At 69.2% G+C, this 113,301-nt stretch carries 112 protein-coding genes, 3 tRNA genes and 1 pseudogene (1 of these 116 only partly in view); 76 read left to right on the top strand and 40 right to left on the bottom strand.

All coding sequences use genetic code 11. From position 1 onward, the window contains the following. Positions 1-1,383, top strand: the 3' portion of a protein-coding gene (locus DY023_RS12990; protein ID WP_116242760.1) for a heavy metal translocating P-type ATPase. It extends 504 nt beyond the left edge of the window; only the last 1,383 of its 1,887 coding nucleotides appear in the window; the start codon falls outside the window, past its left edge; it ends in the stop codon at positions 1,381-1,383. Here the strand turns inward: DY023_RS12990 and DY023_RS12985 are convergent. Then, positions 1,363-1,854: an Lrp/AsnC family transcriptional regulator gene (locus DY023_RS12985; protein WP_245958693.1), complete on the bottom strand. Its 492-nt coding sequence runs from the start codon at positions 1,852-1,854 to the stop codon at positions 1,363-1,365. The genes DY023_RS12990 and DY023_RS12985 overlap by 21 nt on opposite strands. Positions 1,855-1,967: 113 nt before the next feature. Here DY023_RS12985 and DY023_RS12980 point away from each other — a divergent pair, with 113 nt between their 5' ends. Genes DY023_RS12980 through pepN (DY023_RS12970) form a run of 3 tightly spaced genes read left to right on the top strand, consistent with a single transcriptional unit; the run spans position 1,968 to position 6,158 of the window. Then, entirely contained in the window at positions 1,968-3,170 is a 1,203-nt protein-coding gene (locus DY023_RS12980) for a trans-sulfuration enzyme family protein (RefSeq protein ID WP_116242758.1), read from the top strand. 27 nt (positions 3,171-3,197) lie between these two features. After that, complete coding sequence (locus DY023_RS12975) at positions 3,198-3,596, top strand: DUF4190 domain-containing protein (RefSeq protein WP_116242757.1); 399 nt, start codon at positions 3,198-3,200, stop codon at positions 3,594-3,596. 57 nt (positions 3,597-3,653) lie between these two features. Further along, positions 3,654-6,158, top strand: coding sequence for an aminopeptidase N (gene pepN, locus DY023_RS12970; protein WP_116242756.1), 2,505 nt, complete (start codon positions 3,654-3,656; stop codon positions 6,156-6,158). Between the two features lie 53 nt (positions 6,159-6,211). Here the strand turns inward: pepN (DY023_RS12970) and DY023_RS12965 are convergent, their stop codons facing one another. Continuing rightward, positions 6,212-6,853, bottom strand: coding sequence for an MBL fold metallo-hydrolase (locus DY023_RS12965; protein WP_116242755.1), 642 nt, complete (start codon positions 6,851-6,853; stop codon positions 6,212-6,214). 146 nt (positions 6,854-6,999) lie between these two features. Between DY023_RS12965 and DY023_RS12960 the strand changes: the two genes are divergently transcribed. Then, positions 7,000-7,072 (top strand) — tRNA-Glu (locus DY023_RS12960). Between the two features lie 52 nt (positions 7,073-7,124). On the opposite strand, the gene DY023_RS12955 is transcribed toward DY023_RS12960, so the two are convergent. The 3 genes from DY023_RS12955 to DY023_RS12945 form a co-directional block, all read right to left on the bottom strand. Further along, positions 7,125-8,405, bottom strand: a complete 1,281-nt coding sequence (locus tag DY023_RS12955) for an MFS transporter (RefSeq protein ID WP_116242754.1) — start codon at positions 8,403-8,405, stop codon at positions 7,125-7,127. A gap of 1 nt (position 8,406) precedes the next feature. After that, positions 8,407-8,943 carry a helix-turn-helix domain-containing protein gene (locus tag DY023_RS12950; RefSeq protein ID WP_116242753.1) on the bottom strand — a complete coding sequence of 179 codons (537 nt, stop codon included), beginning with the start codon at positions 8,941-8,943 and terminating at the stop codon, positions 8,407-8,409. An 86-nt stretch (positions 8,944-9,029) separates the two neighbouring features. Then, entirely contained in the window at positions 9,030-10,703 is a 1,674-nt protein-coding gene (locus DY023_RS12945; RefSeq protein ID WP_181905846.1) for a vWA domain-containing protein, read from the bottom strand. Between the two features lie 343 nt (positions 10,704-11,046). Between DY023_RS12945 and DY023_RS12940 the strand changes: the two genes are divergently transcribed. The 7 genes from DY023_RS12940 to DY023_RS12910 all read left to right on the top strand — a co-directional run bounded on the left by DY023_RS12940 (position 11,047) and on the right by DY023_RS12910 (position 18,480). Then, positions 11,047-12,009, top strand: a complete 963-nt coding sequence (locus DY023_RS12940) for a TerC/Alx family metal homeostasis membrane protein (protein WP_245958704.1) — start codon at positions 11,047-11,049, stop codon at positions 12,007-12,009. A 145-nt stretch (positions 12,010-12,154) separates the two neighbouring features. After that, entirely contained in the window at positions 12,155-13,579 is a 1,425-nt protein-coding gene (leuC, locus tag DY023_RS12935; protein ID WP_116242750.1) for a 3-isopropylmalate dehydratase large subunit, read from the top strand. Between the two features lie 3 nt (positions 13,580-13,582). After that, positions 13,583-14,179: a 3-isopropylmalate dehydratase small subunit gene (gene leuD / locus DY023_RS12930; protein ID WP_116242749.1), complete on the top strand. Its 597-nt coding sequence runs from the start codon at positions 13,583-13,585 to the stop codon at positions 14,177-14,179. A 65-nt stretch (positions 14,180-14,244) separates the two neighbouring features. Then, positions 14,245-15,606 (top strand): UDP-N-acetylglucosamine 1-carboxyvinyltransferase, encoded by a 1,362-nt coding sequence (gene murA / locus DY023_RS12925; RefSeq protein ID WP_116242748.1) that lies wholly within the window; start codon positions 14,245-14,247, stop codon positions 15,604-15,606. 4 nt (positions 15,607-15,610) lie between these two features. Beyond that, positions 15,611-16,360 (top strand): lysophospholipid acyltransferase family protein, encoded by a 750-nt coding sequence (locus DY023_RS12920; RefSeq protein ID WP_116242815.1) that lies wholly within the window; start codon positions 15,611-15,613, stop codon positions 16,358-16,360. Continuing rightward, on the top strand, positions 16,350-17,492 hold the full coding sequence (locus tag DY023_RS12915; protein WP_245958692.1) for an NAD(P)H-dependent glycerol-3-phosphate dehydrogenase: 1,143 nt from the start codon (positions 16,350-16,352) through the stop codon (positions 17,490-17,492). Before DY023_RS12920 ends, DY023_RS12915 begins: the two co-directional genes overlap by 11 nt. Further along, on the top strand, positions 17,392-18,480 hold the full coding sequence (locus DY023_RS12910; protein WP_116242746.1) for a D-alanine--D-alanine ligase family protein: 1,089 nt from the start codon (positions 17,392-17,394) through the stop codon (positions 18,478-18,480). Before DY023_RS12915 ends, DY023_RS12910 begins: the two co-directional genes overlap by 101 nt. Before the next feature lie 59 nt (positions 18,481-18,539). Here DY023_RS12910 and DY023_RS12905 read toward each other — a convergent pair whose 3' ends face one another. Then, positions 18,540-19,028, bottom strand: coding sequence for a DUF3515 family protein (locus tag DY023_RS12905; protein ID WP_116242745.1), 489 nt, complete (start codon positions 19,026-19,028; stop codon positions 18,540-18,542). Positions 19,029-19,051: 23 nt separating this feature from the next. Here DY023_RS12905 and thiL point away from each other — a divergent pair, with 23 nt between their 5' ends. Next, a complete protein-coding gene (gene thiL, locus DY023_RS12900) occupies positions 19,052-20,047 on the top strand; it encodes a thiamine-phosphate kinase (protein WP_116242744.1) in 996 nt (331 codons plus the stop codon). A 201-nt stretch (positions 20,048-20,248) separates the two neighbouring features. Here thiL and rsmD read toward each other — a convergent pair whose 3' ends face one another. After that, a complete protein-coding gene (gene rsmD / locus DY023_RS12895; protein ID WP_181905845.1) occupies positions 20,249-20,824 on the bottom strand; it encodes a 16S rRNA (guanine(966)-N(2))-methyltransferase RsmD in 576 nt (191 codons plus the stop codon). Positions 20,825-21,083: 259 nt separating this feature from the next. Between rsmD and DY023_RS12890 the strand changes: the two genes are divergently transcribed. The 6 genes from DY023_RS12890 to mutM all read left to right on the top strand — a co-directional run bounded on the left by DY023_RS12890 (position 21,084) and on the right by mutM (position 26,257). Next, positions 21,084-23,258 (top strand): ATP-dependent DNA helicase RecG, encoded by a 2,175-nt coding sequence (locus DY023_RS12890; protein ID WP_116242742.1) that lies wholly within the window; start codon positions 21,084-21,086, stop codon positions 23,256-23,258. A gap of 74 nt (positions 23,259-23,332) precedes the next feature. After that, entirely contained in the window at positions 23,333-23,830 is a 498-nt protein-coding gene (coaD, locus tag DY023_RS12885; RefSeq protein ID WP_116242741.1) for a pantetheine-phosphate adenylyltransferase, read from the top strand. 55 nt (positions 23,831-23,885) lie between these two features. After that, a complete protein-coding gene (locus DY023_RS12880) occupies positions 23,886-24,434 on the top strand; it encodes a YceD family protein (protein ID WP_116242814.1) in 549 nt (182 codons plus the stop codon). 2 nt (positions 24,435-24,436) lie between these two features. Then, on the top strand, positions 24,437-24,646 hold the full coding sequence (gene rpmF, locus DY023_RS12875) for a 50S ribosomal protein L32 (protein ID WP_116242740.1): 210 nt from the start codon (positions 24,437-24,439) through the stop codon (positions 24,644-24,646). A 25-nt stretch (positions 24,647-24,671) separates the two neighbouring features. After that, on the top strand, positions 24,672-25,355 hold the full coding sequence (rnc, locus tag DY023_RS12870; protein ID WP_245958691.1) for a ribonuclease III: 684 nt from the start codon (positions 24,672-24,674) through the stop codon (positions 25,353-25,355). An 8-nt stretch (positions 25,356-25,363) separates the two neighbouring features. Then, a complete protein-coding gene (gene mutM, locus DY023_RS12865) occupies positions 25,364-26,257 on the top strand; it encodes a bifunctional DNA-formamidopyrimidine glycosylase/DNA-(apurinic or apyrimidinic site) lyase (protein WP_116242738.1) in 894 nt (297 codons plus the stop codon). Between the two features lie 41 nt (positions 26,258-26,298). Here the strand turns inward: mutM and DY023_RS12860 are convergent, their stop codons facing one another. The 5 genes from DY023_RS12860 to DY023_RS12840 form a co-directional block, all read right to left on the bottom strand. Continuing rightward, on the bottom strand, positions 26,299-27,624 hold the full coding sequence (locus DY023_RS12860) for an FtsX-like permease family protein (RefSeq protein ID WP_116242737.1): 1,326 nt from the start codon (positions 27,622-27,624) through the stop codon (positions 26,299-26,301). After that, on the bottom strand, positions 27,621-28,316 hold the full coding sequence (locus DY023_RS12855) for an ABC transporter ATP-binding protein (protein ID WP_116242736.1): 696 nt from the start codon (positions 28,314-28,316) through the stop codon (positions 27,621-27,623). The genes DY023_RS12860 and DY023_RS12855 overlap by 4 nt, the downstream gene beginning before the upstream one ends. Before the next feature lie 89 nt (positions 28,317-28,405). Then, a complete protein-coding gene (locus DY023_RS12850; protein ID WP_116242735.1) occupies positions 28,406-29,482 on the bottom strand; it encodes a GNAT family N-acetyltransferase in 1,077 nt (358 codons plus the stop codon). Continuing rightward, positions 29,479-30,588 carry a GNAT family N-acetyltransferase gene (locus DY023_RS12845; RefSeq protein WP_116242734.1) on the bottom strand — a complete coding sequence of 370 codons (1,110 nt, stop codon included), beginning with the start codon at positions 30,586-30,588 and terminating at the stop codon, positions 29,479-29,481. The genes DY023_RS12850 and DY023_RS12845 overlap by 4 nt, the downstream gene beginning before the upstream one ends. 12 nt (positions 30,589-30,600) lie before the next feature. Next, complete coding sequence (locus tag DY023_RS12840; RefSeq protein WP_116242733.1) at positions 30,601-30,888, bottom strand: hypothetical protein; 288 nt, start codon at positions 30,886-30,888, stop codon at positions 30,601-30,603. Between the two features lie 572 nt (positions 30,889-31,460). On the opposite strand from DY023_RS12840, the gene smc reads away from it, so the two are divergent. From smc to DY023_RS12825, 3 genes are all read left to right on the top strand, one after another. Next, positions 31,461-34,979, top strand: coding sequence for a chromosome segregation protein SMC (smc, locus tag DY023_RS12835; protein WP_116242732.1), 3,519 nt, complete (start codon positions 31,461-31,463; stop codon positions 34,977-34,979). A 52-nt stretch (positions 34,980-35,031) separates the two neighbouring features. Next, complete coding sequence (gene ftsY / locus DY023_RS12830; protein WP_116242731.1) at positions 35,032-35,907, top strand: signal recognition particle-docking protein FtsY; 876 nt, start codon at positions 35,032-35,034, stop codon at positions 35,905-35,907. A 68-nt stretch (positions 35,908-35,975) separates the two neighbouring features. After that, entirely contained in the window at positions 35,976-36,476 is a 501-nt protein-coding gene (locus DY023_RS12825) for a DUF2004 domain-containing protein (protein WP_116242730.1), read from the top strand. 127 nt (positions 36,477-36,603) lie between these two features. Here the strand turns inward: DY023_RS12825 and lipA are convergent, their stop codons facing one another. Both lipA and lipB read right to left on the bottom strand, forming a co-directional pair. After that, on the bottom strand, positions 36,604-37,593 hold the full coding sequence (gene lipA / locus DY023_RS12820) for a lipoyl synthase (protein ID WP_116242729.1): 990 nt from the start codon (positions 37,591-37,593) through the stop codon (positions 36,604-36,606). Beyond that, the gene (gene lipB, locus DY023_RS12815; protein ID WP_425453465.1) at positions 37,590-38,270 is read right to left on the bottom strand and encodes a lipoyl(octanoyl) transferase LipB; all 681 of its coding nucleotides are present in this window, start codon (positions 38,268-38,270) and stop codon (positions 37,590-37,592) included. The genes lipA and lipB overlap by 4 nt, the downstream gene beginning before the upstream one ends. Before the next feature lie 60 nt (positions 38,271-38,330). Between lipB and DY023_RS12810 the strand changes: the two genes are divergently transcribed. The 4 genes from DY023_RS12810 to ffh are packed head-to-tail and all read left to right on the top strand — an operon-like array spanning position 38,331 to position 41,672. Next, a complete protein-coding gene (locus DY023_RS12810; RefSeq protein ID WP_116242727.1) occupies positions 38,331-38,915 on the top strand; it encodes a TetR/AcrR family transcriptional regulator in 585 nt (194 codons plus the stop codon). Between the two features lie 57 nt (positions 38,916-38,972). Then, a complete protein-coding gene (locus tag DY023_RS12805) occupies positions 38,973-39,602 on the top strand; it encodes a hypothetical protein (RefSeq protein ID WP_116242726.1) in 630 nt (209 codons plus the stop codon). Further along, positions 39,602-40,108: an RNA polymerase sigma factor gene (locus DY023_RS12800; protein ID WP_116242725.1), complete on the top strand. Its 507-nt coding sequence runs from the start codon at positions 39,602-39,604 to the stop codon at positions 40,106-40,108. The genes DY023_RS12805 and DY023_RS12800 overlap by 1 nt, the downstream gene beginning before the upstream one ends. Before the next feature lie 13 nt (positions 40,109-40,121). After that, positions 40,122-41,672: a signal recognition particle protein gene (gene ffh, locus DY023_RS12795; RefSeq protein ID WP_116242724.1), complete on the top strand. Its 1,551-nt coding sequence runs from the start codon at positions 40,122-40,124 to the stop codon at positions 41,670-41,672. A 69-nt stretch (positions 41,673-41,741) separates the two neighbouring features. Here the strand turns inward: ffh and DY023_RS12790 are convergent, their stop codons facing one another. The 3 genes from DY023_RS12790 to DY023_RS12780 form a co-directional block, all read right to left on the bottom strand. Continuing rightward, positions 41,742-43,433 (bottom strand): glycerol-3-phosphate dehydrogenase/oxidase, encoded by a 1,692-nt coding sequence (locus DY023_RS12790; protein ID WP_116242723.1) that lies wholly within the window; start codon positions 43,431-43,433, stop codon positions 41,742-41,744. Positions 43,434-43,499: 66 nt separating this feature from the next. Next, complete coding sequence (glpK, locus tag DY023_RS12785) at positions 43,500-45,014, bottom strand: glycerol kinase GlpK (protein ID WP_116242722.1); 1,515 nt, start codon at positions 45,012-45,014, stop codon at positions 43,500-43,502. Between the two features lie 11 nt (positions 45,015-45,025). Continuing rightward, positions 45,026-46,171, bottom strand: a complete 1,146-nt coding sequence (locus DY023_RS12780) for a glutamate--cysteine ligase (protein ID WP_116242721.1) — start codon at positions 46,169-46,171, stop codon at positions 45,026-45,028. A gap of 205 nt (positions 46,172-46,376) precedes the next feature. Here DY023_RS12780 and rpsP point away from each other — a divergent pair, with 205 nt between their 5' ends. The 9 genes from rpsP (at position 46,377) to DY023_RS12740 (ending at position 50,389) form a co-directional block, all read left to right on the top strand. Beyond that, positions 46,377-46,796 (top strand): 30S ribosomal protein S16, encoded by a 420-nt coding sequence (gene rpsP, locus DY023_RS12775; RefSeq protein WP_116242720.1) that lies wholly within the window; start codon positions 46,377-46,379, stop codon positions 46,794-46,796. Positions 46,797-46,802: 6 nt separating this feature from the next. Beyond that, the gene (locus DY023_RS12770) at positions 46,803-47,033 is read left to right on the top strand and encodes an RNA-binding protein (protein ID WP_116242719.1); all 231 of its coding nucleotides are present in this window, start codon (positions 46,803-46,805) and stop codon (positions 47,031-47,033) included. A 1-nt stretch (position 47,034) separates the two neighbouring features. Next, a complete protein-coding gene (gene rimM / locus DY023_RS12765; RefSeq protein WP_116242718.1) occupies positions 47,035-47,619 on the top strand; it encodes a ribosome maturation factor RimM in 585 nt (194 codons plus the stop codon). A 7-nt stretch (positions 47,620-47,626) separates the two neighbouring features. Further along, positions 47,627-48,328, top strand: coding sequence for a tRNA (guanosine(37)-N1)-methyltransferase TrmD (gene trmD, locus DY023_RS12760; RefSeq protein ID WP_116242717.1), 702 nt, complete (start codon positions 47,627-47,629; stop codon positions 48,326-48,328). A gap of 19 nt (positions 48,329-48,347) precedes the next feature. Then, positions 48,348-49,085 carry a class I SAM-dependent methyltransferase gene (locus tag DY023_RS12755; protein ID WP_116242716.1) on the top strand — a complete coding sequence of 246 codons (738 nt, stop codon included), beginning with the start codon at positions 48,348-48,350 and terminating at the stop codon, positions 49,083-49,085. Then, complete coding sequence (locus tag DY023_RS12750; RefSeq protein WP_116242715.1) at positions 49,082-49,516, top strand: pyrimidine dimer DNA glycosylase/endonuclease V; 435 nt, start codon at positions 49,082-49,084, stop codon at positions 49,514-49,516. The genes DY023_RS12755 and DY023_RS12750 overlap by 4 nt, the downstream gene beginning before the upstream one ends. Before the next feature lie 66 nt (positions 49,517-49,582). Continuing rightward, positions 49,583-49,714 carry a hypothetical protein gene (locus tag DY023_RS18385; RefSeq protein ID WP_281271934.1) on the top strand — a complete coding sequence of 44 codons (132 nt, stop codon included), beginning with the start codon at positions 49,583-49,585 and terminating at the stop codon, positions 49,712-49,714. 26 nt (positions 49,715-49,740) lie between these two features. Further along, on the top strand, positions 49,741-50,052 hold the full coding sequence (locus DY023_RS18070; RefSeq protein ID WP_116242714.1) for a hypothetical protein: 312 nt from the start codon (positions 49,741-49,743) through the stop codon (positions 50,050-50,052). Next, entirely contained in the window at positions 50,015-50,389 is a 375-nt protein-coding gene (locus DY023_RS12740) for a PIN domain-containing protein (RefSeq protein ID WP_116242713.1), read from the top strand. The genes DY023_RS18070 and DY023_RS12740 overlap by 38 nt, the downstream gene beginning before the upstream one ends. Positions 50,390-50,644: 255 nt before the next feature. Here the strand turns inward: DY023_RS12740 and map are convergent, their stop codons facing one another. Beyond that, on the bottom strand, positions 50,645-51,427 hold the full coding sequence (gene map, locus DY023_RS12735) for a type I methionyl aminopeptidase (RefSeq protein WP_116242813.1): 783 nt from the start codon (positions 51,425-51,427) through the stop codon (positions 50,645-50,647). Between the two features lie 122 nt (positions 51,428-51,549). Between map and DY023_RS12730 the strand changes: the two genes are divergently transcribed. The 10 genes and pseudogenes from DY023_RS12730 (at position 51,550) to DY023_RS12685 (ending at position 59,730) form a co-directional block, all read left to right on the top strand. Beyond that, complete coding sequence (locus tag DY023_RS12730) at positions 51,550-52,032, top strand: MFS transporter permease (RefSeq protein WP_116242712.1); 483 nt, start codon at positions 51,550-51,552, stop codon at positions 52,030-52,032. A 163-nt stretch (positions 52,033-52,195) separates the two neighbouring features. After that, positions 52,196-52,543 (top strand): 50S ribosomal protein L19, encoded by a 348-nt coding sequence (gene rplS / locus DY023_RS12725; RefSeq protein WP_116242711.1) that lies wholly within the window; start codon positions 52,196-52,198, stop codon positions 52,541-52,543. Between the two features lie 118 nt (positions 52,544-52,661). Continuing rightward, positions 52,662-53,393: a signal peptidase I gene (gene lepB, locus DY023_RS12720; RefSeq protein ID WP_116242710.1), complete on the top strand. Its 732-nt coding sequence runs from the start codon at positions 52,662-52,664 to the stop codon at positions 53,391-53,393. Next, complete coding sequence (locus DY023_RS12715) at positions 53,390-54,049, top strand: ribonuclease HII (protein WP_116242709.1); 660 nt, start codon at positions 53,390-53,392, stop codon at positions 54,047-54,049. Before lepB ends, DY023_RS12715 begins: the two co-directional genes overlap by 4 nt. Before the next feature lie 50 nt (positions 54,050-54,099). Then, complete coding sequence (locus tag DY023_RS12710; protein WP_116242708.1) at positions 54,100-54,426, top strand: DUF2469 family protein; 327 nt, start codon at positions 54,100-54,102, stop codon at positions 54,424-54,426. A gap of 102 nt (positions 54,427-54,528) precedes the next feature. Then, on the top strand, positions 54,529-54,891 hold the full coding sequence (locus tag DY023_RS12705; protein WP_116242707.1) for a YraN family protein: 363 nt from the start codon (positions 54,529-54,531) through the stop codon (positions 54,889-54,891). Continuing rightward, positions 54,888-56,416, top strand: a pseudogene (locus DY023_RS12700) (YifB family Mg chelatase-like AAA ATPase). The gene DY023_RS12705 and the pseudogene DY023_RS12700 overlap by 4 nt, the downstream one beginning before the upstream one ends. After that, a complete protein-coding gene (gene dprA / locus DY023_RS12695) occupies positions 56,413-57,627 on the top strand; it encodes a DNA-processing protein DprA (RefSeq protein ID WP_116242706.1) in 1,215 nt (404 codons plus the stop codon). The pseudogene DY023_RS12700 and the gene dprA overlap by 4 nt, the downstream one beginning before the upstream one ends. 134 nt (positions 57,628-57,761) lie before the next feature. Beyond that, on the top strand, positions 57,762-58,796 hold the full coding sequence (gene trpS / locus DY023_RS12690; RefSeq protein ID WP_116242705.1) for a tryptophan--tRNA ligase: 1,035 nt from the start codon (positions 57,762-57,764) through the stop codon (positions 58,794-58,796). A gap of 31 nt (positions 58,797-58,827) precedes the next feature. Beyond that, the gene (locus DY023_RS12685) at positions 58,828-59,730 is read left to right on the top strand and encodes a tyrosine-type recombinase/integrase (RefSeq protein WP_116242704.1); all 903 of its coding nucleotides are present in this window, start codon (positions 58,828-58,830) and stop codon (positions 59,728-59,730) included. A 3-nt stretch (positions 59,731-59,733) separates the two neighbouring features. Here the strand turns inward: DY023_RS12685 and DY023_RS12680 are convergent, their stop codons facing one another. Further along, positions 59,734-60,327, bottom strand: coding sequence for a murein hydrolase activator EnvC family protein (locus DY023_RS12680; protein WP_116242703.1), 594 nt, complete (start codon positions 60,325-60,327; stop codon positions 59,734-59,736). A gap of 300 nt (positions 60,328-60,627) precedes the next feature. Between DY023_RS12680 and rpsB the strand changes: the two genes are divergently transcribed. From rpsB to DY023_RS12640, 8 genes are all read left to right on the top strand, one after another. Further along, the gene (gene rpsB / locus DY023_RS12675) at positions 60,628-61,536 is read left to right on the top strand and encodes a 30S ribosomal protein S2 (RefSeq protein ID WP_116242702.1); all 909 of its coding nucleotides are present in this window, start codon (positions 60,628-60,630) and stop codon (positions 61,534-61,536) included. Between the two features lie 41 nt (positions 61,537-61,577). Further along, positions 61,578-62,405, top strand: a complete 828-nt coding sequence (gene tsf / locus DY023_RS12670; RefSeq protein WP_116242701.1) for a translation elongation factor Ts — start codon at positions 61,578-61,580, stop codon at positions 62,403-62,405. Positions 62,406-62,504: 99 nt separating this feature from the next. Beyond that, positions 62,505-63,221 (top strand): UMP kinase, encoded by a 717-nt coding sequence (gene pyrH, locus DY023_RS12665; protein ID WP_116242700.1) that lies wholly within the window; start codon positions 62,505-62,507, stop codon positions 63,219-63,221. A gap of 74 nt (positions 63,222-63,295) precedes the next feature. Continuing rightward, entirely contained in the window at positions 63,296-63,850 is a 555-nt protein-coding gene (gene frr / locus DY023_RS12660) for a ribosome recycling factor (RefSeq protein WP_116242699.1), read from the top strand. A 5-nt stretch (positions 63,851-63,855) separates the two neighbouring features. Continuing rightward, entirely contained in the window at positions 63,856-65,187 is a 1,332-nt protein-coding gene (locus tag DY023_RS12655; protein WP_116242698.1) for a phosphatidate cytidylyltransferase, read from the top strand. Then, entirely contained in the window at positions 65,187-65,771 is a 585-nt protein-coding gene (locus DY023_RS12650; protein WP_116242697.1) for a DivIVA domain-containing protein, read from the top strand. The genes DY023_RS12655 and DY023_RS12650 overlap by 1 nt, the downstream gene beginning before the upstream one ends. A 167-nt stretch (positions 65,772-65,938) precedes the next feature. Beyond that, entirely contained in the window at positions 65,939-66,505 is a 567-nt protein-coding gene (locus DY023_RS12645; protein ID WP_245958690.1) for an aggregation-promoting factor C-terminal-like domain-containing protein, read from the top strand. A gap of 9 nt (positions 66,506-66,514) precedes the next feature. Continuing rightward, a complete protein-coding gene (locus DY023_RS12640) occupies positions 66,515-66,802 on the top strand; it encodes a hypothetical protein (RefSeq protein WP_116242696.1) in 288 nt (95 codons plus the stop codon). 12 nt (positions 66,803-66,814) lie between these two features. On the opposite strand, the gene DY023_RS12635 is transcribed toward DY023_RS12640, so the two are convergent. Beyond that, complete coding sequence (locus DY023_RS12635) at positions 66,815-67,873, bottom strand: AI-2E family transporter (protein ID WP_116242695.1); 1,059 nt, start codon at positions 67,871-67,873, stop codon at positions 66,815-66,817. A 189-nt stretch (positions 67,874-68,062) separates the two neighbouring features. Here DY023_RS12635 and DY023_RS12630 point away from each other — a divergent pair, with 189 nt between their 5' ends. Together DY023_RS12630 and DY023_RS12625 are read left to right on the top strand one after the other, a co-directional pair. After that, entirely contained in the window at positions 68,063-69,910 is a 1,848-nt protein-coding gene (locus DY023_RS12630) for a DUF8094 domain-containing protein (protein ID WP_116242694.1), read from the top strand. After that, positions 69,907-70,842, top strand: coding sequence for a tetratricopeptide repeat protein (locus DY023_RS12625; protein WP_116242693.1), 936 nt, complete (start codon positions 69,907-69,909; stop codon positions 70,840-70,842). The genes DY023_RS12630 and DY023_RS12625 overlap by 4 nt, the downstream gene beginning before the upstream one ends. Positions 70,843-70,890: 48 nt before the next feature. On the opposite strand, the gene glgB is transcribed toward DY023_RS12625, so the two are convergent. The 3 genes from glgB to glgX all read right to left on the bottom strand — a co-directional run bounded on the left by glgB (position 70,891) and on the right by glgX (position 77,318). Then, positions 70,891-73,098 (bottom strand): 1,4-alpha-glucan branching protein GlgB, encoded by a 2,208-nt coding sequence (gene glgB, locus DY023_RS12620; RefSeq protein WP_116242692.1) that lies wholly within the window; start codon positions 73,096-73,098, stop codon positions 70,891-70,893. Beyond that, on the bottom strand, positions 73,095-75,140 hold the full coding sequence (locus DY023_RS12615; RefSeq protein WP_425453464.1) for an alpha-1,4-glucan--maltose-1-phosphate maltosyltransferase: 2,046 nt from the start codon (positions 75,138-75,140) through the stop codon (positions 73,095-73,097). Before DY023_RS12615 ends, glgB begins: the two co-directional genes overlap by 4 nt. 108 nt (positions 75,141-75,248) lie before the next feature. After that, entirely contained in the window at positions 75,249-77,318 is a 2,070-nt protein-coding gene (glgX, locus tag DY023_RS12610) for a glycogen debranching protein GlgX (RefSeq protein WP_116242690.1), read from the bottom strand. 105 nt (positions 77,319-77,423) lie between these two features. On the opposite strand from glgX, the gene DY023_RS12605 reads away from it, so the two are divergent. Beyond that, positions 77,424-78,599, top strand: coding sequence for a cysteine desulfurase family protein (locus DY023_RS12605; protein WP_116242689.1), 1,176 nt, complete (start codon positions 77,424-77,426; stop codon positions 78,597-78,599). 10 nt (positions 78,600-78,609) lie between these two features. Further along, positions 78,610-79,707, top strand: coding sequence for a tRNA 2-thiouridine(34) synthase MnmA (mnmA, locus tag DY023_RS12600; protein WP_116242688.1), 1,098 nt, complete (start codon positions 78,610-78,612; stop codon positions 79,705-79,707). A gap of 22 nt (positions 79,708-79,729) precedes the next feature. On the opposite strand, the gene DY023_RS12595 is transcribed toward mnmA, so the two are convergent. Continuing rightward, a complete protein-coding gene (locus tag DY023_RS12595; protein WP_147303304.1) occupies positions 79,730-80,200 on the bottom strand; it encodes an NUDIX domain-containing protein in 471 nt (156 codons plus the stop codon). 63 nt (positions 80,201-80,263) lie between these two features. On the opposite strand from DY023_RS12595, the gene ligA reads away from it, so the two are divergent. Together ligA and DY023_RS12585 are read left to right on the top strand one after the other, a co-directional pair. After that, the gene (gene ligA, locus DY023_RS12590; RefSeq protein WP_116242686.1) at positions 80,264-82,633 is read left to right on the top strand and encodes an NAD-dependent DNA ligase LigA; all 2,370 of its coding nucleotides are present in this window, start codon (positions 80,264-80,266) and stop codon (positions 82,631-82,633) included. Beyond that, the gene (locus DY023_RS12585; protein ID WP_116242685.1) at positions 82,626-83,156 is read left to right on the top strand and encodes a P-loop nucleotide/nucleoside kinase family protein; all 531 of its coding nucleotides are present in this window, start codon (positions 82,626-82,628) and stop codon (positions 83,154-83,156) included. Before ligA ends, DY023_RS12585 begins: the two co-directional genes overlap by 8 nt. Positions 83,157-83,205: 49 nt before the next feature. On the opposite strand, the gene DY023_RS12580 is transcribed toward DY023_RS12585, so the two are convergent. The 3 genes from DY023_RS12580 to DY023_RS12570 all read right to left on the bottom strand — a co-directional run bounded on the left by DY023_RS12580 (position 83,206) and on the right by DY023_RS12570 (position 87,148). Further along, entirely contained in the window at positions 83,206-83,481 is a 276-nt protein-coding gene (locus DY023_RS12580; protein ID WP_116242684.1) for an acylphosphatase, read from the bottom strand. 93 nt (positions 83,482-83,574) lie between these two features. Beyond that, a complete protein-coding gene (locus DY023_RS12575) occupies positions 83,575-85,398 on the bottom strand; it encodes a DEAD/DEAH box helicase (protein ID WP_116242683.1) in 1,824 nt (607 codons plus the stop codon). 49 nt (positions 85,399-85,447) lie between these two features. Then, positions 85,448-87,148, bottom strand: coding sequence for a long-chain-fatty-acid--CoA ligase (locus DY023_RS12570; protein ID WP_116242682.1), 1,701 nt, complete (start codon positions 87,146-87,148; stop codon positions 85,448-85,450). 78 nt (positions 87,149-87,226) lie between these two features. Between DY023_RS12570 and gatC the strand changes: the two genes are divergently transcribed. The 6 genes from gatC to DY023_RS12540 are packed head-to-tail and all read left to right on the top strand — an operon-like array spanning position 87,227 to position 92,766. After that, the gene (gene gatC / locus DY023_RS12565; RefSeq protein WP_116242681.1) at positions 87,227-87,526 is read left to right on the top strand and encodes an Asp-tRNA(Asn)/Glu-tRNA(Gln) amidotransferase subunit GatC; all 300 of its coding nucleotides are present in this window, start codon (positions 87,227-87,229) and stop codon (positions 87,524-87,526) included. Continuing rightward, on the top strand, positions 87,523-89,037 hold the full coding sequence (gene gatA / locus DY023_RS12560) for an Asp-tRNA(Asn)/Glu-tRNA(Gln) amidotransferase subunit GatA (RefSeq protein ID WP_116242680.1): 1,515 nt from the start codon (positions 87,523-87,525) through the stop codon (positions 89,035-89,037). The genes gatC and gatA overlap by 4 nt, the downstream gene beginning before the upstream one ends. Continuing rightward, the gene (gatB, locus tag DY023_RS12555; RefSeq protein WP_116242679.1) at positions 89,037-90,548 is read left to right on the top strand and encodes an Asp-tRNA(Asn)/Glu-tRNA(Gln) amidotransferase subunit GatB; all 1,512 of its coding nucleotides are present in this window, start codon (positions 89,037-89,039) and stop codon (positions 90,546-90,548) included. Before gatA ends, gatB begins: the two co-directional genes overlap by 1 nt. Positions 90,549-90,590: 42 nt before the next feature. Beyond that, positions 90,591-91,844, top strand: coding sequence for a DNA polymerase IV (gene dinB, locus DY023_RS12550; protein ID WP_116242678.1), 1,254 nt, complete (start codon positions 90,591-90,593; stop codon positions 91,842-91,844). A gap of 39 nt (positions 91,845-91,883) precedes the next feature. Next, on the top strand, positions 91,884-92,201 hold the full coding sequence (locus tag DY023_RS12545; protein WP_116242811.1) for a hypothetical protein: 318 nt from the start codon (positions 91,884-91,886) through the stop codon (positions 92,199-92,201). A 31-nt stretch (positions 92,202-92,232) separates the two neighbouring features. Further along, positions 92,233-92,766, top strand: a complete 534-nt coding sequence (locus tag DY023_RS12540; protein ID WP_245958689.1) for a nucleoside/nucleotide kinase family protein — start codon at positions 92,233-92,235, stop codon at positions 92,764-92,766. A 7-nt stretch (positions 92,767-92,773) separates the two neighbouring features. On the opposite strand, the gene DY023_RS12535 is transcribed toward DY023_RS12540, so the two are convergent. The 6 genes from DY023_RS12535 to orn form a co-directional block, all read right to left on the bottom strand. Continuing rightward, on the bottom strand, positions 92,774-93,271 hold the full coding sequence (locus tag DY023_RS12535) for a DUF2017 family protein (RefSeq protein ID WP_116242677.1): 498 nt from the start codon (positions 93,269-93,271) through the stop codon (positions 92,774-92,776). After that, entirely contained in the window at positions 93,268-93,564 is a 297-nt protein-coding gene (gene clpS, locus DY023_RS12530; RefSeq protein ID WP_116242809.1) for an ATP-dependent Clp protease adapter ClpS, read from the bottom strand. Before clpS ends, DY023_RS12535 begins: the two co-directional genes overlap by 4 nt. Further along, positions 93,561-93,905: a metallopeptidase family protein gene (locus DY023_RS12525; RefSeq protein WP_116242676.1), complete on the bottom strand. Its 345-nt coding sequence runs from the start codon at positions 93,903-93,905 to the stop codon at positions 93,561-93,563. Before DY023_RS12525 ends, clpS begins: the two co-directional genes overlap by 4 nt. Before the next feature lie 112 nt (positions 93,906-94,017). Beyond that, on the bottom strand, positions 94,018-95,202 hold the full coding sequence (locus tag DY023_RS12520) for a neutral zinc metallopeptidase (protein WP_116242675.1): 1,185 nt from the start codon (positions 95,200-95,202) through the stop codon (positions 94,018-94,020). A gap of 173 nt (positions 95,203-95,375) precedes the next feature. Then, a tRNA-His gene (locus DY023_RS12515) sits at positions 95,376-95,451 on the bottom strand. Positions 95,452-95,487: 36 nt separating this feature from the next. Beyond that, on the bottom strand, positions 95,488-96,114 hold the full coding sequence (gene orn, locus DY023_RS12510) for an oligoribonuclease (RefSeq protein ID WP_116242674.1): 627 nt from the start codon (positions 96,112-96,114) through the stop codon (positions 95,488-95,490). A 48-nt stretch (positions 96,115-96,162) separates the two neighbouring features. On the opposite strand from orn, the gene DY023_RS12505 reads away from it, so the two are divergent. Then, a tRNA-Arg gene (locus DY023_RS12505) sits at positions 96,163-96,237 on the top strand. 4 nt (positions 96,238-96,241) lie between these two features. Here the strand turns inward: DY023_RS12505 and DY023_RS12500 are convergent. Next, a complete protein-coding gene (locus DY023_RS12500; protein WP_116242673.1) occupies positions 96,242-96,514 on the bottom strand; it encodes a hypothetical protein in 273 nt (90 codons plus the stop codon). A 75-nt stretch (positions 96,515-96,589) separates the two neighbouring features. Continuing rightward, positions 96,590-97,021: a CHRD domain-containing protein gene (locus tag DY023_RS12495; RefSeq protein WP_116242672.1), complete on the bottom strand. Its 432-nt coding sequence runs from the start codon at positions 97,019-97,021 to the stop codon at positions 96,590-96,592. Between the two features lie 135 nt (positions 97,022-97,156). Here DY023_RS12495 and DY023_RS12490 point away from each other — a divergent pair, with 135 nt between their 5' ends. The 5 genes from DY023_RS12490 to DY023_RS12470 all read left to right on the top strand — a co-directional run bounded on the left by DY023_RS12490 (position 97,157) and on the right by DY023_RS12470 (position 101,318). Continuing rightward, a complete protein-coding gene (locus DY023_RS12490) occupies positions 97,157-97,783 on the top strand; it encodes a LysE family transporter (RefSeq protein WP_116242808.1) in 627 nt (208 codons plus the stop codon). 142 nt (positions 97,784-97,925) lie between these two features. Then, positions 97,926-98,444, top strand: coding sequence for a single-stranded DNA-binding protein (locus DY023_RS12485; RefSeq protein ID WP_116242671.1), 519 nt, complete (start codon positions 97,926-97,928; stop codon positions 98,442-98,444). An 81-nt stretch (positions 98,445-98,525) separates the two neighbouring features. Continuing rightward, a complete protein-coding gene (locus tag DY023_RS18285; RefSeq protein ID WP_245958688.1) occupies positions 98,526-99,029 on the top strand; it encodes a DUF6993 domain-containing protein in 504 nt (167 codons plus the stop codon). A gap of 124 nt (positions 99,030-99,153) precedes the next feature. Beyond that, the gene (ettA, locus tag DY023_RS12475; RefSeq protein ID WP_116242670.1) at positions 99,154-100,833 is read left to right on the top strand and encodes an energy-dependent translational throttle protein EttA; all 1,680 of its coding nucleotides are present in this window, start codon (positions 99,154-99,156) and stop codon (positions 100,831-100,833) included. Between the two features lie 11 nt (positions 100,834-100,844). Beyond that, complete coding sequence (locus DY023_RS12470) at positions 100,845-101,318, top strand: acyl-CoA thioesterase (RefSeq protein WP_116242669.1); 474 nt, start codon at positions 100,845-100,847, stop codon at positions 101,316-101,318. A gap of 24 nt (positions 101,319-101,342) precedes the next feature. Here the strand turns inward: DY023_RS12470 and DY023_RS12465 are convergent, their stop codons facing one another. Further along, positions 101,343-102,218: an acyl-CoA thioesterase gene (locus DY023_RS12465; protein WP_116242668.1), complete on the bottom strand. Its 876-nt coding sequence runs from the start codon at positions 102,216-102,218 to the stop codon at positions 101,343-101,345. Positions 102,219-102,284: 66 nt separating this feature from the next. On the opposite strand from DY023_RS12465, the gene DY023_RS12460 reads away from it, so the two are divergent. Beyond that, entirely contained in the window at positions 102,285-102,950 is a 666-nt protein-coding gene (locus tag DY023_RS12460) for a DUF8185 domain-containing protein (RefSeq protein ID WP_181905844.1), read from the top strand. On the opposite strand, the gene DY023_RS12455 is transcribed toward DY023_RS12460, so the two are convergent. The 4 genes from DY023_RS12455 to pepN (DY023_RS12440) all read right to left on the bottom strand — a co-directional run bounded on the left by DY023_RS12455 (position 102,947) and on the right by pepN (DY023_RS12440) (position 108,799). Then, positions 102,947-104,611: an FAD-binding dehydrogenase gene (locus DY023_RS12455; RefSeq protein WP_116242666.1), complete on the bottom strand. Its 1,665-nt coding sequence runs from the start codon at positions 104,609-104,611 to the stop codon at positions 102,947-102,949. The two genes, DY023_RS12460 and DY023_RS12455, sit on opposite strands and share 4 nt — an antisense overlap. Positions 104,612-104,647: 36 nt before the next feature. Further along, positions 104,648-105,079 (bottom strand): globin, encoded by a 432-nt coding sequence (locus DY023_RS12450; protein ID WP_116242665.1) that lies wholly within the window; start codon positions 105,077-105,079, stop codon positions 104,648-104,650. After that, on the bottom strand, positions 105,076-106,155 hold the full coding sequence (locus DY023_RS12445; RefSeq protein WP_116242806.1) for a mechanosensitive ion channel family protein: 1,080 nt from the start codon (positions 106,153-106,155) through the stop codon (positions 105,076-105,078). The genes DY023_RS12450 and DY023_RS12445 overlap by 4 nt, the downstream gene beginning before the upstream one ends. Before the next feature lie 73 nt (positions 106,156-106,228). Then, positions 106,229-108,799: an aminopeptidase N gene (gene pepN, locus DY023_RS12440; RefSeq protein WP_116242664.1), complete on the bottom strand. Its 2,571-nt coding sequence runs from the start codon at positions 108,797-108,799 to the stop codon at positions 106,229-106,231. 152 nt (positions 108,800-108,951) lie between these two features. Here pepN (DY023_RS12440) and DY023_RS12435 point away from each other — a divergent pair, with 152 nt between their 5' ends. The 4 genes from DY023_RS12435 to DY023_RS12420 all read left to right on the top strand — a co-directional run bounded on the left by DY023_RS12435 (position 108,952) and on the right by DY023_RS12420 (position 113,256). Next, on the top strand, positions 108,952-110,136 hold the full coding sequence (locus tag DY023_RS12435) for a ferrochelatase (protein ID WP_116242663.1): 1,185 nt from the start codon (positions 108,952-108,954) through the stop codon (positions 110,134-110,136). 60 nt (positions 110,137-110,196) lie between these two features. Further along, complete coding sequence (locus DY023_RS12430; RefSeq protein ID WP_116242662.1) at positions 110,197-110,682, top strand: ribose-5-phosphate isomerase; 486 nt, start codon at positions 110,197-110,199, stop codon at positions 110,680-110,682. A gap of 1 nt (position 110,683) precedes the next feature. Continuing rightward, positions 110,684-111,682: an Fpg/Nei family DNA glycosylase gene (locus DY023_RS12425; RefSeq protein ID WP_116242661.1), complete on the top strand. Its 999-nt coding sequence runs from the start codon at positions 110,684-110,686 to the stop codon at positions 111,680-111,682. A gap of 89 nt (positions 111,683-111,771) precedes the next feature. Next, positions 111,772-113,256, top strand: a complete 1,485-nt coding sequence (locus tag DY023_RS12420) for an alanine/glycine:cation symporter family protein (RefSeq protein WP_116242660.1) — start codon at positions 111,772-111,774, stop codon at positions 113,254-113,256. The last annotated feature ends 45 nt before the right edge of the window (positions 113,257-113,301 follow it).

Genomic DNA, 113,301 nt, shown 5'->3' with positions numbered 1-113,301 from the left:
TCCTCCTTGACCGGCGAGAGTCTTCCGGTGACGAAGAGCGCCGGCGACGAGGTGATGTCCGGGTCGGTGAACGGAGACGACGCGGTGCGGCTGCGCGTGCTGCGCCCGGCGGAGCAGAGCCAGTACCAGCAGATCGTGAAGCTCGTCGCCGCGGCGGAGGATGCCAAGGCGCCCATGGTGCGGCTCGCCGATCGTTACGCCGTTCCCTTCACGATCGTGTCGTTGGTGATCGCCGGGGCCGCCTGGGCGATCGCAGGGGATGCAGCCCGCTTCGCGGAGGTGCTCGTGCTGGCGACACCCTGCCCCCTGCTGATCGCGGCGCCGGTGGCGTTCCTCGGCGGGCTCTCGCAGACTTCGAGACGCGGGGTGATCGTCAAGGGAGGGGCGGTGCTGGAGCAGTTCGGCCGGATCCGGTCGGCGGCGTTCGACAAGACCGGCACGCTGACTCGCGGGCGCCCGGCATTGATCGACGTCCGCGCCGCGTCCGGCTTCGAGGAGGCCGACGTGCTGCGGGACGCCGCGTCCGCAGAGCAGTACTCGACCCATGCTCTCGCCGACGGCATCCGCGCGGCGGCGGAGGAGCGAGGCCTGACCCTGCTCCCCGCGTCGCATGCGGCGGAGGCCGCCACGAACGGCGTCACGGCCGTGATCGAAGGGCGCACCGTCGTCGTCGGCAAACCGGCGTACATCGACGCGCTCACGCCCGACTTCGTCCGGGAGGAGCTGCGTTCGGGCGAGGCCGCCGCGTACGTCGCGATCGACGGCCGGTATGCCGGGGCGCTGATCCTCGCCGACGAGCTGCGCTCCGAATCCGGCGCCGTCGTCGGCTGGATGAGGGAGCACGGTGTGGAGCGCATCGCGATGCTGACCGGCGACGCGCGCCCCACCGCCGAGTCGGTGGCGGCCGCGATCGGCGTGACGGAGGTGCATGCCGAGCTGCTTCCCGCCGACAAGGTGCGGCTGGCGAGTGAGATGGCGCCGCGCCCGATGCTGATGGTCGGCGACGGGGTCAACGACGCCCCTGTCCTCGCCGCCGCAGACATCGGCGTAGCGATGGGAGCGAAGGGCGCGACCGCGGCGGGCGAGGCAGCGGATGCGGTGATCGTCGCCGACTCGCTGTCCCGCCTCGTCGACGCCATCCGGATCGGCCGTCACACCCTTGCGGTCGCGACCACGGCCATCGTGATCGGGATCGTGCTGAGCATCGGCCTCATGCTGGTGGCGACGACCGGCGTGATCCCCGCCGTCGCCGGCGCGCTGATCCAAGAGGCTGTGGACCTCGCGACCATCCTCTACGCTCTGCGGGCACTGCGCCCGCCGAAGGGCAGCGAACTCGGCACGGTGCCCTCTGCGCAGGTCGCGTCAGTCATGCGGTCCGGCTGAGGCCAGCACGCCGACTCCCTCACGCAGCTCGAACACGAGCTGGGTCTCCGTCGCGCGCACCACGTCGTGCACGGTGATGTGCTCGAGGACGATGTCGCGCAGCGCCGCGGCATCCGTCACGGCGACGTGCACGAGGAAGTCGTCCGCCCCGGCGATGTGGAACACCTGCAGCACGCCCGGCGTGACCACCAGCGCGTCGAACAGCGCGTCGACGCCGGCCTTGCTGTGATTTCCCAGCCGCACCCGGATCACCGCCTGGACCGGAAGGCCGAGCGCGGTCGGGTCCACACGCAGTCGAGCGCCCAGCAGCACCCCACGTGCGCGCAGGGATCGCAGCCGGAACGCGCAGGTGGACGCCGGGATGCCCAGCGCCTGAGCGAGGTCGCGGACCGTCGTCTCGGGACGCTCGGCGAGTGCGCCGAGGATGCGCAGGTCGAGCGGGTCGACAGCGGAGGGCTGTGCGGTCGCCAATACGGACACCTTCTCTCCGAGCATTCTTGTCGAATCAACAACATGATGACGCCTTGCGGCACTTCCGGGCAACAGGGGTAGACCGATTCTGTTCCCTGGAGCATCCTGGCGGCATGTCCGATCTGCCGCTGCATCCCGAGACCATCGCCGTCCACGCCGGACGCACCGACTTCGCCGCGCTCGGCGTGCATGCCGCACCGATCGACCTGTCCACGACGAACCCGCTGCCGGACATCCTGCACGGCGGGGACTCCTACGAGGCGATGGCGACCGGCGGGCACCCGGTGCCGGAGGGCGGCAACGTCTACGCCCGGTTGTGGAACCCCACCGTCGCGAGGTTCGAGGAGGCGCTCGCGGAGCTCGAGCACGCCGAGGCCTCGGTCGCGTTCGCGTCGGGCATGGCAGCGATGACTGCAGCGATCCTCTCGCACACCCAGGCGACGGGACGGCGCCACGTCGTCGCGGTGCGTCCGCTCTACGGCGGAACCGATCACCTGCTCGACTCCGCCCTGCTCGGCACCACGGTGACCTTCTGCGACGCACACGAGGTGGCGGCGGCCGTGACCGCCGACACGGGCCTCATCGTGCTGGAGACGCCGGCCAATCCGACTCTCGATCTCGTCGACATCGCGGATGTCGTCGCACAGGCGGGTGAGGTGCCCGTGCTCGTCGACAACACCTTCGCAACGCCGCTCCTGCAGAATCCGCTCGACCTCGGCGCCTCGATGTCGCTGCACAGTGCGACGAAGTACATCGGCGGCCACGGCGACGTGATCGCCGGAGTGATCGCCTGCTCGGAGAGCACCGCCGTGGCGCTGCGTCAGGTGCGCGCCATCACCGGCGCCCTGCTGCACCCGCTCGGCGCCTATCTGCTGCACCGCGGACTCGCCACCCTGCCGGTGCGCCTGGCCGCGCAGGAGGCGGGCGCCGTCGAGCTCGCACGCTGGCTGGCCGATCAGCCGGCGGTCTCGGACGTCTTCTTCCCCGGCGCGAGGCCGGAGGATCGCGAACTGGTCGAGCGGCAGATGCGGGGCCCCGGTGCGATGATCGCCGTCCGTCTGCGCGGCGGGTACGCCGCGGCCGAAGCGCTGACCGGCGCGGTGCGCCTGTTCACGCACGCCGTCTCGCTCGGTGGTGTCGACTCGCTCATCCAGCACCCCGCGGCGCTGACGCACCGTCCGGTGGCGCCCGAGGCACGGCCCGGCGCCGACATCGTGCGGCTCTCGATCGGCCTGGAGAACGTCGAAGATCTTCGGGCGGACCTGGATCAGGCGCTGGCGAAGGCCGATGCCGCGTCGGCGCAGGTGACACGCTGACCCTTCCGCACCGTCTACGGTGGAGGCATGAGCGACAGCACCGACCCGACGCCGCAGCCCGGCTACACTCCGCAGCCCGGGTACGCCCCGCCGGCCTCGCCGGCCGCTGCCGCGCCGCAGGGCGGCTACCAGACGCCGCCGCAGGCAGGCTACCCGGCACCGTACGCGGGCTACGCCGCGGCGCCGGCAGCGCCGAAGACCAACGTCCTCGCGATCGTCACGTTCGTGCTGGGCCTGCTCGGCTTCGCGATCGTGCCGGTCATCCTCGGACACATCTCGCTCAGCCAGATCAAGCGCACCGGCGAGGGCGGCAAGGTTTTCGCGATCATCGGCCTGGTGCTCGGCTACCTGATGTGCGCCGTGTACCTGCTCCTGCTGATCCTCCTCATCGTGGGCAGCATGTTCTACGCGTCCTATTACGGCTGACGTCTCCCGGCGCCGCGTGGTGGGGTGATGTGTGACCGATCATGGAACGATGGAGCCATGAACTCTCCGAACGCCACCGCCAACCTCACGAGGGAAGAGACCGCCGAGCGGGCCGCGGGCATCACACTGAATCGCGTCCGCGTCGAACTCGATCTCTCCGGCGCACCTGAGCACAGCCGCACCGGATTCCCCACAGCGACGACGCTGGAGTTCGACGCCACGGCATCCGAGACCTGGGTCGACTTCATCGGCGAGAGCGTGGACCGCGTGGTCCTCAACGGCGCCGAGCAGGCCGTCGAATGGGACGGTGCGCGCATCCGCGTCACCGGACTCGACGCGCAGAACACGCTGACCGTCGAAGCGGTCGCCGCGTACAGTCGCTCCGGCGAGGGCATGCACCGCTTCCACGACCCCGTCGACGGCGAGACGTACCTGTACACCCAGTACGAGCCCGCAGACGCCCGCCGGGTCATGGCGAGTTTCGAGCAGCCCGACATGAAGGCCTCGTACACGTTCGTCGTCTCCGCTCCGGCGGGATGGCAGGTGCTCTCCAACCAGCGCGCGGAGCACACGACCCCGGGTATCGGCGTGCAGACGGTGCAGTTCGCCCCCACACTGCCGATCTCCAGCTACATCACCTCTGTCGCGGCCGGTCCCTACGCCCGCGTCGACGACGAGTGGCGACGTGGGGATCAGGTGGTCGAGCTCGGTCTGTTCTGCCGTGCATCGCTGCTGCAGTACCTCGAGTCCGAGGAGTTCCTCACCGTCACCAAACAGGGGCTGGACTTCTTCACCGACGCGTTCGCCTTCCCGTACCCGTGGGGCAAGTACGACCAGATCCTGGTGCCGGAGTACAACCTCGGCGCGATGGAGAACCCGGGATTGGTGACGTTCACCGAGGCGCACATCAGCCGCGGCGCAGCCACCGACGCGCAGCGAGCGGGGCGTGCGAACACGATCCTGCACGAGATGGCGCACATGTGGTTCGGCGACCTGGTCACCATGCGCTGGTGGGACGACCTGTGGCTGAAGGAGTCGTTCGCCGACTACATGGGAGCGCACGCCTCGGTGGCCGCGACGCGGTTCACGGATGCCTGGGTGTCGTTCGCGAACCGACGCAAGGCGTGGGCCTATCAGCAGGACCAGCTGCCGACCACGCATCCGATCGTCGCCGACATCCCCGACCTCGAGGCCGCGAAACTGAACTTCGACGGCATCACCTACGCGAAGGGCGCCTCGGTGCTCAAGCAGCTGGTCGCCTACGTCGGTGAGGAGGCGTTCTTCGAGGGTGCGCGCCGCTACTTCTCCGCGCACGCCTACGGCAACACCACGCTCGACGACCTGCTGGTGCAGCTCGAGGACGTCTCCGGACGCGACGTGCGCACCTGGTCGGCCGCCTGGCTGGAGACCTCCGGCGTCTCGACGCTGTCGCTCGAGACGGATGCGGAGGGGCGCGGGTTCGTCGCGCAGACGGATCCCCGTCCGCACCGCCTGCGCATCGGCCGGTATGACGTCGAGGACGGAAGGCTCACCCTCCGCGACCGCGTCGAACTGGATGTCGCCGACGACACCACACCTTTCGAGCGGGCGGACGCCGACCTCGTGCTGCTGAACGACGAGGATCTCACCTACGCGAAGGCGAGGCTCGACGAGCGGTCCCTGGCCACGGTGGAGGAGACCCTGTCGGGCATGGACGACGCGCTCGCGCGCGGCCTCATCTGGGCCTCGCTGTGGAACGCGACTCGCGACGGAGAACTGCCGGCGCAGCGGTACCTCGCGATCGTGCGCCGGCACGCGCAGGCCGAGGGCAACATCATGCTGCTGCCCGGCGTGCTGATGAACGCGCAGTTCGCCGTGCGCCACTACGTGCGCGACGACGCCAGGGACGCCGAGCAGCGCGCCTGGCTGGATCTCACGTGGCAGGCGCTGCGGGCGGCGGACGCCGGCAGCGACGCCCAGCTGGCATGGGCGCGCGCGTTCGCCGACGCCGCGGCGTTCGACGGCGCACGCGCCGACGACGTGCGGGGGATGCTGGACGGCGCGGCTCCCGAGGGCCTGACACTCGACCCCGACCTGCGCTGGCAGCTGCTGACGGCGCTCACCACGACCGGCGCCGCCGGCGCGGACGAGGTGGAGGCGGAGCTGGCCCGCGACGACACGGCGTCGGGCCGCACCGCGAGCAGGCGGGCGCTCGCGTCCCGGCCCGCAGCCGAGATCAGGGCCGCGGCCTGGAACGCCGCGTGGAACGACCTCACGCTCAGCAACGATCACCTCGACGCCACGATCGGCGGTTTCCGGGCCGGTGGCCGGCGCGACCTCATCGCCGGGTTCGACGAGGAGTACTTCGAGCGCATCGCCGACGTCTGGGCGGAGCGCAGCATCGAGCTGGCCAAGCGTCTGGTGGGCGGGATGTTCCCGGCATCCGACTCCCTGGAGCCGGTGGACGCGTGGCTCGCCGCGCACGAGGACGCGCCCGGTTCGCTGCGCCGGATCGTGATCGAGCAGCGCGACCACCTCGCCCGCGACCTGCGGGTGCGCGCGGCGCAACCGGACGCGCGCTGACGACGGACGGACGGCTGGCCCCTGCACCTCGAGGTGCAGGGGCCAGCAGCGTCTCAGAGGTCGAGCGAGTCGCCCGGCTCGAGCTCGAAGAACTCGCCGCCGTACTGCTCGATGAGTCGACGCAGGTGGTGGCGGTGCAGGGTGCGGCCGATCGTGGAGAGGGTCATGTCGTGCGTGCCGAATACGCGCTCGGCCCCGACCGCGACGGCGAAGTCGATCGCCTCGCCGATCTTGAGCCAGGGCGCGCCCAGGGGGGCTGCGAGCGTGCCGACCGCGACCCCCTCCGGGACGGCATAGGAGTCTCCGGGGTAGTACAGCTCGTCGTTCACGAGCACGCCGACGTTGTCGACGACGGGCAGGCTGGAGTGGATGACGGCGTGGGTCCCGCCGAAGAATCGCAGGGTGAAGGCGCCCGCCTGCACGGAGTCGCCGGGGGAGACCACCGTGATCTCGTAGTCGCCGCCGGTGGCGAGCGAGACGCCTTCCGGGGCGAACACCGGCGTGCCGGGTGCCGCACTGAGGATCTGGTCGAGGTGGGCCGGGGTCCAGTGATCGTTGTGCTCATGCGTGATCACCACGGCCACGACCTTCCTCAGATCGTCCAGCGGTGTGGTGAACGAACCCGGGTCGATGAGGAGGGTGTCGCCGGCCTCGTCGATGCGGAGGGCGGCATGTTCGAATTTCGTGACGCGCATGTGCCGAGTCAACTCCTGTGCGGCCGGAGGCGCAAACAGGCGCGACACGCCCGTGATCCGTGTTCGACCCGCCTCGATTTGGTCGCTCCGGAATCGGCATGCCATACTTGAACAGTTGTCGCGGAACGAAAAAAGTTCCGCAAGACGGCCCCATCGTATAGCGGCCTAGTACGCCGCCCTCTCACGGCGGTAACGCGGGTTCGAATCCCGCTGGGGTCACAGACAACACCAGAAGGCCCCCGGATATCCGGGGGCCTTCTGCGTGTCCGGATCAGTCGATCCTCGCCGCGGAAGGCTCATCCGGAGTCTCCTCCTGCTTCCGCAGTGACAGAGCCCGCAGTTGCGGATTGCGCAGCGGCACGATCATCAGCAGCGCCATCGCCCCGCCGTACACGGCGAAGGGCACCCAGAGCGGAAGGATGCCGGCCAGGGCGCCGAACGCCGCCATCGCCACGGGCATCAGGCAGTCGTCGCCGAGCCGCAGGATCGAGCCGAGGCGGCCGAGATAGTCGGGTGCGGCGGTCGCCGCGAAGGTCGAGCTGAGCAGAGTCGAGGCGAAACCGGCGGTCAGGCCGATCGTCAGGCAGCCGGCTCCCACGACGACCGGATCGCCGATGCCGAGCGCCACGATGCCCGCGCCCTGCACCATCAGCGCGGCGAAGCCGCCGATCGCCTCGTGCCGTGGGCGCCAGCGCACCACGACCAGCGCGCCGATCATGGCGCCACCGCCGACGAGAGCCTCGAACACACCGACCGCTCCGGCGCCCCAGTCGCGCGACGTCGCCTGCAGCGGCAGGCCGATCGCGATCGCCGGGCCCACGGCCAGATTGAGGCCGGACAGCGCGATGACGAGGGTCCGCGTCGCGCGTTCACGTCCGAGGTGCCGGAAGCCGTCGGCGACGCCGCGCAGCACGCTCTGCTCGGCGGAAGCGCGAGGGAGCGCGAACCGCGGACGCAGCCACAGCACGATGAACACGATGACGATCACGTAGGTCAGCGTGTTCAGTCCGGCGCTCCCCGTGATCCCGTACGCCGCAACCAGGAAGCCGCCGGCCGCCGCTCCGGCCATGGTCCCCAGGCGCGAGAGCGTCTGGCTCAGCGCGGCGTACGCAGGCAGGTCGGAGGGGGCGACGAGCTGGCGGGGCATGGTGCTGGCTGCAGGCTCGAAGAATGCGTCGCACAGTCCGAATGCGACGCTCGCGATCAGCAGCAGCGCCACGGTCGGCGGGGCAGCCAGGCACCAGACCGCCACCGTGACCAGTACGACGACGCGCAGCGCGTTGAAGACGATCATCAGGCGCCGGGCGTCCGCGCGGTCGGCGTATGCCCCGCCGACGAGCAGGACCACGGCGCGGGGGACGGTGCCGGCCGCCACGACGAGTCCGGCGACGGCGGGGGAGGCGATCTGCACGGCGGTCCACGCGAAGGCGATCGTGAAGACCGCGTCGCCGGCGTCGGACAGCGCCTTGATCAGGAGCCACGCCTGCACCATCCGGTCGCGCGCGAAGGGCGGCGGAGTGCGCAGCATGGTGGGTTCTGCAGCAGTGGTCATCTCACACCTCCGTCGGGAAGCCGTGGGCGAAGAAGTAGACCGGCGTCCGCTCCTGCCCGTCCTCACGGTCGATGCCCGAGCTCCACTCGTCGAGCATGCGGCCCACACGCGCCTGCAGATCGAGCAGTTCGTCCTGGGTGGCCCACGCGACGGTGTCGGTGTTGAATCCCTCCCACTCGCTCGCGGCCGACACCCGGTACCAGCGCTGCAGCCGATCCAGCTGGTTGCGCACGTTCGCGCGCTGCGCCTCTCGCGCCAGCAGCGCGTCGGACGGAGACTCGAAGTCCTCCGACGACCAGGTGAACGAGCGTCTGGTCAGCTGCCACCAGCTCGTCCGCCGGTCACCGGACGGGTCGTCGACCTGCTCGACGACGCCGGCCTTCTGCAGCATCCGCAGGTGGTGGCTGATGCTGCCGACCTGCGCGTCGAGCATGCGCGCGAACGTGCCGACCTGAGTGGGGCCGTGCAGCAGCAGGCGGTCGATGATGCGCCGTCGCAGCGGGTGCGAGATGGCGGTGATGACGGTGATATCTTCCACGCAGGTAAACGTAAGCGCGATCCGCGAATCCCACAAGGGTCCTTGTATACCCCGGAATCACGCCGATTCGAGGAGTCGCTGCCCGATCAACTGCAGTACGGGCGGCATCCGCGCTGCGCGACGGCATCGACCAGCACGGTGCTGATGTCGGTCGGCTTCAGCGCCTGGTAGGCCGCGCCCTCCGTGGCCGCGGCGATCTTCTCCAGGGCGTCCTGATCCGTGTCGGGGCCGTAGCCGATCGCGATCACCGGTACGGGCTTGGCGGGATCATGGATCTTCTCGAGCTCCGTCAGCAGTTCGTCGAGGGTCAGCCCCTCGTCGTCTTCGTTGTACCCGTCGGTGTTGAGGAGGACGAGGTTGACCTCGCCGGGGACATAGGTCTCGCGCATGTAGGACACCGCAGCCAGGACGCTGTCGTACAGGCCGGTGCCGCCGCCGACATAGGAGTGCAGGTTGTTCGCGGTGTCCAGGGAGAGCTTCTTGTGCGCCGGGTCGCCGAGCGGGCCGAATGGGACGACCTCCTGCCAGTCCTGCCCGCCGATCCGCCTGCTGGAGAACACCCAGACGGCCAGCGAGGACTCCGTCGAGAGGGAGTGGATGGCCCGCACCGCTGCCTGCTCGAACAGATCCATGCGCGTCATCTCGCCGGCCGCGGGCTTCGACATCGAGCCGGACACGTCGTTGAGCGCGAGCATGCGCGACGGCGCAGTCAGCACCCGCCAGGTACTGAGCACCTCGTACTGGTTGGTGCTGTCGGTCGGTGCGACCGGTGCGAGGTCGGCATCCTCCGAATGGCCCGCAGCATCGCGCAGCCCGAACTTCGCCAGACGCCCGTCGTCCTCGGACACGGCCTCCGCGATCGTGTCGACCGCCTCGAGCGTCGTCGGCGAGGAGTCGGCCACAGTCACCAGCGGCATGCCGAGGGATGCCTTGACATCGGTCGGGTAGATCGCCGAGAGGGGCGTGTGGTCGCCCTGAGCATCCGCGTAACGCGACATGGCCTGCTCTGTGGTGACTGCGACCGCCGAGGTCGATGAGCCGGCGACCTCGTTCAGTGCGTCCTCCGTCGAGGGAACGCTCCGAGCGAGGCTGAGGACGAGCCCGGTGAACGTCCGCGCATCGCCTCCGACCGCGGTCTGCAGCGCGAGCAGAGCGGCCGAACTGCTGGCGACGGTGGCGGGGTCCGGCAGCAACGCCGCGAACGACTGTTGTTTCGCCAGAGTCGCGAACGCCGCGTTCTCGCCGCTGAGGGAGGATGCCAGCGCTTCAGGCGCGACCAGCACGATCGGCGTACTGGCGATGGTGTCGCCGACGACCAGTTCGGGGGCCTCGGATCCCGTCGACTCGGCGACGCCGGCGACGTACGCCGGCCACATGCCGGAGTCGGGAACCCAGATGTCGAAGTCCGGTCTCTCGCCCTTCCCGAGGGCGACAGCGGTGGTGGCGCTCGGCTCCGCGGTCACTGTCACTCCGGCGCAGTCGCCGGATCCGCCTGCCGGCTTACGCAGAATCGACTCGAGCGCTTCGGCGACCGCAGGGTCGGCAGTGATCCGGAGGTCTGACGGCAGACATCCTGCCGCCGCCGCTGCATCGTCGGCGGCAGCTTCGGGACGATTCGTCACGATCGCTCCGACGACGAACACGATGGCGGTGACAAGAGCGACACTGATGATCGCGAGCAGCGCGGCGGGCATGTACTGCCGCACCGTGCGCACGTCCGAAGCGTCGCCTTCCGGCGCGTCTGTGTGATCGGGGGCCATACACATCTCCGTGAACGGCGGACAGAGCCCGCGCGACGAGCGCGAGATCGCGCACCAGGCGCGACATCGTGCAGGGGTGGGTGGTTCTGGAGTCTATGTGCCGACGACTTCGAGGGCAAAAGCCACCACCCGGCGGCGAATCGTCGGGCCGGGTGTCCGGTAGCATTGACTTCGCGAGAGGGAGTATCCCGTCAACGCGCGTCCGTCATCACGAGCATCGCCATCGCTGCTCCGGGCGCGCACCGCATGAGAATGCGGGGGAGAGACTTTCGGTACTCACCGAACCCTCTCGAAAGGCTTCCTGCCCGTGGATTACATCCCGCTCTGGTTCGAGATCACCTCCATGGTGGTTCTCGTCGCCATCCTCATCGCCGACCTCCTGCTGGTGCGACTGCGGCCGCACATCCCCAGCACGAAGGAGTCTTCGCTGTGGGTGGCCTTCTACGTCGGCCTCGCGCTGGTGTTCGCGGGAATCCTCTGGGCGGTCACGGACGGCGAGACAGCCGCCCACTTCGTCACAGGATGGGCCCTGGAGTACAGCCTCTCGATCGACAACCTGTTCGTGTTCGTGCTGATCATGGCCCAGTTCGCGGTGCCGCGGCGCCTGCAGCAGCAGGTGCTCATGGTGGGCATCATCATCGCCCTCGTGCTCCGTGGCCTCTTCATCCTGCTCGGCGTGGCGGTGATCGAGAACTTCGCCCCGGTGTTCTACATCTTCGGCGCCTACCTGATCTACACCGCCATCAAGCAGGCCATGCCCGAGGGTGATCATGAGGACGAGGTCAAGCGCGAGGGCTTCATGGTGCGCCTGGTGCGTCGCTTCGTCGACATCAGTGACCACTACGACGACAACAAGCTGCGCACGGTCGTCGACGGCAAGCGGATGTTCACCCCGATGGTCCTGGTCTTCGTCGTGATCGGCGTGACCGACCTCATGTTCGCGATCGACTCGATCCCCGCGATCTTCTCGATCACGTCGAACGGCTTCATCGTCTTCACCGCCAACATCTTCGCGCTGATGGGTCTGCGCCAGCTCTACTTCCTGCTCGGCGACCTGCTCGACAAGCTGCGCTACCTGCACTACGGCATCGCCGTGATCCTCGGCTTCATCGGAGTGAAGCTGATCCTGCACGCCATGCACGAGAACTCGCTGCCGTTCATCAACGGCGGTAAGCCCATCGAGTGGGCGCCCGACATCAGTACCTGGATGTCGCTGGGTGTCATCCTCGTGTCGATGACCGTGGCGACGGTGGCGAGCCTCATCGCCGCCGCCCGCGACAAGCGCAAGGCGGCCGTCACACAGTGACGGGTGCACCTGCGGGCCGATGTAGACTGGCCCGCATGCAGGCGGTGCAGCTTCTCCTTAGCAGCCGCGGCGAGACCTCGATCTAGGCCTCTCTCGCCGCGGTGTCTCGCGTGGGCCGCACCAAGACCCCAGGAGAAGTAGACGCATGACAGACGCATCCGCCCGCCCCCGCACCCTTGCCGAGAAGGTCTGGGACGACCACCTGGTCGTCAAGGGACAGAACGGCGAACCCGACCTCATCTACATCGACCTGCACCTGGTGCATGAGGTCACCAGCCCGCAGGCCTTCGACGGACTGCGCGCAGAGGGGCGCCCGCTGCGCCGGCTCGACCTGACCATCGCGACGGAGGACCACAACACCCCGACGCTCGCGATCGACAAGCCGATCGCCGACCTCACCAGCCGCACCCAGATCGAGACCCTGCGCCGCAACGCGGAGGAGTTCGGCGTGCGACTGCACTCGCTGGGCGACGCCGAGCAGGGCATCGTGCATGTCGTCGGTCCGCAGCTGGGCCTGACCATGCCGGGCATCACCGTGGTGTGCGGCGATTCGCACACCTCCACGCACGGGGCGTTCGGCGCCATGGCCTTCGGAATCGGCACCAGCGAGGTCGAGCATGTCATGGCCACGCAGACCCTGCCGCTGAAGCCGTTCAAGACGATGGCGATCAACGTCGAGGGGACGCTGCGCCCCGGCGTCACCGCGAAGGACATCATCCTCGCCGTGATCGCGAAGATCGGCACCGGTGGCGGACAGGGCTACGTGCTCGAGTACCGTGGCAGCGCCATCCGCGCGCTCTCCATGGAGGGCCGCATGACGATCTGCAACATGTCGATCGAGGCCGGCGCCCGCGCGGGAATGGTGGCACCGGACGAGACCACGTTCGAGTACGTGCAGGGCCGACCGCACGCTCCGCAGGGGCAGGACTGGGACGACGCCGTCGCCTACTGGCGCACCCTGCCCACCGACGAGGGCGCCGAGTTCGACGCCGAGGTGTTCATCGATGCGAACGAGCTCGAGCCGTTCGTCACCTGGGGCACCAACCCCGGCCAGGGCAGTTCGCTGTCGTCGGCGGTCCCGGATCCTGCGTCGATCGCAGATCCGAACGAGCGGGCGGCCGCAGAGCGGGCGCTGGAGTACATGGATCTCACGCCGGGCACGCCGCTGAAGGACGTGCAGGTGGATGCCGTGTTCATGGGCTCCTGCACGAACAGCCGCATCGAGGATCTGCGCGCGTTCGCGTCGGTCATCAAGGGCAAGAAGAAGGCGGACGGGGTGCGCGTGATGGTCGTGCCCGGCTCGGCACGTGTTCGCCTCGAGGCCGAGGCGGAGGGCATCGACCGGATCGTCGAGGACTTCGGAGCGGAATGGCGCTTCGCGGGCTGCTCGATGTGCCTCGGGATGAACCCCGATCAGCTCGCCCCCGGTGAGCGCTGCGCGTCGACGTCGAACCGCAACTTCGAGGGCAGGCAGGGCAAGGGCGGCCGCACCCACCTGGTGTCGCCCCTGGTGGCGGCCGCCACCGCCATCCGCGGCACGCTGTCGAGCCCGAGCGACCTGGAGGCCTGAATCATGGAGAAGTTCACCACGCACACCGGTGTCGCCGCGCCCCTGAAGCGCTCCAACGTCGACACCGATCAGATCATCCCGGCCGTGTTCCTGAAGCGGGTCACCAAGACCGGCTTCGACGACGCGCTGTTCCACGCCTGGCGCCAGGACCCCGGGTTCGTGCTCAACCAGGAGCCGTTCCAGAAGGCGTCCGTGCTGGTCGCGGGTCCTGACTTCGGCACCGGCTCGAGCCGGGAGCACGCCGTGTGGGCGCTGCGCGACTACGGCTTCAAGGTCGTGCTGAGCCCGCGTTTCGCCGACATCTTCCGCGGCAACTCGGGCAAGCAGGGATTGCTCGCGGCGACCGTCGACGAGGCCGACATCGAGCGCATCTGGGCGCTGATCGACGCGGACCCGGGTCGTGAGATCACCGTCGACCTCGAGGCGCGAACCGCCACGATCGGGGACTTCCAGACCGCCATCGGAATCGACGATTACACTAGATGGCGGCTCCTCGAAGGGCTCGATGACATCGGGCTCACGCTGCGCAACGAAGACAAGATCGCTCAGTTCGAGGCCCGCCGCGAATCGTGGCGGCCACGCACGCTCCCCGTCCGCTGAGGCCGGAAGCGCCGTGGGCCGGGGCCACGAGCCCCGCGTTCCGAACGAAGAAGGATGAGGCCCGAATGTCGACACCTGTGCGCGCAGCCGTTGGAGAGGGAACGAACGTGACCGTATCCGAACTCGCGATCCGCGGGGGGCGGCCTTTGCGGGGCCGGGTGGATGTCAAGGGCGCGAAGAACCTCGCCACGAAGGCGATGGTCGCCACCCTTCTCGGGGAGACGCCCAGCACGCTGCGTGACGTGCCGGACCTCAGCGACGTGGCGGTCGTCCGCTCGCTGCTCGAGGTGCACGGCGTCCAGGTCGCCGAGGGCGACGAACCCGGTTCGCTCACCTTCGACCCCAGTGGCGTCGAGTCGGCGCACATGGAGGAGATCGACGCGCACGCCGGTGCCTCCCGCATCCCGATCCTGTTCTGCGGTCCGCTGCTGCACCGGCTCGGCCAGGCGTTCATCCCCGATCTCGGCGGCTGCCGCATCGGTGATCGCCCGATCGACTTCCACCTCGACGCGCTGCGCAAGTTCGGTGCGGTCGTGGAGAAGCTGCCCAGCGGCATCCGCCTCTCGGCGCCTGACGGGCTGCGCGGCGCGAGCATCCACCTGCCGTACCCGAGCGTCGGCGCCACCGAGCAGGTGCTGCTGACCGCGGTGCGCGCGAAGGGCACGACCGAACTGCGCAACGCAGCGATCGAGCCCGAGATCATGGATCTCATCGCTGTGCTGCAGAAGATGGGTGCGATCATCTCGTACGAGCCCAACCGGGTCATCTTCATCGAGGGCGTGGAATCGCTGCGCGGCTACGACCACCGGTCGATCTTCGATCGCAACGAAGCGGCGTCGTGGGCGAGCGCGGCGCTCGCGACCGACGGCGAGATCTTCGTCGGCGGCGCCCGCCAGCAGGAGATGCTCACGTTCCTGAACGTCTTCCGCAAGGCCGGCGGCTGGTTCGACATCCAGGAGGACGGCATCCTCTTCCGCCGTGACGGCGAGCTCAAGCCCGTCGTGGTCGAGACCGACGTGCACCCCGGGTTCATGACCGACTGGCAGCAGCCGCTCGTCGTGGCCCTCACCCAGGCCACGGGCCGCTCGATCGTGCACGAGACCGTGTACGAGAACCGGATGGGCTTCACCGATGCGCTGGTGAAGATGGGCGCGGACATCGTCGTGCATCCGCACGGACTGCAGGACGGGCCGCGCCGGGTCGCACGTCGCGAGCTGGAGCAGGCCGCGGTCATCACGGGCCCGACGCCGCTGCACGGCGCCGACATCGTCGTCCCCGATCTGCGCGGCGGCTACAGCCATGTGATCGCCGCGCTCACCGCGCAGGGCGAGTCCCGCGTGTCCGGTGTCGACATCCTCAGCCGCGGCTACGAGAAGTTCCTCGACAAGCTCACCGCGCTGGGTGCGGACTTCGACGTCATCCGGTGAGCTGATGGCTGCCTCTGAGAAGGGCAGGCCGAGCCTGTTCTGGCCGCTCGCGGCCATCGTCGTGCCCATCGCGTCGTACCTGGCGAAGCTGAGCTTCATCGGGCGGGACAAACTGCCCCGTGAGGGTGCCTTCGTCCTGGCCCCGAACCACTACACCGAGTTCGACCCGATCATCGTCGCACTGGCCGTGTGGCGTATGCACCGTCTCCCGCGCTTCATGGCGAAGGAGAGCCTGTTCCGCGTGCCCGTCGTCGGCTGGGTGCTGCGCAACACCGGAATGGTGCCGGTGGCGCGCACGTCGTCGGCCTCGGCGGCGAAGCAGACGATGACGCAGTCGAGGGAGCTCGTCGAGCACGGCCGTGGGGTCATCGTGTACCCCGAGGGCACGCTGACCCGCGATCCCGAGCTGTGGCCGATGCGCGGCAAGACCGGTGCGGTGCGGCTGGCGCTGGCCGGCGACATCCCGCTCATCCCGATGGCGCACTGGGGCGTGCAGGAGATCATGCCGCGCTACGGCAAGAAGATCAGCTTCTGGCCGCCGCGCAAGCGCGTGCAGATCATCGTGGGCGATCCGATCGACCTGTCCGACCTGCGCGGGCGCGCGTCGGAACAGGCCGCACTCACCGAGGCGACCCGTCGCCTGATGGATGCGATCGCGGAGCTCCTCGAGCAGCTCCGCGGTGAGAAGGCGCCGGCAGAGCGCTGGAACCCGGCCGATCACGGTCAGAAGGAGACGGGACGCCTTGACTCCTAAGCGCACCCACGCCGGCACCGGCCCGCGTGTCGCCGTCATCGGCGCCGGCAGCTGGGGAACGACGTTCGGCAAGATCCTCGCCGACGGCGGCGCCCAGGTCACCATGTGGGCGCGGCGGCCCGAGCTCGCCCATGAGATCGCCGAGGCCAAGCGCAACTCCAAGTACCTGCCCGGCATCAATCTGCCGCGCACCATGGATGCCACCCACGAGCTCACCAGGGCTCTGGACGGCGCCCAGCAGGTCTATCTGTCGGTGCCGAGCCAAACGCTGCGCGAGAACCTCCGCGACCTCCGGCCGCTGCTCGAGGGCACCGACATGCCGCTGATCAGCCTGATGAAGGGTGTCGAGCGCTCCACGAGCCTGCGGATGAGCCAGGTCATCGAGCAGGAGCTGCGCTGCGATCCCGCGCGGATCGCTGTGGCATCCGGGCCCAACCTCGCACTCGAGATCGCTCGCGAGCAGCCCACGGCCGCCGTGATCGCCTCGCTCAGCGAGGAGACCGCTGACGCCGTCGCACGCACGGCGCGCAACAGCTACTTCCGCTCCTTCGTGAACACCGACGTGATCGGCACCGAGTTCGGCGGCGTGCTGAAGAACCTCATCGCCGTGGCGATCGGCATCGTGGACGGCGTCGGTTACGGCGAGAACACGAAGGCGTCGATCATCACGCGCGGACTGGTCGAGATGACCGACTTCGCGGTCGCGAACGGCGCTCAGCCCAGCACCCTGCAGGGACTCGCCGGACTCGGCGACCTGATCGCGACGTGCCAGTCGCCGCTGAGTCGCAACAACACCGCCGGACGGCTGCTCGGACAGGGCTACAAGTTCCAGGACGTGGTCAAGCAGATGAACCAGACCGCCGAGGGCCTGGCCTCGGTCGCCCCCGTGCTGCAGCTCGCCCACGAGGCGGATGTGCACATGCCCATCGTCGAGCAGGTGAAGATGGTGCTGGACGGGAAGATGGATCCCCGTGACATCGCACCCCACCTGACGACGGACGACGACACCCCGCAGGGGGAGAGGACCGAACATGGACAAGCAGACGGTGGCGGTGCTCTTCGGCGGGCGTTCCAGCGAGCATTCGATCAGTTCCGCCACGGCGGGCGGAGTGCTGGCGGCGATCGATCGTGACCGCTACCGGGTGATCCCGGTCGGCATCACCCGCGACGGCGCGTTCGTCCTCGAGGACGACGACCCCGCCAAGTTCCAGCTGGATGCGGCGAAGCTGCCCGAGGTCGTCGACAACGGCACCCGCGTGCGCTGGCCGGAGCCGGACGGAGTCCGCACGCTGCGGGTCGTGCGCGGCGACGGCATGGAGGACGACCTCGGTGAGATCGATGTCGTGCTCCCGCTGCTGCACGGCCTGCACGGCGAGGACGGCGCGATCCAGGGCTTCTTCGACGTGCTCGAGGTGCCCTATGCCGGATGCGGCATCCTCGATTCCGCGGTGAGCCTGGACAAGCACTACACGAAGCTGGCGCTGCGTGCGGCCGGCATCGCGGTCTCACCAGGGATCACCGTGCGCAGCGCGCAGTGGGACAGCGACCCGGAGAGCGTGCGCGCCGCCATCGCCGAACTGGGACCCGTGGTGTTCGTGAAGCCGGCGAGTGCGGGTTCCAGCGTGGGTGTCTCGCGCGTCGACGACGGCGAGGGCCTGGACGAGGCGCTGCGGATCGCTTTCGCCGAGGACGTCAAGGTGCTCGTCGAGTCGCGGGTCGAGGGCCGCGAGATCGAGGTCGGCGTGCTCGCAGGGCGCCAGGGCACCCGTGCACGTGCGTCGCTGCCCGGCGAGGTCGTGCTGACATCGCGCAGCTTCTACGACTTCGAGGGGAAGTACCTCGGCGGCGACGGCGTCGACATCGTCTGTCCCGCCGATGTCGACGCCGAGCTGATCGATCGCCTGCGTGACACCGCGGTGCGCGCCTTCGAGGCGGTGGACGGCAAGGGCCTCGCGCGTGTGGACTTCTTCGTCACCGCCGCCGGTGAGCTGGTCGTGAACGAGTTGAACACGATGCCCGGGTTCACCCCGATCTCGATGTTCCCGAAGTGCTGGATCGCCTCCGGCCTGTCGTACGGCGACCTGATCACGGAGCTGATCGAGAAGGGGCTCGAGCGCTGACACCGCTGCTTCGACGGGCTCAGCGACCCACCTGCTGGGACCCTGAGCCTGTCGAAGGGCTACTCGACGAAGCCCTTCGGCTCCGCATCCGGGGCGATGCACTCGCTGGTCTTCGGGATCGACTGCACGCCGCTGACGATGCCGGTGTTGGCAAGCACCGCGTCGGCGCTCACCTTGGTGGTGTCGACGAACACCTGTACGGCCGGGTCCCGGCCGTAGGTGGTCATGCGCATCCAGGGCTCCTGCTTCGGGTCGACCAGCCAGTCGATGCCCTCCAGCGTGACGCACTGCAGTTCGGCGGTGGGGCCGGGCACGGCGACGCCGCAGGACAGCAGCACGGTGGTCGGGTCGCCCCATGCACCGGTGGCCTGGGCGTCGGTCCAGCGGCGGTCCTGACCGGCGACGGCGTCGGGAAGCCTAACCGTCACCTCTGCGCAGAGCGGGTTGTTCGCATCCTTCGCGGGCTCCAGTGAGACGGTGGAGGAGCAGCCGCTGAGGACGAGGGCCGTGAGCACGCAGGCGGCAGCGGCGAGACGGCGGAAGGGCATGCTTCCAGGCTACCTTTGAGTTCATGCCCTCTCGCGCCGCCTCCGACGATCCTCGCCTGGGAGATGTCTCGGAGGGCACGATCCTCCGCAGCATCCTGTCCCGTACGAAGCCTGCGACGGCGACGATCATCGGCCCCGGCGACGATGCCGCACTGATCGCGGCGCCATCGGGTGCGGTGGTGGCCACGACCGACACGCTCGTGCACGGCCCCGACTTCCGCCTGGCGTGGTCCAGCGGCTTCGACCTGGGGTGGAAGGCCGCAGCGGTCAACCTGGCGGACGTCGCCGCGATGGGCGCGACGCCGACGGGCCTGCTCGTCGCTCTCGCCGTGCCTCGCGATCTGCGGCTCTCCTTCGTCGAGCAGCTCGCCGACGGCCTCCACGCCGCCTGCGACGCGCTCGCGCCCGGGTGCGCGGTCGTCGGCGGGGATCTCACGGTGTCGGATGTGCTGACCGTCGCGGTGACCGCCCTGGGCGACCTGGGGGGAGTGCGGGCGGTCACCCGATCCGGCGCACGGGCGGGGGAGGTCGTCGCAGTCGCAGGCGAGATGGGGCTGGCCGCGCAGGGACTCGGCGTGCTGTTCGGGCGGTTCCGCGACGGCGAGACGCCGATCCCCGTGGACGCCGCCGTGCTGACCTCGCAGGAGCGTGCAGCCGTCGATGCGCAGTTGCGCCCGGTGCCACCGATCGGCCTCGGTCCGGTGGCCGCCGTCGCCGGCGCCACGGCCATGATGGACGTCTCGGACGGACTCGCGCTCGACGCCGGCAGGATGGCGGATGCCTCGGACGTGACGATCTCACTGGATCGCGCCGCGCTCGGCATCCATCCGGATCGTGCGCTGGCCGGGGGAGAGGATCACGCGCTGCTCGCGACCTTCCCCTCGGACAGCCTGCCGCCCGGCTTCCGCGCGATCGGCCGGGTGATCGCGCGCACGGAGCATCCGGTGCTCTACGACGGTGAGCCGGTCGGCCCGCTCGGCTGGGATCCCTACCGCGACTGGGACGCCGCCGCGGGCTGAGCGCGCTCGGCGCCCGGCGTGCTCTGGCCGCGCTGCAGTTCTCAGCTGCCTCGTGTGTTCGCGCGCCAGTTTTCTGCTCGCGCTGCGCACAAACGCGCCGCGCGAGCAGAGGAGTGCCGCGCGAGCGGAGAAGTGCCGCGCGAGCAGAGGAGTGCCGCGCGAGCGGAGAAGTGCCGCGCGAGCAGGATCGTGTCGCGCGGGTCAGCCGACCTGAGCGGGCTCGGCCCACCACACGCGGGTGTCGCCATAGGTCTTCTCGCGCACGAGGCTCAGCCCGGCGGCATCCAGATCGGGCGGAGTCGAACGCTTCGCGCGCTCGATCACGACGATCGCGTCGGCGGAGAGCAAGGGCGCAAGCGCGGTGAGGTCGGCGGTCATCGCCGCATCGTCGAGGTCGTAGGGCGGGTCGGTGAACACCAGGTCGAAGGTGCCCGCACTGCGTTGCAGGAAGCCGTGCACCGCGCCCTCGTGCACCCGGGCAGCCGCAGGCCGCGCACCGAGCGCCTTCGCGACCGTCGCGATGTTGCGCCGCACGATCGCCGCGGCCGGGCGGGACTTCTCCACCAGATCGACGGATGCCGCGCCGCGGCTCCAGGCCTCCAGACCCAGCGCGCCGCTGCCGGCGTACAGGTCGAGCACGCGTGCGCCGTCGACGACGTCCATCGACTCCAGCGAACCGAACAGCGACTCGCGCACCCGGTCGCTCGTCGGCCTGGTCCCGGCGGAGGGGACGTCCAGTCGCAGTCCGCGTGCGGCCCCGGCGATGATCCTCGTCACCTGTTCACGATACGACACGTGACGTCGCGGGCCCGTCGTCGCGTGGTCGCTTTCGTATGCGTGCCGAGCATCCGGCCTGCGTTCTCGACCACATGGTCGAATGTGCAGGTTCGCGCGCAACCTGCACACTCGACCGCGTGGTCGTTTTCGCCTGCAGAGCAGGCTTGGCGGCAGCAGTTTCGACCGCGTGGTCGAAAGCGCATGGTCTCGCGCCGGCGGACGACACGTGACGTCGGCGGGCTTCAATAGACTCGGGTGCATGCCGTCAACGCTGGAAACGCCCCTCGACGTCGCTGTCGGCAGCGCGGCGGCGAAGGCGCTCGACAGGGCGTTCGGGCTGCAGTCCGTCGGCGACCTGGTGTCTCACTATCCGCGGCGGTACGCCGACCGCGGTGAGCTGACCCCGATCCTGGACCTGCCGATCGGCGAGACCGTCACGATCGTCGCTGAGGTGCTCTCGACCGGCATCCGCCGGATGCGCAACCGTCAGGGGGCCATGCTCGAGGTGACGATCGGCGACGGCATCGGGCGGATGTCGCTGACCTTCTTCGGCAAGGGGACCGGCCAGCTCGAGTGGCGGCAGAAGGAGCTCCGGGTCGGGCGACGCGGCGTGTTCTCCGGCAAGGTGGCCGAGTACCGCGACAGCCTGCAGTTCTCACATCCCGAGTACCAGCTGTTCGACGACGAGCTCGAGGCGCGTCAGCACGCGGACACCAGCGTCACCGTGCCGATCCCGATCTACCCGGCGACCGCCACTCTCGCGAGCATGAAGATCGCGGAGCTCGTGGGCCGCGTGCTCGACGATCTGGGGCCCGTCCCCGATCCGCTGACGGAGCGGTTGCGCGTTCAGGAAGGACTGCTCGACGCGCGCACGGCGCTCGAGAACGTGCACCGGCCGCCGACGCGCAACGACATCGATCCCGCGGTGCGCACGCTGCGGATGCATGAGGCGCTGATCCTGCAGACCGCGCTGCTGCAGCAGCGTGCCGCCGTGCGCGAGCTGCGGGCCACGGCGCGTCCGGCGCGACCCGGCGGACTGCTGGAGCGATTCGACGCCCACCTGCCGTTCACGCTCACTCCCGATCAGCAGGACGTCGGGGCGTCGATCCAGCAGGATCTTGTCGCGCAGTGGCCGATGAACCGGCTGGTGCAGGGCGAGGTCGGCTCGGGCAAGACGTTGGTCGCGCTGCGGGCGATGCTGCAGGTGGCGGAGTCGGGCGGACAGGCCGCGCTGATCGCGCCGACGGAGGTGCTCGCCGGTCAGCATCTGCGCTCGATCACGAAGATGCTCGGCCCCGAACTCGCGCCGCTGCTGATGCCGACACTGCTGACCGGGCAGATGTCCGCGCCGCTGCGGCGGAAGGCCGCGCTGCGCGTGGCATCCGGGCAGGCGCTCATCGTCGTCGGCACCCACGCACTGCTGTCCGAGAAGACCACCTTCGCCGACCTGGGGCTCGTCGTCGTCGACGAGCAGCACCGTTTCGGCGTCGAGCAGCGCGAGACGCTGCGCGCGAAGGGCTCCAGCCCGCACGCACTCGTCCTCACCGCCACGCCGATCCCGCGCACGGTCGCGATGACGGTGTTCGGCGACCTCGACACCTCTGTGATCCGCACCATGCCCTCCGGTCGCGCCGGCATCCAGACGTTCGTCGCTCCGCTCGCCGAGCACCCCTCCTGGTGGCAGCGCGTGTGGCAGCGCTCGGCCGAGGAGATCGCACAGGGGCGGCAGGTTTTCGCGGTCTGCGCGGCGATCGACACCACGAAGGACTCGGCAGAGGCGGACGCCGCCAGCACGCTGTTCGACGCGGCGGCCAAGGGGCCTCGGTGGGGCGTCGTGCAGCTCGAGGAGGCGCTGTCCACGCATCCCGAGCTGGGTGGGGTGCGCCGCGCCGTGCTGCACGGCAAGATGCCGTCGGAGGAGAAGGACGCCATCATGCAGGCGTTCGCGCGCGGAGACATCGATCTGCTGATCGCGACCACCGTCATCGAGGTCGGCGTCGACGTTCCGAACGCATCGACCATGGTCATCCTCGACGCCGACAGGTTCGGCGTCTCCCAGCTGCACCAGCTGCGCGGCCGCGTCGGCCGTGGCGGCGTTCCCGGCCTGTGTCTGCTGGTCACCGAGGCCGAGGAGGGATCGGTCGCGCGGGAGCGGGTGGATGCCGTGGCCGCGACCCTCGACGGGTTCGCCCTCGCCGAGGTCGATCTCGAGCTGCGCGGTGAGGGTGACGTGCTGGGCTCGTCGCAGTCGGGCGTGAAGTCGTCCCTGCGCCTGCTTCGCGTGGTCAAGGACTCCGGGCTCATCGGCCGGGCACGCGAGATCGCGGAGCAGATCCTGGCGGAGGATCCGGCGCTGGAGCAGCATCCGGGGCTGCGCGACACCATCGCCCGCCGGGTGACCGAAGAAGATCGAGCAGCTCTCAGCAAGAACTAGGCTGTGATCATGCGTCGTACTGAGCGAGCGGAGTGAGTCGAAGTGCCTGTACTGAGCGAGCGGAGCGAGTCGAAGTGAACAGCCGGATCGCCGTCGTCCCAGGTTCCTTCGACCCGCCGACACTCGGGCATCTCGACGTGATCCGGCGTGCGGCGCGGCTGTACGACGAGTTGCACGTGCTCGTGGTGCACAACCCCGGCAAGGAGGCGATGCTCCCCATCGCACAGCGCCTGACTCTGCTCGAGCAGTCCATCGCGGAGGCCGGCGTCGAAGGCAGCATCATCGTCGGCTCCTGGAGCATGGGGCTTCTGGTCGACTACGCTCGCGACGTGAACGCCGGGGTTCTGGTCAAGGGCATCCGCTCCCAGGTGGATGTGGCCTATGAGTCGCCGATGGCGATCGTCAACCGGCACCTGGCCGACATCGAGACCGTCTTCCTCCTGCCCGACCCCGCTCATGCGATGGTGTCGAGCTCGCTGGTACGCCAGGTCGCGTCTCTCGGCGGCGACGTGTCGCCGTTCGTGCCGCCCTCGGTGGCGGCGTTCCTCGACACGGGGGCGCGCGGCATCTGAGTCGTTCGGCCCGCGAAGTCCCGGCACCGGGTAGCATGGCTGGGTGAAATCCCGACTGAACGGTCCTTTCGTCCTGCCCGTGCGCGACATCTCACGTCGCCCGGGGGAGATGCGCGAGCACGCGTTCGAGGTGACCCTGGCAGAGCGCTGGGGCGAGGGCATCGTGTCGGTCGAGACCGGCGCGGTCGTCGACCTCGACGTGCGTCTGGAGTCCGTGCACGAGGGGATTCTGGTGTCCGGAACAGCGGATGCCGAGTACGTCGGCGTGTGCGGACGATGCCTCACTGACATCTCCGCGCCTGTCGAAGTCGAGTTCCAGGAGCTTTTCGCGTATCCTGGAGAGGAAGAAACTGACTTCGAGGTTCAAGACGACCACGTGGATCTTGAAACTCTGGTCAGGGATGCGGTCGTATTGTCGCTTCCCTTCCAGCCGGTGTGTCAGCCGGACTGCCCGGGTCTCGACCCGAACACGGGTGAGAGGCTGACCGCGAGCGCCGGCGCAGAGAGCACCGCTCCCATCGATCCTCGGTGGAGCGCGCTCCAGCAGATCACAGACCAGGACGGTGCGGCAGAGAGTCGCGCCGCCGAGAAAGAAGAGAGCTAGTCATGGCCGGTAACCCCCCGAAGCGCAAGGTCTCCCGTTCGAACACCCGCTCGCGCCGCGCGCAGTGGAAGGCGACGCCCACCGCTCTGGTGAAGACCGTCGAGAACGGCAAGACCGTCTACAGCCGCCCGCACCAGGCGAAGGTCGTCACCGACTCGCAGGGCACCGAGCTGTTCATGGAGTACAAGGGCCGCAAGGTCGCTGACATCTGATCGCGATCGGAAGATCGTGACCGGGGTGGCGCGGGGGACGGCGCCTCTGAGTGAGACGCTGGGGGTCGACATCGACCCCCAGCTCCTCACGCGTGCCCTCACACATCGCTCGTACGCGTACGAGCACGGCGGTTCCCCGCACAATGAGCGCCTCGAGTTCCTCGGTGACTCGGTGCTGGGGCTCGCCGTCACCGTGATGCTGTTCACCACGCATCCGGATCTCGACGAAGGAGAACTGGCGAAGCGTCGCGCGAGCGTCGTCTCGACCGTGGCTCTCGCCGAGGTTGCCCGTGGCATCGGTCTGGGCGAGCACCTGCTGCTCGGCCGTGGCGAGGAGCAGACCGGCGGGCGCGACAAGGACTCGATCCTCGCCGACACCATGGAGGCGGTGATCGGGGCGGCCTACATCTCCGCCGGCCCCGATGCGGCCACGGCTCTCGTGCTGCGGCTCACCGAGCCGCTCCTCGCCGACCCTGAGCGGTACGGCGCGGCGATGGATCCGAAGACGAGCCTGCAGGAGCTCGCGGCCCGCCTCGGCGCGACCCCGCCGAGCTACTCCGTGCAGGCGACGGGTCCGGATCACGACCGGCGGTTCACCGCGACCGTTCTCGTCGGAGACCTCGCCCAGACCGGCGAGGGCACCAGCAAGAAGACGGCCGAGATGGCTGCCGCGCTCAGCGCCTGGCGGCTGCTCAGCGATCGCGCCTGAGAACGTCGATGCCCGAACTGCCTGAGGTCGAGGTCGTCCGATCCGGCCTCGCGCCGGCGGTGGTCGGCGCGACCGTCATGTCGGTCTCGGTCTTCGATGAGCGCGCGCTGACGCGGCACGCCGCGGGGGCGACCGACTTCGTCGCCCAGCTCGAAGGCGCGGATGCCGTCGCCGCGGTCCGCCGCGGGAAGTTCCTTTGGCTTCCGCTCGCCGACCGTCGCAAGGCGCTCGTCGCGCATCTCGGCATGAGCGGGCAGATGCTGCTGCGCGAGCCCGATGCCGCGCCGGAGCGGCACGAGCGGATCCGGCTGCACATCGAGCATCCGGCGCACGGACGTCTCGCCGTCGTCTTCTCCGACCAGCGGACGTTCGGATCGCTCGCGGTCGACGATCTGCTCGGCACACCCGATTCGCGTGCCGGGGGTCTGGGCAGCGACCTCCCGCTGGTGCCGTCGCAGGTCGCACACATCGCCCGTGACGCCCTCGACCCGGCCTTCGACGACGCGAGCTTCATCGCCGCCGCCCGGCGGCGCTCGAGCGCGATCAAGCGCATCCTGCTCGATCAGAACCTGATCAGCGGCATCGGCAACATCTATGCCGACGAGGCGCTGTGGGCCGCGCGCATCCATCCTGAGACGGAGGGGCGAGCGCTCTCGGCACAGGCCCTGCGCCGACTTCTCGGCGAGGTGCGCCTCGTGCTGGAGAAGGCCCTCGCCGAGGGCGGGACGAGCTTCGACGCGCAGTACGTGAACGTGAACGGGCAGGCGGGCTATTTCGCGCACTCGCTGAACGCGTACGGACGGACCGGACAGCCGTGCCCTCGCTGCGGCAGCCCGATCCGTCGTGACGCGTTCATGAACCGTTCGAGCCACTACTGCCCGAGGTGCCAGCGCCGACGCTGAGTCGCGGGGCGGCTGGACGGGTGTGCGGCCCGGCGGACGGCTCACGCCGCGAGGGTGAACGCCTTCGCCAGCAGCGGCCGTGTCACCCGCGTCGCCGCCCACACCGTGAGGATGCCGGCGGCCAGCACACTCGCGATCGTGACCAGCGACAGCGGTGCGATGATCAGCGTGATCCCCAGGAGAGGGAAGATCATGATGGCCGCGCACAGGGCCGAGCCGATGGCGGTGACCATCAGCGGAGACATGATCGCCCGCGTGCGCGCGGCATCCACCGTCCCCATCGGCACGCCGAGACGGTGCAGACTGGCGTGCAGCTCGTGCTGGTCGACGATCGCGGATGCCTGGTTCACGCCGACGGATGCGGCCACCATGAGGAACGATCCGATCAGCGTGATGAGCAGACCGGTGCGCATGTCCGTGACGAGGGCGAGATCCTGGGGTCGTGCGTCATCGGTGCCCATCACGTCCATCATGGCGACGCCGGTGCCGGCGAACACGGCCATGAAGCTCGCCATCGAGATGCCGCTGACCTGCCGCCACGCGGCCTTCGGAGCATCCAGCACCATTCGGGCGGACAGCATCCGCTCGGGCGTCTCGGCCTTCCGGAGCTGTCGCCGGGCGCGGACGCTCACGACCCAGGGCCCGATGAGGTTCAGGACGGCGAGCACGAGACCGAACACCGCTGCGAGTCCCGCGATGAGGTACACCGCGCCGGCGATCATCGGCAGGAGTTTCACGGCGATGAAGCCGGCGATCACGACGAGCACGACCACCACGGCGCGCACTGCGCCGACGCGCGGTGCGTCGGCGCGCATGCGCACGCCGAGCGGGGAGATGTTCACTCGGCGCAGCCCGATCACGGCGCTGACCACTGCCAGCAGGATCACACCGCCGAACACGGCGATGATCTGCCAGGCAGGCAGGATGACCGAGAGCACTCCGAGCGGCGAGCCGCGGAACGGGATCAGCCCGATCAGGGGAGTGAGCGCGAAGTACAGCAGGACTCCGGCGATCGCGCCGATCGCGGCGATCAGCGCCGACTCGACGATGGTCGCGAACGAGACTCCGGCCGGTGTGACGCCGAGCAGGCGGAGCGTGGACAGACGCTCGTCCCGCCGGCGCGCCGACAACCGTGCCGCCGCGCCGCCGAGATTCATCATGGGGACCACCAGCAGCACGAGGGCGATGGCGGCGAGCCCCTGATAGATGAATCCGTACTCGTCGTCCCACGTCCAGAACGACTGAGCCCCGCCGAGCACGGTGAGCACGAGTCCCGTGACGATCCCGAACGCGACGGCGGGGATGGCGATGACGCCGAGCGAGCCCGGCGCCGGACGCAGGAGCATCCGCAGCACCCCGGCGTTCATGCGGTCACCTCCGCCGGCACGATCATCCCGTCGCGCATGGACACCGTGCGGGAGCAGCGAGCGGCCACCCCCGGGTCGTGCGTGACGACGACCAGCGTGCGCCCCTGCCCGGTGGTGGACCACAGCAGCGCGTCCATCACCTCGGATGAGGTGCGGGAGTCGAGTGCACCGGTGGGCTCGTCCGCGAAGATCAGCTCGGCGCCGGTCACCTGGGAACGGGCGATGGCGACGCGCTGCGCCTGACCACCGGAGAGCTCGCCGATGCGGCGGTCCTCCATCCCCGCGAGACCGAGCGACTGCAGCCAGGCGGCGGCGTGCGGCAGGGCATCGGAGCGCTTCATCCCGTTGATCATCAGCGCGAGCGCGACGTTCTCGATGGCGGTGAGTTCGGGGATCAGCAGACCCTGCTGGAAGACGAACCCGAACCGCTCGCGGCGCAGCTTCGAGCGTGCCGATTCTCCGAGGGCGGTCACTTCGATCGCCTCGCCGGAGGAAGGGGCGAATCGCACGGCGCCGCTGTCCGGCGTGATGATCCCGGCCAGCACGTGCAACAGCGTGGTCTTGCCGGATCCGGACGCACCCATGATCGCGACGGACTCGCCGCGCTGGACGGCGAGGTCGACACCGGCGAGGGCGCGTGTGGGGCCGTAGGACTTCTGAAGGGCAGTGGCGTGAAGGATCGGTGCGGTCATGATTCCAGCATCCGCGGATCGCGTGCGCGAATCGTCGGCCCAGCGGATGATCCGCGAAGCGGCGGATCATCCGCTGGGATGATCGGACTTCAGACCAGCTTCTTCTGCCAGGCTCCGGCATAGGAGACCGGCACGAACCCGATCGCCTCATTGATGTCGAGCATCGGCCGGTTCTCCTCGGCGTTGAAGGTCGTGATCCTCGGCGACAGCGGTGCGACATCCCGCCAGTGCAGGATGTTCGCGCACTTCACCAGCATGCCCAGGCGATGACCTCGGTGCTCCTTGAGCACGAGGGTGTTGTACTGGTGCGTGGGTTCGGTCTGGTCGGCGCCGATGACGAGCTCGTTGAACGCCGCCACCTGGCCGGTCGGCTCGTGCACGACGGCCGCGACCGACAGCGTCTGCTCGCCGTCGATGATCTTCTGCTCCCGTCGCGCGACGCGGGCGGCATCCCAGATCTCCTCGTCGACCTCCATGCCACCGGCCGGTGCGTCGGTGGACATCCGGGACAGCGCCCAGGCGTACCCGTCGCGCATCTCGGGCGGCGTGGGGATCGTCCACAGCACGAGACGGTAGTCCGCCCCTGCGGCCACCTGTGACTCGTCGAGCGCACGCTGGACGCCGTCCATCGGACCGGTCAAGTCGAAGGCGCTGTTGCGCTCCACCTGCTCGAGGACGAAGCCGTTCGCCAGGAACAGGTCGGTCTGCGGTGACTTCTCGATCGATCCCCACCCCGTCGCCGGAGTGAGCGTCTCGCCGGAAGGGGTGCCATGGTGCAGCGTCCATGCCTGCATGACGCTGCGGCCCAGCGCCCTGACCTCCGCCTCGGCGCGTGCGAGCAGGGCATCCTCGATGCCGCGCCCCCGGTCGGCGCGCAGCACCATCAGGTCGAAGTCGGCGCTGGTGGGCTCGGCGAGGGCGTGGTTGAGGATGCACGCTCCGACGATCCGTGATCCTTCCCTGACGATGAAGACCCGATGCACGGTGTCGGCGTCGTCGCGCAGGTCGGCGAGCAGTTCGACGGCGGTGTAGTCGAGATCCGTCGTCCCCGCGTCCTCACGGCAGATCGCATTGTTCAGTTCGGTCAGCGCGATGAGGTCCGCCGCGTCGGCTCCTTCTGCGGATGCCGGCAGGGCGAGCAGTTCGATGGTGAGCGTGGTGCTCATGAGAGTTCCTTCTTCCAGGCGCCCTCGTAAGTGAAGGCGGTGAACCCGAGAGCCTCGTTGATCGAGAGCATCGGGCGGTTCTGTTCGGAGTTGTAGGTGATGACACGCGGCGAATCCGGGTGGCGCTCGTGCCAGGCCAGCAGTCCCGCCGTCTTGACGAGCATCCCGAGGCGGTGTCCTCGGTGGTCTGCGAGGACGAGCGTGTCCCACTGGTGCGTCGCGCCGCTCTCAGCGGGGCCGATGGCGAGCTCGTTGAACGCGCACAGCTCGCCGGTGCCGACGTGCTGTGCCGCCGTGACCAGCTGGGTGAAGCCCTTGGCTGCCACGCGCTCGTCCTGCTGTGCGACTCGCGCGGCATCCCAGGCCTCCTCAGGCAACCCGAGGTCGCCTTCGGGAACATCTGTGGACATGCGCGACTTCATCCACGCGTAGCCGTCGACGTACTCGGCCGGCGTCGGCAGCATCCACTGCACGATCCGGTAGGCGGATGCGTGATCTGCGGCTTCGGCACGCCGGGACTCGAGATCCGTGACGGCACCATCGGTCCAGACGAACTCGCTCGCGCGTTCGACGGTCTCGAGCGTGTACCCGTTGCGGATCAGAAACCGGGCCGCGCGGTCTGCGGGTACCGACCCGAAACCGGTCGGCGAAGCGATGGGCGAGGCGCCGGCACCGTCATCACGGTGCTCTGCGAAGTGCACCAGCTTGCGCACGCCGCGCTCGCGGGCGATGGACTCGAGAAGGTCATACGCCGCGCGACCGATGCCCCGGCCTTGGACGTCCCTCAGCAGCGCGACGGTCACGAACGCAGTGCGTCCTCCGTCGTCCTGCAGGATGTCGAGCGGGCAGCATCCGACGATCCGCCCCTCCAGCTCGACGTACCACTGGTGGCGGACGCGGTCCGGGGTGCTGTACAGCACAGGCAGCAGCGACTCCGCGCTCAGCGCGTCGTCATCGCGACCCGTGCTCTCGAGGATGCTGCGGTTCCGCACCTCCGCGTACTCGCGGATCAGCGGGCTGGGCCCCGCGTCCGCCCGTTCGGGAAGAACGAGCGGACGCAGGGTCGCCCCGGCGGGGAGCGCGTGCACAGGAGGTGTGGCGGTCATGATGTTCTCGTTTCAGCGCAGCCGGAGCTGCAGATCGAAGATGGGCGCCTGGGCGGCCTCGATGGTGGGACGGTTGCGCTCGCGCGTGAGGCGCTCGCGCTGTTCCTGCTCGGTGACCCGTTCTTCATTGCGCAGGGTCCGCTCCACCAGCCAGAGGCCGATGGCCAGCCTCAGTCGTTCGGCGGGAGTCAGGTACTGACGCTGGTCGGCGTCGGGGAGGGTGAGGATCTGACGATCCTCGATATCCGGCGGGTGCCCCTGAAAGTCCAGGGTGCCGGGGGTGAGCAAAGAGGTGTTCACGGTGATTCCTTCAGGGTTGTTGAGTGATGCCGCGCCGGACGACGCAGCATCGATCGAGGAGACGATCTGGTGGATGTCGCGCCACGGCGGCGGACGGATCCACGGGAGACGGCAGTGAGCGGGCCGGAGGGCCCAGCGGATGCCGGAGGTGCGCTGCCGATGGTCGGCGAGATGCGCGGGAGGCGTCAGACCTGCGGTGTCAGTGCGACGACAGGGACGCGGCGATCGAAGACCGGCACAGAGGTGCCGGGAGGATCGAGGAGGGCGGGTGGCCTGCTAGCTCAGCCCGGAGACTCCGACGGGAGAAACCGAGTGCGCGAAGAACGCGAACGAGCGCGCGGCTGGGCCGCTGAGGCGGGCGTCAGTCTTGGTGATCATCATCGGTCTCTCCTTTCCTTCAAGCGATCGGTGAGTCACGCTAGCGGGAAGTTCCCAGCCGAGTCAAGCATTCGGGCGTGTCACCGGCGTGTCGCGTTCCGCGGATCGGATGCCGGTCGGCGCGGAATCCCCTGGAGAGCCGCAGGATTCCGGTAGCGTAGCGGCGTGATTCCCCTGACCCCGAAGGCCCCGGCATGCATCTGAAGAGCCTCACGCTCAAGGGCTTCAAGTCGTTCGCGCAGCCGACGACCTTCGTCTTCGAGCCGGGCGTCACCTGCATCGTCGGCCCGAACGGATCGGGCAAGTCCAACGTCGTCGACGCGCTGGCGTGGGTGATGGGGGAGCAGGGGGCGAAGACGCTGCGCGGCGGCAAGATGGAAGACGTCATCTTCGCCGGCACCTCGACGCGCGGGCCGCTCGGCCGTGCAGAGGTGCAGCTCACGATCGACAACTCCGACGGCGCCCTGCCGATCGAGTACGCCGAGGTCACGATCAGCCGCACGCTGTTCCGCAACGGCTCCAGCGAGTACGCGATCAACGGCACCGGATGCCGCCTGCTGGATGTGCAGGAACTGCTCAGCGACTCCGGGCTGGGCCGCGAGATGCACGTCATCGTCGGGCAGGGCCGCCTGGACACCGTGCTGCAGGCCTCGCCCGAGGACCGCCGCGGCTTCATCGAGGAGGCCGCCGGCATCCTGAAGCACCGGCGCCGCAAGGAGAAGACCCTCCGCAAGCTGGACGCGATGGAGACCAACCTGACGCGTCTCAGCGACCTGGCGGGGGAGATCCGCAGGCAGCTGAAGCCGCTCGGGAGGCAGGCGGAGATCGCGCGCGAGGCGCAGACGATCGCCGCGGTGGTGCGCGACGCGAAGGCCCGGCTGTTCGCGGACGACGTCGTCGCCCTGCGGACCACCCTCGCCGACCACACCCGCACGGAGCACGAGCGGCACACCGAGCGCCTGGTGCTCTCGGAGCAGGTCGACGCCGTGCACACCGGCATCATCCGCCTGGAGGCCGAGCAGAACTCCGCCGCCGTCGATGAGGCGCGCCGCGTGGCGTTCGGGCTGGAGCAGGTGCAGGAGCGCATGCGCGGGCTGTTCACCCTGGCGAACCAGCGTCTGGCGCTGCTCGGCAGTGAGGACGACGACGCGGTGACGGCGATCACGGTCACGCAGAACACGATCGACGAAGCCAAGGACGAGATCACGCGGATCTCCGAGGGACTCGGAGATGCGCAGGACGCCGCAGCCTCGGCGAGTCGGGAGGTCGTGCACGCCCGCGCCGAACTGGACACGCTGGACGTCGACATCGCGGAGCAGAGCGCGCTGGTCTCGGCCTACGACATGCGGCTGAACACGCTGCGCGGAAACGCGGATGCCGCGGCATCCGCCCTCGCCGCCGTGCGCGGCGCGGTGCTGCGGCAGGAGAATGCGCTGGAGGCGGCGCAGGCGCGTCGTCGTGAGGCGGCGGAGGCGCTCGAGTCGTTCGAGGAGAGCGAAGCACCGGAAGGATCCGCTGCGGAGCACGCGGCGGCGTACGAGACCGCACAGCAGGTGGCGACGGCCGCGGAGGCGGAGCGCGACGGACTGCGCGAGCGACTGCACGAGGCTGAACGCGAGGCCGATGCGCTGACGGCGAAAGCCGCGGCACTGACGAGCGCGCTGTCGTTCTCGGGCGGTGCCGCCGATCTCGTCGCAGAGGGAGCACCCGGCGTGCGGGGCCTGGTCGGTGATTCCGTGCAGGTCAAGGCCGGATTCGAGGCGGCCATCGCCGCGGTGCTCGGGCCCCTCGCCGAGGGTGTGCTGGTGGATGCTGCGGACGACGCGTTCGCCCTCGTGCCGCACGCGCAGGGGCGCGGCGCCATCGACATCGTGATCGGGTCTGCGGAGGTCTCGGGCGGCGCCCCGGAGGTGGAGGGCACGATCACCGCTTCCCAGGTCGCGACCGCTCCCGCCGGCGTCCTGGGGATCCTCGCCCACGTGCTCGTCGCCGACGATCTCGACGCCGCGCGGACCGCGCGTGCCGCCCTCGACGCGCTGGGCGACACCACGACGACCATCGTGACGCGCGACGGCGAGGTTCTGACCGCGCACACGATCCGGGCTGGATCGGGGGAGCGCTCCCGGCTCGAGCTCGCGGCCGAGCGGGATGCTGCGGCTGAGCGCCTCGAGCAGGTCCGCGGGATCGTCGACGAGCTGCGCGCCGAGCGCGCCGAGGCCACCGAGCAGGTCGAGACGACCAGGCGCGAGGCGAAGGAGGCCCTGCAGCGCCTTCGGGAGCACGACGCCGCGCTTGCGACGCATGCCGAACAGCTGAACCGCGTGACCGTGCGGCACGAGGCCGCTGTCGCGGAGTGCGACCGGCTCGAGTCCGGCTTCGGCCAGGCGCAGTCCGCCGTCGCGGATGCCGAGGCGGCGATGGCGAAGGCCAGGGCGGAGCTCGAGGAGGCCGAGGCGGAGCCGCGGCCGGTGCTCGACGCATCGGCGCGCGACGGATTGCTCGAGGCGCTGGAGACGGCCCGTGAGGGCGAGGTCAGGGCCCGGCTGGAGATCGAGACGCTGCGTGAGCGCGTGCGTGCGGCGCAGACCCGGGTGGCGACCCTGGAGCGACAGCGCGAAGCCGAGCGGGCCGCGGCGGAGGAAGCTGCGCGCCGCGCCGTCATCCGGCGTGCACAGCGCGAGGCCGCGAGCGGCGTCGCGGATGAGCTGCCGCGGGTGCTCGACTCGATCGACCGTTCCGTCACCGAGGCGCGGGTCGCGCTGGCAGAGGCCGAAGCGGAGCGCTCCGCGCAGAACGAGGAGCTCACGGCACTCCGCGCGCAGGAGACCTCGCTGCGCGAGCGTCTCGCAGGCCTCACGGAGAGCGTGCACGGCCTCGAGCTGCAGATCCATGAGAAGAAGCTGCACCTGGCCGGACTGCTCGAGCGGGTGTCGTCCGAACTCGCGCTCGACGAAGATATTCTCGTTGCGGAATATGGGCCCGACCAGCCGGTTCCCCGGGATCCGGGTGCGGAGGAGCAGGACGAGGACGCCGCGATCCCGTTCGACCGGCGCATCCAGGAGCGCCGGCTGAAGGACGCCGAGCGCAAGCTCGCGCAGCTCGGCCGGGTCAATCCGCTGGCGCTCGAGGAGTTCGCGGCGCTCGAGCAGCGGCACGCGTTCCTGACCGAACAGCTGTCTGACCTGACGAAGACTCGTCAGGACCTGCTGACGATCATCGCGGAGCTCGATGAGCGCATGCAGACGATCTTCGCGGCGGCCTTCGAAGACACCAGGCAGGCGTTCACCGAGGTGTTCCCGGTGCTCTTCCCCGGCGGCGCGGGCAGCATCTCTCTGACCAAGCCCGACGACATGCTCACCACCGGCATCGAAGTCGCCGTGCGGCCCGTCGGCAAGAAGATCGAGCGGCTTTCCCTGCTCTCCGGCGGCGAGCGTTCGCTGGCCGCCGTGGCGCTGCTCGTCGCAATCTTCAAGGCGCGCCCCAGCCCGTTCTACATCCTCGATGAGGTGGAGGCCGCACTCGACGACGCGAATCTCGGCCGGCTGCTCGCCGTCTTCGAGCAGCTGCGGGAGAACTCGCAGCTGCTCGTGATCACGCACCAGAAGCGCACCATGGAGATCGCCGACGCCCTGTACGGAGTCTCGATGCGCCAGGACGGCGTCTCGGCTGTGGTCGGTCAGCGCGTCGGCGACCGTGCCGCGGCATCCGCCTGAGCCGTCGGCGAACACGCCGGGTCCGGGTCGTCGTGCCCCGTAGGCTGGTGACATGGCGGAGAAGTCCTGGTCCCTCGGTCGCGCGCTGCGCGGCATGTTCGTCAAGCCCACGATCGATGAGACGACGTGGGACGACCTCGAGACCGCGCTGATCGGCGCCGACTTCGGCCCCGACATCACCGAGCGCATCATCGACGAGCTGCGTGAGAAGGTCGAGCGGTATCGCACGACCGACCCGAAGGACCTGCAGCGGATGCTGCGCGAGACGCTCGAGGAGCACTTCGCGAAGTTCGACACCACGCTCAAGCTCTCGGAGCGCCCGGCCGTCGTGCTGGTCGTCGGAGTGAACGGCGTCGGGAAGACGACGACCATCGGCAAGTTCACCAAGTTCCTGCGCGGCTATCAGCGCAGCGTGGTGGTCGGTGCCGCGGACACCTTCCGCGCCGCAGCGGTGGATCAGCTCGCGACCTGGGCGCAGCGCGCGGGAGCGGCGATCGTGCGGCCGGAGCAGCAGGGACAGGATCCCGCGTCCGTCGCATTCCAGACCGTGGACTACGCGAAGCGGAACGGCATCGAGATCGCGATCATCGACACCGCCGGACGCCTGCACACCAAGGGCGGGCTGATGGACGAGCTGGGCAAGATCAAGCGCGTCGTCGAGAAGCAGGCGCCCATCAGCGAGGTGCTGCTGGTGCTGGACGCGACCACCGGCCAGAACGGCGTGATGCAGGCCGAGTCGTTCCTGCAGCACGCCGGCGTCACCGGCCTCGTCATCACCAAGCTGGACGGCTCCGCGAAGGGCGGCTTCGTCCTCGCCGTGCAGGAGCGCACCGGCATCCCGGTGAAGCTCCTGGGCCAGGGCGAGGGCATCGACGACCTCACCGGCTTCACGCCGCACGTGTTCGTGCAGTCGCTGGTCGGCGCCTGATCCGAACTCGTCGGTAACGCTGGCGCGTCGGGCTGGCGCAACACGCACAAGGCTGGTTGCATAGCGATATGGCGATCGAACACGACTACTTCGGACTGCTCTCCTCGGGGCCGGACGGGTCGATCTTCTGGTCGGAGCGCGTCGACCTCGGTGACCAGTCGGTCACCGTCGACCTGACCGCACCGGACCAGGACGATGTGTCGATCGACGCGCTCGACATCGCCGCGGGGCTCATCAGCGGCCTGGAGGACGTAGACGCCACGGCTCGCCGCTCGATGCTCTCCGAGCTCGACGACCGCACCAGCGAGGTGACCGAGTACATCCTGCAGCAGCAGGAGGAGTTCGGGGATCAGCTCGCAGAGGTGCTCGTCGACGTCTCGGGCGACGATGCGGTGGATATCATCCGCTCGCTGACTCTGGTCAGCATGACGCTGCTCGTGGACGAGCACGGCGGCACCGACCCGTTCGCCGTGCTGGAGTACACGCTCGATGCCGGCGGCTCGGACGACGTGCTGCTGGTGAACCTGGCCTCCGACGGTTCGGTGCTGTCGGTGATGAGCGGCGACTGAGCCCCTTCGTCTCGTCGCTGCGCTCCTCGCTCAGGACCCGGAGGGCGAACTTCCCGGACCCTGAGCGAGCGAAGCGAGCGCCGTGCTGAGCGAGCGAAGCGAGACGAAGTGACGAAGGGCGTGAGCGTCAGACCGCCTGAGCGAAGCCGAGGTCGGCGCTCTCGGCGATGTGCGCGAGGTGCGACGGGATGGGGCGGCCCTTCGAGATCATCGACTGCGCCCACAGTCGTCCGGCGCGGTACGACGAGCGCACCAGAGGCCCGGCGAGCACGCCGAGGAAGCCGATGCGCTCCGCCTCCTCCTTGAACCCGACGAACTCGTCGGGCTTCACCCAGCGCGCGACCGGCAGGTGACGGGGGGAGGGGCGCAGGTACTGCGTGATCGTGATGATGTCGCATCCGGCGTCGTGCAGGTCCTGCAGCGCCTGGATGACCTCCTCCGGCTCCTCGCCCATGCCGAGGATGAGGTTCGACTTCGTGATCAGTCCGGCCTCGTGCCCCTGCGTGATGACGTTCAGCGAGCGCTCGTACTTGAACGCCGGCCGGATGCGCTTGAAGATGCGCGGTACGGTCTCGACGTTGTGGGCGAACACCTCGGGACGCGCATCGAAGATCTGGCCGAGGAAGGCCGGGTCGGCGTTGTGCTCATTCGCGAGCAGCTCGACGCCGGTGTTCGGGTTCATGGCGTGGATCTGCCGCACGGTCTCGGCGTTCAGCCAGGCGCCGGTGTCAGGCAGGTCGTCGCGGGCGACGCTCGTGACGGTGGCGTAGCGCAGGCCCATGCGCTGCACGCTCTCGGCGACGCGGCGGGGCTCGTCGGTGTCGTAGGCGTCGGGCTTGCCGGTGTCGATCTGGCAGAAGTCGCAGCGGCGGGTGCACTGCGAGCCGCCGATCAGGAAGGTGGCCTCGCGGTCCTCCCAGCACTCGAAGATGTTCGGGCAGCCGGCCTCCTGGCACACGGTGTGCAGGTCCTCGGTCTTCACCAGCGACTGCAGCGCCTGGTACTCCGGACCCATCTTCGCCTTCGTGCGGATCCACTCCGGCTTGCGCTCGATCGGCGTCTCGGCGTTGCGGACCTCGAGGCGGAGCAGCTTGCGTCCCTCGGGGGCGGCGCTCATGCGGCCACCTCCTCGGCGGGCGAGGTCGCATACTCGGCGGCGAAGGCGTCCGACACGGCCTGCACGAGATCGACGGGAGAGACGTCCCGGCCGGTGATCTCGCTGACGGTCGTGACCCCGGCGTCGGTGATGCCGCACGGGATGATCCCGCGGAAACCGGCGAGCGTGTTGTCGCAGTTGATCGCGAAGCCGTGCATGGTCACGCCCTGCTGCACGCGCACGCCGATCGCCGCCACCTTGTCCTCGCTGAGCGGGCGGCGCACCCACACGCCGCTGCGGCCGTCGACCTGGTAGCCGGCCACGCCGAGCGGGCGCAGCACGTCGATGAGCAGGCGCTCGAGGCGACGCACATGCGCGACGACGTCCATCGGCTCGGGCAGGCGCACGATCGGGTATCCGACCAGCTGACCCGGTCCGTGCCAGGTGATCTTGCCGCCGCGGTCGACGTCGACCACCGGGGTGCCGTCCTGCGGCCGCTCCTGGGGTTCGGTGCGCTTGCCGGCGGTGTAGACCGCCTCGTGCTCGAGCAGCAGCAGCGTGTCGGGCCGGTCGCCGGCGACGACGTCGCGGTGCACGCTGCGCTGCAGCTCCCATCCGTCGAGGTAGGGGACGAACTCGGGGTCGAGCCCGGCGATCTGGATGTCGAGCATGTGTGCGCTCCATCGGGTCACGGTTATTGGATCGCGTCCAAGAATACCCCTGTTCGGGTTTCGCGGCGCACCGATACGCTGTGGCACATGGAATCGGTGTCGCGAGCTGGCCGCCCACGGGCATCGTCGAGGGAGACCCTCGCGGAGGCCGCGTGCGAGCTCTTCCTCGAGCAGGGCTATGACGCGACGTCGGTCGCCGACATCACCCGGCGTGCCGGCGTGAGCCGCTCCAGCTTCTTCAACTACTTCTCGTCGAAGAGCGACGTGCTCTGGTCGGGCCTGGACGCGCGGATCGATGACGCGCTCGTCGCGCTGGCCGCGCTGGGCACGGATGCCACGGGGCCCGGTGTCCGTGCCGCGCTGACGCACGTGATCAAGGACTTCGAGCCCGACCCGCTCGCCCTCGCCATCCGCAACGAAGCGGCGATGGGGCTGGAGGCCGAACTGCAGCGTGACCGCGGGGTGCGGCACGGGCGACTCGCCTCCGCCGTGGCGTCGGCGGCGCGAGCGTCCGGCGTCGACGCGATCCCCGCCGACATCCTCGGTGCTGCGTGTGCCGCCGCAGTCCTGTCGTCGATCCGGGTCTGGGCCGAGAAGGGTGCCGGGCAGGCGTCGCTCGAGGCGCAGTTCGACGCCGCGCTGCGGTGCATCCACGATCTTCCCTGGGGCTGAGGACGTTTCGGCGTCGACCGGACAGGTCATGAGTAGAACCTGACGAAGGAGCGACTCATGTCCGAATCTCTCGACGACCTGCTCGATCGGTCGGCACCCGCAGTCAGCGATCGCGGCCCCGGCCGCGACGCGGCGTTGGCGCAGATGGTGCGGGATGCTCGGGACACGGAGCGTCCCCGCCGCGGCCGACGCCGGGTCGCCCTGCTCTCGGGCCTCGCGACCGTCCTGCTGGTCGGGACGGCCGGCATCGCCACAGCGGCCTCCGACTGGCTGTGGATCAGGGGGCTGGAGAATCCCGACCGCAGTTACACCTACGTCTCGCCGACCTGGGGGGAGTGCGAGATCCGTGTCAGCCACTTCGACATGACCAACCCAGTGGTCGAGGCCGAAGTGAACCGCATCGTCGACGAATGGTTCGCCGACACCGATGTCGAGGCGGCCGCCGCGCCCCATGTCGCGAAGTACCTGACGCAGCTGGAATCGGATCAGAAGTCAGCGAGCGACCCCATCACGGATCCGCGGCTTCCTGATCTCAACGCGTGGACCGCGCACGAGCAGGCGCTCGGAGAGGCCATCCATGACGAGCTCGAATCGCATGGTTTCGGGGGAGACGATGCTCGCTTCACCTGGTCGTCGAACTTCAGCCAGGTGCACTGCGAGAACGAGGACTGGGGAGCCGACGACTGATGGCTGCCGACCCGCACCCGGAGCCTCTGACCACGGCGCTGGAGTCATCCGCATCCGACCTGCTCGCCTACCTCGAGCGACGCGTCGGACCCGATGACGCCCCCGATCTGCTCGGCGAGACGATGGTCGTCGCCTGGCGGCGCGTCAAGGAGCTGCCCGCCGAACCAGAAGCAGCGCGGATGTGGCTGTTCGGCATCGCACGCGGCACTCTGCTGAATCATGCCCGCGGCCAGCGGCGGCGCTGGGCGCTGGCCGACCGCCTCCGCCTGCAGGTTCGCGAGAGCGCGACGGCGCCGCCCGCGGATGCCGGAACCGAGGTGCGCGACGCGATCGACCGCCTGGAGCCGGATCTGGCCGAACTGGTGCGCCTGATCCACTGGGAGCGTCTCAGCCTCGTCGACGCGGCGCAGCTTCTCGGCATCCCGGCATCCACCGCGCGCGGTCGTCACCAGCGTGCGAAGGAGCAATTGCGGGCCGCGCTGAGCATGGAGGTTCCGCTCCCGTAAACTTGACGGCATCATGGCTACCTTTGGCACGCTCTCCGATCGGCTGACCGAGACCTTCCGCAACCTGCGCACGAAGGGCAAGCTCAGCCCGGCCGACGTCGACGGCACCGTCCGCGAGATCCGTCGCGCCCTGCTCGACGCCGACGTCGCGCTCCCCGTCGTCAAGGACTTCACCGCCAAGGTGCGCGAGCGCGCCCTCGGCGATGAGGTGAACAGGGCGCTGAATCCGGCCCAGCAGGTGGTGCAGATCGTCAACGAGGAGCTCGTCGGAATCCTCGGCGGCGAGCAGCGTCGCCTGGAGTTCGCGAAGACCCCGCCGACGGTGATCATGCTCGCGGGCCTGCAGGGTTCGGGTAAGACGACCTTCGCGGGCAAGCTCGCCAAGCAGCTCGAGGGCGAGGGGCACACCCCGCTGCTCGTGGCCTGTGACCTGCAGCGCCCGAACGCGGTCACCCAGCTGACCGTCGTGGCCGAGCAGGCCGGTGCAGCGATCTACGCGCCCGAGCCGGGCAACGGCGTCGGCGACCCGGTCAAGGTCGCCAAGGACGGCGTGGAGCATGCCCGTCGCACCCAGCACGACGTGGTCATCATCGACACCGCCGGCCGCCTCGGCGTCGACGCCGAGCTGATGAAGCAGGCCGGTGACATCCGCAAGGCGACGAACCCCGACGAGGTGCTGTTCGTCATCGACGCGATGATCGGTCAGGACGCCGTCAACACCGCCAAGGCGTTCCAGGACGGTGTCGACTTCACCGGTGTCGTGCTCTCCAAGCTCGACGGCGACGCCCGTGGCGGTGCGGCACTGTCGGTCGCCTCGATCACGGGTCGCCCGATCATCTTCGCGTCGACCGGCGAGAACCTCGACGACCTCGAGCCCTTCCACCCCGATCGCATGGCCAGCCGCATCCTCGACCTCGGTGACATCCTCACCCTGATCGAGCAGGCGCAGTCGGCGTTCGACGAGGCCGAGGCGATGAAGGTCGCCGAGAAGCTCGCGAACGAAGCCTTCACGCTGGAGGACTTCCTCGAGCAGATGCAGCAGATGCGCAAGATGGGCTCGATGAAGAAGATGCTCGGCATGCTGCCGGGCATGGGCCAGATGAAGCAGCAGCTCGAGGACTTCGACGAGCGCGAGATCGACCGCACCGAGGCGATCATCCGCTCGATGACACCGGCCGAGCGCCGCAACACCAAGCTCCTGAACGGCTCGCGCCGCCTGCGCATCGCGCGTGGCTCCGGCATGACCGTGACCGACGTCAACCAGCTCGTACAGCGCTTCGAGCAGGCCGCGAAGATGATGAAGACCGTTGCCCGCGGCGGCACCCCGCAGATCCCTGGCATGGGCCCGATGGGCAAGCCGGGTGCCTCCGCCAAGCGCGGCAAGAAGGGCGCGAAGGGCAAGAGCGGTTCGCGTTCGGGCAACCCCGCGAAGCGCGCTGCCGAGAATGCGGGCATCGCGGCCGGTCCCGCGGAGCCGACCGGTTCAGGCTTCGGTCTCGGCGGTCAGAAGGCGCCCAGCGAGGCCGACATGGCCGAGATCCAGAAGCTCTTCGGCGGTCGCTGATCCTTCGTCTCGTCGCTGCGCTCCTCGCTCAGGAGTTGGTTCCTGAGCGAGCGGAGCGAGACGAAGGGCTCAGCGGCCTGCGGGCTCCGTCGCCAGATCCACACCGTGCCGCTCGCGCAGCGAGCGGACGGTCGACTCGACCTCGGCATCCGTCGTCGCGGCATCCCAGCCGAGTACCGGCGCCATGGCCTCCGCGACGGTTCGCACCGTCGCAGCATCCGCATCTCCGGTGAAGACGAGGTTCGTGCGCCGGAACAGGATGTCGGCGACGTGGCGCGCGTGCTCCTTCTCGATCATCCAGAGCAACTCGCGTGTGGACAGCTGATCGCCGAGCAGCGGCTCGTCTTCTCCCTCGCCGAGGTATGCGGCGACGTGCGCCGCGCGCGTGCCGTACCGCACGAAGAGCACGCGGCCGCGCGCGGAATCCCCGACGTTCTGGCGCAGCCACTCCACGGTGCGCCGCGGCGTGCGCGGGTAGCCGACGCCCCCGCCGATGCGCACGCCCTTCGTCGTGGTGACACGCGGACGACCGAGCTCGGCCAGCACGCGGTCGGCAAGGGACTCGCCGAGCGCGCGGAAGGTGGTCCACTTGCCGCCGACCAGGCTGAGCACCGGGGGCAACCCGGCATCCTTCCGCCGTTCGATCCGGTAGTCGCGCGAGACGAAGCCGGGTGCGATGTCGTCGTGGTGCGGCAGCGGGCGGATGCCGGAGAACCGGTACACGATCTGGGAGCGATCGACGGGGATGGAGGGGAAGACGTGACCGATGAGGTCGAAGAAGTAGTCGATCTCCTCTTCGGTGCACACCGCGGGCTCGCGGGGGTCCGCCTCGAGGTCGGTGGTGCCGACGAGCACCTTGCCCTTCAGCGGGTAGATCAGCACGATGCGTCCGTCCGAGTGCTCGAAGAAGATCTCCCGTCCCGCGGTCGCCGCCATCAGTTCCGGGTGGTCGAGAACGATGTGCGAGCCCTTCGTGCCTCCCATGAACGCGGTGCCGGTGCCGAGCGCCGCGTTGGTGAGATCCGTCCAGGGGCCGGAGGCATTCACGACCACATCGGTGACGATGCGGAACTCGTCTCCGGACTCGGCGTCGCGCAGCAGCACGCCGTCCGCGTCCATGCCGATCGCCTCGACGTGGTTCAGGGCGCGCCCGCCGGCGCGCTCGGCGTCGCGCAGCACATCCAGGGCGAGCCGCTCCGGGTCATGTGCTGAGGCGTCGTAGTAGGTCGCGGTGTACTTCACGCGGGGGTTCAGGCGGGGGAGGTCCTCGAGCGACTTCCGCCTCCCGCGGAACCGGTGCCGGGGCACGTTGCCGCCGTCGCGCGAGAACGTGTCGTAGATGGTCAGGCCGGTCTTGATCAGCAGCGCGCCGCGCTCCCGCGGCTTGCCGGAGCCGTGGAACAGGAAACGGAAGGGCGCCGTGAGGATGCCGGAGAACGTGGAGTAGATCGGGATGGTGGTCTCGAGCGGCTTGACGTAGTGCGGCGCCGTCTTGAGCAGGTCGTTGCGCTCCTGCACAGACTCCTTCACGAGCCGGAACTCGCCGTTCTCGAGATAGCGGATGCCGCCGTGGATCATGTGGCTCGATGCCGAGGACGCGCCGGAGGCGAAGTCGTCGCGCTCGACGAGCAGCACGTCGACGCCCTGCAGGGCGAGGTCTCGGAACGTGGCGATCCCGTTGATCCCGCCGCCGATGATCAGGACGCTCGCGCGCCCGGCCTCTCGTGCTGCTCGGACATCAGTGCGCTCGTTCGTGGCCACGGCGGCCCCCTCCCCGGGTTCGTCCCCTCCATCCTCGCATCCGGCGCCGGAACGGGGCGCGAACGCTCAGCGCACGTCGTCGTCGACCCAGTCCATCGACTTCTCGACCGCCTTGTGCCAGACGCGGATCCGTCGAGCACGTTCGGCCTCGTCCATCGTCGGCGTCCAGCGGTGCTGCTCCTCCCAGTTCGCGGTGAGGTCGTCGAGCCCACTCCAGAATCCGACGGCGAGGCCGGCGGCGTAAGCAGCGCCGAGCGCGGTCGTCTCGGCGATCACGGGCCGCACCACCGGCACGCCCAGGATGTCTGCCTGGAACTGCATCAGCGTGTCGTTGGCCACCATCCCGCCGTCCACTCTCAGCTCGCTCAGCGCGAAGCCGGCGTCGGTGTTCACCGCATCCAGGACGTCTCGGGTCTGGAACGCGACGGACTCGAGAGCGGCGCGCGCGAAGTGGTTCCGGTTCGAGTAGCGGGTGAGACCCACGATCGCCCCACGGGCGTCCGCGCGCCAGTACGGCGCGAACAGCCCGGAGAACGCCGGAACGATGTGCACGCCCCCGTTGTCCTCCACCTCTGCAGCAAGCTTCTCGACCTCAGCTGCGGACCCGATGATTCCGAGTTGATCGCGCAGCCACTGGATCAGTGACCCGGCTACCGCGATGGAGCCCTCCAGCGCGTAGTGGGCCGGCGCATCGCCGAGCTTGTAGCCCACCGTCGTCAGCAGGCCGTTCGACGAGTGCACGATCTCCTCACCGGTGTTGAAGATGACGAAGCAGCCGGTGCCGTAGGTGTTCTTGCTCTCGCCCTTCTCGAAGGCGGCCTGGCCGAAGGTCGCCGCCTGCTGGTCGCCGAGGATGCCGGCGATCGGCGTCTCGCGCAGCAGCGAGTGCGTCTCAGCGATGCCGTACACCTCGGAGGAGGAGCGGATCTCGGGGAGCATCGACCGGGGCACTCCGAACGCGGCGAGGATGTCGTCGCGCCACTCCAGAGTCTCGAGATCCATGAACAGTGTGCGGGACGCGTTCGTCACGTCGGTCGCGTGCACACCGCCGTGGACGCCCCCGGTCAGGTTCCACAGGATCCAGGTGTCGGTGGTGCCGAACAGCAGGTCCCCGGCGTCGGCCCGGGCGCGCGCCCCTTCGACGTTCTCCAGGATCCAGGTGACCTTCGTGCCGGAGAAGTACGTGCCCAGCGGCAGGCCCACGATCGGCTTGAACCGGTCGACGCCGTGGGTGCCTGCAAGGCGGTCGACGATGTCCTGGGTGCGCGTGTCCTGCCAGACGATCGCGTTGTAGACCGGCCTGCCCGTGGTGCGGTCCCAGACCACCGTGGTCTCGCGCTGGTTGGTGATGCCGACGCTCGCGATGTCGTGCCGCGTCAGATGCGCGCGGGAGAGTGCGAGGCCGATCACCTCCTGCACGTTCCTCCAGACCTCCATCGGGTCGTGTTCGACCCAGCCGGCCTGCGGCATGATCTGCTTGTGCTCCTTCTGGCCGGAGGAGACGATTCGCCCTGATCGGTCGAAGATGATGGCGCGGCTCGAGGTCGTGCCGTGGTCGATCGCGATCACGTGGTCCGGCATGAGGTGCTCCTTCAGCTCAGGTGGTGGTGCGGTCCGGTGCGGAACTCGTCGATGAGGTGCTGCACGACCATCCGCAGATCTCCGCCCGTGGCATCCGCGACGGCCAGCTGACGCTGGTAGCTCGCGCCCGTGTCGAGGATGGAGCCGACGCGCGCGAACTCTGCACCGCAGCGCAGATCCACCGCGACCGGGGCGAGAGTCTCCAGCAGCTCCAGCAGGTGATCCCGCACCGGGCGCTGTGCACCTGCGGAGTCCACGATGACCGTGGCATCCAGTCCGTAGCGCGCCGTGCGCCACTTGTTCTCGCGGTGGTACCACGGCTGCAGTACAGGGAGGGTCTCGCCCTCGTCCAGGCGGCGGGAGAGATGTTCGACGAGCACCTGCGTGAGAGCGGCGATCGCCGCGAGCTCGCGCAGCGTCGACATGCCGTCGCAGGCGCGGATCTCGATCGTGCCCCAGCGCGGGGCGGGACGGATGTCCCAGCGCACCTCGGTGGCGTCGGACATGACGCCCGTGCGGACCATGTCGTCGAGGTAGCCCTCGTACTCCGACCAGGTGCGCAGCGGCCAGGGGAGTCCTGCGGTCGGCAGCTGCTGGAAGACCAGCGCCCGGTTGGAGGCGTAGCCGGTGCGCTCACCCGCCCAGAACGGGCTCGATGCCGCGAGTGCCTGCAGATGGGGGAGATAGGCGGCCAGCGCGCCGACGATCGGGAGCACCTTCTCGCGGTCCTCGACCCCGATGTGCACGTGGATGCCCCAGATCATCATGTTCCGCCCCCACCACTGCGTCCGCTCGATGAGTGTGTGGTAGCGGGTCTTGTCGGTCACCTGCTGGTCGTACCACTGTGCGAACGGGTGGCTGCCGGCGGAGAGCAGTTCGATGCCGGCCGGGTCGGTGGCCGCGCGCACCTCGCGGATCGCGGCCGAGATGTCGCCGATCGCCTCGGCGACAGTCGCTCCGACGCCGCTGGTGACCTCGACCGTGTTCGTGAGCAGCTCGCCCGTCACGGTGTGCCTGCTGGCGGCGCTGGCGGCCTCGAGCGCCTCGAGCAGTTCGGGCGCACGGCCGACGAGGTCGCCGGTCTGCGGATCGGCGAGCATGACCTCCCACTCGACACCGACCGTCGAGCGTGCGGAATCGGCGAAGGCGATCGTCACGAGCACAGTCTGGCATGCACGGGTGCCACGACACGCGACTCTGTGACGGTTCGCGACGATGCCGGGGATCTGGCAGAATAGAGGGTCGGACGACGTGCTCGACCCTCTATCCAGCGCACCGTCCCCTTTATAGAGCTTCCACCGGGTGTGCACCCCACGCTCCAGGTGACCAGTTCATCTTCCTTCCACACAATTCAGGAGAATCGTGGCTGTCAAGATTCGTCTCAAGCGCTTCGGCAAGATCCGCGCGCCCTACTACCGCATCGTCGTCGCCGACTCGCGCACCAAGCGCGACGGTCGCGTGATCGAGGAGATCGGCAAGTACCACCCCACCGAGGAGCCCTCGTTCATCGAGGTCGACTCCGAGCGTGCGCAGTACTGGCTGTCCGTCGGCGCTCAGCCGACCGAGCAGGTCGCCGCCATCCTCAAGATCACCGGTGACTGGGGCAAGTTCAAGGGCGACAAGGACGCGAAGTCCACCCTCAAGGTCGCCGAGGAGAAGAAGGCCTTCGAGGCCGACTCGTCCAAGAAGTCGGTCATCAAGCCCAAGGCCGAGAAGAAGGCCGAGGAGCCCGCTGAGGCTCCCGCCGAGGACGCGGCCGAGGCCGCTGCCGACGCAGAGTAATCCGCTGTGCTCGCCGCCGCGCTCGAACACGTCGTCAAGGGGATCGTCGATCACCCGGACGATGTCCGCATCACCGCATCCGCGTCGTCTCGTGGCGACCTCCTCGAGGTGCACGTGCACCCGGATGACCGTGGTCGCGTGATCGGGCGCGGCGGCCGCACCGCCAAGGCGCTGCGCACGCTCATCGCCGCCCTCGCCGACGGCCGTCGTGTCCGCGTCGACGTCGCGGACGACTGACGTGGCGCAGGAACGCAACCAGCTCCGCGTCGGTCGCCTCCTGAAGGCCCACGGCCTCAAGGGCGGGCTGAAGCTCGAGCTCTACACCGACGACCCGGCGCGTCGCTTCGTGCCCGGCGCCGAGTTCACCCTTCAGGTGCCCGAGGCGTCCGTCTGGCACGGCAAGACCATCACCGTCCGCGAGTACCGGGTGATGAACGGCAGCTCCGTCGTCTTCTTCGACGACGTCGAGGACCGCACCGCCGCCGAGTCGCTCGTGCGCGCCATCCTCTGGATCGATCAGGACCTCGACGAGGCCGACGAGGACGCCTGGTACGACCAGCAGCTCGCGGGCCTCGACGTCGTCCGCGATGACGAGGTCATCGGCCGTGTCGTGCGCATCGAGCACATGCCCGCGCAGGACCTGCTGATCGTCAAGGCCGCCGGCCGCGAGGTCATGGTCCCGTTCGTGAAGGCGATCGTGCCGACCGTCGACGTCGCGGCAGGCCGCATCGTCGTCACTCCGCCGCCCGGGCTCTTCGAGGAGCTCCCGACGGCGGACGCTGCAGCCGAGAAGGACGCAGACGGCGGCTCCGCCGCGGAGTGACGCGATCATGCGCATCGACGTCGTCTCGATCTTCCCGTCGTACTTCGACGGGCTGACCCTCTCCCTGCTCGGCAAGGCTCAGGACGCCGGCATCCTCGACCTGCAGGTCCACGACCTGCGCGACTGGACCCACGACCGGCACCGCACCGTCGACGACACCCCGTACGGCGGGGGAGCGGGCATGGTCATGAAGCCGGAGCCGTGGGGTGCAGCACTCGATTCCTTGGCAGATGGCTCCCTGAGCCCGTCGAAGGGTCGGCCCACCATCATCTTCCCCTCGCCGGCAGGCGAGGTGTTCACACAGGCCACCGCGCGCGACCTCGCGGCCCGTGACCACCTGATCTTCGGCTGCGGCCGTTACGAGGGCATCGACGAGCGCGTCTTCGACTACGCCGCCTCGCTCGGCGAGGTGCGCCTCATCAGCCTCGGCGACTACGTGCTCAACGGCGGCGAGGTCGCCGTCATGGCGATGACCGAGGCGATCGGACGGCTCATCCCGGGTGTCGTCGGCAACCCGGAGAGCCTCGTCGAGGAGTCGCACGAGGACGGTCTGCTGGAGTATCCGTCGTACACCAAGCCTTCGGTGTGGCGCGATCGCGATGTTCCTCCGGTGCTGCTGAGCGGCAACCACGGAGCCATCGCCGCCTGGCGGCATGAGCAGCAGCTCGAGCGCACCCGCACCCGCCGCCCCGATCTTCTGGGCGAGTAGGCGCTGATAGCGTCGGATCATGGCAGATCAGACGCTTGCGAAGTCGTTTCTGAACGCGGGGGAGGACTACGACCGGTACCGGCCGGGATTCCCCGAGGCGGCTGCAGTTGCCGTCATCCCGGCGCATCTGGGCACCGCGCTCGACCTCGGTGCGGGAACCGGCAAGTTCACCGAACTCCTGATCAAACGCGCGACGCGTGTGGTCGCGGTCGAGCCGTCGGAGCAGATGCTGGACGTGCTGCGGGCGAAGCTTCCGGCGGTGGAGTCGTACATCGGCAGCGCCGAGCGGATCCCGGTCGCGGATGCCTCGGTCGACGTGGTCACCGTCGCGCAGGCCTTCCACTGGTTCGATCGCGATCCTGCGTGTGCAGAGATCCGGCGGGTGCTCGTGCCCGGTGGCACGCTCGGGCTGCTCTGGAACCACTCCGACTCGGCATGCGCGTGGGATCGTGCCTGCACGCGTGTCGCGCATCCCGGCCTGTCCGACGGGTTGACGGCGGATGACTCGGTCACTGCGACCCTGCCGGGCTTCGAGGAACCGCGGTTCGTGCAGGTGCCCTGGCAGGAGCGGATCTCCCGCGCCGACTACGTCGCGCGCTGGCTGACGGTGAGCTCGTTCCTCGCGGCATCCGTCGATGAGCGAGCGCGCATGGTGGCGGAGGTCGAGAGCATCCTCGATGCGGACCCCGAGACCGCGGGGCGCGACGAGTTCGACCTGCCGCAGATCACGGACGTGTACGTCTACCGAGCCTCATGAGGCTCTGGTCGCCGCATCCGCGCTACCTGGACCGGCAGGCGTTGGTCGCCTGCTGGCGGGAGGCGCTCCTGGCGCAGGCGGTGCTCGCCGGGAGGACCGTCGGATACCGGAACCATCCGCAGCTGGTTCGCTTCCGTACCCGACCCGACCCTCTCACGGCGGTGGGGATGTTCCTGACCGGGGTCGCGGATGAGGCGGATGCGCGCGGCTACCGCTTCGACCGCGCACGGATAGACGTGCCGGGGCGCCCGGACGGGAGCATCGATGTGACCTCGGGCCAGCTCGACGCCGAGTGGCGCCACCTCATGGCCAAGCTCGAAAAGCGCACTCCGGAGCAGCACGCGCGACTGGAAGACGTCCGGACACCCGATCCGCATCCGCTGTTCGTCGTGGTCCCCGGCGGCATCGTCGACTGGGAGCGCGCCCGCTGATGCCGGGCAGCGGCACGGCGGGCGTCACCTCATGGCCCCTTACCTCGTACGGCACGGACAGACCGAGTGGAACGCGGGCCGGCCGCCTGCAGGGACAGCTCGACTCGCCGGATGCTGCGCGCCGAGCTGCTCGGACTGACCGCGTCCGAGGCGCTCGCCCTTCGGCATCCGCACGGCGAGATCCTGCGTTTCGAATAGGGCTGAATCAGGAGGAGGGGTCTCCGATGTCCGGTGCAGTCGCGCACGAGCCGCAGGTGCCGATCAGCGTGTTCAAGGCGAACCCCGTGGCATACGCGGACACGGGGGTCGTGGTGATGGTGCACAACCGCCCCCGCATGCGAGTGGTGCCCATCGTGCGTGCCTCCGATCCGGAACTCGCGGCGGTCAAGGCGCGGCTTCGGCTGCTGAATGCGCTTGTCGATCCTGATGCTGTCAGGAGCGAGAGGAACTCGCCCGTGATCGGGATCGCGACAGGCAGGAGCCGGCACAGTGAGAGCGATGATCGACACGAGCGCACTGATCGGCGTGATCCCTGACGACGTGATCAGCAGTGTCGACGACTTCGCCGCGTCGTATGTCGTGCGCGCAGAACTACTGCGCGGACAGCGCCGGTGGGAGCGGGATCCGGCGATGCAGCAGCGTGCAGGCGTCCGTGCGCAGTTGGTGTCGGCATTTGATGATCTCGGCACCTTCTGGCGACCGTTCGGTGTCGCGGAGTCCGAGGCGTACTCGCGGCTCGCAGCCGCGAGCGAGGCAGCGGTCCGTTCCATGGACGCCTTCATCGCGGCACATGCGATCGCCGCGGGCGTGCCGCTGCTCACCGCCGATCGCGGCTTCACGCGCTTCGACGACCTCGACATCCGCTACGTCTGAACTGCGGCGGTCGCGTGCCGGTGTTGTCCCGCGCCGCCGCGCTGCTGATCTCCGCTCGCACGGCGCAGATGTGCGCAGCGGGAACCGAGAAGTGCAGCGCGAGCTGAGAAGCGTAGCGCGCTATCGGTCGCTACTGTCTTCTGCTCGCGCGGCGCAGATGTGCGCAGCGCGAGCCGGAAGGAGTAGCGCAAGGCGCTCCGGGCGACGAGAAGTGCAGCGCGAGTCGAGAGGCGCAGCGCGATCGGAGAGTGCGGCTCAGTCGACTCCGAGGAAGCCGCGGTCGGTGAGGACGATCGGGCCGTCAGCGGTGATCGCGACGGTGTGCTCGGAGTGCGCGCCGCGCGATCCGTCGGCGCTGCGCAGGGTCCACCCGTCCGGGTCGGTGATGAGCTCGTCGGTCGTCGCGAGGAACCACGGCTCGAGGGCCATGACCAGGCCGTCGCGCAGCGGGAAGCCGCGGCCGGCGCGGCCGTCGTTGGGGACGTGCGGGTCGCCGTGCATGACCCGGCCGACGCCGTGGCCGCCGAAGTCGGTGTTGATCGCGTAGCCCTCGCCGTGCGCGACCTCGGCGATGGAGGCGGAGATGTCGCCGATGCGGTTGCCGACCGTTGCGGCCGCGATCGCGGCATCCAGGGCCCGTTCCGTGGTGTCGATCAGCCGCAGGTCCTCATCGCGGGCGGTGCCGACGACGAAGGACACCGCGGAATCCGCGACCCATCCGTCGACGGACACGGCGAAGTCGAGAGAGACGAGATCGCCGTCGCGCAGCACGTAGTCGTGCGGGAGGCCGTGCAGCACGGCGTCGTTGATCGAGGTGCAGATGACCTTGCCGAACGGGCCGTTGCCGAACGAGGGTGCGTAGTCGATGTAGCAGGACTCCGCTCCGGCCTTGCGGATGAGGTCGTGCGCGCGGCGGTCGATCGCCAGCAGGTTGGTGCCGACCTTCGTCTCCTCGCGCAGCGTCGCGAGCGTCTCGGCCACGAAGCGGCCGGCGGCGCGCATCTCATCGATCTCGGCGGGGGTGCGCAGTTCGATCATCGGGGTGTCCCTCTCTCCGGGCATCGTGAGGATGCCCGGCATCCATTCTCTCCGATACGGATGCCGCGATGCTCACAGCGAACGAGGAACCCCGGAGTCCGTGAGGGTCGTACCATCGGTGTATGTGGCTGCGCAGCGCGTTCTTCCGGTGGCTCTTCCCGGCGGCGCTTGTGCTGCCACTGTGGCTGCTGATCGGCTGGGGAGTGTTCCAGGCCGGCGGCTGGGCCTTCCTCTGGGTGATCCTCATCGCGGTGCCCTCCGTGCTCCTCGGCGAACTCGTGCTGACGCTGCTCACCCGGGCTCGGCCGTCGGTGCGCGCCGAGCGTGCCGTCTCCTGGTGGGACGTGCTCGGGTTCGGCGTGTGGCACGGCCTCACGATCGCCGTCGGGTTCTTCCCCGAGAACGGATTCGCATGGCTGCTCACCGGAGCGATCGTCGCGTGGCTGGCGCTGTTCTGGCTGCAGCTGTGGCAGCTCTGGAGTGAGGCGCGGGGCAGTGGCTTCAGCATCCGTGAGACCGCGACCTGGTCGACGGTGACGCCAGGCGCCGCAAGCGCGAGCGAGCGCGACGTGATCATCGTGCAGGAGAACGAGCGCCGGGACTGACTCGTTTTTGCGGGCCTGCCGATCCATGGCAGAATAGATTCTCGTGCCGTGACCCGGCTCTGCCTCAGGGGAGCCCGCGGACGCCTTGCGCGCCGTTCGGCACACATCAACGTATTCCTTCCTAAATGCATCCGACCTGTGGCGAGTGCAGAGAGAGACGATCATGCAGATCCTCGACGCCGTCGACGCGGCTTCGCTCCGTAGCGACATTCCCGAGTTCTTTCCCGGTGACACCGTCAAGGTGCACGTCAACATCACCGAGGGCAACCGCTCCCGCATCCAGGTCTTCCAGGGCGTCGTCATCGGCCGCCAGGGCGACGGCGTGCGCGAGACCTTCACGGTCCGCAAGATCAGCTTCCAGGTGGGCGTCGAGCGCACCTTCCCGGTGCACTCGCCGGTGATCGACCACATCGAGGTCGTCACCCGCGGTGACGTGCGCCGCGCGAAGCTGTACTACCTGCGCAACCTGCGCGGCAAGAAGGCCAAGATCAAGGAGAAGCGCGACAACTGAGCGCAGCTCTTCTGACAGCACCCCGGGACACGTCGTCCCGGGGTGCTTCTGTTCTGCCAGGATGTGCGACCCTTGATAGTGCCGTCTGCGTACGGTGCACCCGACGCGAAGGATGGAAATGACGACCGAAGCCGCTCCCGCTGCCGCCCCGTCGAAGCGGCGCAATGGCTTCCTGATCTTCTTGCGCGACCTGCTCGTGATCATCGTCATCGCCGCGCTCGTCTCGTTCGTCGTCAAGTCGTTCGTGGTGCGCTCGTTCTACATCCCCTCGGGGTCGATGGAGCGCACGCTGCTGATCAACGACCGCATCCTGGTCGACGAGCTCACTCCCCGGTGGACGAGTTACGATCACGGCGACGTCGTCGTGTTCAAGGATCCCGGCGGCTGGCTGCCGCCGCTTCCCGCCGAGCAGCCGCAGCCGCCCCTGATCAAGGCGATCGACACCGTCCTGACTTTCATCGGTGTCTCGGCGTCGGACTCGCAGGACCATCTTGTCAAGAGGCTGATCGGGCTGCCCGGTGATCATGTCGTGTGCTGCAACGCGGTCGGCCAGATCACCATCAACGGCGCGCCGGTCGACGAGCTGTCGTACCTGAACCTTCCCGTCGGCGACACGAGCGCGTCGGACACGCCCTTCGATGTCACGGTGCCCGAGGACTCGCTCTGGGTGATGGGTGACAACCGGACGCGATCTCAGGACTCGCGCGCGCACCAGGACCTCCCCGGTGGGGGATTCGTTCCGCTCGAGAACGTCGTGGGACGTGCTTTCCTGCTCACCTGGCCGCTTGACCGCTTCGGTCTGATCGACACCCACGACGAGGTGTACGCCGGAGTACCGGAGCCGAAATGAGCGTCGTCGCGCCCCGCCTCACCCTGGAGAGGTCGCTCCTCAAGGAGTACGACCTCATCATCGCCCTCGACGAGGTCGGGAGGGGCGCTCTCGCAGGGCCCGTGGCGGTCGGCGCAGCGGTGATGGATGCCGCAGGGTCACGGCGCCGCGTTCCGGAGGGTCTGCGCGACTCGAAGCTCGTCACCGAGCGACGACGCCCGGAGGTCGCCTCTCGCGCGGCAGCCTGGGTGGTCGCTTCGGACGTCGGGTGGGCGAGCGCGGCCGAGATCGACGAGGTCGGGATCATGCGAGCCCTCGGTCTGGCCGCGTCGCGTGCGATCGGCGCCGTGATCGGGACGGACGTCATCGGCGAGAGCACGCTGGTGATCCTCGACGGAAACCACGACTACGTGTCGGCGGTGCATCCGTCACGGCTGCAGGTGCGGCCGGTGATCAAGGCCGACCGCGACTGCGCCTCGGTCTCAGCAGCATCCGTGATCGCCAAGGTCGCGCGCGATGCGCTGATGGTCGAGCTTCACGCGCAGCATCCCGCCTACCAGTGGGAGCGGAACAAGGGGTACGCCAGTCCGGAGCACCGCGCGGCCATCCGCGAGCAGGGCCTGTCGCCATGGCATCGTGCCTCCTGGACGATCGCGGATGCTCCGACGCTGTTCTGAGGGCGACGGGGACGGCAGCGCCCCTGTGCGCCTCATAGGATGGAGTCATCATGGATGACGAATCATTCGACGACTACGACCGTGAACTCGAGGTCGCGCTGTTCCGCGAGTACCGCGATGTGGTCTCGCAGTTCCAGTACGTCGTCGAGACCGAGCGCCGGTTCTACCTCGCCAATGAGGTCAGCGTGGTGCGCCGCGACACCGAGCACGACTTCTACTTCGAGATCTCCATGACGGATGTCTGGGTCTGGGACATCTACCGCGCCGACCGCTTCGTGAAGGCGGTGCGGGTGCTGACGTTCAAGGACGTCAACGTCGAGGAGCTGCAGCGCCGGGAGTTCGAGCTCCCCGAGGAGCTGTCGCTCGACGGCAAGTAGTACTCCCCACCTCCGCGCCGATGCGGAGTTGTTCGGAGCAGCCGTGGATCACGCGGAATCGCGCTGTGCGCCTGGCGTCGCATCTCGAGAATGCTGTCCTTCATGGCAGCGAAGGACGAGCTCGGCAGAGCGGGTGAGGAACGGGCGGCGGCGTATCTGCGCGCCGCCGGCTACGACGTGGTGGACCGCAACTGGCGGTGCGACCAGGGCGAGGTCGACATCGTGGCCGTGCGCCGCGATCGGCTGATCGTCGTAGAGGTGAAGACCAGACGCAGCGACCGGTACGGGCATCCCTTCGAGGCGATCGACGACCGCAAGCGTCGCAGACTGTGGCGCCTGGCGATCGCCTGGGCGCAGGCTCATCCCGAAGTCGCGCGGCGACGGACGGTGCAGCTCGATGCCATCGGTCTGATCGGCGAGGACGCGGCGACGGCGTCGCTCGAGCACCTGAAGGATCTGCTGTGAGCACCGCGCGCACCTGGGCCGTCGCGCTCACGGGTGTCGACGGGCATCTCGTCGAGGTCGAGGCCGACGTCTCGAACCAGACGCCCGAGTTCAAGATCATCGGACTGCCCGACAAGTCGCTGGCAGAGGCCGTGCAGCGCGTGCGCAACGCCTGCGCGAACGCCGGTCTGGACCTTCCTCGGCGTCGGATGACCGTGAACCTGTCCCCGGCGAGTCTGCCCAAGCACGGTGCGGGATTCGATCTGAGCATCGCCGTGGCCACGCTGGCCGCCAGCAGGGCGCTGCCGGGGCGGTCGATCCGTCAGGTCGTGCACATCGGCGAGCTCGGTCTCGACGGCCGGCTCCGCCCCGTCGCCGGAGTGCTTCCGGCCGTCTACTCGGCGAAGCAGGCGGGCTTCTCGCGCGTCGTCGTACCGATCGGGAATGTCGATGAGGCACGCCTGGTGCCCGGCATCGAGGTGCACGGTGCGGCGTCTCTGGCGGAGGTCGCGGTGATGCACGGCGCCGACATCGAGGTTCCCGACGTGGAGCCGGTCACGATCGACAGCACGGATGCCGCGCCGACCGAGGCGATGGATCTCGCCGACGTGATCGGACAGGACGAGGCCGTCGAGGCGCTGATCGTCGCGGCGGCGGGCGGACATCACCTGCTGCTGAGCGGTCCACCCGGAGCGGGCAAGACGATGCTCGCGAGGCGCCTTCCGGGCATCCTTCCCGAACTCTCCGACGGGGAGGCGCTCGAGGTCGCCGCCATCCGCTCGCTGTGCGGCGACCCCGTGCGCGCACTGGATCGCACGCCGCCTCTCGAGGCACCCCACCACTCCGCATCGATGGCGTCGCTCGTCGGCGGCGGCTCGCGTCAGGCGCGGCCGGGTGCGATCGTGCGGGCGCACCGCGGCGGTCTGTTCCTGGACGAGGCTCCCGAGTTCCAGAGGGCCGCGCTGGACGCACTCCGGCAGCCGCTGGAGTCCGGACGCATCGAGGTGCACCGGGCCGGGTTCATTGCGAGCTTCCCCGCACGGTTCCAGCTCGTCATGGCGATGAACCCCTGCCCCTGCGGAAACTACGGTGTGCGCGGCGCCGAGTGCGTCTGCCCGCCGATCGCGATCCGGCGCTATGCATCGAGGCTCTCCGGACCGCTGCGCGACCGTATCGACATCGAGCTCCAGGTGGCCAGGGTCGCAGCGTCGCGGGTCACGACCACGGAGCGGTCACCGATGACGACGTCGCAGGCGCGGGAACGTGTCGTGCAGGCGCGAGCCGCCGCTGCGTCGAGGTGGGCGAGCACACCGTGGCGGCGCAACGCCGAGGTGCCGGGGGAGCGCCTGCGACAGGGGTCGCTTCGTCTCGCCCCTGCGGTGCGCATGCCCCTGGATCGCGCGCTCGAGCGGGCGGACTGACACTCCGCGGCTACGACCGCACCCTGAGGCTCGCCTGGTCGATCGCCGATCTGTCCGGGCGAGTGACCCCGGACTCCGATGACGTCGGCCGGGCGCTGTTCCTGAAGAGAGGACTTCTCGCATGACGACGATCACCACCGCGAACCTGCTCGCCGACGGCCAGCTCCTGCGCGCGGCGGAGCGCCTGCGACCGGATGTCGATCCGGCGGAAGTGGCCGCGCGCGCCGCTTGGTCGGTGCTGACCGAGCCCGGTGACGGCGTCGCCGGGGCGCTCGTCGCGGCCTTCGGCGCGCAGGGAGCACTGGATCAATCGCTGTCGGATGCCACGCTGAGGGCCCCACTCGAGGCAGTCGGCGCGAAGGCGATGAGTGAGGCGGTGCAGAGGTGGCGGCCGCGGGCAGACTCGCGAGCAGTGGCGGGCGCTCTCCACGACGCCGAGGCTGTCGGTGCACGGATACTGCTCCCGGACGATCCGGAGTGGCCGACCGGGCTGGACGATCTGGGTCCTCATGCGCCGCTGATGCTGTGGGTGCGGGGCACGCGGGAGGCGTTGCTCGCCCAGGAGACGGTGTCGATCGTGGGTGCGCGTGCGTCGACCGGTTACGGCGAGGGCATCGCCGCCGAACTCGCCGGAGACCTGGCCACGACGGGCGTGTCGATCGTGTCCGGCGGCGCGTACGGAATCGACGGCGCAGCCCATCGCGCTGCGCTCGGGGTCGGAGGCACCACCGTGGCGTTCCTGGCGGGCGGGGTGGACCGCAGCTATCCCGCGGGCCACCAGCAGCTGTTCGAGCGGATCCGTGCCAGGGGAGCGGTGGTCAGCGAGGTGCCCTGCGGTGCCGCACCCACCAAGTGGAGGTTCCTGCAGCGGAACAGATTGATCGCCGGTGCGGGGCTCGCCACGGTCGTGGTCGAGGCGGGGCATCGCAGCGGGACGCTGAACACGGCCGGGCACGCCGCAGCGCTCGGGCGGCCGCTCGGCGCAGTGCCGGGGCCCGTGACCTCGGCGGCGTCCGCCGGCTGTCACCGCCTGCTTCGTGAGTTCGATGCGATCTGCGTCACCTCGGCTGCCGAGGTCCGCGAACTGTGGTCGGATGCGGCGCCGGTGCAGGGCCTGACGCCCGCCCCGGATCCGGACCTCGTGCGATTGATGGACGCTCTCAGCGCACGGAGCCCCCGACACGTTCCGGAACTGGCGAGACGCAGCGGGCTTTCCCTGGAGCGAGTGCGCAGCCTCCTCGGCATGCTGGACCTCGAAGGCGGGGTGGCGCGCCGCGAGACGGGATGGATTCGGCTGAACCGATCTGCTGAGGGCGAGAATCGGCGCCGCGTATGATGGCTCCATGCGTTCTTCCTCTTCGTGGTGGTGGCTGCTCTAGCAGCCGAACGCACTCACTCGCGCGCGCTGCACGGCAGCCCGCGCGATCGCGGACCGATCCATCCGTGCAGCCCTGACCCCAGGAGCTACTCATGGATTCCTTCTCCGCCACCGTCGCCCGCATGCCGGCACTGCAGGCCGACATCGCTGCGCACCCCGAACGACATCGCATCCTCACCGGCGAGCGGCCGACAGGGCCTCTGCACCTCGGTCACCTGCTCGGCACGATCCTCGAACGCGTCCGTCTCCAGCGCGCGGGCGTCGACACATTCGTCGTGGTCGCCGACTACCAGGTGATCACCGACCGCGACACGATGGGTGACATCGTTCCGAACGTGCACGGTGTCGTCAGGGACAACCTCGCCGCGGGTCTGGATCCGGATCGGGTGACCATCTTCACGCACTCCTCCGTCCCGGAGCTGAACCAGCTCATGCTGCCCTTCCTCAGCCTGGTGTCCGAGGCGGAGCTGCACCGTAATCCCACGGTGAAGGCCGAGGCGGCCGCCGCCCGCCGATCGCTCAGCGGTCTGCTGCTGACCTATCCGGTGCATCAGGCGGCCGACATCCTGTTCTGCAAGGGAACCCTCGTGCCGGTGGGCAAGGACAATCTGCCCCACGTCGAGGTCGCGCGGCAGATCGCGCGCCGGTTCTCCGAGCGATACGGGGCGGTGTTCCCGGAGCCGGAAGGCCTGGTCACGGCCGCGCCCGATCTGCCCGGTCTGGACGGGCGGAAGATGTCGAAGAGCTACGGCAACGCGATCGCCCTCGGCATGAGCGCGGACGAGACGACCGCGGTGATCCGTCGGGCGCAGACCGACTCCGAACGCCTGATCAGCTACGACCCGGCACAGCGCCCGGGAGTGTCGGCTCTGCTGGACACCGCCGCCGTCTGCCTGCGGCGGAGCCCGGTCGAGATCGCGGAGGAGATCGGGGCGCGTGGAAGCGGCGCGCTCAAGAGCCTCACCGCCGAGGCCGTGAACGAGTTCCTCGCCCCGCATCGGGAGCGCCGCGCGGCGATCGACTCGGCGACGGTGGTCGAGGTGCTGCGGGCGGGCAACGCGCGGGCGCGGGAGATCGCCGCAGCGACGCTCGATGAGGTGCGGGCCGCGATGGGCATGGCGTACTGACCGGGGCAGCGCCCGGGGCCAGACTGAACACATGCGTTACGACGAGGCGGTGCAGGCGTTCACCGTGCACCTGGAGCAGGTGCGGCGGCTCTCGCCGGCGACCGTGCGCGCGTATCGATCGGACCTGGCCGACCTCGGCGCCGTCGCCGGAGACCGGGATCTGGACGAGATCGATCTCGAGCTGCTGCGGGAATGGCTGTGGCACGCCACGCAGCGCGGTGACGCGCGCACCACGCTGGCCAGGCGCGCCGCCGCCGCACGATCCTTCTTCCGCTGGGCCAAGGACGAGGAGCGCATCGCCGCGGACCCGAGCCTGCGGCTGGTGACGCCGAAGCTCGCCAGGACGCTTCCCGTCGTGGCCTCACAGGACGGCATGCGCGAACTGCTGGACGCCGAGAAGGATGCCGCCGCGCAGGGCGACCCCGTCGCGCTGCGCGATCACGCCATCCTCGAACTGCTGTACGGCTCCGGGATGCGGGTGTCAGAGCTGTGCGGTCTCGACGTGGACGACCTCGACCTGGATCGCGGGACCGCGCGGGTGCTCGGCAAAGGCGCGAGAGAGCGCGTCGTGCCGTACGGAGCACCGGCCAGGGATGCGGTCGCGGCATACCTGACACGAGGACGTCCCGCGCTGCTCGCTCGCACCGATTCCCCGACGCCGGCGCTCCTGCTCGGCAGCCGCGGTGGCAGGGTGGGCCCCCGCAGCGTGTACGCACTCGTCGCCCGTGTGCTGGCGCCGGTCGTCGGCGCCGAGACCGTCGGTCCGCACGCGCTCCGCCACACCGCGGCCACCCACCTGCTCGACGGCGGCGCCGACCTGCGGGCGGTGCAGGAGATCCTCGGCCATGCGAGTCTCGGCACCACCCAGATCTACACGCACGTCTCCGCCGAGCGACTCACCGCGGCGTACCGGCTGGCGCACCCGCGCGCCTGAACCTCATTCGCCGTCGCAGCACGGATAGAGGATCGCCCGCGGCATGTCGCCGAACAGCGGACGCGGATTCACGTACTCGCCCTCGAGGCGTACGCCCACGTGCACGGTCCCGGGAAGCGCGTGGCCTCCGGCGGATGCCTCGGCGATCACCTGTCCGGCCTCGACGACGTCTCCCGGGGTCAGGGCCGACGTGACCGGCTCCAGCGTGATGATGTAGCCGTCACCGTGGTCGATGGTGAGTACGCCACGGTCGACCACGGTGCCGCGGAAAGCCACGACGCCGGATGCGGGGGAGCGCAGCGGTCCGGAGGCAGTGATGTCCATACCGCGGTGCCCGGGTCCGTAGCGGTGCGCCGGTGCGCGGAACGGCGCCGTCATCGTGCGGGCACCTTCGACAGGCCAGATCCAGGGAGCGTCGGCAGGAAGTGCGGCGTCCGCAGCCTGCGTGTCGTCGCCGGCAGCGATCGGCGGCGGGAGCGGTGACCAGATCACGGAGAACGCGAGGAACACCGTCGCCAGGGCGAGGAGCGCTGCGCGTCGCGCGCCCGGCTCGCGGCGCTCGGCGACGACGTCCGAGTGGGTGCGTTCGATGTCCATGTCCCCAGCATGGTCGGGCGCGTCCGACCGCTGCCTCGGGAGACCCGGGACAGGGGAGAACCCGCTGCGGTTTGGCGCCTGGGGAGAGTGATCGCCGGGGGCCGCATCCTGTACACTGGAACCCGCATCCCTTCCCGGGGATGACTACGCGTGCCCAGAGCGACCACGGTCGCGGCATCCACTTCCCGCAGGTCCCGCCTCTCACGAGGCGGGTGGGGCGTGTGCCGGGCACCAGGCATCCGGCCGTCCGGCCGGTGGACAACCTCAACGACGCGAGAGCGTCAGAACCAGGAGACGACCATGGCTGTGGTCACCATCCGCCAGCTCCTCGACAGCGGCGTGCACTTCGGACACCAGACCCGTCGGTGGAACCCGAAGGTGAAGCGCTTCATCCTGACCGAGCGCAGCGGCATCCACATCATCGACCTGCAGCAGTCGCTGGGCTACATCGACAGCGCCTACGACTTCGTCAAGGAGACGGTCGCCCGTGGCGGCACCATCCTCTTCGTGGGCACCAAGAAGCAGGCGCAGGAGGTTCTCGCCGAGCAGGCGACCCGCGTCGGTCAGCCCTACGTCAACCAGCGCTGGCTGGGTGGTCTGCTGACCAACTTCCAGACCATCGCCAAGCGTCTGGCTCGTATGAAGGAGCTCGAGGAGCTCGACTACGAGAACCCTGCCGCCTCGGGCTTCACCAAGAAGGAGCTGCTGCTCAAGAAGCGCGAGCTGGACAAGCTGCACAAGTCGCTGGGCGGCATCCGCAACCTCACCAAGACCCCGTCGGCCCTGTGGGTCGTCGACGCCAAGCGCGAGCACCTCGCGATCGACGAGGCCAAGAAGCTGGGCATCCCGGTGATCGGCATCCTCGACACCAACGCCGACCCGGACGACTTCCAGTACCCGATCCCCGGCAACGACGACGCGATCCGTTCGGTCTCGCTGCTGACCCGCATCATCGCCGACGCCGCAGCCGAGGGCCTGCAGCAGAAGCACAACCCGGAGTCGGGCGACGCCGAGCCGCTGGCCGAGTGGGAGAAGGAGCTCCTCGAGGCGAACGCCACCGAGGCGGCTGCTGAGGCCGAGGTCGCCGTGGAGGTCGCCGCCGAGGCTGCCGAGGTCGCCGCTGAGGCTGCCGTCGAGGCTGAGGTCGCGGTCGAGGAGGCCATCGTCGCCGAGGTCGCAGCCCAGGTCGCCGAGGGCGACTCCAAGTAAGCATCCCCACGCACACATAACGAAGCAAGGAGCCACCACACATGGCCAACTTCACCATCGCCGACATCAAGGCGCTGCGTGAGCAGCTCGGCACCGGAATGGTCGACACCAAGAAGGCGCTCGAGGAGGCAGACGGCGACGTCGCGAAGGCGACCGAGATCCTGCGTCTCAAGGGCGCCAAGGGCAACGCCAAGCGCGCTGACCGCTCGACCAGCGAGGGCCTCGTCGTCGCTCGCGAGCAGGACGGCGCCGTGACGCTGATCGAGCTCACCTGCGAGACCGACTTCGTCGCGAAGAACGAGAAGTTCATCGCTCTCGCCGAGAAGGTCGCCGACGCCGCCGCTGCGGCATCGGCCGACTCTGTCGAGGCGGCGCTGGCCGCTGCGGCCGGCGACCAGACCGTCGAGCAGCTCATCTCGGACGAGGCCGCGATCCTCGGCGAGAAGGTCGAGCTCCGCCGCGTCCGCCGCATCCAGGGCGACGCCTTCGAGGTCTACCTGCACCGCACCAGCAAGGACCTGCCGCCGCAGATCGGTGTCGTCGTCGCCTACAGCGGCACCGACGCCGAGACCGCTCGCAGCATCGCGCAGCACATCTCGTTCGCCGACCCGATCTACCTCACCCGCGAGGACGTCCCCGCTGACGTGGTCGAGAAGGAGCGCGAGATCGTCACCGAGATCTCCCGCAACGAGGGCAAGCCCGAGGCCGCCCTGCCGAAGATCGTCGAGGGCCGCGTGTCCGCGTTCTTCAAGCAGGTCGCGCTGCTCGACCAGGACTACGCCAAGGACAACAAGCTGTCCGTCGGCCAGGTCGCGAAGGACGCCGGCATCACGGTGACCGACTTCGCGCGCTTCAAGGTCGGCGCGTAAGCCACGAGGAGGGGTTCGGATCCGCACAGGGTCCGAGCCCCTTCTTCATGCCCGCTGGGCAATGCCACTATCGTGATACCCGATGAGAGGACTCTCCACATGACCGAACGAACCGGACGCCGTCGCGTCCTCCTCAAGCTCTCCGGAGAGGCCTTCGGGGGCGGCCAGCTCGGCGTCAACCCCGACATCGTGAGCGGGATCGCCCGGGACATCGCGGCAGCCACCGATCGGGTCGAGGTCGCGGTCGTCGTCGGCGGCGGCAACTTCTTCCGAGGGGCCGAACTCAGCCAGCGCGGCATGGACCGCGGCCGCGCGGACTACATGGGCATGCTCGGCACCGTCATGAACGCCCTCGCTCTGCAGGACTTCCTCGAGCAGGCCGGAGCGCCCACCCGCGTCCAGTCCGCCATCTCGATGACCCAGGTCGCCGAGCCCTACATCCCGCTGCGCGCGGAGCGCCACATGGAGAAGGGACGCGTCGTGATCTTCGGCGCCGGCGCCGGCTTGCCGTACTTCTCCACCGACACTGTGGCGGCACAGCGCGCGCTCGAGATCGGAGCGCAGGAGGTGCTCGTCGCCAAGAACGGCGTCGACGCGATCTACACCGCCGATCCGAACAAGCACGCCGACGCCGAGCGCATCGAGCGCGTGACATACCGCGACGCCCTGCAGCGCGGTCTCAAGGTGGTCGACTCCACCGCCTTCAGCCTGTGCATGGACAACAACATGGACATGCGCGTGTTCGGCATGGAGCCCGCCGGCAACGTCACGAAGGCGCTGCTCGGCGACCCCATCGGCACGCTCGTCACCGCCTGACGCGGACGCCCGCGGCGCGGCGCGCAGCGCCTCGCCGGTAGAATTGCCTGAACCACTCGACGAATGGAGAACCCGTGATCGCGGATGTCCTCGCAGATACCACCTCTCGCATGACGCGGGCGGTCGAAGCCGCCAAGGAGGACTTCGCCACGGTCCGCACCGGTCGTGCGAACCCGCAGATGTTCCAGAAGGTGCTCGTCGACTACTACGGCTCGCCGACTCCGCTGGCCCAGCTCGCCTCGATGGCCAACCCCGAGGCGCGCACTCTCGTGATCACGCCGTACGACAAGTCTGCGCTGAAGGCGATCGAGCAGGCCATCCGCGACATGCCGAACCTCGGCGCGAACCCGACGAACGACGGCAACATCGTGCGTGTCACCATGCCCGAGCTGACGGCCGAGCGCCGCAAGGAGTACGTCAAGCTGGTCCGCTCCAAGGGCGAGGACGCGAAGGTCCAGATCCGCGGCATCCGCCGCAAGGCGAAGGACGGACTGGACGCGCTCAAGGCCGAGGTCGGCGAGGACGAGGTCGCTCGCGGCGAGAAGGAGCTCGACTCTCTCACACGCCAGCATGTCGACCTCATCGACGACGCCCTCAAGCGCAAAGAGGCCGAGCTTCTCGAGGTGTGACCGGGATGTCTGACGATTCTTCCTCGCAGGATCGTCCGCTCACCCGACGAGAGGCTCGGGCAGCGGCGGCGACACCGGCGCAGGGGACCCCGCAGGCGGATGCCGCAGACACGGTGACGCCCGTACGTGGTGTGCCCGTGGCCGGCGCGCCCGCGGAGAAGCTTGCCGCGCCCGCCGTCCCGACGAATCCGGCGCGTCCCGAGCCCGAAGCGGTGCCGCTCGACGATGCGGCCTTCCCCGGTTTCGACGCTGCGGCAGTTCCGCCGCGGCCCTCGGCACCGGAGGTTCCCGCCGCGCAGGACAGGCCGCAGGCGGATGCGGGGGACGGGTCGCCGCCCGCCGCGGAGGATTCGCGCCCGCCCGTCGCCGAGGGAGGGGCGTTCAGCACCGCCGACCACAGCGCCATCCGCGACCAGTGGCGTGCGGCGCGCGACGAACTGGGCACCCACGTCTCCCACGCGCGTGACCAGTTCGACCAGGCGAACGAGCGCATCAAGCAGCGCACAGGGCGCGACCTCATCGTCGCCATCCTGATCGGCGTCGCTTTCGGGGCGGTGCTGCTGGCATCGCTGCTGTTCGTGAAGTGGCTCTTCGTCCCGATCGCGCTTGCGGCCGGCTTGCTGGGCACCTACGAGGTGTCCCGCGCTCTGAAGGGCGGCGGACGCCGGATCGACATCGTCCCCCAGCTGATCGCCGCAGCGCTCCTGATCCCGACCGGATACTTCGACTCGTCCTGGCTGAGCTGGGTGATGCTCTTCGTCTCGGTGACCTTCGTCTGCGTCTGGCGCATGATCGCGCAGATGGCCGCCGGCGACGGCAGGACGTATGGCGACGTGCTCGCCGATGTCCTCGTCAGCGGCTTCGTGCAGGTCTACGTGCCGCTGCTCACCACTTTCGCGCTGATGCTTCTCCGCCAGGATCACGGTGAATGGTGGGTGCTCTCCTTCATCGTCGTGGCGGTGGTCGCCGACACGGCGGCCTATGCCGCGGGACTCAGCTTCGGCAAGCACCCGATGGCTCCGCGGATCAGCCCGAAGAAGACGTGGGAGGGCTTCGCCGGTGCTGTCGCCGGGTCCCTTCTCGCGGGGGCTCTGCTCGGGGTGTTCCTGCTTCAGATCCCCCTGTGGGGCGGTCTGGTCCTCGGTGCGGCGATCCTCGCCTCCGCCACCCTCGGCGATCTGGGGGAGTCCATGCTCAAGCGCGATCTCGGCATCAAGGACATGAGCTCCTGGCTGCCGGGTCACGGCGGGCTGCTGGACCGCCTCGACAGCATCCTGCCCTCGACGGTGCCGGCCTACGCCCTGTACGTGCTGCTCTCACCCTGGATGGTGTCCTGATGACCGCCGACTTCACCGCACAGTTCTCCGAGGAGGAGTCCGCGCCACCGGCCTTCACACTCACCACCGGACGGCGTCGCGGTTACCACCGCGTCGCGGTGGACACGTTCCTCGAGTCCGCCCGGCGCTCCTTCGAGAGCGGCGACGGCGACCTGACCTCGGAGGACGTGCGCGTGGCATCCTTCCCCCTCGTGAAGGAGGGGTACGACGTGGCCGAGGTGGATTCCGCGCTCGGCCGCATCGAGGACGCCCTGGCCGCTCGCGCCCGTGAACGCACGGTACGCGAGAAGGGAGTCGAGGTCTGGGTCGCCGAGGCCCGTGCCGACGCTCAGGTCATCCTGGACCACCTCGCGCGTGAGCCGAAGCACCGCTTCGCCCGCACCGGATTCCTCACGTTCGGCTACCGGATCGACGAGGTCGACCACGTCGCGGACCGGATCACCGGATTCCTCCGTGACGGCGCCGAGCTCAGCGCCGAGCAGGTGCGGAGCGCCGCCTTCCGGATGCAGCGGGGTGGCTATCGTGAGGAGCAGGTGGATGCTCTCCTGGACGCGACGATCGAGGTCATCCTTGCGGTCCGTTGACTCTTCGCCGCGCGTTCTCATGGATGTTTCAGGCCGGATCGCATAGACTGGCCGGCATCGTGACTCCCGATAACGAATCGATTACGCCTGAACTGCGCCCTACGAGCGCGGCAACCGCAGCTCCGCGCGGCCGTGCCGGCCGGGTTCGTCGACCGATCGCCGCCGTCGTGGCGAGCGTCGCCGTCGTCGGCTTCTCCGCCGCGCTGCTGGCGCCCACGGGCATGGCCGTCGCCGACCCCTCTGTCGCAGCGGACGCCGTCACCGCGTACTCCCTCGCGGAGCAGGAGGGGCAGAACCTCACCGTGACCGTCGCCGGCGAGGACGTCGCCCCGGCCGCACGGGGGACCTTCGAGGTCTACATCAAGCCGAAGCCCAAGCCCAAGCCCGTCGCGACGAGCACCGAGAAGTCGGGGAGCTCCGGCGGCGGGTCCGTCGGCACGCCGAAGTACACCGGCGGCGGCTCCAAGGAGGAGTGGATGACGGCGGCCGGGATCGCGAAGAGCGACTGGCCGTATGTGGACTACATCGTCTCCAAGGAGAGCGGCTGGAACCCGAACGCGACGAACAAGTCGTCGGGTGCGTGCGGCCTCGTGCAGGCGCTGCCCTGCAGCAAGGTCCCCGGGAACGGGTACAACCCGGTCGACAACCTCCGTTGGGGCAGCGGGTACGCCGCCGGTCGCTACGGCGGATGGGCAGGAGCCTACGCGTTCTGGACGCGCAACCACTGGTGGTGAGCGGCCGGAATGGCACGCTCCCGCAGACGGCGCCCGGATCCCCGCGCTGCCGATGACTCGCTCGACCGCCTGATCGCGGGCTGGAAGCGCTCCGAGACCCGGCGCGGGCGCGAGTGGACCGTGCAGCCGGTGAGCGCCGCTCAGGCGTTGAAGGACTACACCTGCCCCGGATGCCGCGGCACGATCGCTCCCGGCACCGCCCACGTGGTGGTCTGGCGCGCGGACGGCGTGCTCGGTGATGCTGCGGACCTGGCGGCCAGGCGGCACTGGCACACGCGATGCTGGAGCATCGCCTGAGCCGCAGCAGCTCTACCGCTCGTTCATCCGCGGAATGACGACCTGGCGGTAGATGATCAGGATGCTGGCGGCCACGGGGATCGCGATGAGAGCGCCCAGCAGGCCGAGCAGCGATCCGCCGGCGAGCGCCGCGATCACGACCACGGCACCGGGCACGGAGACGGCACGGCTCATGATGCGCGGCGAGATGAAGTACGCCTCGATCTGCATGTACACCAGGTACCAGACAGCCGCGGCGATCGCTGTCGCCGGTGATGCGAGCCCGGGGATCAGGCAGGTCAGCACGATGATGGTCGACCCGGTCAGCGTGCCGACCAGCGGGATCAGCGAGAAGAAGAATGCGATGACCGCGAGCACGGCGGGGAACGGCGCGTTGATGATCGACAGGAAGATCATGCTGAGGATGCCGTTGATCACGCCGAGGGACACCTGCCCCATGACGTAGTAGCCGACGGAGTCGGTGATCTGATCGGCGAGGTCGATGAAGCGCTCGCGCTTCGATGCGGGGACCAACTGGTAGACGGCGCGCTTCAGCGAGGGCGTCGAGGCGGTCAGGTAGATGGTCAGGACCAGCACGATGAACGTGCCGAAGAGCCCGGCGACCACGGCGCTGCCGAACACCAGCACGCCTTGACCGATCTGGCTGCCGATCTCGGTGACGTTCGTGTTCAGCCATTCCTCCACGTAGAGGAACACGTCGTCGACCTTCAGCATGGGGAAGGTCTGCTTCATCCAGTCCTTCAGGTCCTCGAAGGGCTCAGGCCGCTGCACGATGCCGGTGATCTGCTGCACCAGCTGCCCGATCTGCTGCACGAACACCGGCAGCACGATGAGCACGACGCCGGCGAGTACCGCGAGCACCGCGATGATCGTCGCCAGGACCGCGGCCCAGCGCGGCAACCAGCGTTCGAGGAACGTGACGGCCGGGTCGAGGCCCAGGCTGATGAACAGCGCCGTGCCGATGTAGAGCAGCACTGTGGAGAGTGTCTGGACGCTGCCGATGAGCATGATCCCCAGCCCCACGCCGAGCGTCGCGACCAGCGCGGTGCGGAACGGGCTGACGATCTTCATCGATTCTCCTGTCGGACGGTGAACGCCAGCTTATTCCGTCGATGCCGCGAAGCCTGGACGAGCCGGGGGAGTCGTCGCATCCGGCCGTGTCTCACGCCTCGTGTGGAAAACGCACAGGCGCTTCCCGCTACCCTGGAATGTCGAGCGGAGACCTCTGGCGGATGCCGGGGTCACGTAAGGAGTCTTCTCGTGCGATTCGTATGGGCCGTCGTGGCCTTCATCCTGGCCGCGGTCCTGATCGGTGCCGGCGTCGCCCAGCGTACCGTCTTCATGGGCCCCTCAGAGGTGCAGATGGAGCTGCCCGCAGGCGAACCGGAGCCGTACGTCCTCATCTCGGGTGACGTGCTGCGCGCCCACCCCGGTCAGCAGACCCTGCTGGTCCGTGGCGAGGGCGACCTCTTCGTCGCCTATGGCCGCACCGCCGACATGAAGGCGTGGCTTTCGGACGCCGAGTACGACAGCATCACGCTGAACAAGCAGGGTGAGCCGCGGACCAAGGTCGTGGAGGCCGAGGTGGAGTCCGCCAGCGGGAGCGGGCGCAATCCCTCCGGTTCCGATCTGTGGCTGGACTCCTTCACCGAGAAGGACTCGCTGATCGCGAACCTGCAGCTGCCCGAGGGCATGAGCGTGCTCGTGGCGCGTGACGGCGTCGAGGACGCACCTTCCGACATCCTCCTCACCTGGCCTCTGAAGACGACGACCCCGTGGGCGGGACCCCTGTTCGTCCTGGGCGCCCTGGCCCTCCTCGCCGGACTGGTGCTCTACATCCTCGGCATCCGGCACCAGCGCCGGGGTAAGGGACCGCGCCGCAAGGGACCTGGCCCGCTGCCGCCCACGCAGCCGATCGACCTCGCGGTGGACCCGCTGCCGGAGCGGGAACCGATCTCGACCGGATCCGTGCCGACCGGCGAGGGGGCTGACGAGCCCGCAGACAAGCCCGCCGAGGAGGGCCGTGCCCACCGCTCCGCGCACCGGATGCGGCGAAGGCTCGCTGTCGCCATCCCCGCGATCGGCCTCACCGCGGTGCTCGCGACCGGCTGCTCGGCGGAATCCTGGCCGCAGTTCGATGCGGAGACGAGCCCGACGCCGACGCCGACCGTCGTCGCCCCGGACAACCAGAAGCCGCCGGCGGTGACGGAGGCCCAGGCGGCCCGCATCCTGAAGGACATCTCGACGACGGTCGCGGCGGCCGACGAGGCGCGTGATGCCACGCAGGCCGCGACCCGTCTCGACGGCGCCGTGCTCGAGGCCCGCACGACGGACTACGCCCTCGGCGCGAAGAACGCGAAGCTCGGCATCCCGGCCCCGCTGCCCGCCGACAAGGTCGAGGTCGTGCTGCCGCAGGCCACGGACAGCTGGCCGCGCACGGTGCTGATGCTGACCAAGGCGACCGATGAGAAGGTTCCGCCCGTGATCTTCACGATGACGCAGGCCGACCCGTGGGCGAACTACCGGATCAGCACGATGTCCGACATGCAGGCGTCGGCGCAGCTGCCCAAGCTCGCACCCGCCTGGCTGGGTACCACCCTCGTCCCGCCGGACTCCACGTTCCTGATGACGCCTCCGAGCGAGGTCGCCGCGGCGTTCTCTTCGCTGGTCGATGACGGCGAGAAGAGCCCGTACTTCGGCGAGTTCGACGACGCTGCCAAGGAGCAGGCCGCGGCGATCACCGCCAGCCGTGCCGCTCTGGTGAAGGGCATCGCCGACAAGGGCGCCTCGAAGACGACGAAGATCACCTTCGACATGACGCCTTCGGCGTTCGAGCCGGTCTCGCTCGCCACCCTGGACAGCGGCGCGATCGTGTCGGTCTCGGTGGTCGACACGCAGACGGTGGCACCGACGACCCCGGACGCCGTCATCAAGTTCGACGGCAATCCCGAGGCCGAGGCATTGACCGGGGCGAAGGAGTCAAAGAAGGGCGTGCGCACCACCTACGGGATGCAGCTGTTCTTCGCCGTCCCCGCCCAGGGCGCGAGCGCGCAGATCCAGCTGCTCGCGTTCCATCAGAACATCCTCAAGGTGGAGATCATCAAATGAGTGACATCTCAGCCGCCGCGCTGCGCGGAGCCGTCGACCTGTCCACACTGCGCGATCGTCCGCAGGCTCCGGCATCATCCGGTGCATCTCCTGCCCAGCCGGGCGCCGCCGCCGATGTCGTCGTCGACGTCACCGATGCGACATTCGCCCAGATCCTCGAGCTCTCCAACACCGTGCCCGTGGTGGTCGACCTGTGGGCCGAGTGGTGCGGGCCGTGCAAGCAGCTCAGCCCTATCATCGAGAAGGTGACCCGCGAACAGGGCGGCCGTGTCGTGCTCGCCAAGGTCGACGTCGACGCGAACCCGCAGATCGCTCAAGGTTTCCGCGCCCAGTCGATCCCGATGGTCGTCGCGCTGATCGGCGGGCAGCCGGTGCCCATGTTCACCGGCGCGGTGCCGGAGGAGCAGGTGCGGGAGGTGTTCGGGCGGCTCCTCGAGCTGGCAGCGCAGCACGGTGTGAACGGTTCGGTGCCGGTCGGCGAGCCCGGCGAGGCGGCCGCGGAGCCGGAGGAGGCCCCGTTGCCCCCGCTGCACGCGGAGGCGTTCGAGGCGATCGAGACCGGTGACTACGAGCGCGCGATCACCGCCTACGAGAAGGCACTCGCGGAGAACCCGCGCGACGAGGACGCCAAGGCGGGTCTCGGACAAGTGCGGCTGCTCGCCCGCGTGCAGCACCTGGACCTGCAGGCTGTGCGGAACGCGGCGGCCGAGGCTCCGCTCGACCGCGATGCGCAGTTCGCCGTGGCCGACCTCGACATCGCCGGCGGCCACGTCGACGACGCATTCGGTCGCCTGCTCGATCTTTTCGCCGCGCTTCCCGCCGACGAGCGGGCGCCGGTCCGTGAGCGTCTCGTGGAGCTGTTCGACCTCATCGGCGCCGCCGACCCGCGCGTCGGCACCGCGCGCACGCGGCTCGCATCGCTGTTGTTCTGAGAGTTTCGGAGCGAGGGCCGGGGACGGATGTCCCCGGCCCTCGTCGCGTCAGCTGAACGTCGCCGACGGCACGTGGGGATCGGCCTGGTGGCGCAGCCAGATCGTCGACAGCGCGGGCAGCGTCATCGTGGCCACGGGCACGGCGCTCTCGCCGACGGGGTGGGCCGTGACCAGGCCGAGGTTGCCGCCGCCTGAGCCGCCGAACTCCGCGGCATCCGTGTTGAGCACCTCGCGCCAGACGCCCCTGAGCGGCAGGTCGAGCCGATGGCCGGTGCGCTGGATGCCGGCGAAATTGCTGATCACGACCATGTGGCCGCCGTGCGCGTCGCGGCGCTCGAAGGCGATCACACTCGGATCCCAGCTCGGCGCACCGAGCCGGGTGAACGACGACCCGTCGTCGTCCCTCTCCCACAGCGGCGCCTGTGCACGATACGTGCTGTTCAGAGCACCCACGAAACTCTGCAGCTGCTGGTGGGCCGGCTGATCGAGCAGCCACCAGTCCAGCTCCCGATCGGGCGACCATTCCCCGATCTGGCCGAACTCCTGGCCCATGAAGAGCAGTTTCTTGCCCGGATGGCCCCACATGTACGCCAGGTAGGCACGGACGTTGGCGAGCTTGTGCGCGTGATCGCCGGGCATCCGTGAGACCAGTGTGCCCTTGCCGTGCACGACCTCATCATGGCTGATGGGGAGGACGTAGTTCTCCCCGAACGCGTACACGAACGAGAAGGTCATCTCGCCCTCGTGGTGCGACCGGTGGATCGGGTCCCGCTTCATGTACTCCAGCGAGTCGTTCATCCAGCCCATGTTCCACTTGAACCCGAATCCGAGTCCGGCGGCGGTGGTGGGCGCGGTCACGCCGGGGAAGGCGGTGGATTCCTCGGCGATCATCACGATCCCCGGGAAGCTGCGATACGCGGTCGCGTTGACCTCCTGCAGGAAGCGGATCGCTTCGAGGTTCTCGCGGCCGCCGTGCACGTTCGGCTCCCACTCGCCGTCGCGCCGGGAGTAGTCCAGGTAGAGCATGGATGCCACGGCGTCGACCCGCAGGCCGTCGACGTGGAACTCGGACAGCCAGTACAGGGCATTGGCGACCAGGAACCCGCGCACCTCGTTCCGCCCGTAGTCGAAGATCAGCGTGCCCCAGTCCTGGTGCTCACCCCTGCGCGGATCCGGGTGCTCGTACAGCGGCCGGCCGTCGAAGCGGGCAAGAGCGAAGTCGTCCTTGGGGAAGTGCCCGGGCACCCAGTCCAGGATCACGCCGATACCCGCCTGGTGCAGCTGATCGATCAGGTACCGCAGATCGTCAGGGGTGCCGTACCTGCTGGTGGGGGCGTAGTACCCGGTGACCTGGTAGCCCCAGGACCCGCCGAACGGATGCTCCGCCACCGGCATCAGCTCGACATGCGTGAACCCCGTGGCGATGACGTGCTCGATCAGCGGCTGTGCGATGTCGCGATAGTTCATGCCGCCACGCCAGGAGCCGAGATGCACTTCGTAGACGGACATGGGCTGGGCGACGGCATGCGTCGCCGCACGACGGGTCATCCAGGCGCCGTCGGCCCAGGTGTAGGCGTCGAGCGTCACCACCGACGCCGTGGCGGGAGGGACCTCGGCGGCCTGCGCCATCGGGTCGGCCTTGAAGAGCCAACGGCCGTCCGGGGAGAGCAGCTGGAACTTGTAGGTGGCACCGACGGTCAGGTCGGGGATGAAGAGCTCCCACACGCCGCTCGCGCCCATCGAGCGCATCGCGTGACCTTCGCCGTTCCAGCCGTTGAAGTCGCCTGCCACCCGCACCGCCTGGGCGTTCGGCGCCCAGACGGCGAATCCGACTCCCTTCTCGCCGTCGAGAACGCGGGGGTGGGCTCCGAGCGCCTCCCAGAGGCGCTCATGACGTCCTTCGCCGATCAGGTGCAGATCGACCTCTCCGAGGGCGGGCAGGTGCCGGTACGGGTCGCCGCTGACGTCTTCGGCCTGACCCTCGTAGACGGTGGCGACCCGATAGGGGGCCGGCGGTCCGCCATGGGTTCCCTCCCAGATGCCGTGTGCGACGTGCGCGAGCGGCACGCGATCGCCATCGGCGAAGACGGCCGCGACGGACTGCGCCAGCGGACGGCGCACGCGGATGACGGTGCTGGTCCTGCCCGCGGCATCCGTGCTCGGGTGGGATCCGAGCACGGAATGCGGTTCGTGATGCGAACCGTGCGCGACCTTCTCCCAGTCGGCGGAGACGGAGACGTCCTCGATGTAGCTCATGATCGCTCCTTCACTCTCAGGATGTGCACCGGCTCGGTGAAGGCGTCGAGGCGCACGTAGTCGTGATCGGTCCAGGTCCAGACCGCGCCGGTCAGCAGATCCTCGACCTCGAACGGGGCACCGGGTTCGACGCCCCAGATCGTGGTGTCGAGGTGCACCGTGGTCTCGCGCACGGAGTGCGGATCGACGTTGGCGACGACGATGATCGTGTCGTCTCTCCCGGTGCCGGTGAAGGCCGCGTCGAGGTGCTTCGAATAGACCAGGACGGCGTCGTCATCGCTCCAGTGGAACGAGATGTTGCGCAGCTGACGAAGCGACGGATGCTCCTGCCGGATGCGGTTCAGGCGGCGCAGCAGCGGAGCCAGGGAGTCACCGCGCTCCTCGGCCCCCGCCCAGTCGCGCAGCTTGTACTCGTACTTCTCGTTGTCGATGTTCTCCTCGGAGCCCGGACGGGCCACGTTCTCGAAGAGTTCGTATCCGGCGTACACGCCGTACAGCGGTGCGGCCGTCGCGGCGATGCAGGCACGGATCCGGTAGGCCGCGCGGCCGCCGTACTGCAGGTACTCCGTGAGGATGTCGGGCGTGTTCACGAACAGGTTCGGACGCATGAAGTCCGCCGTCGTGGTCGACACGGACGTGAGGAACTCCTCGAGCTCGGCCTTCGTGTTCCGCCAGGTGAAGTACGAGTAGCTCTGCTGGAAGCCGGCGGCCGCGAGCCCGCGCATCGGCGCGGGGCGGGTGAACGCCTCGGCGAGGAAGACGACGTCGGGATGGGCGGCGTTCACGGTGCCGATCAGCCATTCCCAGAACCGCAGCGGCTTGGTGTGCGGATTGTCGACGCGGAAGATGCGGACGCCCTGCGCGACCCAGTGCTCCACGACACGCAGCACTTCGGCGTAGAGGCCCTCGGGGTCGTTGTCGAAGTTCAGCGGGTAGATGTCCTGGTACTTCTTGGGCGGGTTCTCGGCGTAGGCGATGGTGCCGTCGGGCAGCGTCGTGAACCACTCCGGGTGCGCGTCGACCCAGGGGTGGTCGGGGGAGGCCTGCAGCGCGAGGTCGAGCGCCACCTCGACGCCGGCCTTGTTCGCGGCGCGCACGAACGCGCGGAAGTCCGCGAGAGTGCCGAGGTCCGGATGCACGGTGTCGTGACCGCCCTCTGCGGCGCCGATCGCCCAGGGCGAGCCCGGGTCGGCGGGCCCCGCGACCAGCGTGTTGTTGGGACCCTTGCGATGCGTGCGGCCGATCGGGTGAATCGGCGGCAGGTAGAGCACGTCGAAGCCCATCTCGGCGACGGCAGGAAGGCGCTTCATCGCGGTGCGGAAGGTGCCGCTGACGACACTGCCGTCCTTGCGCCGTTTCACGCCCTCGGAGCGCGGGAAGAACTCGTACCAGGCGCCGACGCCGGCGGCGGTGCGCTCCACGAGGAGGGGGCGCCAGTCGGTGGTGGAGGTGAGCGTGGTGAGCGGGCGCACGGCGAAGAAGCCCGAGAGGTCTTCGTCGGTCGCGACGGCGCCGAGCACCTCGGCATCAGCATCCTTCAGCCGCTTGGCCGCCGCCTTGAGCGCGCGACGCTCGGCGGCCGGGCGGTCCTGCTCGCCGGCGGCGCGGGCGAGCAGCTGCGCGCCGGCGATGCCCATGACCTCGAGGTCGACACCGGCTGCGGCCTTCACCTCCGCCGCATGCGCCCAGGTCGCGAAGTCGTCGGAGAACCCCTCGAACCGGAACGACCACCTCCCGGGCTCGTCCAGGGCGATCGGCGTCCGCCAGCCGTCGGTGCCGTCGTTCTGCGGGCTGAGACGGTGCAGGCTCTCGTGTCCCGCAGGGGAGCGCAGCCGCACGTGCGCGCCGATGAGATCATGCCCCTCGCGGAAGGCGACGACCCGGAACGGCACCACCTCGCCCGCGAAGGCCTTGGGTGAGAAGCCCCCGGGTGCCGTGGGCGTCGGATCGGCGAGCGGTATGCGTCCGACCAGGGTGCCTGGCGCGGCATCCTCCTGCTCGGCGGCGGGCCGCACGGGGATCGGTGCGGGGCTTCGGAGCACCGCCGGATTCGAGACAGAACGAGCAGCCACACCTTGAATGTACCGCGCGTCATGGAAAGCGGAAAGCTTCCGGGACGCGCGTGACGAAGGGCGTCTGATCGCCCTCGATCACTCGATCCGGAAGAGGTGCATCGAGGTGCCGACGACGGGCAGCACATCGCCCGGAGCGAAGCGCCGAAGGCTGCCGTCGGGCCGCTCCTCCGCACTCGACCACAGCGACACGAAGGCGGTCGCACCCTCGATCGATTCGGGCAGGCGCACGTCGACCGGAGCCTCCGTCCCGTGCACGATCAGCAGGATGCGGTTGAACGCCTCCTTGTCGGGTGTCGACGCGGCGACGTACTGCAGGGTCCGATGACTCGGGTCGTTCCACTGATCGAGCGACATCGTCTCGCCGTCCTGGCCGTACCAGTTCATGACGGACGCATTGGGCACGTGCTCGCCGAGACGGGCGTAGCGCGAGGGGCGCAGGGCCGGGTTCTCGGCGCGGAGTCGCGTGAGCAGCGCGACGTGCTCGCGCAGATCCTGCTGCCAGGGCTCGTGATCCCAGTTGAGCCACGTCAGGGCGGAATCATGGCAGTACGCGTTGTTGTTGCCGCGCTGGGTGCGGCCGAACTCGTCACCGGCCGTGATCATCGGGATTCCGGCTGAGAGCAGCAGTGTGCCGAGCAGATTGCGCATCGCCTTGCGGCGTGAGGCGAGGATCGACGGAACGTCGGTCGGTCCCTCCGCGCCATGGTTGAACGAGCGGTTCATGTCCGCGCCGTCGTGATTGTTCTCGCCGTTCGCCTCGTTGTGCTTGACGTCGTAGGACACCAGGTCGTGCAGGGTGAAGCCGTCGTGCGCGGTGACGAAGTTGATGCTGGCGAGCGGACCGCGCTCCTCGCTGTAGGTGTTCGCGGAACCCGCGAGCCTGTTGGCGAAACCGCCGATGCCGACCGGGGCGGACGCGCGGCGGGCGTAGTCGACGTCGCTGAGCCAGAAGTTGCGGGCCCGGTCGCGATAGCGGTCGTTCCACTCGCTCCAGCCGGTCGGGAAGTTGCCGGTCTGCCACCCGCCCATGCCCACGTCCCAGGGCTCGGCGATGAGCTTCACGTCCTGCAGCGCCGGATCGGCGGCGATCGCCTGCAGCAGCGGGTGCTCGCGGGTGTACTCGTGGTTCACGTCGCGGCCGAGGGCGGCGGCGAGGTCGAAGCGGAAGCCGTCGATCTGCATCTCCTGCGCCCAGTAGCGCAGCGAGTCGAGCACCAGCCGTGCCGCGGCATCCGTCGCGGTGTTCACGGTGTTGCCGACGCCGGTCGTGTCGACGTACGCGCCGTCGGCCGTCTGGCGGTAGTACAGCGCGTTGTCGATGCCGCGGAGGCTCGAGCGCGGGCCGCCGAGGCCCTCCTCGCTCGTGTGGTTGTAGACCACGTCGAGGATGACCTCGAGGCCCGCCTCGTGCAGCAGGCGGACCATGCCCTTGAACTCGGAGAGCACGGCTTCCGGGCCGCCCTTGCGCGACTCCTCGGTCGCGTAGGCGGTGTGCGGGGTGAAGAAGCTCAGCGTGTTGTAGCCCCAGTAGTTCGTGAGACCCTTCTCGAGCAGACGGGGCTCCGGTACGAAGGCGTGCACGGGGAGCAGTTCGATCGCCGTGACCCCGAGCGAGGTGAAGTACTCGATCATCGCGGGGTGGGCGAGTCCCGCGTACGTGCCGTGCAGCGCCGGGGGGACGCCGGGATGCCGCTTGGTCATGCCCTTCAGATGACCCTCGTAGATCACGGTGCGATCCAGGGGCGTGTTCGGCTTCTGGACGCCGCCCCAGTCGAACCCGTCGGCGATGACGACCGAACGCCACTCCTCGTAGCCGTCGCCCTGCGCGAGCCCCCGTGAGTACGGGTCGAGCAGCAGCGTCTCGGCATTGAACGTGTTGCCGGGGCCGTGCGGCCCGTCGACCCGGATCGCGTATCGCACGCCGGGCTGCAGAAGCTCGGTGGTCACCTCCCAGACGCCGCCGGGGCGGCGCTCGAGCGGCAGCTGCGCGGTCTCCCAGTCGAGGTCGGTCGCGTCGAAGATCACGAGCTCGATGGAGGATGCGTTCTGCGACCAGATCCGGAGGGTGCCCACGCCGTCGTGGAGCCGGATGCCGAGGTCGTCGAGCGCTGCGCCGCCGAGCGGCGTGCGGGACGTCGGGAGCATGGGGACAGCCTAGATGCCCGAGGGGCCTCGGTATGAATCCGGATACCGCGGCGCCTGATCCTCGATCCCGCCCCGTGGGCGCTCTGCGGCTGGGAGGATGGATGCATGCGCTTCTATCTCGATCACGCCGCCACCGCGCCCCTGCGCGCGGAGGCGCGGGATGCGTGGCTCGAGGCGTCGTCGGTGCTCGGGAACGCGTCGTCCACCCATGGCGCGGGACAGGATGCGCGCCGGCTTCTGGAGGAGTCGCGGGAGCGGGCCGCCGTCGTGCTGGGCTGCGACCCGATCGAGGTGGTGTTCACCTCGGGCGGCACGGAGTCGATCAACACGGCGCTGCACGGGATGTGGGGCTCGCGGGAGCCGGGCGCGGGCACGATCGTGCTCCCGGACGGCGAGCACCACGCGACGATGGACACCGTCGCCGCGCTGGCTGCAGAAGGAGCGGTCGTGCAGGCGGTGCCGCTGGACTCCGTCGGACGGATCCGCGTCGACGCCTTCGCAGATGCCCTGACGGGTGCCGCACTGGCCACCGCACTTGCGGCGAACAACGAGGTCGGCACGATCAACGACAGCGCCGGGATGTCGGCGGCCGCAGCGGATGCCGGCGTGCCGCTGCACCTGGATGCCGTGGCCGCGTGGGGGCACGTTCCGCTCTCGTTCCGCGACCTGCGGGCAGACGCGGCCGGGGGAGTCGGGCTGGTCGCCATGTCGATCGCCGGGCACAAACTCGGTGGACCGGTGGGCGTCGGCGCGCTGGTCGTCGCGCGTACCGCGCGGATCGCGCCGCTGCTGCACGGGGGCGCTCAGCAGCGCGGACTTCGGGCGGGCACGCAGGATGTCGCGGGGGCTGCGGCGTTCGCGGTCGCGCTGGAGCTGGCCGAGGCGGAGCGCGCAACCGAGACGGTGCGCCTGACGGCGCTGCGCGATCGTCTCATCACCGGCATCCGCAGAGCCGTGCCGCAGGCCGAGCTTCTCGGCGACCCGGTGGAGCGGCTTCCCGGGAACGCGCATGTGCTGTTCCCCGGCGCGGTCGGGGAGAGCCTGCTCTTCCTGCTCGACATGGCCGGAGTCGCGGCATCCACCGGCTCAGCATGCCAGGCCGGCGTCGCGGAGCCCTCGCACGTGGTGATCGCACTCGGTCGCAGCGAGCAGGATGCGCGCAGCGTGCTGCGCCTCACGCTGGGTCGCACGTCGTCTGATGCGGAGGTGGACGCGGTGCTCGCGGCGATCGGCGACGCGTACACCCGGGCGTCCGGTGCCCGCTCAGCCACCCGCTCGTAGACTGGAACCCATGCGTATTCTGGCGGCGATGAGCGGAGGGGTCGACTCCGCGGTGGCGGCGGCCCGTGCGGTCGAGGCCGGCCACGACGTGGTCGGCGTGCACCTGGCGCTCTCCCGCGCCGGCGGCACCCTGCGCACCGGCAGTCGCGGATGCTGCACGATCGAGGACGCGATGGATGCTCGGCGCGCCGCCGACCTGCTCGGCATCCCGTTCTACGTGTGGGACTTCTCCGAGCGGTTCCGCGATGACGTGATCGAGGACTTCATCTCGGAGTACAAGGCGGGCCGTACTCCGAACCCCTGCCTGCGGTGCAACGAGAAGATCAAGTTCGCCGCCCTGCTGGAGCGTGCGATCGAGCTCGGCTTCGACGCGGTCTGCACCGGTCACTACGCGACGCTGGTCGACGGCTCCGAGGGTCTCGAACTGCACCGTGCCTCGGACAACGCGAAGGACCAGTCCTACGTCCTGGGTGTGCTCGACGCCGAGCAGCTCGCCCACACGTACTTCCCACTGGGGTCCACGCCGTCGAAGGCGCTGGTGCGTGCCGAGGCCGCCGAGCGCGGGCTGAGCGTCGCCCAGAAGCCGGACAGCCACGACATCTGCTTCATCCCCGACGGCGACACCCGTGGCTGGCTGGCCGAGAAGGTCGGCGCCGAGCAGGGCGAGATCCTCGACCGGGACGGCGAGGTCGTCGGCACGCACGACGGTGCGCACGCGTTCACGGTCGGGCAGCGCAAGGGGCTGCGCCTCGGTGTACCCGCGGCCGACGGCAAGCCGCGATTCGTGCTCGAGGTGAGACCGGTGACGAACACCGTCATCGTCGGGCCGAAGGAGGCCCTGGCGATCGCCGAGATCGCGGGGGAGCGGTTCTCCTGGGCGGGCGCCGCGCCCACGGCATCCGAGTTCGACTGCGAGGTGCAGATCCGCGCCCACGCCGATCCGGTGCCTGCGCGGGCATTCGTGACGGGCGAGGGGGTGCGCGTCGTGCCCGATCAGCCGCTCGACGGCGTCGCCCCCGGCCAGAGCGCGGTGCTCTACATCGGCACCCGCGTACTCGGTCAGTTCACGATCGACACGACCGTGTCGGCCGTGCCGGTCGGAGCCTGACGCTCCGCGGCTCCGCCTCGACTCATCCGGGGGCGATGGATACGGCGCCCGGGCGGTCCATGCGCACATTCCGGGTCTTCACGTCGAAGCGCCCCATGCGCTGCCAGTGGTCGACGACGATCCGGCCGGTCGGTGGCATGGGGAGCTTCGACAGATCAGCGTCGAGGGCGAACCAGTGCAGAGTGCCCTCCGTGCAGCGCGTCGGGGCGGCGACGCCGTCGGCGAGTCGCGCGGTGAAATAGTGCACGATCCTCGTCTCGGCACCGGTCTCCCTGGTCGCCGTGTATCGCAGAAGGAGGCCGTACAGGTCGTTGCGTCGCAGGCCGACCTCCTCGGCGAGCTCGCGCAGCGCGGCATCCTCGACGCTCTCGCCGGGCTCGACGTGTCCGCCGATGCCGACCCAGGAGTCCTCGATGACGCGGGAGCCTTCGCGATGCAGCAGGAGTACCCGCTCGCCGTCGTGCAGGAACACGGTCGTCATCACTCGGGCCACGGTGTCAGGTTAGCCGTCGCGACGCGCCCGGCGGATGTCGGCGGGCGCTCGTAGACTCGATCCGTGCCGGAGAACATCTCGCTGGAAGACGCCCGCAACGAGGCCGAAGAGCTGACGACCCGCATCCTCGATGCGAAGGACGCCTACTACGGTCGTGACACGTCGATCGTCGACGACGCCACCTACGACGGGTGGATGCGGCGACTCGAAGAGCTCGAGCGCCTGCATCCGGAGCTGCAGGGGCAGGATTCACCCACGCAGATGGTCGGCGCCGCAGAGGCGACCGGACTCGACACGATCGAGCATGCCGAGCGGATGCTGAGTCTCGACAACGTCTTCTCGCTCGACGAGCTGCGCGACTGGGAGGTCAAGACCAAGGCATCAGCCGGCCGTGACGTCGCCTGGCTCACCGAACTGAAGATCGACGGTCTCGCGATCAACCTGCGCTATGAGAACGGCGTACTGACCTCGGCGGCGACTCGTGGCGACGGGCGCGTGGGCGAGATCGTCACCGAGAACGCGCTCCGCCTCTCGGACATCCCGCCGCGCCTGAGCGGTACCGGGCATCCGTCGATCGTCGAGGTGCGCGGTGAGGTGTTCATCCCCGTCGCCGCGTTCGAGCGGCTCAACGCCGCGCAGGCGGCGTTCCGTGATCGCGCGTACGCCGACGCGCTCGCTCGGTGGGAGGCGCGCTCGGGCGCGAAGAAGCCGTTCGACGAGGAGAAGGCGCGGGCCGCCGCGGCCCGACGCTTCCCGTCGTTCGCGAACCCACGCAACGCCGCGAGCGGCGGTCTGCGCCAGCAGCTCGACAAGAAGGAGGGCCTGGAGCTCGAAGCGGGTCTGCTGCGCACCGAGTCCCTCGCCCTGTACGTGCACGGAATCGGAGCCTGGGAGAACCCGCCGGTCGCCGCGCAGAGCGAGGTCTACGAGCTCCTTGCCGGCTGGGGACTGCCGACCAGCCCGCATTACAAGGTCTGCCACTCTGTCGACGAGGTGGCCGACTTCGTCGCGTACTTCGGCGAGCACCGGCACGACATCGAGCACGAGCTGGACGGCATCGTCGTCAAGGTGGACGAGCTCGAACTGCACGCCGAGCTCGGGCAGACCAGCCGTGCTCCGCGCTGGGCGATCGCCTACAAGTACCCGCCGGAGGAGGTGCAGACCAAACTGCTCGACATCGTCGTCTCTGTGGGTCGCACCGGGCGGGCGACGCCGTTCGCCGTGATGGCGCCCGCGCATGTCGCGGGCTCCGTCGTGCGCCAGGCGACCCTGCACAACAAGGACGTCGTGAAGGCGAAAGGAGTGCTGATCGGCGACACCGTGGTCCTGCGAAAGGCCGGTGACGTGATTCCGGAGGTGCTGGGTCCGGTGGTCGAGAAGCGCGACGGCACCGAACGCGAGTTCGTCATGCCGGAGGGCTGCCCGGAGTGCGGGGCGATCCTCGCCCCGGCCAAGGAGGGCGACATCGACCTGCGCTGCCCGAACACCCGCTCGTGCCCTGCGCAGGTCCGCGGGCGCGTCGAGCACATCGGCTCGCGCGGCGCGCTCGACATCGAGGTGCTCGGTGAGGTCACAGCGGCTGCACTCACGCAGGCCGAGCCGCCCGCGGTCGCGCCGCTCGACACCGAGGCGGGGCTGTTCACGCTGGTGCTGGAGGACCTCGTGCCGATCTCCGTCGTCGTACGCGATTCCGAGACCGGTGAACCGAAGACCGATGACGCGACGGGCGAACTCGTCCGTCGCGCACCGTTCCAGAAGCTCGGTCCGGCGCAGTATCCGCCGGGTGCCGAGGGACTGGATGCCGCGGAGCGGCGACGGCGAGGTATCCGCAAGGACTACCGTGAGGTGCTGCCCTCCGAAGCGGCGATCAAGCTCATCGCCGAGCTCGAGAAGGCCAAGACCAAGGAGCTCTGGCGGCTGCTGGTCTCGCTGAACATCCGGCATGTGGGGCCGGTGGCCGCCCGTGCGCTCGCGCAGTGGTTCGGCTCGCTCGACGCGATCCGGGCAGCCAGTCGTGACGAGCTCGCCGCGGTCGAGGGAGTCGGCGGCATCATCGCCGACTCGCTGCTGAGCTGGTTCGAGGTCGACTGGCATCAGGACATCGTCCGGCAGTGGGCCGAGGCCGGAGTGCAGTGGTCGACTCCCGGTCATCCCGGTCCCGGTGCGGCGGTCGCCGAGGGCGGCGTGCTCGAGGGACTGACCGTGGTCGCGACGGGATCGCTCGACGGATACACCCGTGACGGCGCTCAGGAGGCGATCATCAGAGCGGGCGGCAAGGCCGCGTCGTCCGTCTCGAAGAAGACCGACTTCGTCGCCGCCGGACCCGGCGCGGGTTCCAAGCTCGCGAAGGCCGAGGAACTCGGCATCCGAGTCCTGGACGCCGCGCAGTTCCATCTTCTCGTCACCGAGGGCCCGGCGGCGCTGGATGCCTGACCGGCTCATCGTGCTGAACGGCATGGCGGGCGCGGGCAAGACGACGCTCGCGCGCCCGCTCGCCGCCGCGCTCGACGTGCCACTGGTGTCGAAGGATGCCATCAAGGAGGCGCTCGGCGACGCCGTCGATGCACCGCTGCCGACTCGTGCCGTCGGAGCGCTGGCAGCGGATGTCCTTTGGCGGATCGTCGGGATGCTGGAGGGCACGGTACTCGTCGAATCGGTGTGGCTCGCCCGACGAGACGAGGTCTGGTTCCATCGGGGATGGCAGGCCGCCGGATCGCCCGCCGGCCTCGAGGTCTGGTGCGAGGCGCCGCGTGAGGTGATGCGGGAGCGCTATCTGACCCGCCCGCGGCACGCCGTGCACGACGATCTGGCGCGCATCGGGGAGTGGGAGGCCGCGGCGGATGCTGCCCGCCCGATGACGGAGTTCCCCGTTCTCCGCGTCGACACGTCCGGCCCCGTCGACATCGCCGACCTCGCGAACCTGATACGACAGACCATGCTCCTCGAGGACGGATGACCCACGCGACCATCGTCGACCTGGAGCTCTGAGCCGGGGCGGGCCTCCCTCAGTCCGTGGGACGGATCTCGAAACCGGCCGACGGCGTGCCCGTCGCGTCCTCGCTCTCCACTGTGCGAACGTGTGCTCCCGCCGGTCCTCGTCGCAGCGCGGCGAGTACCGCGTCCACCGCGTCGGCGGTGCCGCACAGCTCGGCCTCGACACTCCCATCCGGTCGATTGCGCACCCACCCCGACACGTCGTGTTCCTGTGCCATGCTCCTGGCGAACCAGCGGAAGCCGACGCCCTGAACCCGACCTCGGACGATGACCCGCACGAATCTCATGCCGCCAGCCTGGCCGAAATCGGGCCGGCACGCGAGAGGCAGCAGGCCCTGTGGCCGGGCAGGCGACAGCGAGCGCAGCGTGCGGAGGGCGCGTCAGCCCTTGTGCCGCGGCTTGCGGGCAGGGCGGGAGTCGCGGTCGCTGCGCGAATCGCGGTCATACCGGTCGCCGCGGGAGTCGCGGTTGCCCTTGTACCCGCCGTCACGCGGAGCGCGCCGGTTCGGAACCCCGCGGTCGGGCTTGATCTCGATCAGCTGACCGGAGATCCGGGTGTCGCGCAGTCGCTCGAGAACCGACGGGTCGAGGTTCACGGGGAGCTCGACGATCGAGAAGTCCGGCTTGATCGAGATGGCACCGAAGTCGTCGCGTCCGAGACCGCCCTCGTTCGCCAGCGCACCGACGATCTGGCGCGGCTCGACGCGCTGACGACGGCCGACCTCGATGCGGTACGCGGCGTAGTCCCCGCGCCCACGACGCTCGCGCGGCGTGCGATCCCCGCGCTCAGCGCGCTCCCCACGCTCGCGCGGCGGACGGTTGTCGCGCTCGACGGCGCGCGAGAGCTCATCGTTCGCGGGGTCGAGCAGCAGGGGAGTGGCGCCCTGCGCGACCACGGCGAGGGCGGCGGCGACATCCGCCTCGGGAACGTCGTGATTGCGCACGTAGTGCGCGATGATGTCGCGGAATCCTTCGATGCGCGAGGTCTCCTCGAGCGCCGCGGTGATGGCGTCGTCGAACCGTGCGAGGCGGGTCGTGTTGACGTCCTCGAGGGTCGGCAGCTGCATCTGGGCGGGCTGCTGCCGCGTCGCCTTCTCGATGTGCTTGAGCAGGTAGCGCTCACGCGGGGTGATGAAGCTGATCGCATCGCCGGAGCGACCGGCGCGGCCGGTGCGGCCGATGCGGTGCACGTAGGACTCGGTGTCGGTCGGGATGTCGAAGTTGACGACGTGGCTGATCCGCTCGACGTCGAGACCGCGGGCGGCGACATCCGTCGCCACGAGGATGTCGAGCTTGCCGTCCTTCAGCTGGTTCACGGAGCGCTCGCGCTGCGCCTGCGGCACGTCGCCGTTGATGGCTGCGGCGGAGTAGCCGCGGGCGCGCAGCTTCTCGGCGAGAGTCTCGGTCTCGTTCTTCGTGCGGACGAAGACGATCATCCCGTCGAAGTTCTCCACCTCGAGGATGCGTGTGAGCGCGTCGACCTTCTGCGCGTAGGACACCACCAGGTACCGCTGGGTGATGTTCTGGTTGGTCGTGGTCTTGCCCTTGATCGCGACCTCTTCGGGGTCGCGCAGGTACTGCTGTGCCAGGCGGCGGATGGTCGCGGGCATGGTCGCCGAGAAGAGGGCGACCTGCTTCTCCTCGGGAGTCTGCGCCAGGATCTGCTCGACGTCCTCGGCGAAGCCCATCTTCAGCATTTCGTCCGCCTCGTCGAGCACGAGGTACTTCAGCTCGGAGAGATCGAGGGTGCCCTTGGCCTGGTGGTCCATGATGCGACCGGGCGTGCCGACGACGATGTGCACGCCGCGGCGCAGCGCGGACAGCTGCACGCCGTAGGCCTGTCCGCCGTAGACGGGAAGCACGCGGACGTCCTTCATCCGCGCCGAGTAGGACTCGAACGCCTCGCACACCTGCAGGGCGAGCTCGCGGGTCGGTGCGAGCACGAGCACCTGCGGCGACTTCTGCGACAGGTCGAGGTTCTCGAGCACGGGCAGCGCGAACGCCGCGGTCTTCCCCGTGCCGGTCTGCGCGGTGCCGAGCACGTCACGGCCCTGCAGCAGCAGCGGGATCGTTGCCGCCTGGATCGGCGACGGCGTCTCGTAGCCGAGGTCGTGGATGGCCTTCAGCACCGGCCCGGTGATGCCGATCTCGTCGAATCCGGGGGTGGCGGGCGTGGAGGCCTCGGCAGTCTCAGGGGAAGTCACTTCCCAACCGTACAGCGCGGAGGCCCTTCAGCGCTGGGAGAACGCCTCGTCAGTCGCCGGAGTTGAGCTCCAGAAGCCGCTCCTTCACCTGCCGGCGCAGCACCTTGCCGATGAGCGACTTAGGCAGTTCGTCGACGACGAACAGCCGACGAGGCACCTTGTACGGTGTCAGGATGCCGCGCGCGAAATCGCGCACGGCCTCCACGTCGATGTCAGCGCCGGCGTCGACGACGATCGCGGCGACGACCTCTTCGCCCGAGTGGCTGCTGGGAAGGCCGATGACAGCGGCGTCCAGGACGTCCGGATGCTGGCGCAGCACGCCCTCGACCTCGGTGGGCGCGACGTTGAAGCCGCCGGTGATGATGAGCTCCTTGATGCGGTCGACGATGCGGACGAACCCGCCATCGTCGATCGTGACGATGTCGCCGGTGCGGAACCAGCCGTCCGTGAAGACCGCCTCGGTCTCCTCGGGCTTGCCGTAGTAGCCCTGGAACACCTGCGGGCCGCGCACGATGAGCTCGCCGGGAGTGCCCGGCTCCACGTCGCGCGTAGGCTCGTCGGGGTCGACGACGCGGCACTCGGTGCCCGGCAGAGGCAGGCCGACCGTTCCGGGCACGCGATTGTCCGCCACCGGGTTCGCCATCAGTACGGGGGAGCACTCGCTGAGGCCGTAGCCCTCGACCAGGTAGCCACCGGTCGCCTCCTCGAACGGCACGACCAGCTCGTGCGGTAGGGCCATGGCACCCGAGATCGCGACCTCGGTACCGGCCAGCGACACGCCCTTCTCCTTCGCCGCGGCGAGCAGACGGTCGGCGATCGGCGGCACCAGCGGCAGGAAAGTCGCGGGATGCTTCTTCGCGACATCCAGCACGAGGTCGGGATCGAACTTCGGGAACAGCACGAGGCGCGCGCCCATCGACATCGCGAAGGTCAGGCAGAGGGTCAGTCCGTAGGCGTGGAACATCGGGAGCACCGCGTAGACGACACAGCCCTTGCCGCGCTGGATCTGCGGCACCCACGCCTGCGCCTGCGCGGCGTTGGCCAGCAGGTTGCGGTGCGTCAGTGCGGCACCCTTCGGGGTGCCGGTGGTGCCGGAGGTGTACTGGATGATCGCCAGATCGTCGGTCGCCGGCCGCGGGTGGGATGCCGGGATCGGCTCGGCCTTCAGCATCTGCTCCCACGGGATGGTGCCGCGGACCTTCTCGGTCAGTGCCTCGCGGGACTCGCGCGCCTTCTGGACCGGCAGCTTCAGCGCCAGGCGCATGCCGAACGGCATCCCGTTCACGACGTCCACCGAGATGAGGTTCTGCACGGCGAGGTCGGCGGGGAACTCCTGCACCGACTTCACGACCTTGTTCCACACGATCGCGTGCTTGGCGCCGTGATCCTCGAACTGCTTGCGCAGCTCCCGCGGCGTGTACAGCGGGTTGTGTTCGACGACGACCGCGCCCAGGCGCAGCACCGCGTAGAACGCGACGATGTGCTGCGGCGAGTTCGGCAGCACGATCGCCACCGGGTCGCCCGCCCCGACGCCGAGGTCGCGCAGGCCCGCCGCCGCGCGGTCGATCTGCTCCTGCAGCTGCCGATAGCTGGTCTCGCGCCCGAAGAACTGCAGCGCCGGGGCATCCGGGTAATCGCGGGCGGATGCCGCCACGATGTCGATCAGCGAGCCGGAGACGGGGGAGAGGTCCTCGGGAACACCGTCTGCATAGCTGGCGGTCCAGGGGCGCGGGGGTACGAACGTCGTCACCTGACCACCCTATTCCGATGCGCTTCATCCCGCCGTCGCCCGCTCAATGAGCCGGGAGCAGTCTCGTAGACTGAGGGGGTGTCTGAAATCACCCCTGATCTTGTGCGCCATCTCGGCGTGCTCGCGCGCATCCAGCTCTCCGATGACGAGGTGACGCAGCTGACAGGTCAGCTCGATGCCATCGTCGACAACATCGCGAAGGTGTCGGAGGTGGCGACCCCCGACGTCGTCGCCACCAGCCACCCGATCGCGATGAGCAACGTCTTCCGACCAGACGAGGTCGGGCAGACGCTGACGCACGAGCAGGTGCTGCAGAACGCCCCGGATGCCGCAGACGGCCGCTTCCGTGTGACCGCGATCCTGGGAGAAGAGCAGTGAGCGACATCATCCGTTTCTCCGCCGCGGAGCTGGGCGAGAAGCTCGCCGCCGGCGAGATCTCCAGCGTCGAGGCCACTCAGGCCCACCTGGACCGCATCGCCGCCGTGGACGGCGACGTGCACGCCTTCCTGCACGTCAACGAGAACGCCCTCGCGGCCGCCGCCGAGATCGATGCGCGTCGCGCGGCCGGTGAACAGCTCGGCCCGATCGCCGGCGTTCCGCTGGCGGTGAAGGACGTGCTGGTCACCACCGACATGCCCTCCACCAGCGGATCGAAGATCCTCGAGGGGTACATGTCGCCCTTCGACGCGACCGTCGTGGCGCGCTCGCGCGCGGCCGGCCTCGTGCCTCTCGGCAAGACCAACATGGACGAGTTCGCGATGGGCTCCTCCACGGAGCACTCGGCGTTCGGCCCCACCCGCAACCCCTGGGACCTCGACCGCATCCCCGGCGGCTCCGGAGGCGGGTCGGCCGCAGCGGTGGCGGCGTTCGAGGCGCCGCTGGCCCTGGGCTCCGACACCGGCGGCTCGATCCGCCAGCCCGCGCACGTCACCGGCACCGTCGGCACCAAGCCCACGTACGGCGGGGTCAGCCGCTACGGATCGATCGCGCTGGCCTCCAGCCTCGACCAGGTCGGCCCGGTCACCCGCACGGTGCTCGACGCGGGTCTGCTGCATGACGTGATCGGCGGACACGACCCGAAGGACTCCACCTCGCTGCCGCAGGAGTGGCCGTCCTTCGCAGCGGCCGCCCGCGAGGGTGCGACCGGCGACGTGCTCAAGGGCCTCAAGGTCGGTGTGATCAAAGAGCTTCCCGACTCGGGCTTCCAGGCCGGCGTCGCCGGCTCCTTCCGCGAGTCGCTGGCGCTGATGGAGGCGCAGGGTGCGGAGATCGTCGAGATCTCGGCTCCGCACTTCGAGTACGGCGTCGCCGCGTACTACCTGATCCTGCCCGCCGAGGCGTCCAGCAACCTGGCGAAGTTCGACTCGGTGCGCTTCGGCCTTCGGGTCACGCCGGAGGGCGGCGCGACCGTCGAGGACGTCATGTCCGCCACGCGGGAGGCCGGATTCGGTCCCGAGGTCAAGCGTCGCATCATCCTCGGCACCTACGCGCTCTCCGCGGGCTACTACGACGCCTACTACGGCAGCGCACAGAAGGTTCGCACGCTGATCCAGCGCGACTTCGACCAGGCTTTCTCGCAGGTCGACGTCATCGCGACGCCCTCGGCGCCGACGACGGCGTTCAAGCTCGGCGAGAAGATCGACGACCCGCTGCAGATGTACCTGAACGACCTGACGACCATTCCGGCGAACCTCGCCGGCGTGCCCGGCATCTCGATCCCGTCCGGCCTCGCCGCTGAAGACGGACTGCCTGTCGGCATCCAGTTCCTCGCACCCGCTCACGAGGACGCTCGTCTGTACCGTGTCGGCGCCGCCCTCGAGGCCGCGCTGCTTGATTCGTGGGGCGCCCCTCTCCTGGAGAAGGCACCCGTGCTGGGAGGAACCCGCTGATGGCCGCCGTCAAGCTCATGGACTACGACAAAGCTCTCGAGCTGTTCGAGCCGGTGCTCGGCTTCGAGGTGCACGTCGAGCTGAACACGCGCACGAAGATGTTCTCGGATGCGCCGAACCCGGCCAACGACGAGTTCCACGGCGCCGAACCGAACACGCTCATCGCCCCGGTCGATCTCGGTCTGCCGGGTTCGCTGCCGGTGGTCAACGCCACCGCAGTGCGCTCGTCGATCAGCCTCGGTCTGGCGCTGGGCTGCTCGATCGCCGAGTCCAGCCGATTCGCGCGCAAGAACTACTTCTACCCGGACCTGGGCAAGAACTACCAGATCTCGCAGTACGACGAGCCGATCGCCTTCGAAGGTTCGGTCGAAGTCGAGCTCGAAGACGGCACGCTTGTGACCATTCCCGTCGAGCGCGCGCACATGGAGGAGGACGCCGGCAAGCTCACGCACATGGGCTCCACCGGCCGCATCCAGGGCGCCGAGTACTCGCTCGTCGACTACAACCGGGCGGGTGTCCCGCTCGTCGAGATCGTCACCAAGCCGATCTTCGGCGCCGAGCACCGTGCGCCGGAATACGCCAAGGCGTACATCTCGGCGATCCGCGACATCGTCCGCGCCCTCGGCATCTCCGAGGCACGGCTGGAGCGCGGCAACCTGCGCTGCGACGCGAACGTCTCGCTTCGGCCGCGGGGCCAGGAGAAACTGGGCACCCGCACCGAGACGAAGAACGTGAACTCGATGCGGTCGGTCGAGCGCGCGGTGCGCTACGAGATCCAGCGTCAGGCGGCGATCCTCGCCGACGGCGGCACCATCATCCAGGAGACGCGCCACTGGCACGAGGACACCGGCACCACCTCGCCGGGTCGTCCGAAGTCGGATGCCGACGACTACCGGTACTTCCCGGAGCCGGACCTGCTGCCCGTGCAGCCCGCCGCCGAACTCGTGGAGGAGCTCCGTGCCGCGCTTCCCGAGCAGCCCGTCGCTCGCCGCCGCCGGCTGAAGGCCGAGTGGGGCTTCACCGACCTCGAGTTCCAGGACGTCCGCAACAGCGGCCTGGTCGAGGTCGTCGAGGCGACGATCTCCGCCGGCGCCACGCCGGCAGCGGCTCGCAAGTGGTGGACGGGGGAGATCACCCGCCTGGCGAACGCCGCCGAGCGCGAGGCGACCGACCTGATCGCTCCCGAGAACGTCGCGGCGCTGCAGCAGCTGGTCGATGCCGGCACGCTGACGGACAAGCTCGCCCGTCAGGTGCTCGAGGGCGTCATCGCCGGCGAGGGAACGCCGCAGGAAGTCGTGGATGCGCGCGGTCTGGCCGTCGTGTCGGATGACGGCGCGCTGATCGCCGCGATCGACGAGGCTCTGGCCGCACAGCCCGACGTGATGGCGAAGATCAAGGACGGCAAGGTGCAGGCCGCCGGCGCGATCATCGGCGCCGTGATGAAGGCGATGAAGGGCCAGGCGGACGCCGCCCGTGTGCGCGAACTCATCCTGGAGCGCGCTGCGCAGTAGCCGTCGGAAGCCGATGTCCCATGCATCCGGAAGAATGGATGCATGGGACGCGGCGACGGATCGGGACGCATCGTGTCGCCCGCCGGGGCGGACGACAGCGGCACCGGCATCCTGCACGTCGACATGGATGCCTTCTACGCGTCCGTGGCCACGCTGGACGACCCCTCGCTGCGCGGACTGCCGCTGATCATCGGCGCGCCGGACGGGCGCTCCGTCGTCTCCAGCGCCTCCTATGAGGCGCGCCGGTTCGGTGTGCGCTCGGCCATGCCGGTGTCGCAGGCGCTGCGGCTGTGCCCGAGCGCACGGATCGTCGCGCCCGACTTCGCCCGCTACCAGGCGGTCTCGGGGCAGGTGATGTCGATCTTCGAGTCATTCACGCCCCTGGTGGAACCGCTGTCGATCGATGAGGCCTTCCTCGACGTGCGCGGAGTGCGGCGCCTGTGGGGGACGCCGGGGGAGATCGCCGTGCTGATCCGCCGCCGGGTCGCCGAGGAGGTCGGCATCAACTGCAGCGTCGGGGTCGCCGCGACCAAGCACGTGGCGAAGATGGCGTCCACGCTGTCCAAGCCGGACGGGCTGCTCATCGTGCCGGGTGCTCGCACCCAGGAGTTCCTCGACCCCCGGCCGGCAGGGGCGATGTGGGGCGTCGGGCCGAAGGCCGCCGCGGCGCTGCAGCGCCGCGGCATCCACACGATCCGCGATGTCCGCGAGGCGGCGCAGGGGATGCTGGAGCGGGCGCTCGGACCGGCCGCCGGAAGCAGGCTCCGGCAGCTCGCCAGGGGAGAGGATGCCCGGGAGGTCGAGACCGAGCGCGTGGAGAAGAGCATCGGTCACGAGGAGACGTTCGACGTCGACATCGTCGACGCCGATGTGCTTCGCGCCGAGCTGCTCCGGCTCGCCGATCGTGTCGGGGCTCGCCTGCGTGCGGCATCGTGGGAGGCGCGCACCGTCGCGATCAAGGTGCGCTTCTCGGACTTCTCGACGATCACGCGTGCCCAGTCGCTGCCCGAGCCGACAGACGTGGGCCAGCGGATCGGCGAGACCGCCGCGGCGCTCTTCGACGCCGTGGAGCGGCGAGATCCGATCCGTCTGCTAGGAGTCCGCGCCGAGAAGCTGCAGGGCAGGGGATCCGCGGGCTTCGCCCTCTGGGACGATGATGCCGATCGCCGGCGTCTGGAGGGCGCGCTGGACGACGCCCGCGCACGGTTCGGCAGCAGCATGATCACCCGGGCTCGGCACGTCGGCCGCGGTGACGGCCGTGACGGCCCCCATCCCCGCTCCTTCGGGCGGGAATGACCCGCGACAGCGGGCCGCCGTTCCAGTAGCGTGGACGACATGCCCAACATCGCACTGGAACTCGGTAAGCAGGCAGCCTCGTTCGGCGTCAAGAGCGCATACGGCGAACCCGTCGACGTCGAGGGCGTCAGCATCACGCCGGTCGCGCTGGCCATGACCGGTTTCGCCGGCGGCAGCGGCGAGGGCCTCGAGGGCGGTTCCGGCGGCGGCACGGCCATCCCGCTCGGTGTGTACGTGCGTCGTGAAGAGGGACTGCGCTTCGAGCCGAACCTCATCACCCTGCTCGCGGTCGGCATCCCGTTCGTGTGGGTGGCGGGCCGCGCACTGACCCGCATCATCCGTGCTCTCAAGAAGTAGCGATCCGTTCGGGGAATGCCTTGACGCGGCCGTGCACGACATCGTCGCGGCGGTGTGCGCGGTCGACTCGACGACACCCGTGGTGGTGATAGACGGACGCAGCGGGGCGGGGAAGTCCACGATCGCACGGCGGCTGGCCGAGAGCTGGCCGCAGGAGAATCCCGTGCAATTGGTCGCTCTGGATTCGATCTATCCCGGTTGGGACGGCCTCGCCGAAGGCGGACGGCTCGCGCTGCAGAACGTGCTCGCCCCGCATTCCCGGCGCGAGGTCGGCACCTGGCGCCGCTGGGACTGGGAGAGCGGCGTCGAGGCCGAGGCCCACGTGGTCGATCCGGCTTCCGGTCTCATCGTCGAGGGCTGCGGTGCGCTGACCCCGGCCTCGGCCGAGATCGCCGATGTATGCGTGTGGGTGGATGGGCCCGCCCAGAGCAGGAGGCGCCGGGCGCTGGAGCGCGACGGTGACGCGTTCCGGCCGCACTGGGAGCGGTGGGCCGCGCAGGAGGAGGCGCACATCCGCGCGCACGATCCGGTGTCCCTGGCGTCGGTCGTCGTGACGGTGCCCTGACGACGACTCAGAACCGGGCGTCGCGTTCGTCGGCTGCCTGGATCAGCCCCTCCAGGCGGTACCCCAGCCAGTCGTAGACCCCGAAGCGCTCGTCATCGGGATCGTGCGCGTCGGCGCTCGTGATGCCGATCCGTGTGGCCAGCACCAGCCGCAGCGCGGTGAGTGTTCGCAGCCAGGCGTCGAGGTGGTCGCCGGCGATCACGGCGTCGCGCGGGCGCATCGCGTCGCGCCGGGTGAGGCCGTCCTCACGCTCGAACACGGCGAGGTCGGCGCGGACGAGCGCGGCGTCCTGGCTGCGCCGATCCAGCAGATCGCCACGCGTGAGCATCGCATACTCCTGCGAAGCCTCGTCGTCGTCGGGGTAGGCGGTCGGGGTGAGGCGCTGCAGCGCGGCATCCTCATCCCGCTCCGGTGCATCCACGAGCAGCAGGAACTCGTCGAGAAGAGCGATCAGGTGCTGGCCCTCGATCTGCGCCAGTGGCAGCACGATCGTGCGGGCGCTCACGAGAAGGCCTTCCTGACCGTCGCCCACAGGCCGAAGTCGTGCATGGCCTGCGCGTGGATCTCCATGGTCTCGCGCGGTCCCGTCGCCACGACGGCATGACCCTCATGGTGCACGGCGAGCATCAGAGCCGTGGCACGCTCATCGGAGTAGCCGAAGTATCGCCGGAACACGCGGACGACATAGCTCATCAGGTTGACGGGGTCGTCCCACACCACGAGCTCCCACGGCTCGAGTGGAGCGGCCGCGAGCTCTTCCTCGATGTCGAGATCGGGCAGTGCGACGGGAGTGCTCATGCCCACCCCAGTTCGTGCAACTGCTCGTCGTCGATGCCGTAGAAGTGTGCGATCTCATGCACCAGCGTGGTGTGCACCTCGTCGCGCAGGTCCTCTTCCGTCTCGCATGCTGCCAGGTGCGCGGTGCGATAGACGATGATGCGGTCCGGGAGCTCGCCCAGGCCGTACTGGCCGCGCTCGGTGAGCGCGAGGCCGTCGTACAGGCCGAACAGATCCTCGCCGTCCTCGGGTGCGTCCTCGACGACGAAGACCACGTTGTCGAGACCCTCGACCATCTCATCGGGCAGCCGGTCGAGCTCGTCCACGACGAGTTCCTCGAAGGCAGTGGCATCCATCTCCATCACGACAAGCTTAGGAGAGGACTCCGGCGGCGGCAGGCGCCCGCCTGCCGGTCTCGAGGAGATGCAGCGTGGGCCGTGCCCTGTGAAGAGCCCGGCCCACTCCGCGTGCGGCTCAGTGTGCGTCAGGTGCCACGATCTCGGGGAGCACGGCCTCGAACTTCGCATCGAAGGCCAGGGCGCCGAGCTTGTGGCCCTGGTTGCTCGCAGCCTCGACCACGGAGGCACCGAACGTGGCGCTCTTCAGGCGCTGGTTCGGAGTGCCGTGGTGTCCGTCGTTCGTGAAGGCGCAGTCGCCCACGTTGTAGAACGACGCCTGCACGTCGAGCGTGCGGGCGGCGTTCAGGGCGCCGCCGCGCGCGTGGACGAGGTAATACGTGCCATAGGCGTCAGCCATCAGCTCGGTGCGGCGGGTCGCCTCGGGCCCGGTGAGCGGCGACTCGAACAGGTTGTTCGCGTACTGCACCTGGTGACCGTACTCGTGCGCGAGCACGCCCAGCGGAGCGGCCTTGTCCTGCAGGCCGATGCCGCGCAGACCGGCCATGACGCCGTCGCCCATGATGATGCGCTTGGTCAGGCCGGGGAACTGCTCGACGTCCTCGGGGGCCGGGTCGAAGGCGAAGGCGTTGAAGGTGAAGTACGGGTTGTCGCCCTGGCGCAGGCCGGGCTGGCTCAGGATCAGCGACTGGACGTACTCGGCGATCTCACGCGCCGTGCCGGCGTCGAGACCGTAGACGGCGGTGTAGACACGCACCATGCGGTCGATCGAGCGGTAGGTGTCACCGTGCATCGGGATCAACTGGATGTCGGAGCCGTCGAAGTCCCAGAACTTCTTCATGCCGTCCATCGTGCGGTTGAGGTCGTTCGTGTAGGAGCCGTCGTAGCCGAAGGTGTTCCGCTTGTCCTGCGCGCCGAAGATGAGCGCGTCGTAGGTCGCGAGGTCGAAGCCGGCCAGCTCGTCGATCGCCCGCATGGTGGGCCGGTCGACCCCCGCCAGCTGGGCGGTGAGCCAGGCGTTCACGGGCGTCGATGCGCACTGGTAGTCGCTGCCGTCGATGACGCTGCGTGTCTGGTCCGCCCAGGTCGTGGCATCCAGGCCGAAGCGCGCGCGGGCGTCGGCGACGCGTGCGGCCCAGTCCGCGGGCAGTTCGGCGCGAAGCGCGTCGAGCTGGGACGCGCCGGAGACGGCCGCAGGCGTCGGACCGGCGGCTGTATCCGCCATCGCCGCAGGCGCGAGGCTCAGACCGAGAGTGATGGCGATCCCTGCGGCGAGGGCGCAGGAGGTCGACTTCTTGAACATGCTGTGTTCTCCCATGTGAAGACGGCGCGACGCTGTTGTCGCGCGCACGAGTCCGAACCTATCGGCCGACACGTCGCAGGAGGCGGAGGCCCGGCGTGTCGATGCGGTCGACGTGTCGCAGGGGAGAGTGCGAACGAGAAAGGAGCGGGATGCTCTCGCATCCCGCTCCTGATTGGGGTGGCTAACGGGACTTGAACCCGCGACCCCCGCGACCACAACGCGGTGCTCTACCAACTGAGCTATAGCCACCATGTGCCGGCCGAAGCAGGCAACCGCTCAAGTGTATTACATGTTTGGGGTGAACTTTGACACGGTGCTCTCGGAGATGGCGCGCGCCTCGTCGGTGGAGGGTCCTGGCTCGTCCACGAACACGGCTTCGCGGTAGTACTGCAGCTCGCGGATGGACTCCAGGATGTCGGCCAGGGCGCGGTGTCCGCCGTCTTTCGCGGGGGCGTTGAAGAACACCCGGGGATACCAGCGGCGGGACAGTTCTTTGATGCTCGACACGTCGACGTTGCGGTAGTGCAGGTACTGGTCGAGCTCGGGCATGTACTTCGCCAGGAACATGCGGTCGGTGCCGATCGTGTTGCCGGCGAGAGGCGCCTTGCGCTCCTGGGGAACGAAGCGGCGGATGTAGGCGAGCGTCTGTGCCGTGGCCTCGGAGAGTGAGACCCCGTGCGGGATCTCCTCGATGAGGCCTGAGGCGCGGTGCATCTCGGTCACGAAGTCGCTCATGTGGTCGAGGGCGGCGTCGCTGGGCCTGATGACGATGCTGAAACCGGCATCGAGGGGATTCAAGGTGAAATCCGTGACGACGACGGCGATCTCGACGAGCTCGTCGACCGCGAGGTCGAGCCCGGTCATCTCGCAGTCGATCCAGACGAGCCGGTCGTTCTCAGACGCAGAAACCATGACTCGATCCTATCGACGGAGTCCGACACGGTAATCTGGAGGGATCGCGCCTCCTTAGCTCAGAGGAAGAGCATCGGCTTTCTAATCCGTTGGTCGCAGGTTCGAATCCTGCAGGGGGCACCACCACTCAGAAGCGCAGTGCGGCCACGGCGTCGTCCGCATCCCAGAACTCGCCGACCAGTAGGAACGAGCCGGTTCCGGCCCGCAGGCGCTCGGCGCGATAGCGGATGCCGAGCGGATCGGCGACGAGGCGGAGATGGCCGCGAATGGTGCCCTTCTCATCGATCACGCGCCAGAGCCGGTCTCCGGCCCGCTGAAGGGTCTCGCGCCCCGGGCTGATCGCAGGGGCCGTCCAGGGCAGCGCGAGTGCGGGGGTTCCGGTGTGTTCTGCGGTGATCATGATGTCGTCTCCTCTCGGATTCGAAGATAGAGACGGCCACCGACATCGCCTCCGGAGCCCCGCACCCGGCATCCGCTACTTGAGCTGGCCTCGCACCTCCCCACCCGGGTAGGTGCTGGTGTGGACGTTGACGTACCAGCCGCGCGGGCTGTCCTGGATGCCCTCCAGGATCGTCGGGTCGGACACCACGGTGCACGCGGCGACCTCGAACGAGGTGGTGCTCGGCACCCCCAGCGGGATGCGCACCGGACCCGCGACGCCCTGCTCTCCGATGTGAACGTGCGCGGCTGTCGCAGGCGCCGACAGGCCGGTCACGTCGAGCGAGTAGCAGAACCGGTCCCCGTCGATCACGTAGGTGAACTTGCCGTGGGCGCCGCCCTCCGCGCCGGTGACCTCCTGCCCGTTGTTGAGGGGGATCGCCGGTGCGGCATTGGCCACGGCTGCACCGCCGCCGATGCTGAGCAGCGCCAGACCGGCTGCTGCGACGGCTCGTGTGACGTTCTTCATGACTTCCTCACTTCGTCGTGGACGGACCGCGATGCACGGCGCAGCACGGCCTCTCTCGGAGCAACGATGCGGAGGACCCGAAGGTTCAGATCTCGTCGACGTGCGCGGGGCTCCGGCGGTCCATACACTGTGCTGGTGACGTGGACGACCTGGCTCTCGCTCCTGGTCGCCTGCGTCGTGATCAGCTTCACGCCGGGTGCCGGAGCGATCAACACCATGACCAACGCGCTGAACCAGGGCTGGCGCCGTTCACTCTGGGGCGTCGCCGGGCAGCAGGCTGCGCTGATCGTGCACGTCGTGATCGTCGCGGCCGGTGTCGGACTGCTGGTCGCGAAGTCGCCGCTGCTCTTCGAGACGATCCGCTATCTCGGTGCCGCCTATCTCGTGTTCCTCGGGGTCAGGCTGATGCTCACCAAGCCGCAGGCGGGGGAGGACGGCATCGTCGCGCCGGTGTCCCGCGAGGGCGGGTGGTCGATGTTCCGCCGCGGCTTCTGGGTGAACCTGCTGAATCCGAAGGCGATCGTGTTCTTCATCGCGTTCGTCCCGCAGTTCATCCGCCTCGATCAGGATCCGCTGCCTCAGTATCTGCTCCTGATCGCCACGGTCATCGTCGTCGACGTCCTCGTGATGTGGTTCTTCTTCGCCGCCGCGGCGAAATCCTTCCGGCGGTTCACCGCGAGTCTGCGGGGCCAGCGCGTGCTGAACCTCGTGTTCGGCGCGCTCTTCATCGGTGTCGCGGCACTGCTCCTGTTCGTGCACTGAAGGTCGGCTGCCACTCGTCCTGCACATCCGGCGGATCCGGCGGACTCTGCACAGTCACGGGTTTCCCGGCATCTGGCGCGGATCGCCGAGGTGCACGCTGGTGCGATCCGGGCATCGACCCGGGCTCACGAAGGAGAACGACATGTCCGACACAGTGACGATCCTGGGCAACGTGGCCAGCGATCCGCTGCGCAACACGACGGGCCGAGGCGACGCCGTGATCAGGTTCCGTCTCGCGTCCCCGCATCGATGGCTCGACAGGAGCACGGGCGCCTGGGTGGATGGGGAGACCAACTGGTACGACGTCTCGGCGTTCCGCCAGCTCGCCGAGAACGTGCGATCCTCGCTGCACAGCGGAGATCCTGTGATCGTCACCGGGCGGCTCAAAGTGCGCAAGTGGGAGGCCAACGGCAAGTCCGGCACGTCAGTCGAGATCGAGGCGGATGCGATCGGCCACAACCTGCGGCACGGAGCCAGCGCGTTCGTGAAGCCGCACCGTGCGCAGGCGCCCGATCCTGCAGAGCGCCTCGCGCCGCCGTCCGACGAGGACGCACCGGATCCCGGTGCTGCGGCGGACGCGTGGTCGGTGCCGGCCGAGGACCCGAGCGAGCAGCCGACCGAGGAGACGACGGCGTCGTACGCCGAACTCCTTCCGACGTGATCTGCGCCTTCACGCTCCCGTGGACGAGGCCGGGCGCCTCCGGGACCCGAACCCGGAGGCGCCCCCTCCTAGAATCGGAGGGTGCTCCGTGGACTGTCCGCCCTCCCGCGACGTGCTGTTCCCGTCATGGTGCTGCTGGCAGGGCTGCTCGTGATGACGGCCTGCACCCCGACGCCCTCGCCGGAGCCGAAGACGCCGCCGACCGCCCCGTCTCAGACCGTGCCGTCCCCGCAGCCGACGGCCACGTCTCCCGAACTGCACGTCGACGGCACGGCTGCCGACAATCTGCCGTTGTTCGGCGAGATCACCGCACGTGTCTGGTCCTCGTCGAAGCGGGCCGAAGGGCGCGCGTACATCGATGCGCTCGTCGCCGCGGGATTCCCCCGCGAGCGGATGCAGGTCACCGAGGACGAGACGACCGTCGGCAACCCCGTCGAGAGCCTGCAGTTCTCGGTGGCGTGGGGCGATGCGGAGTGCCTTGTCGGTCAGGTCGGGCCGTCCACGGGCGACCCCGTCACCGCAGTGCTGCCTCAGCTGGCCGAGGGACGCTGCCTGGTCGGCACGACGAGGCCCATCGACTGGTGAGCAGGCGCGGCCCCGTGGGCGAGCGTGCGCGGCGACGAAGGCCGGTAGGCTGGTGTGTCGGTGTGCGTCGGCACCGCAGACGCGCACCCCACATGCACACCCGCCGAAAGTAAGGGGCTCCTCCGTGGCCGAGTACATCTACTCCATGGTCCGCGCACGAAAGGCCGTGGGCGACAAGCTAATCCTCGATGACGTGACGATGGCGTTCCTGCCGGGCGCGAAGATCGGCATGGTCGGCCCGAACGGCGCCGGAAAGTCGACGATCCTGAAGATCATGGCCGGCCTGGACACGCCGTCCAACGGCGAGGCCAAGCTGACCCCGGGCTTCTCGGTCGGCATTCTCATGCAGGAGCCCGAGCTCGACGAGTCCAAGACCGTGCTGGAGAACATCCAGGACGGGATCGCCATCAAGGCGAAGGTCGACCGCTTCAACGAGATCTCCGCGCTGATGGCGGACCCCGATGCGGACTTCGACGCACTGCTCGCCGAGATGGGCACGCTGCAGGAGGAGATCGACGCCGCCGACGGCTGGGACCTCGACTCGCAGCTCGAGCAGGCGATGGACGCTCTCCGCACCCCTCCGGGAGACGCCGAGATCGCACCGCTCTCCGGTGGCGAGAAGCGTCGCGTCGCGCTGGCGAAGCTGCTGCTGCAGAAGCCCGACCTGCTGCTGCTCGACGAGCCCACCAACCACCTCGACGCGGAGAGCGTGCTCTGGCTGGAGCAGCACCTGCAGTCGTACAAGGGCGCCGTCATCGCGATCACCCACGACCGGTACTTCCTCGACCACGTCGCGGAATGGATCGCGGAGGTCGACCGCGGCCGGCTGATCGGCTACGAGGGCAACTACTCGACCTACCTGGAGAAGAAGGCCGAGCGCCTCGACATCCAGGGCAAGAAGGACGCCAAGCTCGCCAAGCGTCTGAAGGACGAGCTCGAGTGGGTGCGCTCCAGCGCCAAGGGTCGCCAGACCAAGTCGAAGGCCCGTCTGGCCCGGTACGAGGAGATGGCCGCGGAGGCGGAGCGCACGCGGAAGCTCGACTTCGAGGAGATCCAGATCCCGGCGGGTCCCCGCCTGGGCAACGTCGTGATCGAAGCGAAGAACCTGCAGAAGGGCTTCGGCGACCGCACGCTCATCGACGGACTGAGCTTCAGCCTGCCGCCGAACGGCATCGTCGGCGTGATCGGTCCGAACGGTGTCGGAAAGACCACCCTGTTCAAGACGATCGTCGGCCTCGAGCCCCTCGACGGCGGTGACCTGAAGATCGGCGAGACGGTCAAGATCAGCTACGTCGACCAGTCCCGTGCGAGCATCGACCCGAACAAGACCCTGTGGGAGGTCGTCTCGGACGGCCTCGACTACATCACGGTCGGCAAGATCGAGATCCCGTCGCGCGCCTATGTGTCGAAGTTCGGCTTCAAGGGCCCGGACCAGCAGAAGAAGGCCGGTGTGCTCTCCGGTGGTGAGCGCAACCGCCTGAACCTCGCCCTGACCCTGAAGGAGGGCGGCAACCTGCTGCTCCTCGACGAGCCGACCAACGACCTCGACGTCGAGACCCTGAGCTCGCTCGAGAACGCCCTGCTCGAGTTCCCCGGCTGCGCCGTGGTCATCACCCACGACCGCTGGTTCCTGGATCGCATCGCGACCCACATCCTCGCGTACGAGGGCACCGACGAGAACCCCGCCCAGTGGCACTGGTTCGAGGGCAACTTCGAGTCCTACGAGGCGAACAAGATCGAGCGCATGGGCCCGGAGGCGGCGCGCCCGCACCGCACCACGCACCGCAAGCTGCACCGCGACTAGGCGGCGGCGCGATGGCGGATCACCTGCACCTTCCCGTGCACCTGCGCTGGGGAGACCTGGACGCGTACAACCACGTCAACAACACCTCGATGCTGAAGCTGCTCGAGGAGGCGCGGGTGCGTGCGTTCTGGGTCCCCGGCGAGGGGGAGGAGGGGCCGCCGACCGCGATCCTCGATCCCGGCATCAGCCAGGGCATGCTCACGCTCGTCGCACGGCAGGAGATCGAGTACCTGGCGCCGGTGCCCTATCAGCGGCATCCACTGGACGTCGAGATGTGGTTCGGCAAGATCGGCGGCTCCAGCATGGAGGTCTGCTACGAGGTGTACAGCCCGATCGCGACGGACGGGCGCACCCTGTACGCACGCTCCACGGCGGTGATCGTGCTGGTGGATGCCGCGAGCGGCCGCCCCACCCGGATCACGCAGGAGATGCGCGAGGCGTGGGGCCCGTACATCGACGAGCCGATCCGCTACGCGCACCGCTGAGGCCGGCCCCGCGGCCAGAGGGCGTCAGTCGCCGGACGGCACGCGGATCATGATCTCCTGTGCGACGCTGGCGACGAGGACGCCGTCCCGGGTGTAGATCCTGCCGGCGGCGAGCCCGCGGCCGCCTCGGGCGTTCGGTGACTCCTGCACGTAGAGCAGCCACTCGTCGACACGTGCGTAGCGATGCCACCACATCGCGTGGTCCAGGCTCGCGACCTTGAGGCCGTGCTCGGCCCAGGACAAGCCGTGTGCGCGCAGGATCGATTCCTGGATGGACATGTCGCTGAGGTACGCGAGCGCGGCGCGATGCAGGCTCGGGGCATCCGGCAGTGGCGCGCGCATCCGCATCCAGACCGCCTGAGCGGCCACGCGCTCGGCCCCTGCCTCGACGTAGATCGGTCCTTCCACGTGGCGCATGTCCACGGGGCGATCGGTGAGCATCCGCTGCGACAGCGGGTGGATGCCGGGAGAGAGCGCCTCGTCGCCTGCCAGGGTGTCCGGATCGGGGATGCCCTCCGGCATCGGCGCGGCATGCTCGAGACCGGGCCCGTCGTCCTGGAACGAGGCGATCATCGAGAAGATCGGGACACCGTTCTGATAGGCCTGTGCACGTCTCGTCGAGAACGAGCGTCCGTCGTGGATGCGATCCACGGCGATCGTGATGCCCTTGGCCGCGTCTCCGGGCCGCAGGAAGTAGCCGTGCATCGAGTGCAGGATCCTGCCCTCGGCGACCGTGCGCTCCGCGCCGATCACCGACTGCGCGAGCACCTGTCCGCCGTAGATCCGGCCGGTCGGCATCGGGTGCGAGATGCCGGTGAAGATGTCCTCGGTCGTGCGCGCTCCCGACACGTCCAGAGTGAGCACCTGCAGCAGTCCGTCGACCGTCTCCTGCGCGTCCATCGCCCGCCTTTCACTCGATGACGCCGGCCGGGGCGGCACGGGGCACCGATGGATAGTCTAGATGTCGTGCCTCCTCGTCTCGTCCTCGCCGATGCTCACACCGCCCAGGACGTGCTGACGTTCCTCGGTCGCTCCCGCGCGATCTCGGATGACGGGGTGCGTCTCCAGGCCGCGAACGGCGTGCTCGCCCTCACCGCCGCGGCACTCGCGCCGCAGGGGCTGTTCGACCGCACGCCGACCGTGCTGGCCATGCGCATCGTGCACGCCGACCCCGAGCTGGAGTGCGATCTGGTCGTGGACGATCTCTCGGACACCGACGACGACCGGATGCTCCAGCTGCCGGACACCAGCCGGTCACCCGCATGGGCGGGGGTGGCACCGCCCCGCGGTGGCTGGCAGCCCGTCGGGTCGCTGGAGGCCGCGACGATCACGGAGCGCTCCCAGTGGGGCATGTCCGCGGTGGCGCGCGGCGCGGGGACGCAGTCCGGCGAGGAGGTCGTGCGCGGCATCCGGGCATCCGTCTGGGGCGAGCCGGATGATGACCTGCTCGGCCTGCCGCGGGGCGTCGCGTTCGCCGCGCAGGCGTTCGGATTCCTCGCCGGCGAGGAGCGGGTGCCGGTGACGGTCTCGGGTCGCTGGACGCGTCTGGCGTTCCGGCGCGGTCACGTGCTGAGCCGCGGTCCCGCCGTCACGGGGCTCACCGACGTGCGCGCGACCGGCGCCGTCGTCTAGCGCTGCTGCGCGGCTGCGCGCCCTGCCTGGCGTCCGGAGAACAGGCATCCGCCGAGGAACGTGCCCTCGAGTGCACGATAACCGTGCACTCCGCCGCCGCCGAACCCGCTGGCCTCGCCGGCCGCGTACAGGCCGCCGACCGGCTCGCCGGAGGCGTCGAGCGCACGGCCGTCGAGATCGGTCTGGATGCCGCCCAGCGACTTCCTGGTCAGCACGTGCAGCTTCACGGCGACCATCGGACCCGCGGCTGGATCCTGCAGCCGGTGCGGTGACGCGGTGCGGATCAGCTTGTCGCCGCGGTACGCGCGCATCGAGCGCAGCATCCCGATCTGGGCGTCCTTGGTGAAGTCGTTGTCGATCTCGCGATCGCGCGCGATCACTTCGCGGCGCACGCGGTCGAGGTCGAGCGCCTCACCGCCGGGCATCGCGGCCATGCGCACGAGCAGCGTATCCAGATCGTCCTCGACGATGAAGTCCGGCCCTTCGTCGAGGAAGGCCTGAACGGGGCCGGTCGGGCCCTTGGCGAGGCGGGACTTCACCAGCAGCTGGACGTCCTTGCCGGTGAGATCGGGGTTCTGCTCGCTGCCTGAGAGAGCGAACTCCTTCTCGACGATCTTCAGGGACGTGACGAACCAGGAGTGGTCGTGACCCGTCCTGCGCAGATGCGCCAGTGTGCCGAGTGTGTCGAAGCCGGGGAACAGGGGCACGGGCAGTCGCGCTCCGGTGGCGTCGAGCCACAGTGAGGAGGGGCCCGGGAGGATGCGGATGCCGTGTGAGGGCCACACCGGATCCCAGTTGGTGATGCCCTCCACGTAGTGCCACATCCGGTCCTCGTTGATCAGACGAGCACCGGCGGATCGTGCCACCTCGTGCATCGAGCCGTCGACGTAGGCGGGCACGCCGGTGAGCATGTGCTGCGGTGCGGTGCCGAGCCGTTCCGGCCAGACCTTTCGCACGAGGTCGTGATTTCCGCCGATGCCGCCGGAGGCCACGATCGTCGCCGCCGCGGTGATCTCGAAGCTTCCGACGACCTCGCGGCTGCTCATCTCGCCGCGATCTGCGGGGCTGTCGGCGAGCACGTCGCCGTGAGCGCCGGTGACGACGCCGTCGGTCGTCGTCAGCGCGGTGACTCTGTGCCGGGGGAGCACGGTCAGCCTGCCCGCCTTCTCAGCCTCGGACAGGGCGTCGACGAAGGGCGCGACGATGCCGGGACCGGTACCCCACGTGATGTGGAAGCGCGGCACCGAGTTGCCCGGCCCGATCGCGCCGTAGCCACCGCGCTCGGCCCAGCCGACCACAGGGAAGAAGCCGACTCCCCGTTCGCGCAGCCAGGAGCGCTTCTCGCCGGCGGCGAACTGCAGGTACGCCTCCGCCCAGCGCCTGGGCCACTCGTCCTCGGGGCGATCGAAGCCGGCATTGCCGAACCAGTCCTCCCTGGCCAGCTCGAGGGAGTCGCGGATGCCCATCCTGCGCTGCTCGGGCGAGTCGATGAGGAACAGGCCGCCGAAGGACCACCATGCCTGGCCGCCGAGGTTGGAGCGCGGCTCCTGGTCGATCACGGTGACGCGCCGGCCTGCGGTCACCGCCTCGGACGCGGCGACGAGGCCGGACAGACCCCAGCCGATGACGAGCACGTCGGTCTCGCGGGTACTGGTGGACATTGGCGACTCCTTCGTCGTCGATGCGAATGGCGGATGCTACGAGGTGAGACCGAGATCGGGGCGGATCTGCGCCTGCTGCACAGGTCCGACTCCGGAGGGTTCGAAGGTGTTCACGAGCGAATGCGCGGCGCGCTGCAGGTAGTCCCAGAACGTCGCGTCGTGCAGCGGAGAGAGCTGAGCCTCGTCGAGCGCCGTCCGCATGTGCGTGAGCCAGCGGTCCCGCGCATCCGGGTCGACGTGGAAGGGCACGTGCCGCATGCGGAGCCGGGGGTGGCCGCGCTGCTCGCCGTAGGTGGATGGCCCGCCCCAGTACTGCTCGAGGAACATCCGCAGGCGGTCCTCGGCGGGACCGAGGTCCTCCTCGGGGTACATCGGGCGCAGCACAGGATCGAGCGCGACCTCGCGGTAGAAGACGCTCGCGATCTTCTCGAACGTCTCGTGTCCGCCGATCTCGTCGTAGAACGTCACTTCTTGCCGCCTTCCGTGGTGCTGCCGTCGGGAGTCCCGCCGCTCTTCTTGCGCCGCCAGATGCCGCGCTCGACGGGCGGCACGCCCGTGATCGCATTGGGCCGGGTCTTCGGCGGGTTCGCGCCGCGCACGCGACGGGCGCCCTCGAGACCTGTCGGGCTGACCGCGGCCATGCTCGGGACGGCGATCTCCCTCTCGTCGAAGGCCTTCTTCAGCCGTGCGCGCAGTTCCTGCGCCACGTCGTCCTTGGCGTTCGCCCTGGTCTTGATCACCACGCGCACCACGAGGGCATCGCCCGCGATCGACTCCAGCCCCCAGATCTCCGGTTTCTCGATGATCCTGGTGCGCCACTTCGGATCCTTCGCCAGGGCCTGCGCGGTCTCCAGCATGGTCCGCTCGACGTCATCCAGGTCGCTGTCGACCGGCAGCCCGAGATCGACGATCGCGCGCGCCCACCCCTGGGACATGTTGCCGATGCGGGTGACTTCGCCGTTGCGGACGTACCAGAGCGTGCCGTTGACGTCACGCACCTGCGTGATGCGGACGCTGACGTATTCGACCACTCCGGTGGCGAGGCCGAGGTCGACGACATCGCCGATGCCGATCTGGTCCTCGGCGACGATGAACATGCCGTTCAACACGTCCTTGACGATGTTCTGCGCGCCGAAGCCGAGCCCGGCGCCGACGGCGGCCGTGAGCAGGGTGAGGGAGCCGAGAATGTCGGGGTTCACCGTGGTGACGATGAGGACCAGCGCCACGACCACGAGGGTGACGTTCACGATGTTCTGCAGGATGGTTCCGAGAGTGCGCGTGCGCTGCACCAGCCGCATATCCGCGAGCGGGGAGCGCTCCAGCGCGACGGTGTCGGCCACGTCCGCCTTGTTCTTGGCGTTGTCGACGATGCGGTGCACGACGCGTCGGATGACCAGGCGCAGCAGGAAGGCGATCGCGATGCAGACGGCGACGATGATCGCGATGTTCAGAAGCTTCGTGCCGACGACGCCGAGCACCTTCAGCACCGTCTCCCAGAAGGTGGGGTCGGTGGGATCGTCAGCGGCAGCGAAGGGGAGGAGCATCATCCCCTCGATCCTACCGATGAGGCCTCTCCGCACGCTGAGTGCGGAGAGGCCTCATCGGAGACGCTGGAGCTCAGTCCTCGGCGTCGCGGGCCTGAGCGGCGAGGGCGCGCTCGACGTCTGCGAGGTTCTCGTGCACGAGACGGCGCAGCGCGGGTGCGGCATCCTGGTTCGACGACAGCCAGGCCCGCGTCGCGTCCCGCAGCTCCACGCTCGCGAGCGAGCGCGGGTACAGGCCCACCACGAGGTAGTCGGCGATCTGGTACGTGCGCGACGCCCAGATCGGCAGCAGCATCTCGAAGTACTTCGGCACGAAGTCGCTGAGGACCTCGACGCCCGCGGGGTGCACGAATCCTGCTGCGGCAGCGCGCACGATCGTGTTCGGCAGGTCGGCGTTGTCGACCAGCGACGTCCACGCCGCCTGCTTGGCGTCAGCCGTGGGAAGCGCAGCACGTGCCTGTGCGGCGAACTCGGCGCCCTTCGAGGTGTTGTCGGCTGCGAGGGCGGCATCGATGGCGGCGGAATCCGTCGCGCCGACCGCGGCGAGCCCGACCAGCAGCTGCCAGGACAGGTCCGCGTCGATCTCGAGACCCGGCAGGGTCTCCTGACCGGACCGGAGGCGGCCGACGACGCCGGCGTGCTCCGGGGTGACGAGGATGTTCGCGAACGCGGTCACCAGCTGCAGCTGGCTGTCGCTGCCGGCGACGGCGCTCTGCGCGAGCGCCCACAGCCCGTCGGCCACCTTCTCGCGAGCGGCGGAACGCTGCGAAGGAGTGACGTAGCTCGAGGCGGCGAGGCCCAGCTGCGCCAGTGTCGTGCGGATGGTGGTCGACTCGGTCTCGCGGCCGATGTTGCCGAGCACCAGGTCGATGTAGTCGCTCGCGCTGCTCTCGGCGTCGCGGGTCTGGTCCCAGGCCGCGCCCCACACCAGGGAGCGGGCGAGCGGGTCGCTGATGTCGGAGAGGTGCTCGATGGCCGTGGCCAGCGACTTGTCGTCGAGGCGGATCTTCGCGTAGGCGAGGTCCTTGTCGTTCAGCAGCACCAGGGCAGGGCGCTTCAGCCCCTGCAGCTCAGGGATCTCGGTGCGGTCCCCGTCGACGTCGACCTCCACGTAGTGGGTGCGCACCAGAGCGCCGCCGTCGAGGTCGTAGAAGCCGATGCCCAGGCGGTGCGGGCGGATCGTCGGGTAGTCCGCCGGTGCGGTCTGAGTGACGGCGAACCGGGTGATCACTCCGCTGGAGTCCTCGGCGATCACCGGAGCGAGCGTGTTGACGCCGGCGGTCTCGAGCCACTTCTTCGACCAGGAGGTGAGGTCGCGGCCGCTGGTGCGCTCCAGCTCGACGAGCAGGTCGCTCAACTCGGTGTTGCCCCAGGAGTGCTTCTGGAAGTACGCCGAGACGCCCGCGAAGAACGCGTCGATGCCGACCCAGGCGGTCAGCTGCTTGAGCACCGATCCGCCCTTGGCGTAGGTGATTCCATCGAAGTTGACCAGCACGTCCTCGAGGTCGTTGATCTCGGCGACGACGGGGTGCGTGGAGGGCAGCTGGTCCTGGCGGTAGGCCCAGGTCTTCTCCATGGCGTTGAACGTGGTCCACGCCTCGGTCCACTCGGTGGCCTCGGCGGTGGCGATGGTCGACGCCCACTCGGCGAACGACTCGTTGAGCCAGAGGTCGTTCCACCATTTCATGGTGACCAGGTCGCCGAACCACATGTGCGCCAGCTCATGCAGGATCGTGACGACGCGGCGCTCCTTGACGGCGTCGGTCACCTTGCTGCGGAACACGTAGGTCTCGGTGAAGGTCACGGCGCCGGCGTTCTCCATGGCGCCCGCGTTGAACTCGGGGACGAAGAGCTGGTCGTACTTCGCGAACGGGTACGGAACGCCGAACTTCGACTCGAAGTACGCGAAGCCCTCCCGGGTCTTGTCGAAGATGTAATCGGCGTCCAGGTGCTGCCACAGGCTCTTGCGGCCGTAGACGCCGAGCGGGATGACCCGGCCCGAGGCGCTGGTCAGCTCCGAGAACGTCGCCTCGTAGGGACCCGCGACGAGGGCGGTGATGTACGACGAGATGCGCGGGGTGGGCTCGAAGCCCCAGGTGGCGATCTGACCGGTCCCTGAGCCCGACGAAGGGTCGTGAACGATCGGCTCGGGGGTCGGCGAGTTCGACACGACCTTCCACGCCGCAGGGGCGGTGACCGTGAACTGGAAGGTCGCCTTCAGATCGGGCTGCTCGAAGACCGCGAACACGCGCCGGGAGTCCGGCACCTCGAACTGGGAGTAGAGGTAGACCTCACCGTCGACGGGGTCCACGAAGCGGTGCAGGCCCTCACCGGTGTTCGTGTACAGGCAGTCGGCGTCCACGACCAGCACGTTCTCCGCCTGCAGGTCGGAAAGCGCGATGCGCGAGTCCGCGAACACCGCGCTGGGGTCGAGCTGCTCTCCGTTGAGCGAGATCTCGCGCACGTCGCGGGCGATGAGGTCGATGAAGGTGAAGGCCCCCGGCGTCGCCGTGAAGCGCACGACGCTGCGCGACCCGAACACCTCTTCGCCCTTGGTGAGGTCGAGGGTGACCTCATAGGACTGCGTGTCGATGACGTCGCGGCGCTCCTGCGCTTCGATGCGGGTGAGGTTCTCTCCAGGCACAGCTGTTCTCCCAGTGGTGAGGGGGTGTCGCCACGGTCCGGCGCTGCTGGCGCCGACGGCAACCATGACAGCCTACGCCAGGCATCCGCGCCGCCGAATTCCACGGCGCCGGAGATCGGGCCAGTCATAGGGAGCGGTGGAAGTATGGTCGGGTGACCGCCAACCCTGTCGATTCCGTTCCGTTCGCCTCCGCCGCAGCCGCCTCCGGCGCGCCCTACGTGGAGTCCCCCGTCGCCTACGACGCGATCCTGCTGGCCGGCTTCGGCGGCCCCGAAGGGCAGGACGATGTGATCCCGTTCCTGCGCAACGTCACCCGCGGGCGGGGGATCCCCGACGAGCGTCTTGAAGAGGTGGCGCATCACTATCGCCACTTCGGGGGCGTGAGCCCCATCAACGGTCAGAACAGGGCGCTGAAGGCGGCACTGGAGCAGGAGCTCGCCGCACGTTCGATCGATCTGCCCGTGTACTGGGGCAATCGCAACTGGGCCCCGTACCTGGAGGACGCCGTCGCAGAGGCGGCGGCGAACGGCCACACGACGCTGCTCGCGTTCGCGACGAGCGCCTACAGCTCGTTCTCGAGCTGCCGGCAGTACAGAGAGGACTTCGCGCGCGTCCTGGGGGGCACGCAGTACGAGGACGTCGTCACCATCGACAAGATCCGTCCGTTCTTCGATCACCCCGGCTTCGTCCAGGCGTTCGTGGACGGCGTGCACGACGCGATCTCCGGCTTCCTCGCGGACGGGATCGCACCGGATGCGGTGCAGGTGCTCTTCTCGACGCACAGCATTCCGTCCGCCGACGCGGTGCGCTCCGGCCCCCGTGACGTGGACTGGGGTGAGGGCGGTGCTTATGCCGCGCAGCACGAGGCCGTGGCCGCCTGGGTGATGGATCGCGTCGCCCAGCTGATGCCCTCGGCCGCCGACGTGCCGTGGGAGCTCGTGTACCAGTCGCGGTCGGGCCCCGCCTCGCAGCCGTGGCTCGAGCCCGACGTCTGCGACGTGATCGAGGAACTCTCGGAGCGGGGCCGGCAGGCCGTCGTGGTCGTACCCGTCGGATTCATGAGCGACCACATGGAAGTGCTGTGGGACCTCGACACCGAGGCGCGAGAGGCGGCGGAAGGTGCAGGCCTGCGTTTCGTCCGCACACCGACACCGGGTGTGTCGGCCGGGTTCGTCGCGGGGATCGTCGACCTCGTCCAGGAGCGGCTCGAGGGCCGTCCCCCCGCGGACCGCGCTCACGTGACAGATCTGGGCCCGTCGTTCGACATCTGCCGGCCTGGATGCTGCGAGAACGTTCGCGCCGGGTTCAAGCCCGCCGCGGCGGGCCTCGCTCCGTGACGCGATGAGAAGTCCGTCGGCGCCGGGGTGGCGGGTCCCGCGCCGAATAGGATGAAATCCATGCGCATCCACCTCGCCACCGATCACGCCGGACTCGACTTCTCCACTCGCCTGCAGGAGCACCTGCGCGCGGCCGGACACGAGGTGGTCGACCACGGGCCGCTGACTTACGACGCGCTGGACGACTACCCGGCGTTCTGCATCCGTGCGGCGCAGGCCGTCGTCGCCGACCAGTCGGCGGGCGTCGAGGCGCTCGGCGTCGTCTTCGGCGGCTCGGGCAACGGCGAGCAGATCGCCGCGAACAAGGTCGAGGGCATCCGGGCCGCACTGGTCTGGAACGCCTCCACGGCGGAGCTCGCCCGTGAGCACAACGACGCCAACGTGATCTCGATCGGTGCGCGTCAGCACACGTTCGACGAGGTGACCTCGTTCATCGACCTCTTCATCGCCACGCCGTTCTCCCAGGAGGAGCGTCACGTGCGGCGGATCGGTCAGATCGCCGACTTCGAGCGCGACGGATCTCTGCTTCCGGACCCGCGGGCCTGAGATGCCAGAGGGCCATTCCGTCCACCGCATCGCCCGTCAGTTCGACCGCAACTTCGTCGGCCGTGAGGTGCGCGCCTCCAGTCCGCAGGGACGTTTCTCCGAGGGCGCAGAGTTCCTGAGCGGGCGCGAACTGCTCGAGGCGAAGGCCGTCGGCAAGCAGATGTTCCTCGGCTTCGACGGCGACGCGTGGCTGCGCGTGCACCTCGGCCTCTACGGCGCGTGGGACTTCGCCGGCGAGATCCTCGTCGATCCGACGATCGCGTCGGCCAACGGGCGCATGGGACAGACGAACCAGCGCGGCACCGATCTCGACGCCCCGATCCTCGACGACGCGGGCGAGAACTCGCTCACCTCGATCGGGGCGCCGCGGCGCACACGCGTGCATGTCCGGATGTCGGAGCAGACCAAGGGCCTCGAGGACGAGGGCGACCAGTGGCCGCCGCCCGTGGTCGGGCAGGTCCGGGTGCGCCTGCTCACGGACGTGACGTGCGCCGACCTGCGCGGCCCGACCGCCTGCCACGTGCAGACGCCGGACGAGATGCTCGCCACGATCGCGAAACTGGGGCCGGATCCCCTCGTCGGGGACCCCGCGGAGGGCGAGGAGCGCTTCACCGCCGCCGTGCGGAAGAAGGGCACGCCCATCGCGCTGCTCCTGATGGATCAGGCGGTCGTCAGCGGGATCGGCAACGTCTACCGTGCCGAGATGCTGTTCCGGGCCCGGCTGAACCCGCACACTCCCGGCAAGCAGGTGCCCGAGGACGTCGTGCGCGAGCTCTGGCGGGACTGGGTGCGCCTGCTGGCCATCGGCGTCGAGACCGGGCAGATGATGACCATGGACGACCTGTCGCCGGACGAGTACCGCGCGGCGATGGCGAGTCGCGACGACCGGCACTGGGTGTACCACAGGGCCGGCCTGCCGTGCCGGGTGTGCGGCACGGAGATCGCACTGGAGGAGATCGGGGCGCGGAAGCTGTACTGGTGCCCTTCCTGCCAGCGCTGATCCTCGACTCACCGCACGGAGGATGCAAGCCTGAGAGCACGCTGTGAAAAGATGACGGGGTCCTCTGCAACGACGCGACAGGAGATCCCATGGACCTTTCCGGCCTGCAATCCGTTCTCGAGAAGATCAGTTCCTGGATCTGGGGACCGTGGATCCTCATCCCGCTGCTGCTCGGAACCGGCCTCTATCTGACCATCCGCCTGGGCGGCCTGCAGTTCCTCCGTCTCGGTGCGGCACTTCGCCTGGGCATCTTCACCCGTAAGGACCCGGGCGCGGACGACGGTGACATCTCGCAGTTCCAGGCGCTCACCACGGCGCTGGCCGCCACAGTCGGCACCGGAAACATCGTGGGCGTCGCGACCGCCATCGGCATCGGCGGCCCCGGCGCGCTGTTCTGGATGTGGGTGACCGGTCTGCTCGGCATGGCATCGAAGTACTCCGAGGCGTTCCTCGGCGTGCGCTTTCGCAAGACGGATGCCGCCGGCGAGAAGTCCGGCGGCCCGCAGTACTACCTGGAGCGGGGCATCCCGAACAGGTTCGGCAAGTTCCTCGCGCTGTTCTTCGCGATCGCGGCGGTGTTCGCCTGCTTCGGCATCGGCAACATGACCCAGGGCAACTCCATCGCCACGAACATGGAGAACAGCTTCAGCGTTCCGACGTGGGTGACGGGGCTCGTCCTCACCGCCTTCGCGATGCTGGTTCTCGTGGGCGGCATCAAGTCGATCGGACGCGTGACGGCCGGCCTGGTGCCGATCATGATCATCTTCTACGTGCTCGGCGCCCTCTACATCCTGATCGCCAACATCGCCGACGTCCCCGCCGCTTTCGCGCAGATCTTCACCGACGCGTTCACCGGCACGGCGCCGGTCGGCGGCTTCGCCGGGTCGGCGATCATCATCGCCGTGCAGTTCGGCGTCGCCCGAGGCATCTTCTCCAACGAGTCCGGCATGGGGTCGGCGGCGATCGCCGCGGCTGCGGCCAAGACGACGCACCCCGTTCGTCAGGGGCTGGTGTCGATGACCCAGACGTTCATCGACACGATCATCGTGGTGACCTGCACCGGGCTGGTGATCATCACGACCGGCGTGTGGGACATGACCGATCCCGAGACCGGCGCGCAGATCAGCCCGGCGCTCATGACCGGTGAGGCGTTCTCGCACGGTCTGCCCGGTGAGTGGGGACACTACATCGTCACGATCGGTCTGGTGATGTTCGCCGGGTCCACGATCCTGGGCTGGTCGTACTACGGCGAGCGCTGCATCGAGCGTCTGCTGGGGCGCCGCGCGGTGATGCCGTTCCGCGTGGTGTTCTCGCTCGTGGTGTTCATCGGCTGCACGGTGCAGCTGGGTGTGGTCTGGGCGTTCTCCGACGTGATGAACGGACTGATGGCGATCCCGAACCTGATCGGACTGCTCATCCTGTCGGGCCTGATCGCCCGCGAGACGAAGAGATACCTCGACAACGACCCGAAGCTTCTGGCCTCGAAGGATCAGATCGATGCCTTCATGGCCGGCGATCGGGACTTCGAGGAGTGGAAGACGCAGGCGATCCCGGTGGTCGGCACCGAGAAGTGATGCGCCACGGCGACGGCGCCCCGGGGAGCGTCCTCCGGGGCGCCG

The sequence above is a fragment of the Microbacterium bovistercoris genome (assembly GCF_003387575.1).
GTDB lineage: Bacteria > Actinomycetota > Actinomycetes > Actinomycetales > Microbacteriaceae > Microbacterium > Microbacterium bovistercoris.
This window is presented reverse-complemented; position numbering and strand designations above follow the sequence as displayed.

Coding starts and splice junctions, on each gene's coding strand:
- DY023_RS12975 (WP_116242757.1), top strand. CDS start 3,198: ATGAGCGACAGCACCGACCCGACGCCGCAGCCCGGCTACACTCCGCAG.
- glgX (WP_116242690.1), bottom strand. CDS start 77,318: ATGCTCCCGACGTCCCGCACGCCGCTCGGCGGCGCAGCGCTCGACGAC.
- orn (WP_116242674.1), bottom strand. CDS start 96,114: ATGGTTTCTGCGTCTGAGAACGACCGGCTCGTCTGGATCGACTGCGAG.
- DY023_RS12980 (WP_116242758.1), top strand. CDS start 1,968: ATGTCCGATCTGCCGCTGCATCCCGAGACCATCGCCGTCCACGCCGGA.
- DY023_RS12860 (WP_116242737.1), bottom strand. CDS start 27,624: ATGAACGCCGGGGTGCTGCGGATGCTCCTGCGTCCGGCGCCGGGCTCG.
- rpmF (WP_116242740.1), top strand. CDS start 24,437: ATGGCCGGTAACCCCCCGAAGCGCAAGGTCTCCCGTTCGAACACCCGC.
- dprA (WP_116242706.1), top strand. CDS start 56,413: ATGACGACGATCACCACCGCGAACCTGCTCGCCGACGGCCAGCTCCTG.
- pyrH (WP_116242700.1), top strand. CDS start 62,505: ATGACCGAACGAACCGGACGCCGTCGCGTCCTCCTCAAGCTCTCCGGA.
- rpsB (WP_116242702.1), top strand. CDS start 60,628: ATGGCTGTGGTCACCATCCGCCAGCTCCTCGACAGCGGCGTGCACTTC.
- DY023_RS12705 (WP_116242707.1), top strand. CDS start 54,529: ATGGCAGCGAAGGACGAGCTCGGCAGAGCGGGTGAGGAACGGGCGGCG.
- clpS (WP_116242809.1), bottom strand. CDS start 93,564: ATGAGCACTCCCGTCGCACTGCCCGATCTCGACATCGAGGAAGAGCTC.
- DY023_RS12430 (WP_116242662.1), top strand. CDS start 110,197: ATGCGCATCCACCTCGCCACCGATCACGCCGGACTCGACTTCTCCACT.
- DY023_RS12420 (WP_116242660.1), top strand. CDS start 111,772: ATGGACCTTTCCGGCCTGCAATCCGTTCTCGAGAAGATCAGTTCCTGG.
- glgB (WP_116242692.1), bottom strand. CDS start 73,098: ATGAGCTACATCGAGGACGTCTCCGTCTCCGCCGACTGGGAGAAGGTC.
- lepB (WP_116242710.1), top strand. CDS start 52,662: ATGACGACCGAAGCCGCTCCCGCTGCCGCCCCGTCGAAGCGGCGCAAT.
- DY023_RS12650 (WP_116242697.1), top strand. CDS start 65,187: ATGACCGCCGACTTCACCGCACAGTTCTCCGAGGAGGAGTCCGCGCCA.
- ftsY (WP_116242731.1), top strand. CDS start 35,032: ATGGCGGAGAAGTCCTGGTCCCTCGGTCGCGCGCTGCGCGGCATGTTC.
- DY023_RS12685 (WP_116242704.1), top strand. CDS start 58,828: ATGCGTTACGACGAGGCGGTGCAGGCGTTCACCGTGCACCTGGAGCAG.
- DY023_RS12730 (WP_116242712.1), top strand. CDS start 51,550: ATGTGGCTGCGCAGCGCGTTCTTCCGGTGGCTCTTCCCGGCGGCGCTT.
- DY023_RS12485 (WP_116242671.1), top strand. CDS start 97,926: ATGTCCGACACAGTGACGATCCTGGGCAACGTGGCCAGCGATCCGCTG.
- mutM (WP_116242738.1), top strand. CDS start 25,364: ATGCCCGAACTGCCTGAGGTCGAGGTCGTCCGATCCGGCCTCGCGCCG.
- DY023_RS12525 (WP_116242676.1), bottom strand. CDS start 93,905: ATGGAGATGGATGCCACTGCCTTCGAGGAACTCGTCGTGGACGAGCTC.
- DY023_RS12635 (WP_116242695.1), bottom strand. CDS start 67,873: ATGAAGATCGTCAGCCCGTTCCGCACCGCGCTGGTCGCGACGCTCGGC.
- DY023_RS12445 (WP_116242806.1), bottom strand. CDS start 106,155: ATGCTCCTCCCCTTCGCTGCCGCTGACGATCCCACCGACCCCACCTTC.
- DY023_RS12680 (WP_116242703.1), bottom strand. CDS start 60,327: ATGGACATCGAACGCACCCACTCGGACGTCGTCGCCGAGCGCCGCGAG.
- DY023_RS12825 (WP_116242730.1), top strand. CDS start 35,976: ATGGCGATCGAACACGACTACTTCGGACTGCTCTCCTCGGGGCCGGAC.
- DY023_RS12920 (WP_116242815.1), top strand. CDS start 15,611: ATGGCTGCCTCTGAGAAGGGCAGGCCGAGCCTGTTCTGGCCGCTCGCG.
- DY023_RS12810 (WP_116242727.1), top strand. CDS start 38,331: ATGGAATCGGTGTCGCGAGCTGGCCGCCCACGGGCATCGTCGAGGGAG.
- DY023_RS12905 (WP_116242745.1), bottom strand. CDS start 19,028: ATGCCCTTCCGCCGTCTCGCCGCTGCCGCCTGCGTGCTCACGGCCCTC.
- DY023_RS12465 (WP_116242668.1), bottom strand. CDS start 102,218: ATGGACGCGCAGGAGACGGTCGACGGACTGCTGCAGGTGCTCACTCTG.
- tsf (WP_116242701.1), top strand. CDS start 61,578: ATGGCCAACTTCACCATCGCCGACATCAAGGCGCTGCGTGAGCAGCTC.
- leuC (WP_116242750.1), top strand. CDS start 12,155: ATGACAGACGCATCCGCCCGCCCCCGCACCCTTGCCGAGAAGGTCTGG.
- DY023_RS12500 (WP_116242673.1), bottom strand. CDS start 96,514: ATGATCACCGCAGAACACACCGGAACCCCCGCACTCGCGCTGCCCTGG.
- DY023_RS12890 (WP_116242742.1), top strand. CDS start 21,084: ATGCCGTCAACGCTGGAAACGCCCCTCGACGTCGCTGTCGGCAGCGCG.
- thiL (WP_116242744.1), top strand. CDS start 19,052: ATGCCCTCTCGCGCCGCCTCCGACGATCCTCGCCTGGGAGATGTCTCG.
- pepN (WP_116242756.1), top strand. CDS start 3,654: ATGAACTCTCCGAACGCCACCGCCAACCTCACGAGGGAAGAGACCGCC.
- DY023_RS12755 (WP_116242716.1), top strand. CDS start 48,348: ATGGCAGATCAGACGCTTGCGAAGTCGTTTCTGAACGCGGGGGAGGAC.
- ffh (WP_116242724.1), top strand. CDS start 40,122: ATGGCTACCTTTGGCACGCTCTCCGATCGGCTGACCGAGACCTTCCGC.
- DY023_RS12965 (WP_116242755.1), bottom strand. CDS start 6,853: ATGCGCGTCACGAAATTCGAACATGCCGCCCTCCGCATCGACGAGGCC.
- DY023_RS12850 (WP_116242735.1), bottom strand. CDS start 29,482: ATGAGCACCACGCTCACCATCGAACTGCTCGCCCTGCCGGCATCCGCA.
- trmD (WP_116242717.1), top strand. CDS start 47,627: ATGCGCATCGACGTCGTCTCGATCTTCCCGTCGTACTTCGACGGGCTG.
- DY023_RS12805 (WP_116242726.1), top strand. CDS start 38,973: ATGTCCGAATCTCTCGACGACCTGCTCGATCGGTCGGCACCCGCAGTC.
- DY023_RS12655 (WP_116242698.1), top strand. CDS start 63,856: ATGTCTGACGATTCTTCCTCGCAGGATCGTCCGCTCACCCGACGAGAG.
- DY023_RS12455 (WP_116242666.1), bottom strand. CDS start 104,611: ATGTCCACCAGTACCCGCGAGACCGACGTGCTCGTCATCGGCTGGGGT.
- DY023_RS18070 (WP_116242714.1), top strand. CDS start 49,741: ATGTCCGGTGCAGTCGCGCACGAGCCGCAGGTGCCGATCAGCGTGTTC.
- DY023_RS12740 (WP_116242713.1), top strand. CDS start 50,015: ATGATCGACACGAGCGCACTGATCGGCGTGATCCCTGACGACGTGATC.
- DY023_RS12940 (WP_245958704.1), top strand. CDS start 11,047: ATGGTGGTTCTCGTCGCCATCCTCATCGCCGACCTCCTGCTGGTGCGA.
- DY023_RS12945 (WP_181905846.1), bottom strand. CDS start 10,703: ATGGCCCCCGATCACACAGACGCGCCGGAAGGCGACGCTTCGGACGTG.
- gatB (WP_116242679.1), top strand. CDS start 89,037: ATGGCCGCCGTCAAGCTCATGGACTACGACAAAGCTCTCGAGCTGTTC.
- DY023_RS12585 (WP_116242685.1), top strand. CDS start 82,626: ATGCCTGACCGGCTCATCGTGCTGAACGGCATGGCGGGCGCGGGCAAG.
- DY023_RS12545 (WP_116242811.1), top strand. CDS start 91,884: ATGCCCAACATCGCACTGGAACTCGGTAAGCAGGCAGCCTCGTTCGGC.
- trpS (WP_116242705.1), top strand. CDS start 57,762: ATGGATTCCTTCTCCGCCACCGTCGCCCGCATGCCGGCACTGCAGGCC.
- DY023_RS12910 (WP_116242746.1), top strand. CDS start 17,392: ATGGACAAGCAGACGGTGGCGGTGCTCTTCGGCGGGCGTTCCAGCGAG.
- smc (WP_116242732.1), top strand. CDS start 31,461: ATGCATCTGAAGAGCCTCACGCTCAAGGGCTTCAAGTCGTTCGCGCAG.
- DY023_RS12495 (WP_116242672.1), bottom strand. CDS start 97,021: ATGAAGAACGTCACACGAGCCGTCGCAGCAGCCGGTCTGGCGCTGCTC.
- DY023_RS12625 (WP_116242693.1), top strand. CDS start 69,907: ATGAGTGACATCTCAGCCGCCGCGCTGCGCGGAGCCGTCGACCTGTCC.
- DY023_RS12580 (WP_116242684.1), bottom strand. CDS start 83,481: ATGAGATTCGTGCGGGTCATCGTCCGAGGTCGGGTTCAGGGCGTCGGC.
- DY023_RS12855 (WP_116242736.1), bottom strand. CDS start 28,316: ATGACCGCACCGATCCTTCACGCCACTGCCCTTCAGAAGTCCTACGGC.
- DY023_RS12425 (WP_116242661.1), top strand. CDS start 110,684: ATGCCAGAGGGCCATTCCGTCCACCGCATCGCCCGTCAGTTCGACCGC.
- DY023_RS12800 (WP_116242725.1), top strand. CDS start 39,602: ATGGCTGCCGACCCGCACCCGGAGCCTCTGACCACGGCGCTGGAGTCA.
- DY023_RS12640 (WP_116242696.1), top strand. CDS start 66,515: ATGGCACGCTCCCGCAGACGGCGCCCGGATCCCCGCGCTGCCGATGAC.
- DY023_RS12710 (WP_116242708.1), top strand. CDS start 54,100: ATGGATGACGAATCATTCGACGACTACGACCGTGAACTCGAGGTCGCG.
- glpK (WP_116242722.1), bottom strand. CDS start 45,014: ATGCCGGACCACGTGATCGCGATCGACCACGGCACGACCTCGAGCCGC.
- mnmA (WP_116242688.1), top strand. CDS start 78,610: ATGCGTATTCTGGCGGCGATGAGCGGAGGGGTCGACTCCGCGGTGGCG.
- DY023_RS12470 (WP_116242669.1), top strand. CDS start 100,845: ATGGCGGATCACCTGCACCTTCCCGTGCACCTGCGCTGGGGAGACCTG.
- rplS (WP_116242711.1), top strand. CDS start 52,196: ATGCAGATCCTCGACGCCGTCGACGCGGCTTCGCTCCGTAGCGACATT.
- leuD (WP_116242749.1), top strand. CDS start 13,583: ATGGAGAAGTTCACCACGCACACCGGTGTCGCCGCGCCCCTGAAGCGC.
- murA (WP_116242748.1), top strand. CDS start 14,245: ATGTCGACACCTGTGCGCGCAGCCGTTGGAGAGGGAACGAACGTGACC.
- DY023_RS12845 (WP_116242734.1), bottom strand. CDS start 30,588: ATGACCGCCACACCTCCTGTGCACGCGCTCCCCGCCGGGGCGACCCTG.
- DY023_RS12750 (WP_116242715.1), top strand. CDS start 49,082: ATGAGGCTCTGGTCGCCGCATCCGCGCTACCTGGACCGGCAGGCGTTG.
- lipA (WP_116242729.1), bottom strand. CDS start 37,593: ATGAGCGCCGCCCCCGAGGGACGCAAGCTGCTCCGCCTCGAGGTCCGC.
- DY023_RS12715 (WP_116242709.1), top strand. CDS start 53,390: ATGAGCGTCGTCGCGCCCCGCCTCACCCTGGAGAGGTCGCTCCTCAAG.
- dinB (WP_116242678.1), top strand. CDS start 90,591: ATGGGACGCGGCGACGGATCGGGACGCATCGTGTCGCCCGCCGGGGCG.
- DY023_RS12605 (WP_116242689.1), top strand. CDS start 77,424: ATGCGCTTCTATCTCGATCACGCCGCCACCGCGCCCCTGCGCGCGGAG.
- map (WP_116242813.1), bottom strand. CDS start 51,427: ATGATCGAACTGCGCACCCCCGCCGAGATCGATGAGATGCGCGCCGCC.
- DY023_RS12520 (WP_116242675.1), bottom strand. CDS start 95,202: ATGTTCAAGAAGTCGACCTCCTGCGCCCTCGCCGCAGGGATCGCCATC.
- DY023_RS12955 (WP_116242754.1), bottom strand. CDS start 8,405: ATGACCACTGCTGCAGAACCCACCATGCTGCGCACTCCGCCGCCCTTC.